The following is an 83,401-nucleotide window of genomic DNA, read 5'->3' as shown; positions in this document are numbered from 1 at the left end:
CGGATCAAAGGTTGCTAGGCACCTCCCCGAAGCTTATCGCAGCCAAACTGCGTCCTTCATCGCTTTTTACAGTCAAGGCATCCACCATATACTCTTCATTTCCTGTTAGGAAATGAATTAACCACTTTACCCTGTTAAATCCCGCGAAGCGGAATCACGCCAAAGGCGTGACATTTAACAGGGTTAACTTCTTCTTTCATTGTGTTTTCACACGATGAAAATACTTTTTGTTAACCTGTTCTGTGACATTTAAATCACCGAACAGATATTTTACCTTCCACCTCCAACAGTCTGAAAAGACCCTCAATAAAGAGGTTGCTGTGGTGGGATAAGTCTTGCTTGAATCGACGAGATTCAAGAGACTATTTGACAAGCAGTCAGTCGTTCTGGAAAGAAAAAACCCGTTTTGAGACGGGCTAGGCAACAGCTTAAAAAGCTCTTGTTTAGCACCGCTTACAATAAGTGTTTTTTACCATATTTTCTGGAATCCGTATTAGTATATAGGAAACGAAAAAGCTGTCAACAAGGAGCCAAATTTCTCCAAAAATCCTTGTTTTTCAAGGCTGAAATATAAAAAACAGGCATCCCGGAGGACGCCTGAATGCCTGAACGAAAATGAATCTAATGACTGCGAGCAAACCTCTTCTTCAAGATTGGCCGCCGATAAACTTGGGGGAATGGATCCTTCCGTCCAAGGAAACGCTGAAGATGCTCCGCTCTTATCTTTTGGTGCAATATGGCAACAAGAATCTCCAACACGGACTGGATGAGGAGATCTTCATCCCACGGATTCAGAACCCTCGGACCTTCTATCGGCGCCCACGGATTTTGAAACTTGGAGAAGACAGAAACTTTTTCGGCGTCGATATTTCCAAGTCGATACTGCGCGATGATCTCCGCCACCTTTCCGAGCAGTCGCAAGTGCTCCCCGCGCGCCTTGCCGTGAGTTTGCTGGATCGCTCGGTGAAGGACCATCCAAAACTCAAACTCTTCCCCGTAACTTCTCACGAGAGTGAGAATCTTCGTGATGACAAACAATTCCCACTCTTTGCCAAAGCGTTTTTCAGCAATTTCTGAGCGCCGGACTTCAAGTTCCTCCTTATGACTTGTGGGCAGTACCTCATTCCAGATATGCAGAAGCATATCCGACTTCTTGGCAACGACCACGATGAACGTCTGGAAAATCAGCGAACGCATCATGCGCTTGTTTTTCATGCCGCCCTCCCTCTCCTCAAATCTGGAGCAGATTGCTTCCTGTAGAAGCGTTGAATGGCTAGAACAAATTTCCCTCCTCTTTGTATCACTTTCGAAAAGTAAGTCAAACAAAAACGCCCCGCCGAGAATACGGCGGGGCATTTTTTCGTTCTACCGAGTCACAATAATATTTTTATCAAGACTGGCCACTTCGCTCCCATACTTATCTGTACAGGGAGATTTGATAAGTCCGCAATACAGACCGACATGAAAAGAATATTCTCCTGGAGAAAGAGTTGTGCTATTCGCACTCGCATACCAAACAGAGTTAAGAGAGTCATAATCGGCATTAAATGACTGTCCATAAATAGATTCTCCTATCGCTGGAATCCTGGTAGTCAGAACTGACCACTGGACATTAAATCCCTCCTCGCGTCTCGCAAAAGTGCCGTCAGCTTCTTTTCCAACCAAATTGCTGAAAGAAATAAGTTCGCTAGTTTTAAATTGATCTTTCAAAGTGACACTATCGATCCAGAATTTTGAGCCAGAATGAACTGCCGAACCGAGAATTGTAAACGAAGCATTGCTGTCATCATTTGCAATTTGTTTTCCAGCTGTATCTTTCACAAGAAGTCGGATCTTAAATTGCCCCCCGGAGCGGAGATTTTTGCTTGTGTCGTTCAAACACATAACATTCTTGGGAGTAAAATTAAACCAGCCGATATTGACTAGAGTCTCACCGATTTCACACACAAACCCATCAGAAAATACCGCGCTTACGGTTGCTTTTTCATTTCCAGTCATACCAATCCCACCGTAGTAACCGTACAGCCAAGAGACTCTTTGCTCAATATCCTGATTCCATACTTCTCCTCCATTTGGCGACATAACAATCATCGAACCTTCCAATCCCGGCACTCCATGAGCGCAGGATTCACCAGTCAAAGGACTAAAAGCAGTGCTAGCTGTGCATCCTCGTATAGTGCTCGTCGAACACTGTGCTCCGGTTAGGTAACTATACCTATCACCTGGTGCACATTCAGGTCTTTGCGCAAAGACAAACTGCGGAGACATGATGAGAACCACAGAAATAGCTAAAAGAAAATATTTTGTCATTAACGATAAGAGATTGAGAAAGAATTGCTATTGTCTCCGCTCACACCGGGACCGCTTAGCTGAAACTCATAACCACTTCCCGCAGGAACATCAGATGGAATGACTACATCCGTTGAATTTCTGTAAACCGAAACAGTTCCAAGAAATCGCGACCAGTTGCTTCCATTTGGACCACCAACAAGATAGATGCTAAACATTGCACTTTGCGAAGCGGAACAAGGGTCAAAACCATCCCAGCTAAGAGTATAGAGACCTCCTGCCCACACACCGCTTCCTGTAACACTTGGATAAGTAATACGGATAGAACCGCATTGAGTTGTCGGCGCGGTTATTCGAAACGGCAGAGCATTACTCGTACCAAGATACGGACTGTTAGCTGTTACGTCATACGTACCTGCTGGGAGCAGAGCACCAGTACTTGCAATAATATATGGAACAGTAAACGTGACTCTCGATCCATCGCCTGAACCAGAATCTACAGGAATATTATCAGCAGCGTAACTTGTATTGCCGGTACCGGTTAATTGGATATCGTGCACATAAGCAAGATTACTTCCACGAATAGTCACGGAAGAACCAGCTGAAGCAGAGCTTGGTCGGATAGAAGAAATCAAAGGTCTTGTTTGATTTACTGTCATTGGTCCGCTCAATCCTTTGTGTGTTATTCCTGTCGATGGGTCATAAGCAGAAACAAGAATTGCGTATTGGCCTCCAGCGGGCACCAATTGAGAAAGAAGAGACCATGCTACTTGGCCACTATTTGGCGTGTAGAGAGAAACACTAGAAGACTGCGGACCATAAATAGCCCAAGAAGAGGTTTGCGGAAGGTCGACAAGCGAAACGCTAAGCCGGACTGTTTTTCCTGCCAGCTCGTCTGGATAGTTCCAAGAAATAACGTGGTTGTCACCAATCGCCCATGATTCGTTGGTATTTGTAGGCGATGTGACGGGCATATCGTATTTTGTGGAAGATTGAGTGCTCCCGGAAGTGAAGGTGAGCGTGTTCGTAAACATATCACCCCCATTCCCTTCGCCAGGACGACTGACAACTGGATAATTGATGATGGTATTTAAAGTCTTAGTACCAGGAGTTCCGAAAGAAAAAGCATTGGGCACAGTGACTATTCTCTGGACACCCGCAGCTAAATAAGGAACATTGGCGACAGTACCTCCCACATTGACCTGAAAAGGAATATTGTAATCAGTAGAACTATTATTAAGAATGGTCACGCGAGTAGTGATGAGTTCATTCACCTTAGGATACGCCGGCGAGTACTCAACATTGGTGATAATGATCGGTTCAGCTTGAGCTGTCAGATAACTATTCACAGGACATCGTGTGCCATTCAGAATGTTGAAAAGATCTCCCGTCTTGCAAACCATCTGGTTACCGAAACATGGAGCACCTGTCATTGAGTTAAACAAATCGCCCGGAAAACAGACTGCTGGATAGATATTCGCGGAAGCTCCTGACGGCGCTAATGAGAAAATTGTAATAAGGAAAACCGCGGCTACAAGATATTTTTTCATATAAATAAATTCTTCTATAAGTAATATGCCTTCTATTCCATAATACGCCATTTTCGATCTTAAACAAGGAAACGAAAAACGCCCCGCCGTATTCTCGGCGGGGCGTTTTCGAGAAATTTTTAAATTTCTTATCCTCGGTGTGAAATCTCACCCCGAACCTTTTCAATATATTTCGCTGCAGCGTCCTGACCTCCAAGGCCGAAGGCAAGTCCAAGTGCAACTGAAATAGCGACGATTACTCCCTGGAAGAAAGTGAGGAGGAAATCATCAGCAATTCCAACTTGAGAGAGTGCTACGATAACAGCAAAGACCCAAATAGCCCATTTTGCTGCGCTTCCAACAAGTGCTGCTGAGTGAAGTCCTGCAGCTTTTGCAGAGACAACGACGATCTTATGAATCGCTTCAGCAATAACAACTGCCACCATAAGAATGAGGACAGCAACGATAACTTGAGGAATCTTTATGAGAACAACATATCGGAGAAATTCTGTCGCTCGATCAAGGTGAAGAGCGTCAAATGAAGCAACAAGGAAAGCGAGAATAATGAACCATTTTACCAACCCTCCAATGAAAGCTCCGGAATTAAGCTTCATCCCGCCCCGTTCGATAACTTCTTCTACTCCAGCGCTTCGAAGAGCGTTATCAAGCTTGATTGACTTGAAAATTTGCTCGATCACTCGTCCAATAAAAGAACCGAGGAACCATCCTACGGCAAAAATAACGATCGCTACAACGAGATTTGGAACGTAGTTCACTACGCCAAGCCACAAATCAACGAAGGACTGTGACAATACTGTTCGCCATGTATCTAATATCATGTGTATTTTTAAGCCATTTTGAGAAAACGGCTGAAAACGATTGCTTATGTGTTCGCATAAGCGTTATTTGCTACTAATAATGTTAGAAAAGAACTCGACCTTGATAAAACGACCTTTGAATTTACGCCTTTATTATAACACCAGCGCCCCTCTTGGGGCGCTGTATCTGTGGATAAAGCAATTAGGCGAAAAAGACCCTACATAGCCATTTTATTGAGTATTTTCTTATGAGGATAGTCTAAAATGTCCCTTACCAACTTGTCGTACATGTCCATTCGGTATTTAAAATCAGTAGTTTCGAAGGCTCCATACCGCAATTCCTTACCTATTTCTGCCTCAAGAGACTTCATAGTGGCACTAAGCTTCTTTTTCTTGAGTTTATCCCCCACTACAAGGATATCAACTCGGCTCCCAGGATCCTGTATGAAAATGCCAGCTAGAACAATAAGCTTTACTTTCCCTGAAGACTGAATTTGCTCGATAATGTATTCATCCTTAATAGTAGAGAGGTTGATGAGGAGATTCTGAAGCGGAATGAGATATGCAAAAGATTCGTTCAGTATCCAGCCCATAAACTTCTTCTGGCTCATTTTGCCTTTGTTTCGCTTTGATTTTGCCGGCACGAGCTTAAACCCGACTTTTTTCTTTAAAAGCCCCATTTTCTCGAGAAGGACAATATCTTTTTTCGCACTTTTCGGATTTACTTTTGCTCTGTCAGACACTTCGCTCTGTTCATAGACGCGTTTGGGATTAAAAAGAAAAAGGCGCATAATTTTGACCTTTCCAGCGCTTCCAAACATCTTTTCAAGAATTTTCATAGGCGTATTCTATCATTCCTCTCTTGATTTTTACAAATGAAAAAAGCGGCATGTGGGAATGCCGCTAAACTGACTGAACTGCGTCCTTCGAAACTGCTTGAGGCAGTGTCGTGGCGGTAGTGGTAACGCTACCCCTTGGAGGATTGACGTCTGCCATTACCTCGGTGGGAATACCAGAATGGACTGTTCTCCCGTCATCGGTAGGCCTGCTGTTCGCGGCCTGGTTTGCCCTTTTCTCTTTGGCTTCCCTACGATGGTAACTAGGGTCCAAATGTGGATACTTCGCGTACATATCTTTATCCCTGATCACGCTTGTCCTCTCCTTGTCCTTTTGACCCACCCCCATTTCATCCCGTACAAAAACAGCCGTCTATTTTACACGTTTTTTTCGTTGTGTCAATACACAGCAAAAAACCGCCCAAAGGCGGTTTTTTGCTGGTTTCCAATATTTGAATTATTTCAACTCAACCTGTCACAGATAATTTCCTCACCCATGTTCGGAAATTTCCGCGAACCTTACAGGTTCTGTACACCTTTCACATTTTGATTACAAAACGCTCAAGGTCTTGCGGAGCGGGTCCCAACCCACTCCTCACCCGCCTCGGCGCCCATGCGCCTCCGGCCGTAAAGTAGAACTCAAGTAATACCCATTACTTGAGTTCTACTTTACCACCTGCCTCCTCAATCTTCTTCTTCACTGCTTCTGCTTCCTCCTTCTTCATTCCTTCTTTGAGCATCTTTGGAGCAGCGTCTACGAGGTCTTTTGCCTCTTTGAGTCCAAGAGCAAGAACTTCTTTCACTACTTTAATAACAGCAATCTTCTGTGCGCCAGCATCTTTGAGTTCAACATTGTACGTTGATTTCTCTTCCGCTGCAGGTCCTGCTGCGGCTGGTCCAGCGACTGCAACTGCTGCTGCAGATACGCCGAATTTCTTTTCCAATACTTTCACGAGTTCGTTCAATTCAAGAACAGACATCTTCTCAACGCTCTCTACGAGTGCGTGGAATTTTGCCGGAACTTCTACTTTTGTATCTTCCATGTTTGTAATAATAAATAATAATTAGGATGTCTTCTTCTTTGCAATCGCGTCCAATGCAACAACAAATCCCTGAATCGGAGAATTGATAACATTGACAAACATTCCGAGAAGCTGCTCTCTGCCAGGGATAGTTGCAATGCCCATGATCTCTGACTGGTTCATATATCGCTTCTCAAACACTCCGCCGAGCATCGAAAGTTTCTTGTCGAATTTCTTCTGGAATACAAGAATCTCCCGCGCTGGAGCGATAGCATCTGCACCGTATGCGATAGCCACTTCACCGTTGAGCACTGGAAGTTCGCCAGTGATGCCAGCAGTTTCAAGAGCTTTTCTCATCAAAGTCTTCTTAGCCACAGTGTAGCCAATTCCCTCTTTGGTGAGCTTCTTTCGGAGTTCAGTGACATTTGCCACCGTCATTCCGTGGAAATTTACAAAGACAAGAGACTGCGAGTCTTTCACAGACTTTTCGAGCTTTGTAAGAATTTCCTTCTTCTTCGCTTTTGTAATAGGCATAAGTAATTTTTGTTTAAAAACAAAAAAATCGACCGTAAGGCAGATAATAGTTGGAAAGATATCACAAAGTGATACCTATAACCTCGAGAGGACTTCTACCCCATTTCTCCAGGGTTGCCTCTTGTCTCTGGCCTTATGAGAGCTAGTATACGGAGAATACGGGATTAGTCAATCTTCTAAACCTCAACCTCTTTGAAGACAATTTCAATAGCATTAAAATACTTTCGGGTAAATTCTGCAGCTTCTTTTGCTGAAAATGGTCTACAAGTGTAACAATCAACAGTGAAAAGAGGAGGATTTGTTGGATAAGAATAGAATGCAGCACCAGAAGATTTCCAATGTATCCAACCACCATAACCCATGTCGTGCGCAGAATGTGCTTCGGGTGCAGAGAGAACTTCCATTTTGGTAACATCGGCAAGCTTAAGCAAATACTCTTTTATCTGCTCCGGCTCCACAATTTTTTCTGTGGTCCCCTCAATAACAACCCTCTGTCTTACTAAATCTGGAGCTAAATTTTTCCACATAAAGATATTTGAACATTATAACAAATCCCTCAATTTCTCAACAAACCCCTGTTTCTTCATTTCTTCAAAAAGAATCCAGTCTGACGTGTAGGGCAAATATTTGATCTTTTCTTCCTTCGATAAATCACGCCAGGGTAATATAGTTCCATGACAATTTTTTGAACCGCAGTGACACTTCCCTCCCGGAACTTTCCAGTCACTATTACAAATTAAGCTGTATGACTGTGTAAGCTGTTCCCCTTTTTGTATATCTCTCATCGCATACATACAGAACAAATCTTTCACATAGCAATTCGGATCACATGAATGATTTATTGTGACAGCTTTGGAGTTAAAAGCATTTCTGTAGAAATTTTTATGAAATGGAACAACATAATCGCCAGCAGTTTTATGAGTCTTTGCAACATCTGATTCTTTTTCCCCATATACCACTTCGCCATCTATATATGTAATAAAGGTTTCTTTTGGAATAAACTTTTTCGCAAAAAGGCCGAAGCCCATCGGTCCGGATAACTTCTTTATTTCAACATCCTCATTTTCTGGAAATGGCCCGAGTTGGGGCAATTCATGCCAAGTAAATTCAGTGCATTCAAATTTCTTGCTCACAAAATCGATTACCTTATTCGTATCAAAATCCGAACAAGTATAAATATCTACCGTAAAAAAATTTGTGTTGTTCCAAATATAGGTGCTGACCTCATTTTCGTTCCAAATGATGAATCCGTCGTAAGAAGAATCTTTATGAACTTTGGCATTATATGCGTAGTCAAAAACAAAGGGTCCTCGCAGACCTTTAATGATATTATCTGCGTCTTTAATCTGCTCGGTGAATTCCAGAAGGAAGTTGTATAGGAAATCGAGGCTCGTGATCTTCGAGTTATATCTGCCTTCTATAATGAGCCTTTTCCTGAAGATGTCTGGGGCTATATTGTGATACATAACTGCAGAATATAACCATTTTCACAAAATTTCAACTGGATCTTTTCCTATGAAAAAAACTGAGGAATTTTTTGTTTCAAAAGTGAAATTGTATCTGCGACATCTAGTTTAGTATTATCAATTTCAAAATAAGTGTAACTCTCATCAGCTTTATCTTTTAGCGAAGTTTCCAGAGAGAATTTACTATCCACTAAATCCATCCATTCTTTCGTTGTCTTCTTGTCTCGATTCATTCTCCTCTCGTCCCGTGTTCCCTTTTCGACAGTCAGCATCAGTATATAAATTTTCGGCTCGTATTGAAGCTTTGCTTTGAACGCATCGAAATGCGTTTTGTCGATAAGAAAGCTTCCAGCAACCACATTCTCATACCCGCCTTCAAAAAAGTTATGAATGAGGTCAAGGCTGTTTTCCAGTGCCAAACTCTGAAAATTCTCATCAAATTCAAAAGGATTCACCTGCAAGATATTTTCAGCGTCAAAAGCAGCCCCATTTTTCAAATGAGGAACAATAGCTTTAGCAAGAGTAGACTTCCCCGCCCCCTCCTGCCCACAAATGATAAGTAAGTTTTTCATTGTATCCATTAAATGAAGAGGGGCTAGTCAATCAATTATATAAATCAACTATGTACAGACTAATAAATTTTTCGACCGCATCAACTGTCGCATCTTTCAAGTTTGAATTACTCTCCGCTACCCATTTTGCAAAATTGTAAAGTTCTTGGTTACTTATCTTGAGCCACTTGTCGTTATCAGCTAAAAAGAAAAGTGATGTTGCTACAGCAATTCTTTTATTCCCATTTTGAAAAGGATGATTTTTAATCATGAGATAAAAAAGAATGGCTGATTTCTTTATGAGGGTCGGATACAAATCTCGATTATCATATGTTTGGAAAGGGGCAATAAGACATCGTTCCAAAACATCTGGATAACGAGTGACAAAATCGGGAATGGGCTCATCAAACGCCATAAGCTTCTTTGCCAGATCGTAACCAATATATTCAACATCGGCGACTGAAAGTATTCTCATGGCAATTATTCTTTACCCAGCATCTTGAGAGCTTCACCGTATTCTTTCACTGTTTTGTCAACTGATTTCTCAATCTCTTTTTTCCTTTCAGGAGATAAAATAACACCGAGAGCTGCACTCAAATCAGTGCTTTCGATAACATAATTTCGGCCGATTTTTTGGGCTTTTATTTCACCACTTTGAATCTTCTTAAATACAGCAACACGACTAATTCCAAGGATTTTAGCCACTTCAGCGGTCGATAAGAGTTTCTTGGTTCCTTTATTTTCCATGGGTCGATTATATGCTATGTTAACTAAGATTGCAATAGTTAACATATGTTAACTACGCTCACCCACCCAAACAAAGAACCTTTGAGCGCAAAAGTTTGGTACGAGTTTTAAATCTTTTTCCTGCGAAGAAGAACAGTTTTTGTAATGATTATAATGAAACTAACGATAAGAAATCCGACTCCAGAAACTATCGCCACATATTCACGGTCAAAACAGATAAGACTGCGGCACATTATGGGTGTTGTCGAAATCCACAAAAAAGCGAGAATAAAATAAACAAGGGCAAATTTCCACCAAATATTGAAAAATTTATCTGAAAGAAATAGGAATAAGATCAATACTAAAAGAACAGGTATTAGACTGAAGAGTAGAGGTTTCCAGAGATAAAATACTGAATCGTAAACACACCTTTCTCCAATAGAACACAATCCAATATTATTCGGATACATCAATGACAAACCGATGCCAAACAATAAAGTTATTATGACTACCAGTGTCCCTAGAATTTTTCGATGACTCATTATTTTGGGAGATTATCTAATAAATTAGTAAGCATAGTAACCAAGAATTGTGCGTCGATAGAATCAATTTTTTTATTCACTTTCTTTTTATTTTTTATTTCTATCTGATGCAACATACTAGAAATTCTTTTCTGGACATTTGACACCTTGCTTTTCTGAAGCATCTTTATCGCATTATCAATTTTAGCAAGAAGAGGCTTGGTAACGCCAGGAGATAAGTTGAGAGAAGCAATGATATTCTTCATTACTTTGAAATACGCGATTGAATCAAGCTCTTGCGTCGGAGCTAGATTGAAATCCACTGCACCATTCCCATCGAGATCTAGTGAAAGCGTGGTGGAAGTCGCAGATACGAGAAGAGAGGCTTGCGTTGTTGGGAAAACGGGAATATCCGCGTATGAAGAAGTTGTGGTTGTCTGGCCTCCTACCACTCGTTCAATATCGAGGGTAAAAGTTCCAATACCAGTGCCAGATATTTTTACATTTGTGGAATTATCATCTGGGAATCCTACATACTTCCCATCGCCAAGTTCAAAATAATAACTATTCGGAATTTGTTCTTCTGCGTAATTAAAATCTGAATTAGGAATAGAGATAAGGCCCGTGTGATGACCGTCGCTATCATAGAGATCTAGTGAAATCGGCGAGTGACCAGAAAGACGAATCTGTTTGCCAAGATCAACTGGATCTGGTTCTGTGGAAGTAATGAAATCAGCAGAACTTGTCGCTTCGATAATTTTGTTTTTTAGAAAATCGAGAATTACAGAAGACTCGAGAATGTTCTTATGTTCAAGAGATATATTAAATTGCGAGTTATAGAGGGGAAAATCAAAAAAATATTTACTCGTATTCAACTTCGCCGCACTTGGCACCACCACCGTCCCATCTCCATCTTCCGTAAAGATTGGTCGCATGTCCAATTCTTTATTCGTCTGACAGGCTCCTTTATCGGCGCAGACTGTTACATCTTTCGTCTGATATTTAATTCCTTTTATCGTATCCAATCCCCAACCGGCAATTTGCGTTACTGCAATGTCCGACGGAATTTGGTATGAATCGATATTGTCATGAAGTGTATTTACATTTGTGAGAATTGTAGAATTCAAAATATTCGGCAAGGTAATATCTTCTGCCGATGGTTTTGCTCTGCCATCTGCTCCAAGAAGAAAATTCTGAAGTCCTGCTTTGGTGGAAATACTTTCTCCATATTTTTGTCTGAAATCTGAAACGGTATCGATTGATGGATCAAATGTAACAACCGGATCCGACACTTTTGTAAAATATTCTGCAGAAGGCAAAAGCTGATACGCTCCGGAAAGATTCTCGCCAAATGTTCGCATTGTGGCTGCGCCCGCCAGAAGTCCGTGGAAAAGTTCTTCTCCGTATCCGTGCAGAAGCGAACCAATTGTCTGTGGCGTACCGATCTGCGGAGAGGCGACCAGAATTAACTTATCGATAAGTCCCGCCTCCCCTTTTGCCTCAAGTGCTTTGATAAGCGCTTTGCTTACAATTCCTCCCATACTGTGCGCGATGAGCGTGACTTTCCCCGTTTTCGAATTTGCCGCCAGATTTTCAATTTGGGCAACCATCGAATATGTACCCCCGCCTGCGAGCTTCACAGGATTCGCCACCGTATCATCCGCGGAAAGCCGCCAATCATACGGAAGCGGTTCCCAATCTGATATTGTGCCTGCGGTTTTCAAACCATCCATCTCATCCATGAAACTTCGGTAAATTTTTGTACCCGCAATATTTACACTATCAATAACGTCCTTTGTGTAAACCGAAGGGTCTTTGCTTTTTCCATTTGCATCTAAATGAAGAGCCTCTACATCGCTATAGTAATTCGGCTCCCAAAGCTGGTCTTCAAAAATCAGGCCCTGCTTATACAACCTACTTCCCTCGATTCCCGGCAAAAATGCAACGCTTGAACAGCACTCCGGCTCTATTACTAAAAATGGATCTTCGCTAAGCCATGGCGTGTAATTAACAGCTCCCATTACCTCATTTCCAAATCCAAGCGGATTCCCAACTTCTTCGTACGGGCCTCCTACATCTCCCCACCAGTTATTTTTTGCATCAACTACTTTTTCATCCGATTCATTCCAAAGTCCCAGAAGATCATTCTCTTTTATTGCACTTCCGCTTATGAGCAACGGGATATTCCACACATCAAGACCGATAAAATTTTTCTGAATTGTGCTTGAAGCGATACTCCCGGAAACAATATCCCCCGCACTTATTCCGGCATAAAGATAATTTTGAAAAGTCGAGTTTGATACAGAAAAAGAAGAATGTTGTCCGCTCCAGCTGTTTCCATAAAATTCAACGCCCGAATTGAAACCGCCGTCGAATGAACTTCCTGAAATGGTGACATCGCTTGTGCCTTGCGCATAAATTGCAGAACCCCAATCATTATCTTTGGCTGAAGAATCCTTGAAAGTAAGCTTCGAATTGTAGACACCCACCGCATCCCGAGTAATATTTTCAAAAGTCGAATCTTGAATATCCGCAAAAGAATCGAATAAGATCACACCAGTTCCATCTTGAAGATTTTTTATCGTCGAGTCTTTGAGTATGAGCATCGAGTCGTTATACATGCCAAAAGCAGAGCCCTGAAGATCTTCGATAATGCTTGAAGCAACGAGTATCTTACTCGCGCCATATCCATCAACTGCATCAAATGAAAGATCGAAAAGATGAGAATTTTTAAGAGAAATATCTGCATTAAAGGCAGAGATTCCTCCATTGCCATGCTCGATGGAGACAGCATCCAGTGTGGCAGTAGTGGTATCGAAATCGAGAGCTATTGAAGCATACTGGAAAACTGCATGAGAGAAATGTGATCCAGGGTCGCTTCCCCACAACCTGATGCCGTCGTAATCGAATTCCGATGGTGTCGTGAGAGCACCGTCGCCATTCGTGTCTCCTCCGAGAGAATCGTCTGCAAACGAGGTGAAGTATATCTTCTCGTTTTCAGTGCCTTCCGCGACGATTTTCCCATCTACATACAAAGCGCTGTTTTCCATTTTCACAATAACTCCTGGTTCAATTGTGAGAGTCACGCCTGAATCGATAATCAAATCGCCTGAAATAATATAGGGGCTATTTACTTTTGTCCATGTGGTATCGACAGAAATTTCTGAATCGGTGATGACGGTCTCCGCTTTTACAGAGTTTATATTGAAAATGCAGAGAGAAGAAAAAATGAGGAGAAAAATTTGTAACCCTCGCCGTCTCATTGATCTTGCACTAAAGGAGGATTGGCGAATTGGGATTGCGCTTCGATTTTTATCTTATAGGCGTTGGTGAAAATGAGGAGGAGAAAACTGGCGGTCAGAATGACCAAAAAACCTATCAGAAACTTAAAAAAGGTCTTATCGAAGTATTTCCACATACGAATAGTGTACCATCCATCTCGGAAGAAAACATCCACAAAAAAGCCCCGCCGAGAGCAAGCTCGGCGGGGCTTTTAAGGCCTTTCCAACTTTATATGAGAAACCAGACAAAACAAAACCGCCCCGAAGGGCGGTTTTGTAATCATCTCATTAGGCTTTTGGGCCCAATAAGTCACAAGAGATTAGTAAACGTTTCTTGTTGCTGTAGGAGATTCCTGTTTGTTGTCAGGTACCTCTTGTCCAGCCACAGAAGTAATCGTTACTGTTGAGATTGTTCCGTTAGAACCTGTTACCAAGTATCTAACTTTGAACGTTGTTGTATCTCCAGAAGCGACAGTGAATCCTCCTGAAATGCTAGTTACATCATCGCCAGAGCTCTTTGTGAGAGTTCCAGAAGATGTTGTTGCATTACCAGATGTAGAAGAAGCAATGCTTGCTGTAAGAACATCGAAGTCTTCATCGCCAGCTGTTACTGTGAAGAAGAAGTCTATGTATGTTCCGCCAGTTCCTACTGCCCAAGTGAAGTCTGTGACTTCAGCAGCAGAAATAGCAGCTGTCATTGTCTTTCCAGTGACAGTACCAGTCAAGTCAATGGTATCACCGTTAGAGTTTTCTGCGTCAATAGTAGAACCGACGACAGAAGCTGTAACTGTTGTATCAGCAGCAGCGTATTTGTCTTCTTGTCTACCGAATTTGACGTACACCTTAGCTTGCTCAGTAGTACCACCGTCAACTGTTAGATCTCCTTCGTCTATGGTGAAGGTAGCTATAGCGGTCTCTGTACTAGCTGTAGCAATACTTGTGTTGTCGAATGTGTAATCATCATACTTCTTTCCACCAATCATCACATACATATCATCAATCAAGTCTTCCGTGTTGATAGCTGTAGTAGATGCGTTGTAGATTGAGAGGTTGATAGGAAGCGATGTGACCTCCATATCAGATGCGCCTGAGTCTGACTTAATCTTGAATGAGAAGATATGGTATTCTTCTGAACTACTATTATCTTCAACTTTCAAAATCTGTGCATCAGGTGTAGAAGAGTCTGATTGCACCTTTGCTCCATCACTTTCTGTTGCGTCTTCGAAAGATACGGTCACATCATCAGTATCAATGTCCTCATTTGTGAGGATTGCTCCTGTAGCGTCAGTAAATCGGATTCGACTTACGACGAGATTGATCGTATTGTCTAGATCATCAGAATCAATAATGTTGTTAGCGACAAAAGCGACATAGAATCGAACTTTCTCGCCTTTCTGTACGACGGCACCATGGAGAGAAATGGTTCCAGTGAATTCAGCTGCATCTCGTGAGAAATCAGATGAATCCAATGAACCTACCTCTTTGCTTCCCATATATACCTTTACTTCGTCAACATATCGGTTGAATCTTGTTGCTCCATCGGTGTCAACAGTAGCGATAAGTCGCATAGAAGTGATTTCAGCATCAGAGTTATCATCAGCCTCTATCTCCATACCGAGGACCTTTTCCTCTTTTCCTTCGCCAACAGTGGTTTCTGTACCAGCTGTCTTAGCAGTTACTGTTATTTCACCTGCGCCACCAGAAAGTGAACCACCTCCTGATGAACCGCCAGAACATGACATTCCGGTTGTTGTGCTAAATCCTGAAGCTGAAGTACATCCTGCTGGGAAAGATCCACCACCCGAACATGGCTGTCCAGTTGTTGAACTAAATCCTGAAGCTGAAGTACATCCTGCTGGGAAACCAATCGGTGCGCAAGGCAATCCTGTTACACTGCTGTAACCTGAAGCGCTTGTACAACCTGCTGGGAAGTTTCCAGAAACTGAACCGCCCGCGTTGAGCTTAGCTCGAGTGATTGGACCTACATAACCAGCTGCTGGTGTAATACCAACACTTGTCTGATAAGCAGCAACTGCTGATTGGGTCAAAGGACCGAAGTAGCCAGTCGCAGCTGGGATACTGAGAAATCCGTTCTCAATAAGCCAGTTTTGAAGTGCCGTTACATCTGCTCCTGTTGAGCCGACAGTAAGGTTTACGTCGAACGAAGCCAAAGCTGTAAGAGCTCCTCCAGCAGCAGCAACCATTGAGACTGCCATTGCCAAACCGAGAACTCCTGCAACTACTCTCTTTGTTTTATAATTCATATTTTATTAATTTTTTGGAAATACCTTTCTCTTCAGATTATTAATAATGAATGAAGAAAAAAATTATTCCTGATTGCGTAATGTGCGAAACACATTTCAGTCTCGACTTAAGAACTAAAAATGCATTTGCGCTTTTAATCAATCTCGTCTCAACATTTTTCAATGCGGAAACGATAATGATTCAATATGTAACTTTGCAATTTCTTGCAAAGCACTCTCTCTAACTACACTATTTTCCCCATCTCATATATCGACACAAGATGAAAAAAGTAGTTAACGAATTTTGGTCTGAAATACTTACCGTAAACATGTCGTGTCCCTCTTTCATATAGAAAGAGTGGAAGAATAAGGAATTCTGTAAATAGGACTCTCTATGAAAATGTCAATGATCTGTTTCGTTCTCTCGGACAAATATAACAGAACAGTATCCGGATAAATTGCGCAAATTGAATGCGAAATTATCTCACCGCTCAATTATATATCCCCATATCGTAGCTGTAAAATAAGGCTTATGTGGATAACTGATTTCTGCAGTTTCCCCAAAATAAGACCTTATTAAACCACCCGTAGAAGGATTGTTGAAAAACGCCAAAATGGCCTTATGTGGCCCTTTTTTTGTTGTATTTCAACATTCAATGATTCTACTCATTTAGGGGCTTAAAGTCAATCCAAATAGGGTATGACTACCCTTAATGACGTAGAACAGAGTAAATTGTGACCAAGATCACTTTTGAACATGTATGGTAGGGAGCGCGCAATCAAGATGTTTATTCTAAGCTATCCTATTTCTTAATAGAATAAGAACTCCATCGTCTTTCGCCATGTTTCTCTAGGACACCATTCTTAACCATATCAATGAGCTGTCTCTGAATAGTTTTTTCGCTGCAGTCCTTTATAACCTCCCCAATGTCTTTTATGGTCAACGAGCCTTCTTTTCTATCTCTAAAAGCCTTTAATATCATTTCTCTTCTATCAACAGCAGGCGCTGTCCTTTGGATGTCTTTATAAAGGACATTATTGTCTTTTACATCTATATGTCTTTTATAATGTCCTTTATAACCCAAGAGGGGTCTTTTGTCTCCCGTGGAAAGATTCTTGATTATATCCTTTTCGAAACTGCCTCCTTTCAGAAGCGTCCCGGAATGATTGTCCGATATTTCATTCACGCTGAAAAAATTGCTTGGAATAGTGAAAGTATTTTCTTCATCTTTTCGAACTCTTTTCGACTGCAAAGTCTCTGTAAAAAGCCCAAATTCCTTCTTCAAGATGAGGTGATTCATCTCCGACATCATTCCGGATGCATAACCAATCTCGCACAGAGAGAGTATCTCTGTCGCGAGAAAATATGTTGTTTTTATTTTCTGATCTCTTTCTTTTATTGATAAATGTATGAGACACATTGTGTCCGATACGAGCTTTACGGCCATCTCCCGGAGCTTGAAACGAAGAGGGTCGTTTTGCTCAAAAAGGTTAGTGAGCATATAAAGGGCAGTGGAAAGTCTTTGAGACTTCTGAGACAAGAAATCAAAGTGCCCATCTTGCGTTTTAATCTCATTACCCGAAAATCCCTTATTTTCTTCATTCCTGGGTGAAGAATCGTAACTTCGGTTATTTGAATTACTATTGTTTTTTTCTTCCATTCTTGTGTCTTTTATTGTCTTTTACACTTCCCTTACCTGTCCTTTATCAATTTTTGGAGATTTTTGGAGATTTTTTTCTGATTCTTAGTGTCCATTATATATCGGACAAACAAACCCGTCTATTGACGAGATTTTGTTATAAAGTTGTAAAGTTTTAAAGTTATAAAGCAAATCCGCGCCAAAAGAAAAAGAAAATATGATATGATGATGAGAATTATGGCGAAAAAAAATGAGGAAAAAAGATCTTCCTTGCGATTAAAGGAAGAGACCTCCCAAACAATACTTGGTCTTGTTTTTTTTGCTATAGCTGTATTCTTTTTGCTCGCGAGTGCGGATAAAGCCGGGCCCGTAGGCAAAGCAATCTATGAACTCTTCGCCTTCCTCCTCGGCATCGGATATTTTCTTATTCCCCTTCTCTTTATCCTTCTCGGATTTTCTTCGATCAAAAAAGCTACCGGGCATTTTGTCCTTTCGAGAATACTTGGTTCGCTCTTTTTCTTTTTCGCAGGTCTCGGAGTCCTCGATCTCCTCGCTCCTTTTCGAGCTGGGATCGTCGGGAAAATCGTCTCAACCCCATTCCTTACATTTTTTGACTTCTACGCAAGCGTCTTCCTTCTCTTTGTGGTCATTATTATTTCCCTTCTCGTAATTCTCGATACTCCGCTTCAGTGGTCTTGGTTTGTTTCTTTGTTCAAAAAAAGAGAGGTGCAGGAGAAGGAAGTTAAGGTAAGCGTGCTTGGACTCACCAAAAAGGACGAAATGCGGATGAAGCTCGCGAAAGAAGTGCCAAATGATGATGACGCCGAGAAGGTTTACAAAATTGAAAAGCCCGGAGACACTCCTCCACTATCGCGAAAAGTAAAGGAGGAAATGGATGCTCCTCATAAGTCATACATAAGCATGCGACCCTTCACCCCTCCCCCACTCTCTCTTCTTGAGGAGGACAAGGGAAAGCCTGGAGTGGGAGATATAAAAGCGAATGCGAATATCATAAAAAGAACCCTCCAAAACTTTGGAATCACTGTGGAGATGGATGAAATATCGATCGGCCCCTCGGTCACTCGATATTCACTCAAGCCCGCCGAAGGAGTAAAGCTCTCGAAGATCGTCGCACTTCAGAATGATCTTGCGCTCTCGCTTGCAGCAAAAAGCATCCGTATCGAAGCACCGATTCCCGGCCAATCGCTCGTTGGAATTGAAATACCAAACCGCGATAAGACAACTGTCGGACTTGGGACCATTCTCGGCACGGAAGAATTTCAGTCTTCTGAAAAAGCTCTTCTCGTCGGCCTCGGGAAAAGCGTTTCTGGAAAAGCACATTTTGGAAACATCGCAAAAATGCCACACCTCCTCCTCGCCGGTTCGACTGGTTCTGGAAAATCAGTGGCGATCCACGCGCTCATCACTTCCCTTCTCTACCGGAACTCTCCTGAAAGCCTTCGATTTATTATGATAGACCCGAAGCGTGTTGAGCTCACTTTGTATAACAAAATTCCCCACCTTCTCACTCCCGTAATTACCGAAGCGAAGAAAGCCATCCTCTCCCTCAAATGGGCAGCGAAAGAAATGGATCGCCGTTATGACATTCTTGAGGCGGAGTCTGTGCGTGACATTGAGTCATACCATAAAAATATCCTTGCTCCAGCACAGAAAAAAATGCTGGAAGCACATAAAGGCGAAACAGCTCCAGTCGAATCGGGTCAGCTCCCAGAAACAATGCCGTATATCGTCATTGTTCTCGACGAACTCGCTGACATCATGACCACCTATCCACGAGAACTTGAAGCGTCTATTGTTCGCCTCGCGCAAATGAGCCGAGCTGTTGGAATTCACCTTATACTTTCCACCCAACGTCCTTCGGTAGACGTCATCACAGGACTTATCAAAGCGAACATCCCCGCTCGAGTAGCACTCCAGGTCTCGTCGCAAATTGACTCTCGAACCATTCTTGATACGGGAGGAGCAGAGAAACTCCTTGGTGCCGGAGACCTGCTCTATCTTTCAGGAGAAATGTCCAAACCGCTCCGGCTTCAATCTCCTTTTATTTCAGAAAGCGAAGTGAAGAATGTGGTGAAATTTATCGTCGATCAATACAAAGATGAATTGCCGAACGAGATAAACCTTTCTCCGGAAGCTCTTGAAAAAAATGTTGCCTTTTCTTCTAATCTCGAAGACGGTGAAAATCCTGCCGACGAAGATCCTCTCTACGAAGAGGCGCGCGAGATAGTGCTCAAAGCTGGGAAAGCTTCCACTTCATACCTCCAAAGGAAACTGCGAGTCGGGTATGCGAGAGCAGCGCGCCTCATCGACATGCTTGAAGAAAACGGAGTAATCGGCGCGGGAAGCGGAGCAAAGGCCAGAGAAGTAATGGGAGGAGACGCGAGTGATGCAGGAGAAGAAATCGGAGAAGACGATACTTCGGAAGAAGCCACTCCCAAAGAACTACTGTAATGAAACGTGGGATAGAATTCTATGTGAAATTGATCCTTGTCATACTCTTCTTGGCAGGATTTCTCGGCTACGCAGGGTATCAATCAAGAAAACTTTTAAGCGGGCCCGAGATCAGAATCTCCTCCCCCATTGACGGAGAGACCGTTGCCTCTTCGACCATTACTATTTCCGGACAAGTGTCCGACGCGACAAATATTTCTCTCGACGATAATCCGATTGTTATGGACGAAGCCGGAAACTTCAAAGAAGAGCGGGTACTTATGCCTGGACTGAATATCATAAAAATCCGCGTAGAGAACCAATTTAAGAAAACAGCAGAGAAAATTTTGCAAATAGTTTACAAACCCGCCGTAAATTAAATACGAAAAAATTTATGGCGGGTAAACCGAGCGTTTGATAGAATAGTGGAAGATTGTAACGACAGCTTTTATTATCATTATCAGATCATACAAACACATGGCATTCGTAAAAAAGGAGAAAAAGGAGGCAAAACAGATAGGGGTGAATATTGAAGACACATTGGACGCGATTCGCACCAAATTCGGCGATGAGGCGATCATGAAGCTTGGCGACAGGCCTAAAGTGAGCGTAGACGCTATCTCTACCGGCTCTATCGGGCTTGATGCAGCACTTGGTATTGGAGGACTTCCTCGAGGAAGAATCATCGAAATTTTCGGCCCCGAATCATCTGGAAAGACCACCCTCTCGCTTCACGTTATTGCAGAGGCGCAAAAGAAAGGCGGAATCTGCGCATTCATCGACGCTGAACACGCGATGGACCCACAGTACTCTGCTCGGCTTGGCGTAAACATCAAAGAGCTTCTTCTTTCACAGCCGGACACAGGAGAGCAAGCGCTCGAGATTGTAGAATCGCTGGTGCGAAGCGGAAAGATCGATGTCATTGTCATCGACTCTGTCGCTGCTCTTACACCGAAAGACGAAATTGAAGGAGACATGGGACAATCTCACGTCGGCAAGCAAGCTCGACTTATGTCGCAAGCGCTCCGCAAATTGACCGCTATTGTCGCCCACTCAAAGACCATCGTCATTTTCATAAACCAAATCCGAATGCAGATCGGAGTCATGTTTGGAAATCCAGAGACAACTCCGGGAGGAAAGGCGCTCAAATTCTACACATCGGTACGAATCGATATCCGCCGAATCGCCCAGATCAAAAAAGGTGAGGAAATCGTCGGAGGACGCGTGCGAGCAAAGGTAGTAAAGAATAAAGTAGCGGCACCATTCAAACAAACAGAATTCGACCTTATGTACAATGAAGGAATTTCTCGTGAAGGCGAACTTATCGCACTCGGAGAGAAAATGGGAATCATCAAAAAAAGCGGAACATCCTACAACTACGGCGAGGAAAAGCTCGGACGAGGATATGATGCAACAAGGCAATTTCTGAAAGAAAACAAAAAAGTCTCTGGAGCGATCCTCAAAGAAATCACAAAAAATCTCGCTGATGAGAATTACCTCTTGATGCACGGAGCTCCGACAACGGGTACAGAAGAGAAGGAAGAGTAGTTTATTAGAGGAATGTAATTCACGTGCATATTTATGAAAGGCAAGATAGTGATAGTTATTGGAGGATTATTGTCATTGATTTTCTTAAGTATAGAATTCTTTTTTCATTCCTGTGCAAGTTGGCCAGTGTTCGCTGCTTGTTTGAGTTTAGGTATAGTTTTCTTTGGAATGTTCTCTTCGAGAAAAGATATACCGACGTCCATTGCCTATGGACTTCTTAGTGTAGTGCTTTTTTTCTTAATACTTGGAGTTATCGAAACGTCGATTTATGGAGCTTTCGAGTGTACAAGTGCACTTCCCCTTTTCTGAAATCCGGTTTCAAACTCGGCGGATTCAAAAAGGCTTGGGTTTGAGTTTTTAATGGACTTTTTCTGTTTTTCCTGTAAACTCTTGGCATTACGAATTAAGCCTACCCTATTCCCATGGCAATGCTTGAATACAACGAAGCGACAGTTCACAAATACATTATTCACGATGGTGAGCCTTTTGAAGTGATTGATTCTCACGTTTTCCGTAAACAACAGCGAAAGCCGGTGAATGCTGTGAAGATCAAAAGCCTTATCAACGGCCGAGTAACGGAAGTTTCCTACCACACCACAGATAAGGTGGAAGAGGCGGAAATTGATTACAAGGATGTAAAATTCCTCTATTTGAACAAGGGCGAGTACTGGTTCTGCGAGGTAAACGACCCCTCAAAGCGATTCCAGCTTGCAGCTGACATGATCGGCCCTGGCGGGAGATTTCTCAAAGCTAACTCCACTATTGAAGCGATGGTTTTTGATGAAAAGATTATCGGAGTGAAGCTCCCTATCAAAGTGGAACTCAAAGTAAAAGAAGCTCCTGATGCAGTGCGAGGCAATACCTCAAGCGGTGCGAATAAGATCGCGATTTTGGAGAATGGCGCAACCGTGAATGTTCCCCTCTTTATTAAAGAAGGTGAAACTATCCGAGTGAATACCGAGACAGGAGATTATGTAGAGCGAGCTAATAACTAACACGAACAAAAAGCCCCGCCCTTTTCAGGGCGGGGCTTTTTCATTTTACTAATTTTTTTGTTGTGATACATTAGTTTTCAGAAAACCCACGGAGACCAAAAAATGCTAAGGAAGACGGGCAGGATAGTGGCTGTAATGATCGCATTCGTGCTCTCAGCCTCTCGGCCCGTCTTCTTCGGGCCTTACATGATTTACCTCAACCTGCACAAAGCAGGTTGGAAGGAAGTGTTGCTGGTAATGCTCGGAGTTGTGGTGAGCGACATACTGGATGGCGTAGTCGCAAAGCGCCTGGGAGGAAAGTGCAAGTCTGGCGGTCAGATTGATTCCATTTCGGATAAAATCTTCACTGCTGAACTCTTGTATGACTACTCTTGGGAGTACCCCCTTCCGGTAATACCTACTGCGCTAATCATAATGCAGCGTGAAGTAGAGATAGGGGTACTTAGGTGGAGAATGGAGAAGCTCGGAATTAGTTTCGATGCTGACATGCCGGGAAAAGTGAAAGCAGTATTTCAATACCTTTTCATCGGAGCAGTTGGTGTCCTACGAAGTACCGCGCCAGAGTACATTCATACTGCCGCATTCTGGACCAGCGTGATTGGAGGAGTCATAGCAATAGTTTTAACTCTCTACAGTCAATTCTGGTACTATAAAAAGGCAGACGGACTTCTCCTAGCACATTACGAAAAATGGGCAGAAGAAATCGAAAAACGGCAGCTCGTCTGAGTGCCGTTTTCTTTTTCTCTCACTACTCTTGACGATTATCGAGTCAAATACGGCAAAAGCGCCATAAATCGAGCTCGCTTAATAGCCTCTGCAAGCTGTCTCTGGCTCTTTGAACACACCCCTGATTTCTTTCGAGAAATCATTCGAGCATGAGGATTCAAAAATTTCTTGAGAATTTCTGTATCCTTGTAATCAATATATTTAATATTGTTACTGGTGAAAAAACATTGCTTATTCATAATCTGAAATTTAATTTTTAATACTAGAACGGAATATCTTCCGTATTGATGTCTTCTTCTGGATACTGAATGGTATCGAGTGGTGGAGCATCATCCCCTGCCGGAGCTTTGCCTTTTGGCGCGACCGTACTTGCTGCAGAGCCTCCCATTGGAGCACCTGCACCGCCAGCTGGCCGATTCCCAAACTGCACTCTTTCTGCAACGATCTCTGTTCGATACTTTTTTGCTCCTGTTGCCTTGTCATCCCAGCTTCGTGTCTGCATTCTGCCTTCCACAAGCACATTACTTCCCTTTTTGAGATACTGTGCGCTTGTCTCTGCAGATCTACCGAAGACCACAATATTGTGATATTCCGCTTTATCCTGCCACGCTCCGCTTTTATCTTTAAAACGAGAGTTGGTAGCTACAGAGAAACTGCAAACCTGAATTCCTGAAGGAAGCGCACGCACTTCTGGATCGCGAGTAAGATTTCCAATGACGAATGCTTTGTTGAGATACATCCCGTAGTGAAATTTTAGGTCGTTTTTGTTCCAAAAACTTCCCCAAAATCAATTTATGTTTAATAACATCATTGTACTCCCGTGGTAGATTATTGCCAGTAACTTGGAACAACCTGAAATTCTACTACGGGATACATACTTATTTAAGGAGTTCGTCGATAGATTTATCCAATTCTTCTACAGAAACTGGCTTTTTGTCTTTTTCCGCCGTAGCGCCAACTCCCGGAGCTTTCTTCTCCCCTCCTTCCTTATCCATTCGAGCTTGGGAAATGATTTTCTGCATAGATACAAGCGTGTTCTCTCGAACAGTCTTAATAAGTAAGAACCGAAGCACGTTTTCATTTGCTTCCATCGCCTCCTTAATTGCTGGAAGCGCTGTCGCGTCTGCTTCAAATTTTATCCAACCGAAATATGCCTTGTCGAAGATACGCTTCTTTCCTGCTACCGTTTTTGCAATCGTGTACGCAAGAGGATGAAGTCTTGGAAGCTCTTCAGAGATTATAACTCCTTTTTGCTTTTCAATAAGAAATTTTACATCTCCTGCTTCTTTGGGAACATTTTCCTCTGCTACAAGCGGAACGATGTGGTAGCCCACTTCGTAGATCCGCGCCTCACTTTCTACCGCTTCATCTTTTTCTATTTCACTCATGAGTTTTATCGTTAAGATTAATTTTGTTTTGACAAGAATTTTGGCAAAACAAAGACCCTCACCATGGACCTTTGAGATACGTCTGTAAGGGCGTATCTAGCGAGAGTTGGCACTAGATTAGCATAGGAAATGGCCTATTGCAATTACCAAAGACCGAAAACGCGTCCCGCGTTTTCGGCAAGCTGGGCTGGTACTTTCTCATAATCCTCTCCCCGAATTTCAGCAATTTTCTTCACCACTTCCCTCACATGAGCAGGCTCGTTTCTTTTTCCACGAAATGGCGCGGGAGAAACGTACGGAGCATCCGTTTCGGACATAATCATATCGAGCGGAGCGTTTTTTATCACTTCGTCATAGTCTCTGGCAAACGTAATTACCCCCGTAAAAGAAATTGTGTAACCAAAATCAAGAATTTCTTTTGCTTCTTCCCATGAGCCAGCAAAGAAATGAAAATTTCCTTTTACTTTTGCCCGAGCTTTCAAAATCTCCAGTGCATCTTTATAAGCACTTTTCCCCGATTCTTTATTCGAGCGAACATGAAGCATCAGGGACTTCCCCGCTTCATTCGCCAAATCAATCTGCATTTCGAAATTCTCCCGCTGGATTTTTATTGATTCCTCATCGAGATGATAGTAGTCGAGTCCGCATTCCCCTATCCCCACTACTTTCGGATGCTTCAGCATGCTTCGATAAACGCTCGTATCAAATTGCTCACCTCTTGAAGTAAATTCTTTTCCACCTTCACCTAGTTCCTTTTCATCATGAAAAGATCTGGAAGTATGAACTGGGTGAAGCCCGACAATTGCGTAACAATTCTCATATTTCTCAGCCATCTCAATAGCCTTTTTTGAAGTATCAACCTGCGTACCAACATTTATCATCGCAACTCCCGCATCCGAGGCACGTTGAATAACCTCCTCACGGTCTTTCTCAAACGCAACAAAATTGACATGAGTATGAATATCTACAAATTGAAATTTCATTCGCTCAATTTTAACAAAATAAAATGCCTAGCGCGATGAACTCACGCCAGGCATTCGAAAAATTGAGACTTCACGCGGCAGCAGGCAAAACTTCCGGAGATTTGCGAGACCGTTCTGGAATAGTATTGATGGTCATCACCAAATGAGGTGCCAACCCCAGCCATTCCACAATAATCGGCTCGCACAAAATGTTGGGATCAAGACGCTCTGTCCGCCTCCAACCTTTTGCTCTCAGAAGATCTTCAGCCTGTTGGATGGAACCGAACGGGCCAAAGAACTCGTAGGAACCTGGTAATGTCAGATGCGTTCCAGGAACCGAGTTGTCTTTCAACTGTATTTCGTATTCCAATGCAAACTCCTTTCCGGAAACACCACGTTTCCTATTAAGAATACTAGGATCTAACTGAAGTTTTGTCCAATAAATAAAAGAACCTCCTATTCCTTTCGGAAAGGCGGTTCAGTAGTAAACGTTTCGTGCACAAAGCGACACTTAGCCCGCTTCGGTAAAACAAACGATAAGTCCCATCTCATTGTCATCCGAAGGGGAACCGAATGAGCAGAGACACAGAAAGATCGAATCGGGATCTTTCACGACAAGCGCGCGCATAAACATCTGATTACCACGCTCGTCTTGAAAAAGGTTCTCCGGCCGATCATACGAGCCGAACCACAAATTGGAATGGTGATGTGGCAACTTCGGCTCCATCTCCTCACACAAGAGACAAATACCCTGAACGCCCGGATAGACGGCGCCGAGACTATCGAGAAACTCCATCCGTGTATGGGAGTTGGTACCTCCTATCTGCTCCCAAATTCGGACACGAAGCCTGTCTCCTGGACGCAAGATACGACTCGGCGTCGGGAAATTAGCGTCTGTTGCACCTGAATCGAAATCCCACTCGTCTCCATTCCTTTGAACACAGGATGCCAAATACGTCCTATGATTGTAATCCGCCGGTACCTGCAGAACCCCGAGATCTGCGTACTCCCGGAATCGTAATGTTGCCTTCAGTGTAAGCTTCGGATTCTTCACGGCAAGGATCGTAATGTACAGAACGACGAGACATAGAACAACAGCCATTACCACGAAAAGCACCGCGATCCAATTATCTAACATGGGGGAATCCCTTCCTCAAAAGGCCAAAGCTGATTCATCAGCTCACTGGATAGATTAGATAGAAAAAAGAAAGTGTTGTCAATATTCGCTTTATTCCTTCCTCGGAAAAAGAGAAACTTCGGGCATTTTGTTTGCCTTCACCGCGGATTTAATTTTTTCTGACGTTTCGGGCAATATTGAATTTAACATTCTGCCGATTGTGTAGAGACGGACGCAGAGATCTTCAATAATGGTTATCGCCTCTGCTTTGTTCGTTTTTATAAGCTTGAACGGCTCTTCTTCTTGAATGATCGAATCAAGCACCGCGATTTCTTTCCATACGTAGTCCGCCGCGGTTTTTATATCGTATTTTTCAATGGCTTTTTTAAATATTTCTGGGATTGGATCCTCTGGAATTTTCGGCGCCTTTTCTAAATTTGTTTGTGCCATTTTCATTATTCGAGCGACGAGATTCCCCAAGCCATTCGCAAGATTCGCGTTATAGGCTTCTTTAATACGCTCGAGCGTTACATCACTATCTTCAAACGGATTCACTTCCCTAGCAAGGAAATAGCGCACAGCATCCGTGCCGTATTCTTTTACCAGATCAGTAGGGCTTATGACATTGCCTAGGGACTTGGACATTTTTTGCCCGCCGCTAATTATGTGCCCGCGAAGGATTATTTGTTTTGAATTTTGAAGCCCCGCGGAGAGAAGCATCGCCTGCCACATTGCCGATTGCTGACGAAGGTTGTCTTTCCCAGCGATTTGAATTCCTGGCCACCATTTTGCAAATTCGGTTTCATTTTCTGGCCAGCCGATAACATCAATATAATTCACAAGTGCATCAAACCAAACGTACATAACATGCTCTTCATCTCCAGGAACATCCACTCCCCACGGCATTTTGCTTTTTAAACGGGAAATTGAAAAATCTTCAAGTCCCCTTTCAACAAATGCTTTTATCTCGTGTAGACGCGTTGCCGGAACAACAAATTCTGGATTTTTTTCATACAAATCCAGAAGCACTTTCTGATATTTTGAAAATCTAAAAAAATAATTTTCTTCTTCAATAATCTCGAGCTCTAAATTCGGGTGTATCGCGCATCTGCCGTTTATAAGTTCCGATTCTGTCTTTTCAAGTTCACAGCCGACGCAATATTTAATTTTGTAGGCTTTTTTGTAGATGTCGCCGGAAGCAGCACAGGCCTCCCAAAAGCTTCCCGCCGCTTTTTTATGCTTCGCGTCCGTAGTGCGAATAAAACTATTGAAACTCAAGTTGAGAGAAAGTTTTAGGCTTTCAAAATGCGTTGCTTTTTCATCAACATATTTTTGAGTAGAAATTCCCTCTTCCTCGGCCTTTCGATACACTTTTATGCCATGTTCATCCGTACCGGTATTAAAGAAAACGCTTTGGCCCATGAGACGCGCGTAGCGAGCCAGAATATCAGCGTGTACAATTTCCGCGGCAAAACCGATATGTGGATCAGAATTCACGTACGGAAGAGTCGTCGTGATATAAAAGGATTTCTTTTCTGCCATGAAATTATGTCTTTGATATTCCTCCTTACAGGAGCTGTACACCTTTCGCTTTTTGATTACAAAACACTCAAGGTCTTGCGGGACGGGTCCCTACCCTTCCCTCACCTTGGTGAGGTGCCCGAATTTATTCTTTCGCACATCAGAATAGTATTCCATGAATACCGCCGCGACCGGGACAGAAAGAAGCACCCCAAGGAATCCCGCAAGTCTCCAACCGACAAGGAGCGAAATGATAACAAGAATCGGCGAAATACCCACTATTTTGTTTACCACCAAAGGATAGATGAGATGATTCTCAAACTGCTGAACAATGACGTACAAAGCAAGCACTAAAAGCGCAAGCGGGGTACCTCCGCTCACAAACGCGATAGCAACACCTGGAATTGCAGAGAGAATTGGGCCGAAAAGCGGAATGATCTCCAAAAGTGCTGCGAGGACCGCGAGAAGAAGCGCATGCTTAATTCCGAAAATAGTAAGGCCAAGAAAATCCAAAACTCCGACAAGAAGCCCGAGAAGAAGCTGGCCTTGAAGCCAGAGGCCAATCTTCTTCTGTGAACGCTTCCACAAATCCGTTACATAATTTTTATACCGAATAGGCGATGCTACTTGAAGAAAATCTTCCACTCCGTCTTCCTGCACCGCAAAATAGAAAGAGAGCACGAATATGAGAATGAAAGAAAGCGCTCCACCGAAAAGGATGCTTGCAGTATTAAAGAACCCGCTCGAAAACTGGTTCACCACTCCCCGAACAGAGCCGATAACTCCTTGCAGATTAAACTGCGAAGAAAGGCCTTGGAGCGGATTGTCAGGAGAGAGTATTCCTTGTTCTTTCAAAGATCCGAGGACATCGATGGAGTTTATTCTCTCCAAGAAACTTGTCGTCTCTGAAAGAAGGGTCGGTAGAAGGAAATAAAAGACAGCTGCAAGAGCAAAAATAACAAGTACATAGAGAATAACGACAGAGAACGTCCGAGGAATTTTTTTCTCTACAAGATATCGAGTCGCTGGTTCAATAGCTGATGCAATGACGATCGCCGTCAAAATAATGAGAACGATATCTCTTAAAAAATAGAGGGCGAGGACAAGGATAATAAACAGGAGACTTTTAATGATCGTGCCCGTGGAGATATGAATGAGGGTATTTTGGGGCTCATTGTTCATACGGGTATCATATCACCCAAGACAGGCCTTTTCAAAGGTATTTAGAACTTTACAACCGAAGAGAATTTTTTGGAATCCGAGTATGGACCAATGAGAGCGAGGTTGAGCCTCTCATCACGGAAAATTTCTTTTGCGATAGTTTGGATCTGTTCTGGCGTTATGGCTTTGAGTTCTGCCACTACTTCCTCTGGACGAAGGATTGAACGCTTGAGGACCTCCTGAAAACCATAGAAATTCGCAAGAGAATTCGAGGATTCGAGTCCGAGATAGAGATGCCCGATGATGTATTCTTTGACGCGGTTTAATTCCTCGAGAGAGACAAGCTCCTCTTTTGCTTTTTTGAGTTCAGCAAGTATGGCTCCGATTGCTTCTTCAACTCTGTTCACATCTACCCCAGCCGAGACAGAAAAATACCCATGATCAGTCGAAGCGTCGTTCCCGGCGTGAACGTAGTAACAAATTCCCAAATCATCCCGAAGTTTCTGGAAAAGACGCGAGCTCATTCCCCCGCCCAAGACTCCTGCCAAGAGATTCGCCACTCTGCTTTTTTTATCATACACATCAAAGGTGCGCACGCCGAGCACAAGATGCGCTTGATCGCCTTTTCTTTCTTTGAGTAAAATTGCCGGCGCTTTTTGTTTCTCTATAACTTTTTGCTTTCCATCTTTTTGAGTACGAGAAATATTTTTAAATAACTTTTCTATTTCGGAGATAACCTTCTCTTCATCAATATGCCCCGCAACCACAATGGTCGTCGCGCTCGAGACATAATGTTTATTCCGATATTTCACAAAATCATCGCGTTTAAGGCGCGTGACGACTTCTTTTGTCCCGGCGACATTCCATCCCGCGGGCTGATCACCGTACAAGAGCTTTACGAACATATCCTGCACATGATCTTGAGGAGTATCTTCGTACATATTAATCTCCTCGACGATAACGCCTTTTTCTTTTTCAATTTCTTTTTCGGGAAAAACAGGATTCAAATAGAGATCGGAAATAATATCTAGAATCTCTGGAAGATTTTCAGCACGAGCTTTGGCGTAGTAGCCGGTAAATTCCTGGCTGGTGAATGCATTATACGTCGCTCCGATCTGATCAAGCTCGCGAGTGATGTGAAAAGAGGATGGGCGTTTTTCCGTGCCCTTGAAACAGATGTGTTCGAGAAAATGAGAAATCCCGGCTTTGTCTTTCGTTTCATATTTCGAGCCGGCTTCAACAAGCACCATAACTGTCGCGGTGGGATTATCTTTCATCGGCACTGTGATAATCCGAAGACCGTTCGGCAGTACTTTTTTAGAATATTTCATAGTGTTCAGCTTACAGAAAAATAGAGAAAGAGACAAGAAAAAAACTCTCTCAATCCTTTTGCCGGGAATGGGAGAGCCATGTAACAGTCAAGCACGTTATTTTTCACGCAGAAACATCGCGTAAGCGCCTCTGGTACAACCGTTACCAAGAGAGTTCAAGTAGACTTCTGCGCCATCACCATCACGGTGAATCACATAAGTCATAAGATGACCACCCTCTTCGGGCGCTGACTCCCTTTCTCCCGGACACACAACCCAATTGTCGGTGGGCACTTGTGGAGCGTGTTTCAACGCTACAAGCCCGGCACCCAACATTCCGGTGGGGATGCGCTCGTATTCCCGGGCGATTTCGAGCAATCCTTCGGTTCCGATATTAGAGAGGAGCCGAAATATTTCACAAATGTAGAAGCGCCCAGATATGAGGACTTCAAACGACCGAACAAGATTAAGTTCGGGAGCAAACTTCACAGAGTGCGTGAGACAGACCTCTTTTAAGGCCGCCACAAACGCTAGCTGCTGATCCATTATGGTATCTACTCCGCCTTCGTTAGCCCCAATCTCCCCGAGAACACATTCGGTTAGGCGGTATAACCAAAGCTTTTGATCAAACTTTACTGGAGCGGAAAATGCGGCAGGCATGCTTGAATCTCCTTAAGAAGACGGGTAAACGGAAGGAAAATCACAGGAACGACTAACTAGAGTAGTTATACAATACCTTGTAATTTTTTGCTAATTTCTTCGAGTGCGACTCTTTCTTGCTTTCCAGTATCGCGATCGCGAACTGTTACGCCAGCATCTTTTTCAATAGTATCAAAATCGATCGTGATACAGTACGGAGTGCCGATCTCATCTTGCCTGCGGTAGCGCTTGCCGATATTGCCGTTGTCGTCAAATTCAACTGCGCCGATTTCTTTTTTAAGCATCGCAAATACTTCTCGTGCTTTCGCCACCAATTCCGGCTTATTTTTGAGAAGCGGAAAGACGGCCACTTTGACCGGTGCGATTTTTGGCGAAAGTTTCAAATACGTTCGCACTTCCCCGCCAAGTTCATCTTCAGTATAGGCATCAGAAAGAATGGCAAGCATCGTGCGATCAAGTCCAAAAGATGGTTCAATTACATGAGGAATAATGCGTGTTTTTGTCTCTTCATCTAAATAATCCAGCTTATGAGCAGTAAGATCATAATCCGTTCGATATGCGAGGCCATAGAGTTCTTTCTGGCCAAAAGGAAAATCGAACTCAAAATCAATCGTGCGTTTTGAATAGTGGGCTCGATCTTCTGCGTTAATCTCAATCTCATGGACGTGAGGTTTTTGCAAACCGATATCTTTTACCCACTCGTGCATTTGTAGGCGGAATTCTTCGAAATATTTTTCCCAATCAGTAGGCCTGACAAAATATTCGATTTCCATTTGTTCAAGTTCGCGAAGACGGAAAATGAAGTCCCTTGGGGCAATTTCATTCCTGAAAGCTTTTCCAATTTGTGCCATTCCAAAAGGAAGTTTTGGATGAAATGAATCAACAATGTTTTTGAAATTCACAAACATCCCCTGGGCAGTTTCTGGACGAAGATACGACAGCGAAGATTCGTCCTGCACTGCCCCAAGATGAGTTTCGAGCATCATATAGAATTGGCGCGCTTCACCGAGCTTCCCTCCACATTCAGGGCACACTTCTTTGTTTTCGAGATGATCAACACGGAAACGGCGCTTGCATTTCGTGCAATCAACAAGCATATCCGCGAATCCACGGGCATGCCCAGATGCTTGCCAGACTTCTTGTCGCATTAAAATAGAAGCATCGACTCCATACATATCCTCTCTATCGTCCACGAACCTCTTCCACCAGAGCTTTTTTATATTATTTCGAAGTGCCACTCCATAGGGTCCATAATCCCACATCCCAGCAAGTCCACCGTAAATCTCTGAACTCTGATAGACAAAACCACGCCGCTTGCAAAGCGCGATAATATTTTCCATTTTATTATTCTCTTTTTTTGAATCAGCCATTTCTTTTTATTGCTCCACTTTCTGCTGTCCCTCGGAATAATTTGGATCGCTTACGATTTCGGTGGTCAACGCTCTGTTTCTTGAACCAACATCATCTCCATTCCAGTCATCAACTCCAGAAAGAGTCGCGTCCCCTATCATGACGGGGCTTGCACCGATCTGGCTCACACTTGGAAGGAAAAAAACTTGGAAAGCGACAGAACGAGGCGAAGCGGTTACGCCGGTATTTTCTTTCACATTCCCGAGGTTCCATACTACCTCACGGCTCACGGGATTGAAAGAGACCTGTTCAGAAGAAGGATTTACCAAATTTTTCCAATCCACATACGAAGGCAGAACAGCAGAAACTTTCGCTCCAGATACCGAGTTGGAAGAATTGGTCACGCCCCAAAGCACGGTATAGGTGGTCTTCTGATCAGCCCGAGGAGGAAGAGGTCCGGAATTTTCAAACGGACCGATTGAATACACGAGACGGGAAGAAAGATTCAAATCAGTAGAAATTTTTATATTGCGAGTAACGAGCGCATCAACTTCTTCCGGAACATCCCTGTCGGAAACGCGGCTCCCCTTCGCACTCACCTCAATGCGAAGCTCAGGGTTTCTTATCGAGACGCCGCCCTGCACAAGGGGCAATGTTGAAAATTGAAAGGCGAGACTTCCTTCTGCGCCGGGATCCAGAGCAAGGAGTTCGTTGTTCGTTGTTTTATCCCAAGTAATCGTATTATCGCTCGAGCGATAAAAACCCTGTTCCGGAATCACGGAAGACTTGTTCAAAAGATTCCCGCTGAATTTCACTATCACCGCACCGCTCAACACTTGAGAAGCGAGATTATTTGACCAACTTATTTTCGCCCGGACTGTTTGCCCGCTTTTCACAACCGCGTCTTTGGATGTGTTTCCATCGAGAGCTAAGCTAAGACCGATGAACGGCTTCTGGATAGTTATCGAATCGGACGCCGAAAGAAAAGCGACTCCAATCGATTTATTATTTTTTCCGCTTGGAAGTCCGGCACTGAACTTAAAAATCCTTTCTTCGCCATCTTGGCCGTCCAATTGTCCTCGTATCTTTATTGTTCTCTTCCCGCCAGTTTCAACATCACCCAAATCCCACAGAGCATTCTGATACACCGGCTTTGGATTTGCGCTTTGGAAACTGAAACCGAATGGGTAGCTCGCGCTCAAAAGCAAATGATTAATGACTCCTGGCGAGTTTGAAACCAAAGTTGCGGTAATTTCCACGCTCTGGCCGGAATTTATTTCTTTCAAAGAATCGATGGTAAGGGTGATCGGAGTCGAAGTGATTCCAACATTATACGTAAAATCCTTGTTGAAAATTCCGTTCGAATCCCGGATGCGATACTCGAGACTGAATTTTATCGCTTTCGTTGAGCCCTCTTCGCCGAAAAGAACCGGATTTATTCTAAAATGTGAGATGTCTCCCGATGCCAGGTCACCGATATCATCGCGCTCCCGAGGCAAATCGATGCTGAGATCTTTGGCATATTTTGTTCCGTCAGGATAGGTGATGACCAAACTTGTAGCTTCCAGGGGCGATTTATTCCTGTTTTGTATTGTAACATCGAGCGGAAGCGGCTCTCCCCCTCCGACTGATACGGGGCCGAGTACCGAAATGGAAATATTATCCGCAGAAACAGTATTTCCTCCAAGAAAATACATATAAAATCCAAAAGCGGAGGCAACAATAAAAAAAAGAACGGAAGCGATGAATATCTTCTGGAAGATTGGAATTCGGTGCGTCATATCAGGCGTATCTTCACGAGAATCGAGCTCCGGCTCTATGTCTTTTGAATCATCCCATTCCTTCGGAGTTTCTGAAGATTCGTGCGGTAAAACTCTTCGGCGCGGAACCCATGGTTTCGCATCGCGATTGTAGAGCTTTTTCTCAAGCAGATCTATTTTGCTTTTCTCTTCTTTTTCTTGGTTCATGGGGAATAAGAAACGATTGTAGTGGATTATACCACAAATCTAGAGGTGACTTTCTGTAAATGAGCGATTTATCTCGGCGAGTGCAAGCGCTTTGTGTCCTTCCATTTCTCGAAGAATGTCTTGATTCCACGCGTCCGTCTCCGAAAAAGGCGAAAGTATGGGAAGTTTTTTGAGATAGCCGAGATTATGCAAAATTCGAAGCACTAAAACATACTCGAAATTACGCAGGTCCTCTGGAGAAAGAGTCTCTGATTTCGCAAGGTAGAAACAGCTGGAAGAAAAAAGACGAAACAATGCCTCATTTTTCTCTTCTCCGTGTAAAAATCTTTTGAGAAGCGAAAGAGAGCGGGCGAAAATTTCAAGTTTCCTTTTTTCTTTGCGAAAAAGTTCCCAGAGATTTTCCTTTTTTTCTGCGTTCACCACTCTCCAAACATCTTTCCCTTTCACCAAAGAAACTGAACTGTAGGAAAAATCCTGGAGGCTGTAGCGAAGTTTTGATTTTAAATGTCTGATTCCTTGAGCAGAACCAGAGATCATGCCGAAATCAAGTGTGAAAATTTTGAGATATCGATTTGCCTCGCCGGCATTCGTCCCGCCGATAACAAACCCTTCTGTTTGGTAGATATGATGCATGAGAGACTTACAGCTTAAGCTCAAACTCGCCTTCCCTCGTTTCAAAGCCGGTAACATTGCAAACCTTTTTTATTTCAGTTTCAAATTTTTTTACAATTGCCAGGATCTCTTTCGGTGCAGTCAGAAAAAGCGAAATTTTGTCGCTCGCTTGAAGCTTCTTTTCTTTTCTAAAATCTTGGATAACTCGCAGAAGTTCTCGATATTCTCCTTCTTCTTTTAACGCAGGAGTTATGACAATATCGAGAAGAACATTCGAAGAAAGTTTCGCATCAAACATCACTTCCTTCACATTCAATTCATCTTTCATAAGTCCGACGAGTTCTGGAGACATTTTCTCGGCCTTCACTGTTATCTTCGCGAGCGGCTGGCGGACCTTGATAAGCGCTTTCGAGCGAGCTTCGAGCCCGAGTGACACAAGATTTCTCACCGCTTCCATTTCTTTCAGAAGTTTGGAATCTATTTTTTCTCTCTTTGGCCAGCTTTCCATATGCACACTCTCCTTCTCGCCCCTGAGTCTTCGATAGACATCTTCCGCAACAAACGGAGTGAACGGAGCCATAAGTTTCGCCAATTGAAGAAGGACCGTGCGCGTTGTTTGGACTGCATTCGTCCTATCTAAGACGTCATCACTTTTAAATCGATCACGAGAACGCCTCAAATACCACTGCGAAAGGTCAGCCATAAAATCGCGAATTGCGCGGGCAGGCTCAAATACTCGATACGCATCGAGTCCGGTTTCTACTGTAGCGAGGAGCTCGGCAAATTTCGCTTCGATCCATCTATCCAAGACATTCTCGCTTGCGCCCGGCTTGCTTACTTCGAACTCTTGGGGAGAATTCATCTCGTAAAAAGAAAGAACGTTCAAAAGCAAATTGAATACTTTTTTCACTCCCTCATCAACTGTTTTCTCGTCGAAGTTTTTTGATTCGCCCGGCTGATTGACGCCATACATCCAAAAGCGAAGGGGATCAGCGCCATACTTGTCCATCATCTCCCACGGATTTACCGTGTTACCTTTTGATTTGGACATTTTTTGTCCGTCCTTATCCAAAATATGCCCGAGACAAATAACATTTTTATACGCCTTGCCGAAACCCATAAGCACTCCCACAGCATGAAGCGTATAAAACCATCCGCGAGTCTGATCAATCGCTTCAGAAATATAGTCTGCCGGAAATCCTTCTTTCTCCACCCACTTTTTATTCTCGAATGGATAGTGGTCCTCGGCGAACGGCATTGCGCCTGAATCAAACCAGACATCCATTACTTCATTCACTCGTTTCATCTCTCCGCCCTGGCCGCCTGCCCGGCCAGGGGGCAGGCCACAGTCGCAAGGAAATTTTATTTCATCGATAAACGGGCGGTGAAGATCGAGTTCATAGTCATCATTGTGAGGATAGGGAGAAAAAGAAATCTCTCGAAGCTCTGCTGGCAGAAAATAGAAAGGTTCGGGAGTTTTTCTCTCGTGACCGAGCAGAATTCTTTCCTTCGTCCAGCCTTGCGCCACTGCCAGAATCAGAGTCATCGGGGTATCATGGCTTACAATCAGAATATTTTTTCCGGCAAAGCGAGAATCAATATCAAACAGAAAATCTCCAGATCTTTTTCTTACTTCCGCAAGCGTCTCTCCGCCTTCTGGAGTTTTTACGAATCGCTCGAGATACGGATATTCATCCTGATATTCTTTCCAGGTCTTGCCTTGGTACACTCCGATATTATCTTCGCGAAGCCGGGCATCGATGATGACTTTGTCAGGAGAAATATTCAAAGCTTCTCGGATAATTTCTGCTGTCTCTTTTGTCCGAATGTAATCAGAAACAAAAATGACATCGATTTTTTTCTTTTTAAGGGCCTTAGCTGTGGTCTCGACTTGTTCCCTTCCCTTGTCAGTAAGCTTGTAAGGATCATCTGGCCGACAGCTTACCTTCCCAGTCAAATTCGATTCCGCTTCCCCATGACGGACAAGAAAGTATTTATTTTTTCGAGATGTTTTTTCTTTGAGAGCCTCGATTGAGCCGATCACTTCGCGTTTTTTGCATTTTTGGCACTCCCACACAGGCAAAGGTGTGCCCCAATAGCGCTCGCGGGAGATCGCCCAATCTTTCACTTCGCGAAGCCATTCTCCGAAACGTCCCTCTTTGATATAGTCTGGCTCCCAATTTATCTTTTCATTTTCTTTTACCAATTTGTCGCGAAGAGAAGACATTTTGATATACCAGGAATCGCGGGCGTAATAGATAAGCGGGGTTTTACAGCGCCAACAAAAAGGATATTCATGCGCATGAGATTCTTTATCGAAATAGAGATTTTTTTCCTGAAGATATTTAAGGATCTCAATGTTCCCTTTTTTACGATCCTCTTCGGAAGAAATAGAAATGCCTGAAATGTTTCCCGGAAGATTTTTATCTGCATTAAAAGCGCCTGCTGGAGTAACCGTATGATATTTCGGCAAATTTACTTTCGTCGCAAGTGCGAAATCGTCTGCTCCATACATGGGCGCGATATGCACCACTCCGGTTCCGTCAGTTGTTGTGACAAAATCCGCTCCATAAATTTTCCACGCATTTTCTTTGTTTAGGATTTTTGGGTCAGAAAAAGCATTGAAAAGCGGTTTGTAGGATTTCCCGATAATCTTTCCGGCATCAAACTCCTCCACCATTTCGTGCGCTTTGTCTTTCAGAATTGAAAGCCTCTCTTTCGCCAAAATAAAGAACTCATTCCCAATCTTTACTTTCACATATTTGATTTTCGGCCCAACTGCGAGAGCAACATTCCCCGGCAATGTCCAAGGTGTCGTCGTCCACGCCAACACAAATGTACCCGGCTCATCGACGAGCTCAAATTTCGCGTAAACCGAAATATCTTTTACTTCTGCATAGCCTTGGGCAAGTTCATGACTCGACAGCGCAGTTCCACAACGCGGACACCACGGTACAATTCGATAATCTTTGTAGAGAAGTTTTTTCTCATCCACCGTCTTCATCACATTCCAAAGCGATTCCATATACGAAGGCTCGTAAGTGATGTAGGGATTTTTCAGATCGATCCAATACCCCATTCGCTCGGTAAATTGTTTCCATTCGTCCACGTATTTCCAAACACTTTCTTTGCACTCCGCGTTAAATCTAGCGATGCCGTACTGTTCGATCTCTTTTTTTGATTTGAGACCGAGTTTTTTCTCAACTTCAAGCTCAACCGGAAGCCCATGCGTATCCCAGCCGCCTTTTCTGCGCACGTGATATCCTCGCATCGTTTTATAGCGAGGAATGATGTCTTTAAATGCCCGAGCTTCGAGATGATGGATTCCCGGCCGACCATTCGCGGTCGGCGGTCCCTCATAGAAAACAAATTCCTTCTGCCCTCTGCCTGCCTCTTCTGTCTTCTCAAAAATTTTCTTTTCCTGCCAAAATCGAAGAATCTCCTCTTCACGGAGAGCTAAAGGGCTTTTCACTTTTTTGTCTGTTTCTTTCTCGGACATAGATGAAAAATCGCCTGCAATTAGGCAATTTTAGCACAAGAACAGCCTCTCTACGAGGTAAAACTAGTTATCCTCCTCAATTGAGCCGGTGAGCATTCCGCGGAGCGTTTTGACACTAAAATATAGAGAAACGAAGAAAAGAATGCTGATGACCTGGTTAAACCAGAAATAGAGATCGAGAACGCTGTGATATGCCGCGTAGTAAAAAAAAGCGATGAGCTCAAAGAAAACAAGACCGAGAAAAGAGATGATGAAATCACCCCAGATGCTCACAGCCTGCTTGGGATTGGTAAGTCCGGCAAAAAGATTTACGCCAAGAATTCCCAAAATGATGAAGAAACCGCTGAAACTGATTTTGTCTGAAAAAATCGGCATGCCGATGATCATAATGATGCCGATAGCAAAAAGTGCCTGCCTTACAATATCGCCATAGTAATGAGGTCGTGCAGGGTAATGAGGCGTCTCCGGCTGGAGCGATTTCTCCACATCTTCTCTTTCGTAATCTCCTTCCATAGCATTAATAGTAGCAAGTTATACCTCTTGCGCAAACAAGAAAAATATTATGAGGACACACTGACATCAAACATCTTGAGAGCGTTCCGCACGAGAGTAAGAGGAAGTCCGACAATGTTATTGTAATCTCCTTCGTATTTTTCCACGAAATCTTTCGCTCCACTCTGTATCGCGTAGCCTCCAGCCATCTCTAATGGTTCTCCGCTTATAACATATTTTTCAATACTAGCGGGATCAAGCTGTTTGAAAGTAACTTTTGATTCACAAACGTCAGTGATTGATCTCCCTGTCTTTGTACTCATGATGGTAAAGCCTGTAAATACCGAATGGGTTTCTCCCGAAAGGCGCGTGAGCATAGCCACAGCCTCCTCTGGCGTCTTGGGTTTCCCCATCGCTTCGCCATGAAGCGCTACGACAGTATCCGCTCCGATAATAATTGCGTCGGGGTATTTGAAAGCGACCGCTTTTGCTTTTCCGATCGCGAGCTTTTCTGCTAACGCACCCGGAGATATTTTGGGATCAATAAACTCCTGGAAATCGCTTTGCACGACCTCAAAAGGAATGCCGAGCCTTCCTAAAATTTCTTTCCGGCGCGGAGAACCTGATGCGAGAATTATTTTTCTCATGATTTCAACTTTTCTTCAAGTCTTTTATAAAATTCAATAAGAGAATCTTCTCCCGGGAAATCAAGCTCCGGAGCTTTCTCATCCTGGATATCTGTGCCACTTGAGAAAATCTGCCATGCTTGATATTTTGCAAGGGTGTCGCGCCCTGGGTTGTTTTTCCTGAGTTGAATAATAAATTGCTGATTCTCTTCTCGAACAATCTCTCTCTGCTTTGGAGTTTTCACTAATCCTAACACCCCATTGCGTGCCAAAATCATCTCGTTAATTTTCTCCTGTCTATCCGCCGATCTTGGATTCCCACTATTTTGTCCTGGAATTGCTTCAGTCATATATGTATATTACATTTTTTCAGGCACTTGTATGCCTAGAAGGTTAAGGCCGTTGGCGAGAACTATTTTTACAGCTTCCGTAAGGGAAAGTCTGTATGACACACCCGGATCGGTATTGATAATTTTTGTATTTCCATAATATGAATTGAAAGCTCCCGCAAGTTCGATGAGATATGTCGCAATGTATTGTGGAGCGTATTCTTTAAGAGAAAGCTCGACAATTTCGGGAAAACGATACAACATTTTTTCAACAAGATTCACTTCTCCTTCTCCATCTTTAGCGCTCGATTTGATTTTCATCTCTTTCGCTTTTTCTAGCACAGAATTTGCGCGGACTGCTGTGTATTGCAGATATGGTCCCGAATCTCCTTCGAATGAAAGTGATTTATCAAGATCAAAAATAATATCTTTGCCGGGTGATTGGCGAAGAATCGAATACTTGATAGCGCCGATCGCCACTTTTTCTACAATTTCTTTTTTCTGACCAGCTGGAAGTTCGCGGTCTTTCATTTTTTCTTCCACTAATTTCTCGACATCGGAAATCAAATCATTCCCTAATATCACATTTCCCTTTCGAGAGGACATTTTCCCGCTGGCAAGGCGAAGCATTCCATTTGGTATATGTTTTATTTTGTCTGCAAGTTCTGGGTACAAAATTGCGATCACTCTTGTAAGTACCTTGAAATAATCATTGATCTCGTTTCCCGCAACCACCAAGGAAAGATCGTAACGATACATGTCATATTTCATCTGCGAAACTCCGAGCTCTTTTGCCTCATATGTCGGCAAGCCTTGTGAATTAATGAAAACGCGTGTATGCAGGGCATGTTTCTCACCAGGAAAGATAATAGCTCCATCACTTTTCTCAAAAACGCCTTTTTCAAGATATTCAAGCACAATTTTCTTTCCTATCGCCCCAGCTTCGCTTTCAAAAAAATAATGCTCAAACTTTGTCCCGAGTTTCTGATACAGACGCTCAAAATCTTCAAGACTGATTTTTCTCCCCCATTCATAGAGCTTATTTATTTCCTTATCACTTTTTTCAAAAACTTTTTTATTTATTTCCTGAATTTCTTTTTTTGCTTCCTCATTTTCTTCATATGCAGTCGCGCCTGCGACATAGGATTCACCAAGATATGCGATCTGCTTTTCGAGTGATTCTTCTTTGGGAAGGGGGCGTGAAGAGTGCATCATTCCATAAAGAGCTTTCGCCACATGAAGCCCAACATCTCCCTGATAATTCACGCGAGTGAGTTTAGCTCCGCTTGCATCGACGATTCTCGAGAGTGATTCGCCTATAGCATTATTCATCAAATGACCGATATGAAATTGCTTGAAAGGATTTGGGTTTGTGTATTCAATAACTACTTTTTCTTTTTTAAGAGAGCTGTTTCGGCCGAAATTTTGGCCTTCCGCCAAAATTTCGGCCGTTTGCTCTACAAAAAATTCCTTCGAAAGAAAAAAATTAATAAATCCCGCCCCGGCAACTTCAACTTTGTGAATCTCTTTGGGAAGTTTTTTATTAATTTCCCCCACAATTTTTTCCGCCAAAACCCGAGGATTTTCTTTTGAATGTTTCGAAAGTGCAAGAGCAATATTCGTCGAATAATCCCCGTGAGAAATTTCTGTTGGGTGCTCGAAAGAAACACTTTCCGCTTCAATAGAAAGTGTTTTCAGAGCTTTCTTTACCGAAATTTCTAATTTCTCTTTCATTGTTTATTTCCCAGCATTCGGAATCTTAAGCCACTTATTACTCGTAAGATGCCACTCATCCACATCTGCTTTTTGAATCGCATCCCAAAGCTTCCGTGCGGTTTTGGTGTAGAGTTTCTTGTCTCGCACCAGTCTCCTCCCAGAAGCGAGTTTCTTTCGCACTGTAGACCCCCTCGCTTCCAATTCTTTGAGTTCCATATCGCATTCAAGATTATCGGCATCTTTTACAATTTTCGCCTCAATAGATTTCCGCTCTTCATACTCATGAAGGATATCTTTTCGCAAATCTCCAAAAAGCGTTCCGAAAAAGAGATGGTCGGCGGCCTTTTTCTCGTCCGCTTTCACATATACCTTATGAACATACATATGATCGCTCGTTCTCGTTTCCGCAAGATCGTGAACAAGCACCATTTTCATAATTTTCTCTTCATTCTTCACCCCTTCTTTACGGGCGATAAGAAGCGCGAGAAACATCACACGAACAATATGTTCTAGAACACTTTCAACATCCATACCGATATACTGCCTCCATGAGCGGTCGAGATTTCGGAGCGTCGCTATTTCAAATAAGAATCGAAGATTTTGGTCTGACATTGCTAGATGATACCTTTAATTTGCGAGTGTTGCCATTATTTTCAGATGAATTTCTTCCGGTGAAAGAAGCTTGCCTCCCTTCAGACATTCTACGATATGCCAGTTCTTTTTCTCTTTTGCGAAAGACATATAAACTTCAATTACTTGTTTTTGATACATTTCGTCGTCTTCATGCTGGTCTTTATCTCCAGCTTTTTTCAAATACACCCGTTTTGGCTTTTGAGCATTGAGCCCAAGTGCGGTCTCAACGGGAACGGAGAGATAGAAAACAACATCCGGCTTGGGAATTCCAATTTCCCCGTATTCCGCTTTCTCTAAAAAGTCTACAAATTTTTTCCTCTGCGATGGTGGGAGTTTCGCAGATTGATAGGCGAGATTCGAAGGCGTATAGCGATTGCAAATAACATCTCCTTTCTCGAGCGCTTTCTCAATATCATTTTTTGCAGTCGCTCGGTCAAGCACGAACGGAAGCGAAGAAAGAAATGGGGACATATTCCGGAAATCCCCGTACATGCCCTGAAGCGCTTCGCCGGTCAACTTTCCAAACATCGAAGTGGTGTAGCGAGGAAAATCAAAAAGCGTCACTTCTTTACCAGCTTTTTGCAGAGCTTCGGTAAGAAGCTTAGTCTGAACAGCTTTCCCTGCCCCATCAAGCCCTTCGATTATGATAAGTCGTCCGAGTTTGTTCATACCTAAAATACTAGCAAAATGGACACTTCTTGGGAAAAAAGAAATAATCTAAAAGCGCTTTTTTGATTCAGGCTCCGAATCCATTTCGCGAATCACATAAGCATTAATCGTTACTCCCTTAGTCTTCATATCGGCAAAGACCTTTTCAATACAACCTTCCACCTCCTCTCTTGTTCCTTTTGGTATGAGAACTTCTACTCGTTCATCTGGGCTGAGTGGCATACTTATAAAAAACTTTACACCACTTGGCGTCTGACCGGGAATATAATACGGCGCTCCAGGGTCTTTCGTGGGCTTTAAATATCCTTTTGGATCCATTTCATAACCTTCCATGTTTAATTTGACTTATTAGTTATTAAAGTGACTTATAAATCATAACATCATACGAATGTATCTGGTATCGGAAACTTTTTTGCCAGTTTTATTATTTCCGTGTGAATTGCTTTCTTTTTCTTTTCGTCACTTTTATTTTTTAGAGTTTCAATAATCAATTCGGCGACACGTGCACATTCTTTTTCTTTAAATCCTCGTGTTGTGATTGCTGGCGTACCAAAGCGAATTCCTGATGGGTCCATTGGCTTTCTTGTATCCCCCGCGATCATATTCATATTGAGCGTAATTCCCACTTCATCGAGTACTGTTTGCGCTTCTTTACCAGAAACGTCGAGCGAGCCCCACACATCGGCGAGAATGAGATGATTTGAAGTTCCACCTGTAATCATTCGAATTTTTTCTCGCTTGAAAACCGCCTCCATTGCTTTCGCGTTTTTGAGAATCTGCTCGGCATATTTTTTGAAAGCGGGTTTCAGTGCTTCACCAAACGCTACTGCTTTTGCTGCGACAGTATGCATGTGCGGTCCACCTTGAAGCCCGGGGAAAACCGATTTATCAATTTTCTTTGCGAGCTCTTCATTCTCGCGTACCAAAATCAAACCGCCGCGAGGACCACGCAAAGTTTTGTGTGTCGTACTCGTCATCACATCAAATCCATAATCAAAAGGATTCTTGACCGCCTTGCCTGCAATGAGTCCTGCGATATGAGCGATATCCATCACACAGACTGCGCCGACTTCGCGTGCAATTTCTACAAACTTCGCATAATCAAGCTCACGCGGATATGCAGAATAGCCGGCGAGAATGACTTTCGGTTTTTCTTTGAGCGCAGTCTCCCGAAGTCCCACGTAATCAATCTCACCTGTCTCGATATTTTTCATCTGGTAGCGGACGAATTTGAAAATTTTCGAAATCGAAGTCACAGGATGTCCGTGAGTGAGGTGCCCTCCGTGTGAGAGATCCATTCCGAGAATCGTATCGCCCGGATTCATGAGAGCAAAATAGAGACCGATGTTTGCCGGTGCGCCAGAATGCGTCTGAACATTCGCATATTTTGCGCCAAAAAGTTTGCAAGCTCTTTCGATAGCAATTTTCTCTACTGTATCAGTAAATTCTTGTCCGCCATAATATCTTCGCCCGATATATCCTTCAGAATATTTATTGGTGAAAACAGAGCCATTCGCTTCAAGCACAGCCTGCGAAACATAGTTTTCCGAAGGAATGAGCTCAAGCCCTTCCGCTTCCCGTTTTTCCTCCCCCACTATCGCTTTATAGACCGCCGGATCTTGTTTCTTTATGAATTTTAAATTTTGAGTCATAGAAATGGCTGATTATCGAGTAATATTCGGCTTTCGGGAGTTAAATCATAGAAATGCTTAATTTCTTCCATATTAGCATGTTTTTTGTATAAAAAAACGCCGGAAAACAAACATCCGCTAAACAAATCGGATGTCTGTTTAGCGGATTTTATTCTACTTTCTTACTTCTTCGGAACAAGTTGGTTTCGGTTCACCACAAACGCGACCCCAAACCGACGCGCCCTTTGCTGTGTAAGCAAAAGGAACTTGGTTTGATCGCCCTCGATGATACCGAGAGTGCCACTCTCCCCAGATGCCACCCCGCCCTGCACGGGAAACAGGAGATACTGTGCTCCAGGGCGTGCATCCATGAGATATTGCCCCTGTAGGACGACATCTGGACGAGAGAGAAACCGAACTTTGACCTGGTACGGTACGGCGTTGATTTTGCCGTCCTTACCTTCTTGAAACTCCGTCAAGTCCTCTTTCTCGGAGAAGAGGCCGCAAAAAGGATTTCGGTATTCGTCTTCGCCCGGCTTGCCGAGAACACAGATTGCTGAATCGTCTCCTGCCTTCGTAGGAGACATCGAGACGATTGGTATGATTAGCCCCTTCCCTCGAATAGTATCCGAAGTTAGGGGGCGAAATCCCCAATAGCGCTTCTGTTCCTCGCACTTGCCGAAAACATGCATAGCGGTTACGACGCTCTCGTCGGGAAACTGCGTGCCTGTCCCAGCAACACGCCAGTCCTTTTCAAAATAGGATCGGCACATGATATGGCCGACCGTGTAGCCTGGAAGAAACTGGCCCGGCGGATGCTCGGCAATTTCGATGTGCCGATCTGCCCCAACAAGCCTTCCCTTGAACCCCAATGCTTGTATTTTCTCCACGCGCTCCATGTCGTGGGAGATGAGCAGGAAAGCGCCTGCACCAAACCCCACAACCACCATAATAATGACAACAGCAAACGGAATCTTTCTCACGCTCCACCTCCACGTTTGTTTCCCCAAAATGTTCCGTTTTGAAAGGACGGAATCTTGTATTATTTTAACATATATGATTATATTGTCAAGTATAGCGAGGGCACCCATTGTGGCGATTTTCTTTTCTTTTTAAAACCCTCTATAATACTTGCAATGAAACCACTCAAAGACCGAACTCCTGATAGCCAGTATCAAGATATTCTAAGGAGGATAATGAAAGAGGGGCGCGAGATTGTTCCTATTCATAGCCGGCTTCCTACCGGAAAAATGGGAGAAAAAGCGAAAATGCTCGTGGGAGTCCAGCTTCGCTACCCTATCGAGAACGGCTTTCCTGTTATCACCGAACGCGACTTGTCTGGAAAATTTTTCCAGGGAGCTCTCGCAGAACACATTGCTTTCCTTCACGGTGCTCGCACCAATGAGGAGTTGAAAAAATTCGGCTGTAAATGGTGGGGACGATGGGTAACCAAAGAAAAGTGCGACATCTTCGGACTTCCCGAAGGAGATTTGGGAGACGGTTCATACGGAGCGGCATGGGCAAGCTTCCCTACCAAAGAAGGAACACCCTTTAACCAGATTGAAAACGTAATTAAACAGCTGAAAGAACGCCCATACCTGCGAACCCATTTTATAAGCCCATGGATCCCGCAATACGCCATCCAGCACAGTACCCTCAAAAGAAAAGTAGTGGTTGCACCATGCCACGGCTGGATTCACATTCTTGCTTTCCCCGAAACAAAAGAAATTGTTATTCATCACTTCCAAAGAAGCGCGGACTTCCCTGTCGGAGTGCCATTTAACATCATTCAGTATGCAGGATTCGGTATGATGGTGGCACAGCTTCTCGGCTACACCATGAAAGAATTGGTACACACTTTTTCTGACGCCCATATTTACGAAAGCCAATACAGCTATGTCGAGGAACTTTTGAAACGAGAACCAAAGCGACTCCCAACAGTAACACTCGACCCAAATATAAAAGACATTTTTGATTTCAAACCTGAACATTTCACGCTCTCCGACTACGAGCCTCACCCAGCGATGATTATTCCGACCCCAGTTTAAAAATCATCTGTATGGCAAAAACGAAAAAATCTTTCGTAAATATCGCGAACTCAAAGCGTGGAGTATACGAGGAGGTGATCAAAAAGATCGCTAAGCAAAAAGTGTGCCCTTTTTGCGAAGAAGAACTCCATAAACATCACGAGAGGCCGATACATCAAAAAGGCGCCTACTGGATTGCCACTGATAATATGTATCCGTACAAAAATACCAAAGTTCACCTCCTTTTTATCCATAGAAAACATATCTCGGATATAACAGAAATGTCCAAAGAAGCGTGGGAGGAACTGCGCAGTATGATGAAAGATTTTATACAGAAAAAGAAAACCCCCGGCGGCATACTTCATATGAGATTCGGGGACACGAGATACACGGGAGCATCGGTGCAACATCTGCACGCTCATCTTATTTCTCCCGACCTGAAAGCGGAAAAACAATTTGGGTTCAAATGGGAAGAGAAGGAGTGAGATTACTTTTCTTTTACTAAAATTATTTCAATCCCGAAAGCCTGGAGAATTCTTTCGGCATCGAGAATTGAATACCCTTTTTCATAGAAAACTTTTTTAATTCCGGCTTCGGCAACTAATTTCGCGCAAGTGGGGCAAGGAAAAGTGGTGCAATAAAGCGATGTCCCTTCGAGAGGAATCCCTTTTTTCGCTGCAATCCCAATAACAGATGCTTCTGCATGGATGACGGTGGAGAGATCATTCGGAGTTATCTCCATTCCTCCGATTTTTTTCGTAAGCTTCTCCCCTGCATCAAAATTGCTCCGCGGATCGCCGAAAACATCCATGCTTAAATCCGTTGGAAGATGACGATTATGGCTCTCCACAAGGATTTTCCCGTCTCGAAGAAGGATGGCGCCGTTTTGCCTCCACCAATCAGAACTTTTTTTTGCTTCCTTTCTTACCTTTGGAAACATTTCTCTATCGAAAGTTTCGTAGGAAATAGTTCGATTGGGAGGCACTGTAAATTCCGACGTAGTAATAATTTTATTCCAGCGCAAAAAGATTGATTCGAAATCAATTTTCGTGCCCTTCAGATACTTTTCTGCAAATTCCCTCGAGAGCTCATCATCCGGCATGACAATTGAAACTTTTTTCAAATCTCCAAGATCCTTTTTGGTAAGAAGAACTACTTCTCTCGGAATTTTTATCGCTTTAAGTGCCGTAGAAATTATTTCCGGAGAAAGAGCGCGGACATCTCGTTCCAACTTTGGAAATTCAGCATAAAATTCCGACCCAATGACATAGAGCGGACAGTTATGCTTCTTGAAAAAATCGAGATACCCGAGATGGATAACCGGAACAAAAGCGACGAGAACCTTTTTCATTACGCTTGCCTGATCTTAAATATGAAATTTTCAGTGAGTTTGGAGATCTCTCCGGCCAGTTTCTCTGCTCCTTCGAGAGTAAGATTTCTAACGCGAGCTGATGTCGAAGTGGTTGCCTGCGGCATAAGAGAGACAATTTTTTTGCAATACGGCGTATATTCGTTGACCATTTTGTTCGTAAAATCGCTGGTGCTTTTCGAAACAATGAGCACATCAGGCTTCACGAGACGGATAAGATCGCCGATCTTGTGATGCGCTTCGCGTATCGTCACAATATCAACGTGCCGTAAATGAACAAGCATCTTCATTCTTTCTTGTTGCGGAACTATAGGGCGATTCGGCCCCTTTCTCTGCTTCGTGAGTTCATCAGAATCAACGCCGACAATCAAAAGATCTCCGTAAGAGCGAGCTTTTTCAAGATAAGCTGCGTGGCCTTCGTGGATAAGGTCATACACGCCTTGAGTCAAAACAATTCGATAACCGATTTTTTTAAATGTGTCGACGATTTTCTTTAATTCCTTGTAATCACCGATAAAACGAGTTTTCAGATCAGCAGTATTGCTTAAGATCTTTTTTATATTAGCTTCTGACATAGATAATAGTATATAGTATTTCGTAAGAGGTTTACAGTTTGAAAATAATAAGAAAAGAAATTACCCTACTATGTCAAAAGTAAACATGATAGCTGGAATAAGCGAGAAAACCCGTGGCCTCGGCACGGAAAATAAGCTTCTGTGGCGGATTCCAGAGGATTTGAAGCGGTTTAAAGCGCTTACGATGGGGCATCCCATTATCATGGGACGAAAAACGTATGAGTCCATAGGACGGGCGCTCCCCGGCCGTGCAAATATCATCGTCACCAGAAATAAAGATTTCAAAGCGGAAGGGTGCATTGTGACAAATACGATCGAAGAGGCGCTCGAAAAAGGCCGCGCCTCTGAAGGAGGCGCGGCCGAAATCTTCGTCATCGGTGGAGGAGAAATTTACAAACAAGCACTCCCCTTCGCAGACAGGCTCTACCTCACAATCATTCACTCTGAAATCCCAGCCGACACATTTTTCCCAGAATACGAAAACGAATTCAAGAAAGAAACTTTCCGAGAAGAAAAAATGTTTGGCGATTTGAAATATTCTTGGGTCACTTTGGAAAAATAGTTATGGAAAGAACAAAAGAAGAATATCTGGAGCTTATAAAAAAGGAATTCCCCGAAGTTTCGTTTCAAAATTCCAGATTGATCACTCATGGATGGGATAACAATGTGATCGTCTTGGACGATAGGCTCATTTTCCGTTTTCCTAAATCGGAGAATTATATTCGACGTTTTCAAGTGGAGGTAAAATTCCTAGAACACCTACTCACAAAAGTAACGCTACCCATTCCCAAATATATCTATCTTTCTAAAGACAGGAGCTTTGGTGGATATCAAATGCTGACTGGTACTGAAATGCAACCTGAACTTTTCAATTCACAAAGTGAAATTCAAAAAACTGATATCGCCAAAGCATTAGGAAAATTTATTTCGGATTTACATTCGACGCCGACGGAGATATTGAGAAACTGCGGTTTCAAGGCTGATCCGAAAGGGCACTGGTGGGGAAAGCGAAATATCGAATCAATTTTAAAAGAGTTACGAGAGAAAGTTTTTCCTGAATTGACAAACAAAGAGGTTGACTGGGTTGAACACCAGTTCAATGAATATCTCGGTCTGTCTTTCGACTTTGAACCAAAAATAATTCATTATGATTTAAACAACAAACATATACTTTTTGACCAAACCACAGGAGCCTTAACCGGCATTATTGATTTTTCAGATATCGACATCGCAGATCCGGCAGCAGATTTTGCTGGCTTGTGGGATTATGGAAATCTTTTCGCAGAGCAGACTTTCTCATTCTATAGTGGTCAAAAGGACAAAGATCTCTTGAGAAGATCGAAATTCCCAGGTCTTATAAGACCCATAAAACATATGCTGGAGACAAAACAAGGAAGAAAAATCCCCGATGGTTATGAGATACTGCGCAAGAAACTTAGTGAGATGATTGCATCTGGTTTCACTATGTAATCAAAAAGCACTTATACGTAGACCTTTCCCTTTCCTAAAATACTATCATATATGATAGTATTTTCTGTTGATAGATATAGGGTAACACTGGAGAGACTCTAATTAGCCGGTACAACAAAAGTCTGAGCAATCACATCAAATAGTTTTTTCAACTTCTCTTCCACTATAATATTCTGTTTTTGGGCATTGAGAATTTCTTCAGGATTGGAATAAACAGATGAAGGATTCACGATATACATGCTCAATGTAAGTTGATAGCATACCCTATTCTTAAACGCGCTGTATTGAATAGTGAGATCTCTGTCCCTTGGATCTCCCGCCATGATAGTGCTCGTTTGAATTTTATAATAGACTTGCCCATCCTTCACAACACGGGCCAGCTCTTGAGTGGAACGATAAGGTATCATTGAACAGTTTTTTTCATCAACATCATTTATACCGGTTATAAAACTGGCTCCGCCATGAAATGTGGTTCCCTCAAAATAATCATTGGGCGGAATTAAATTCTCTCCTGATTCTCCTCTATCATGGTTCGAGAAACTCCTAGGATATTTGAGAGAATACCCATAAATCGGGTGCTTATAAACCAACCAATCTGCCGGGGACGTATCCCAATCAGCTTTTGATTGATCTGGCTCCAAAAATTTGAAAGACAGTGCAACTTCATCCCCATCTTGCCTTATGCGCGACTGGACAGAGGGGTTATCAAGACTGCAAATATCAGAGGATTTTGAAGAATCGGCTGTGCAAAGACCTTCAGACTTGAGGTGAATTACATAAAATTTCCCGAATTTAAATGTAGTGTAGTAATAATCGAGAGAAACATTTCCCATCGAACGATCAATGCTTTGATTAAGACAAAATTGAATACCACCAAGAAGAGGGCTTCCAATATATTCAAGAGGATTTTTTTGATTACTTATAAGACACCCTCTTGAATCGAAAAGTAACTTATTGGTATAAACTTCTATGGGTTCTTGCTTTAATTTCCAAAAATTCAGAGCCGAGAGGCCGGGATAAGATATATCAAATTGATCTGTTGTACTTCGATAGCTAGACCATCCCGCCTTTTCTTCTAAAAATCTAAAACTAGACTGAATTTTTTCTTCAATTTTTTCTGAAGTTTCATCAAAGGCTGACATTCTTACGTAGCGTTCCCCCGTTACATAATCCTGCTTCCAGAAAACCGAACCGGAGCCTTTCTCCCAGTCAGCGGGTTTTATTGTGCCCGTACCTACTAAGACCATATCTTCCGACTGATCGGTACCCGGCTTTGCTTCACGAAGAGGATCAACAAATTTTACAAGATATGGAGCAGAAACATTTTCAACCACCTTCCAACTGGGAGGATACTGCATTTGAAATCTTTCTTTTATGTTTCTGTATGTTTTCCAATCGGAAGTGGAGATGGAATTAGAGGTAAATTTGAAAGTGGTAACAATTTTATCCTGCAACAAAAGCAAGTCCGGCCGATTCTGAGCTCCATAGCCCATAATAAAGCTGTACATCATATTTCCTTTCACGAGAATATAAAAAGTCCTACCGCGACCCGAACCTTCTAAACGTAGCCATGAATTCCCGTTGATTGTTCTGTTTTCTCTTTTGTACCCCTCGTCAAAGCCATAATATTTGAGCCACTTTTCGAAAGTCAAAGGTACTCCATGTGCATCCACGATCGGGTCAGCAGAAGCACTAAAAAATACCTGATTATCTTCTCCTGTTATGTCGAAAAATACTTCGGAAGCATTTGGGTCAATTTTAAATTTTGGGGGATACTGAAATTCAAAACCGTCTTTCTCGTTTCCATATGTTTTCCAATCAGCAGTAGAAACAGCATCAACAGAGGAAGATACCGTTTGCTGTTTTTTAACAAAATAGAATATTCCCCCGCCGACTAAAAGAAGTGCGATAATTATTCCAATGAGAACCGGCAAAAATCCTTTTTTGTTCATAAAAATAAAGAGATGATAATGGAATTAGTTTAACATATACGATAAATTCTTGGTCTATATAAGTATAGACGAAGACGAGAATTATAACTTTGCCAAAAAATCAGGACTGAAATAGTAGTCAGTGACACCTTTCTTTGTATATCTCTTCATAGTCTCTGGAGTCGGCAGCAAAGAAAGAAGTTTATAGTAGAAATCTTGCAGTTCTAAGCTTCTTGCCTGTAAAATCTCATCTGTTGATTGCCAGCCAGCTGGCGGCTCTCCCGTTTTGATACGTTTACAATCATCCAGGATAATTTGGCGAATTATTTTTGCCGTGGCACAGAGTATGTTCGTCTTAAAGCCGAAAGCGAGATTTTTAATTTCATTATCGTGCAAAAACTCCATATCATTCAATTTGCGCCTGAGGAAAGGTTCCTTAATTCGACACAAAATAACAATATCTTTCACAGGAAACCACCCCGAAGGAGGACCTTCCCGCTTCTTATCCTCGATGCGCTTTGCTTTTTCTTCTTTGCTTTTGTAGACACTGGTTATATCTCTCTTCCCAAACTCTTCAACAAAACGAGGCGAATAGAACTCTAAACTATGGCCAGTTGGCCTATTCACAAACACATCGACTTCATCAGGCATCTCTTTCTTCAACTTTTCCACCAACTTGTTCCCTGCGTCACCCCCAGTTTTACTACCGCCAAAATATTTACGGAAGATATCCGCCCGATAAATCCATCCCTCTGGAGCAAACTTGCCATAAACAGCCTCAATTTCTTTTATTGCATCCGCAGAATAAAATCTCTGATAGGTACGGGTAATTATCGCTTGCGGATCCGCCTCTGATATTTCATCTTCCAAATGTCGAAATTTTTCTCTAAAAAGAGCGAATCTTTTACTGAGCTCAAGCCCAGAAGTATATCCTCTCTCTTTCAAGTCCCACCCCGCATGATAAGCCATATCCTTTTCAATAAGAGCCTGCGCTTCAGGCGACAAAAACCACTCTGTATCTTGCGTTTTTCGCTCGCTTCTAAATTGACCGAAGAGATGCGCGTTTTTGCGCTCTACCCTAGAAATTATGGAACGTTCCATATATCTTTTTAAACCATATTTTTTATGTTGGTCATCAGAAAAATACAAAACGGCAAGCCATCCTTCCGGGCATTTCGGTATTTCCTGAGCTTCTAGCTCGGCATTTGTTCCTTTTTTTCTGGACGCCTTGTTCTGTACGAGCCTCATAACTTCATTCGGATCAGTTACAAGCTCCAGCCCTTCGATGACAATATCGCTTTTCTCGCGAGAAACTGATTCAGTTTGATCTGGAGTGACCTCTCCGAGACGCGAGTTTGTCCTCGGAGGAAATTCAGAAGCTTCCGCAACTTCTGCAAAAGAAATATTTATGGAATCTGCCTTCTCATCCTCATCAACAAAGTCAACGATAAACGCGTGCTTATTCTCATCGGAAGGATCTAGTCTCAAAACTCTACCGCCCCGCTGTTCTGCCACGACCGGTGATGCGGTTGGGCGCAAATTGAGACACACAGAAGCTTTCGGCTCATCGAATCCTTCGACAAAAATATCAGCATTGGTAATCACTTTGATCTCTCCTGAACGGAATTTTTCAAAGATATCCAACATTTCTTCTTCCGAAAGATGGTCTTCACCTGCGACCGCTACGCTTTTGATGCCAGCTTCGTTGAAAAGTCGTGCAACTTCCCGGGCATGTTCGACACCAGCGCAATAGGCCATTGCGTGTTTTCCATTAAACATCTTTTTATAAAGATTGATTGCAGCCATATTGCGGGAAGCTACGTTTATGGCTTTTTCCAAATCTTTTTCATCATATTCTCCGTCAGATTTCACCTTTACTTTCGAAAGGTCTACTTTAGTTCTTGCTAAAATGACCGAAAAGGAGGAAAGCGCCCCATCGTCCACAGCCTCTTTGATCGAGATGCTGTGGATTTCTGTTTCCAAAAGATCTTGCACTCCTTTTGTTTCAGAATATTGCGGAGTGGCTGTGAATCCGAGCCGGAGCGCATGATCAAACTTTTCAATGGTGTGAACACTTTTTGGCCCAAGTGCTTTATGCGCTTCGTCCAAGATAAGGCAGTCGTACTCTTCCGGCTTTAATCCTCCATCTTCAGTTTCCTTTATCATCGATTGGTATGTACTAACCGTCACTGGCTTATCGTGCTCTTTGGCATATTGATACAGTTTTCCAACATCAAGATCAGTGAACCGTTCAAGGCTTTTTGCTGTTTGGTGGACAAGATTCTTCTTGGGGACTGCGATAAGTGTACGTAAGCCAAGAGCCTCTACGAATTGAGAGAAAATGACAGTCTTACCAAATCCCGTAGGTAATTTAACGTAACCAGCCTGGCCACCCTCTTCCACGAAATCCCTCATATCCTCGAAAACGCCTACTTGTTTTTCACGAAGGGTTCTGCCGATTTCGGTCTTTTGTGATTCTATATAACGATCAAGATTGTTAAGTGCTCGAATCCATTTTTGAAAATGTTCGAGATCTTCTTGCGGAATTTCCTGGTTGTTTTTCTCAGCTCGGATAAGCTTGAGATACGCCTCGTATCGTCGAGGAAACTTGACCTTAAGGTCTTCTAAAGAAATACCAAGCGTATCTGCTATTTTAGAAGGAACGGCAATAGATTCTCCAAGAGTTTGGCTGGCCTTCTGGAGCTGAAGTTCGAGTTCGGCTGGATTTTTAGGAGTAAAATTTTCCATGAAAATACTATATCACAGGAAAAAGAAAAGCCCCGCTCCTTACGGCGCGGGGCTTTTTATCATTATTTATCCAATCACATCAACTCCTTACAGGAGCAGTACACCTTTTGGACATAATTTCCGCGCATACGCGGAATTCTGTCTCAAAAGGTCGGTTGATGTGATTTAGATCACATCAACCCCCATTGAGCGGGCGCTTCCCTCAATAATCTTCATAGCCCCAGCCAAATCATTCGCATTCAAATCAGGAAGTTTCTTTTCTGCAATTGCTTTGATCTGCGCTCGGCTGATCTTTCCTACTTTTGAGGTGTTTGGCTTGCCTGAACCTTTGTCGATCTTGATCGCCTTCATGATAAGGCTCGATGCGGGAGGAGTCTTGGTGACAAAAGAGAATGTTCGGTCTTCGTATACAAAAACCTGTACGGGAACGAGGTCTCCGATCATATCCTTGGTTGCAGCGTTGAACTTGGTGACGAACTCCCCAATGTTAATACCAGCCTGACCAAGCGCAGGGCCAATTGGTGGAGCTGGGTTTGCCTTTCCCCCGGCGATCACAAGCTTCAATTTTTTTGTTACTTTCTTTGCCATAAGTGTGTGTAGGTTATCTTAATTTCTTCTTATTTGCAACTGAACTAGTTTACGTCGGGCTTTTTTCATTATTTCAGGAAAAAAGCCCGACGTTAAAAAAGTTTGCTTCAGCTAAACTTTTTTAAGCCTTTTTGACCTGAAGGAAGTCGAGTTCTACTGGCGTCTCTCGTCCGAACATCGAAACAAGCACTTTCACCTTGCCTCTTTCCTGATCAACCTCGTTTACCTTGCCGTCCAAATCCTTGAATGGGCCGTCAACGATCATCACATGGTCTTCTGGAGCAAGATCAATCGTGTGCTTTACGGTATCGGATTGCATTCTCTTGAAGAGCGCGTCTACTTCTTTCTGATCGATTGGAACTGGGTATACTCCAGAGCCGACGAAGCCGGTCACACGAGGAGTGTTTCGAACTACGTACCAAGAATCATCAGTCACGATCATATCCACAAGAATGTATCCGGGATAAATTTTCTCTTCCTCCTCTACTCGCTTCCCTCCTTTAATTTTGATCTTCTTTTCTGTTGGAACGAGCACGTTGAAAATCTTGTTCTCCATTCCAAGAGATTCGATGCGCTGTTTTAGGTTTCGAGCAACGGCATTTTCATATCCAGCATAGGTGTGGATGACATACCAATTTCGCCCTTCGTCTATTTTTTGTTTTGCCATAGTTATGAGGAAAAGTTAAACGATTTGTGAAAGCAAATACTGAAAAAGTGAATCGAAAAGTCCAAGGAAAAATGATACGACGATAGAAATGAGAATAACAACAACAGTAAAAGCAATAGCTTGGCTTCGTGTCGGCCAGCTTACATGCTTCAATTCTGCTTGTGTGTCTTTAACATATTCAGTGAGTTTTGACATATTTTTTTGGATTAAAAAACACCCCGCGGGGTTCGTATATATAGTACTCTTTTCAAAAAAGAAGTCAACAAAGAAAAACTGCCAGAACCGGCAGTTTTTCTTATCAAAAATATCCTTAGTTCTAGCGTATCTCGTACGTAATCGTCACGTTTGAAGTGATCTTGTTCTCCCCTTTTGGAATGTCGGGTGCCACTGCTTTCTCCATCATCGGCGCAGATGCCATCATTCCTCTATCAAATGCAATCGGATAATTTCCGTTCTCGCTAAAGTTCACGATTCGCACAAGCTTCACGCCCAAATCCCCCGCCAATACTTCTGCTTTCGCTTTCGCCTGATCAATCGCTTTCTTTCGAGCCTGTTCGTTAAGCGCATCTTGGTTATCGATGCTAAATGTAAGGCCACTTAGATAATTCACATTGAGTTGTCCGACAGCTGCAATAATATCTCCTGCCTTCGCAGTATCACGCACCTTCACCGTTATGCTCTGTGATACTGAATAATCTCGAAGAATTTGCCGCCCTGAAGTACAATCTCCTTGAATACAAAGGCTTTGGACATAATCATAATTCGGCTGAATATCGTAGCCCGTCGTTTTAATATCTTTCTCATCAATCTTATAGGTATCCTTCAAAACTTTGAGAACCGAATTCATTTTTTCTGTGGTTGCTCCTTGCGCGACAGATACGGATTTATTCGAGTTCGTAACCGTCAAAGAAAAAGTTGCGATATCTGGAACTGCCGAAACATCCCCCGTTCCTGAAACTGAAATGAGATTCGTCGCTGTTGTACCGCTTCCGATAAGCTCACCCTTCTTTACTTCATTGACTGTTTTTATAACAAAGAATATCGAAACAATTACCAGAAAAAGCGCGAGAGCTTTTTTTACTCGTGAGTGATCTACACTCGTTCCACTTCCTATTTTATTTTCGTCCATATTTTTTTACCCTGTTAAATCCCGTCTACGGGATCGCGCGAAGTGCGATATTTAACAGGGTGAATTAACTACTAATATATTTTCTCCTATTATACCACGACTAATTAATAGCCCTTTCGTAGGCGAGGATAAGATTTTCAAACAAAGAAAGAACAGTCATCGGCCCCACTCCTCCCGGTACCGGAGAAATAGCCCCAACGATATCTTTCACCTCATCAAAATCCACATCACCCACCAACTTTTTCTTGGGAATTTCATCCTCAAGTTTTTCTCCCGTCACCAAATTGATTCCTACATCAATAACGCTCTGACCTGCCGAAACGTGACGAGCGTCGATAAGCTTTGCATGTCCTGCCGCAACCACAAGGATGTCAGCTTGTTTTGTTTTTGCGGGAATATTCACAGTTGCGCGATGTACCACTGTCACATTCGCGCCGCGATTTGTAAGACAAAGTGCTGTCGGAGTACCCACGAGAGCCGAGCGTCCCACTACCGTTGCCTTCTTTCCCGCAATTGGAATTTTATACGCATCAAGAAGTGATATCACCCCTTTGGCTGTTGCAGGAATAAATCCGCTTACATCTCCATCCGTAAGTTTTTTCGCGTTTTCAGAGTGGAGTCCGTCTACATCTTTCTTCGGATCAATCGCCTCAATAATAGAGCGCGAATCGAGATTAGTAGGAATTGGCAACTGCAAAATAATTCCATGGACAGATATATCAGCATTCAATTCCCTTACCTTTTCAATAATGTCAGAATGCGAGACAGTGCTTTCAAATGTAACATGCAACACTTTGCACCCAATTTTCTCTCCAAAAAGTTTCTTCTGGCGGATATAGGCGCTCGAACGTTCATCATCCCCCACTTGAAGAATGGCAAGTGTTGGAGCAACTCTAAAAGCCGAAACTTGCGCTTTCAGCTCAAGAGCCCTGTCTTTACTTACTTTTTTTCCGTCGAGAAGGATCATTGAGCCAGATTATACAGACTTTGGCCTAGGACTCAAATATGCAAAAGTCACCCAGAAAAGCCCGAGAAGAAAGCCGGCGACGACGTCAGAGAGCCAATGAACACCGAGATAAAGCCTGCTGAAGCCAACGAGGAGAGAAAGGAGAAAAACGGCAAAGAGCGCGGCCTGCTTTTTCCATTTCCCCACATTCGGATACATCCGAGTCCAGCAGTAATACAAACAAGAAAGAAACACGACGATCATCGTCGAATGTCCGCTTGGAAAACTCCAAAAAGTTTCAGGAATGAGAGAAACTGCAGGGCGAACCAATTTGAAAAGATCTTTCAAAATGAGATTAGAAACCAAGGCACCTACTAGCGAAATGAAAGTGAAAAAGAAAAGTGTACGCTCGTGCCTAAAGTGAAGGACGATAAGGAGAAGGCAGGAAAGGATCGCAAGCGTTTCAGGACTGGCGAGGAAACTAGCCATTATCATCGGCGTATCAAAGCTCGAATTCCAAAACGTTTGCAGAAAATCGTGGACTCCCACATTCACCGAATCGACGAGATGAAAGGCATTCACAATACTCACTGCAATAAATAAGACGATGATAACGAGATGCGTGAAAAATATACGATCCTGCGTAGGAGTAAACAGATCTTTTCTTCGATAAATAGAAATGTAGCCGACAAAAAGAAAAAAACAAAGAAGGATGAGGCCGAAAGTGGTCATAAATTTATACCAGTATAACGCTAAAAACAAAAATCCAGAAGCGGTGAGGCTCCTGGAATGGCGAGGAAACTATTTCCCATCGAGAAGGATGAGTGTAGGACTTCTCCCACCCAGATCTTCTTCAATGAGACCGCGCTCGATGAGGTCTTGTTTGACCTCAAGAAGGTCGGGCAACGGAATAGAGGTGCCAAGTTTCTGGCGAAGCGCTCCCTCAGTCATCATGCAACGATTGAAGAGGAGAGCCGCGAGAATCTCTCTTTCCAACTTCGCTTTGTCTACTGGCATGTCTTCAACCCTCCTGAAAGGACTCTTTGAAGAGATTATTATACAACTTTTATAAAACTTTTCAAGCTGTTCGCTTCTTGAAATACTCTAAGAGAATTGGAACAAAAGAGAGGAGGATAATCGCGATAATAATATAAGTGAGATAGTGCTCAATTCCTGGGAAGGCTCGCCCGAGAAAAAAGCCGGCAAGAGTCACTCCAGCACCCCAAAGAAATCCTCCAATCACGTTATAAGAAAGAAATGTCGCGTATTTCATTCCACCCACACCAGCAAAGATGGGAGCGAAAGTGCGAACAATCGGCACGAATCGCGCGAGAATGATCGTCTTCACTCCATATTTTTCATAAAAATGATTTGTCTTTTCAACATTCTCTTGTTTGAAAAAAAATGAATCTTTCCGCACGAAAATTTTCGGGCCTAATTTGTTGCCCATGTAATAACCGAAACTGTCTCCGAGAATTGCGCCGATGACAATCAGAGGAACGAGAATCCAAATATTAAAAATTCCCTGCGAAGCGAGAAGTCCTGCGGTAAAAAGAAGTGAGTCACCAGGAAGAAAAAATCCCAGAAGAAATCCTGATTCGGCAAAGACAACGACAAAAATACCGAGGTAACTCCACTGGAGAACAAAAACAAGAAGCGTGTGCATAAAAATTTATTTCCCCTACTATAGCGTGAGGCGAGATAAAAAGATAGAATTATGAGAGAAGTTTGCCCCGTCGATACGGGGAGATTACAGTACCTCATGCTTGACATGGGGAGAAAGGCAGGCAGTTATGCGGGAACGATCGTTAGCCGTATCGCAGCAAGCAGTAGTGCTGCAAAAGAAGCTCGGAGAGCGCCACATCGGCGTCGGTGCAGGGGGAAGCATCACCCTGGATCCTATTCGGGTCGCAGCCGGAGAAACGGTCCCCGCTGAAGCGAGGATGTGCCAGGTTGAAATCGCACACTGGAACCCGCATCAGCCGTCCAATGCCGTTCAGCCGAAGGAGTTGCCACCGGTCTTCATCGTGGCAAAGTCCAGCTTCCACGCCGAACTGGACGCCATCATGAAGCGAGGGATCGCTCTCATGCCACAGGGTGCAGAGTTCCATTGGGTCCTCATCTCGATCGTAAATGCGAAGTTGTCGGTCACGGCCACGAAGACGACAATCACCATCGACGACGACACGATCATTCAGCCTAAATCGGTGGTCTTCCACCAGAATTACAAGGTGGAGACGATCCCGATGCCCCCGGAAGACACCTGTGCGAGGTTGCCTGAAGACGCGCCGACGCAAAGGTGCGAGCCGATCTCAATCGAGACGGCCCGCCGCGGTCAAGTCGTTCTGGCCTGAATGACCCACAGCAGCCCAGCTACGAGCGCCGCGACTTCGTACTTTATAGAAATGCAAGACCCATCGAGTCCCACTCGATCAGCTTGCAGTCGTATTATGACCGGACGAGAGGCCCCCGCGGCCACAACTCCGAAAAAGCGCGCACCTTACGTTCCCAGATGTTTATGCGCGCTTTATTTTTACCCAAAAATCCAATCTGCGAGAATTTTTGCCAATTCTTTTTCTTTTTTCCAGAATCCGTGCAATGAGCCGGGAAGAATTTTGAAATTGAAATTCGTGGCGCTGCCATTTCCTTTGAGCATTTTCACTACTTCTTTTATCTTTCCATAACAATACTCGTCCCTTCCTGGCATAAGAACAAGGGTTGGTTTTTTGAGACTCCGGTATTCTCGCCAAATTTTTTTCTTTTTCGTTAGGTCGAGATTATGCAAAACTTCAAAATACGGAAAAACATTGTAGTTCCCATCGGGATTGATCATGTCATACAGAGATTTAAATGAAATAAAGTTGTAGCTGGAAAGATTTTGCGGAACAAGCTCGTCGCCCTTCCCTGCTTTGATCTTATCTTTCGACATCTTAAGCATTGCGCCGAATTTCTGCGGACCCCACATATCGAGATACCCGCCGACATCGTCGCCTGGAGCGAGTAAAATAAATTTTGAGAAAATATTTTTCGGTTTGTAGTAGTTGTAGACGCAGATTTTGTTCGCTCCCGTCGAAACACCGAGTAAGTAGAATTCGGAGTAGCCGCGCTTGCGCAGGGCCGCAAGCGCGGCATCTATATCAATCACACAATCCTTAATAAGCTCAAATGCCATGCCAAGATTCCGGCGGACTTTCTTTCCGTCCACCATTTTTTTGAAACTCCTGATATACCCAGACCCGCGATTGTTGAATGGGAAATAAGCAATACCCTTTTTCGTCAGCGCGTCACCAATAGTATTTTGCAAAACAGGATTATTAAAAACAGATCCATTGCCGTTTCCATGAAGAAATATGGCTACTTTATTACTCTTTCGTGCTGGTTCATATAAAAGCCCCGGCAATTCAAGCTTGTCTTTCGTGTGGAAACTCATGAGTTCTGATTTCATGCTGGCAACTGTAACAAAATTCAGACAAATAAAAAAGCGCAGAGTCCGGGCGAGCGACTCTGCACTAAGAAACAATTGATTCGAATACAACTTACGAACCGGACGGCTTGTCCGACTGATTCGCTAGCGCCGTCTCACGCGCAGCATCCATCGCGGTCATGAGCTTGGGCCAATTTTCCTTTGGCTTCCAGATCACGTTTCCAGCGGCAATGTCCGCCGCAACGGCCTCGTCATCCGTCTCAAATTCCGGGAACGGCTCTTGGTAAGCCGAGATGACCGGAATTTCCCGACCGTCCGGAAGCGGAAAGTCAGACGTATGCTTCGGTGAACGGTTCAGGATACTGCAGATGGCAATGACCTTTCCGCCAGCTTTTTCGATCAGACCGATCGCTTTCAGCGTGGTGGAAAAGTTATTGGTAACGTCCTCGACGATCGCGTAGTTGGCTCCAAGGATAATCTCGCAGCGACCGGCCACCAGAATGGACTCTTCCTTCGTCCCCTCGATCGGGTTCGCCACCGCGGTGACCAGCTTTTCCAGAAAGATCCCCGTACGATCACATGCTCGCGCAAGGTGCGACGAATATGTAATCCCGCCCATGGGCATCCCACAGAGACCGTCCAGTCTCGGAAGAATCTCCTGGAATCTCGGGTTCTCGACGAGACGCCGCGCGAACTCAGCCATGACGTGCCAGTAGCGCTCGGCCGTGGAGAAATTCGCGTAGATATCCCCCACGAGATTAGTCTTCAGGCGCGGGCTTTTTCCAGCGTACCCAACGAGCGGGCCGACACGTTTCCCCGCCGCATCCTTAGGGCAGAGGTAGACTCCACCACAGAGACGGAGGATTTCCAGCACAGGCGTGTCTCGATCGAAATGGATCAGAGACGTCGCCGTCTGACTTATTTGGTCCTTATGCAAGGTACTCTCCTTTCTTTGTCTTCTGTCTTCGGCTTTCCCGCCCGTCGGCACAATGCCGATGGGCGGGGTGAGCCGGGTTGTTACGCGACTTTCTTCTTTCCCATCTCCTGCAAGAGACGAAGCCGCTCATCACTCGCCTTGTTGACTTCTTCCCGAAGCGCTTCGATAGCGGTAACGGGGTCTTCCGCGGCAGTCACCTGCCGACCAGCGACGATAAGTCCTGCGCCCGCAAGCACCGCGTTGTAAGGCGTATCCGAACGCTTCTGGTCGTTGACGTCCACGCCCGCAGAGCGCGTGCCCGGGACAGCCAGAACGAAACCCTTGAGTTCCGGTCGTTTCGAGAGCATGCCCACTTCCAGTGCGGAAGTAACGACTCCACCAACAGTCCCCAGCTTGGCAACACGCGCCCAATGAAGCACGGCCGATTTAGGCGTGAGGCCACCGCCCACTTCCACCTGCTCCGCCGTAAGCGAAGTAAGTTCCGTGATGGCGAGAACCAGTTCCGGACCGTTCTTGACCGCAGCCATCATCATTTCGACTTCGCCCTTGGCGTGTACGGTCAAAATTTTGGCGCCAGCTTTCTTGACCTGTTCGGCGCGTTCGGCCGCGGTGTCCGGCGTATCAAAAAGCTTGAGATCAACCCAGGCATCAGGGACACCAAGGTCGCGAATCATCGAAACAGATTTCGCGCCAAGCTCATCCCAGATGCGATGGATCTTGACTCCATCAATGCGATTGCCGAGCGTGCGAAGGAGCGGAGATGCTTGCTCCCAGTCCTTCTTGTCCAGTGCCAAGTAAATTGGCACGTATGCCCTATCACTATTCACAGGCGACATATTACTAGCCCTCCCACAAAAAACAGTAGCGAAATTAAAGGTTTTCGCCGTTACCTTCCGCTCTTTACCCTACTCGTTACGAAAAAAAAACGCAACAGCCCTGCCCGACTTCGTCGGGCAGGGCTTCTCTGTCTTTTATTAAGTTACCTTTATTCTAAGCGACTTTGCAATCGCCAAAATATCATCAAGAGTCTCCGGCAAAACTTTCGGTGGGACAATCGCCCGGAAAACCAGCTTATCAATTCCGGAATAAATCACATGCTCAAACATTCTCACTTCTTTTCCGTGATCTTTATACGTCTCTTCATATTGAAGGTGATACCCGTCATCTTTCACTTCCTCCTTCACTGAATCCTTATCCACCTTCAAACTCTTTTTCTTTTTCTTCTGGGTCGCTTCCCTATCCTCCACAAATTCACCTTTCATCTCCGGCATTTCGAAAAATTCTTCCGCATCGGGATCTCCCCAAACCATGAAAATAATCACGAGCGTTCCTTCATCGGTAAAAAAACAGGAAGCGGTACCATCGAGCTTCAAGTAGAACATATTCAAAAGATTGGAGTACCAACGAAGTTTTGTAGCGCTAAAATCTGCCGAGAAAGTCTTGTGATGAATTTCGCGCTTAAAAACAGGCCGATGAAAAATTTTCCTAACGAGAGAGCGTCCAAATCCCTTTTTCATCTTCCCGCCCATATCCGCAAAATAGACATCTTTGACGTGGATATGTTTCGATTTTTTCTTTTTCTTCTCCGGCATAGTAATGAAAATATGCATTTAGAATATCATAAAGAGAATGAAAAAAGGGCGCTTTTTCAAGCAGCCCTTAACTTATCTCTTTCCTCCTTTTCCGGGATCAAATCCCAAATGAGCCCCAGCCTTTCGAGGACAAGGAGCCCCCAATAGGTCGGATCGCATTCACTCTCTTTTGCGGCACTCGGATCGTGATGATGCTTATTATGCTTCCACTCTCCGAGAACGAAGAGTACGAGCCACCACACATCTCCGCTGTTGTCCTTCGTATCATGAGACCGTTCGCCCATCATGTGCGTGATAGAGTTCACAAAGGCTGTGCCGTGATAGAGAGCTGTCGTGCTTGTGAAGAACGCGATAAGCAATTGCCCACCGCTCACATCATAGAACCAGTGTGAAAGGACCACGCCCAAGATGTAACACCCCAGGGCCATAATGACGGCCGGGAGATACACCCATGGATACTTCTGACTTTTCACAAAGACTGGGTCCTGCATGAACTCATCAGAAAGAGGCTTGAATATTTTTGCGCCCTTTCTGTTGAGCCAGCCGAAATGCGTCTCAAATATATTCCAAACGACTGGAGAGTGCCTGTCTGACTCATCTTGATCCGAATGAGCATGATGCCATCGATGCACCGCTGCCCACCAAGTGGCGGACCTCTGAAGAGCGCTTGCCCCGCAGAGCGCCATAATACAAACGAATCGACGAGATGACTTGAAACTTTTGTGGCTAAAATACCGATGGTAAAAACCGGTGATGAAAAACATCCGGAGGTAGTAGAGAAAGACCGCAAGGCCTGTCGCCCACCAACTCCAGCCAACCACAAAAGGCCCTGCAATTCCGACGACGTGTACGCTAAAGAAACCGATACTGCGCACCCAGTTAATGGGAGCGAGCTTTGCCCGGTCTCCTTTTTTCAAATGCTTGCGCTCCTTGCCCTCGTCAGTTCTTCTTATTTCACGCTCGAACTGGACGATGACGATAACGCATCTTATGAAAAGATACGCTGAAACAGCGGAAAGCACTGCTTGCATGCTAAGCCCCACCGCAATAAGCATGATGAGAGCGTAAACATGAAGCACAACAGAAGCGACACGCTTCAAAACCACCCTTTCCGAAGGGTGTGTGACACTTTTATTCTTCACAACCCCTCCTTTCAAGAGAGATTCCGAGGCCAAACAGCAAAAAGGACAGAACGGCCCTTAGTATAACACGACAAGATAACAGTTTAGTTTCAGCTGTTTTTTTATGAAAAAATTATGTCTGCAATATCGCCTCTGACGGCGTTTATGAGATTTGAATCTTTTGGGCGTTTTGGAAAAGTTCTGTTTGAAAGAAGTGTAAATCCAACACCTTTCACTGGATCGGTCAGAACAAGAGTGCCGGTAAAACCAGTTTTGCCGAATACTTCTTTGCTTGTTTTGGTGCCCATATACAGAGGATTATAAATATTCCAGCCGAGGCCTACTGGCTCACCTTTCGCGTCCGGCATCATGTTGGTATGCATTTTTTGAATCATATTTTCAGAGAAATATCTTTTTCCGTTTTTGACTCCCCCATTCAAAAGCATCTCTTGAAAATTGAGAAAATCGGGAACCGTAGAAAAAGCTCCGGCAATGCCAAAAAAATATTTTTTCTGGAGCGTGAAGGTGCTTTCATCATGAACTTCACCTTGAATTACTCTCTCCCGCCAGTCGTCTATTTCTGTTGGAGCGATTTCCATTTTCGGAAATCGCTCCGGATGGAATGTCGTCCGACTCATACCGAGCGGTGCAAAAAATTCCCTTTCAGCATAGATATCGAGCGGTTCTTTTATAATTTTCTGGATGACAAAACCGATGAGAAGCGCTGTTGCGTTGTTGTAGAAAAATCTTGAACCGGGCCGAGACTTGAGAGGTGCATTCACGACTTCCGCAACAATTTCTTCCGAAGTCTTATCTTTAAGCGACGAAAGTCCAGGAACTTGAAGCTCCAATGTATAGGTGAGAAGATTTTTGATTGTAACTTCTTTTTTTTCAGGAAAATTTCCGAATTCGGGAATGAAATCCGTAACTTTATCCTCGATATTCACCTTCCCTTTTTCAAGGAGTTTCAGAAGAACACAAGAAGTTGGGATTGATTTCGTAATTGAAGCCAGATCATATATCGTGTTTTCTGTAACTTTTGGAGAATCTTTTTCATAAGTAAAATTCCCAACTGGAAAAATGCTCCTTTTGCCATCACGAGAAACAATTCCCAAGACGCATCCGGGAAATGTTTTTTCTGAAATTGCTTTTTCCAATCTTTGAATAAGCGCTTTATCCATTCTTTTTTGCTTTTTTCTTCTGAAAGGCTAAAGAAAAACCATCATCCTCGATAAGTCCGAATTTCAAAAGACGCATCTGAATTGCACCCTTTTTCCTTCCGAGCAATTTCATAAGATCAGGGATTGATTTCTTTTCTGCAAATAAATCTTTGAGTTGTTTATCTTGGGCTTCATCCCATTTACGATAGGCATTCGGATGTTTTTCTCTTATTTTTTCGAGCGTTTTCTTTCCTTGCCCCGTAGCGAGCATAGCTTCGCTACTGGGGTCACCTTTCACTTCCGAGCTACCGATCTTTGGCTTTGGCCTGTTCCCTCCAGATATTTTCACAAAATTGTCGTGCATTTTGTCGAGCTCGGCGGCAGAAATTTTCCCGAAAATTTCTGCCGCCTCATCCGACGCAATTCGAAATGACTCATCTTTCGAGAGCACTTCCGGATGCACCTGAAATGTTTTTGCATTCCAACCGAGAAGATGCAATCCTGAAAGTCGGCGCACGCGGGAAAGGGCCACATATCCTTGTCCGTATTCAAACACCTGCGAAAGATCCATCACCGCCTCGTCCAGGCTCATCCCTTGGCTTTTATGCACCGTAATCGCCCATGCAAGACGAAGAGGAAGCTGTGAAATTTGCGCTCGCACTTTTCCATTTTCTTCCACGGACCATTCGAGCGGAGTTACCACGATCTTTTTTCCATTTCGAAGTTGTACAATAGGAAAATTTGAACTCGACTCAAATCCGGAAACAGTACCGAGTGTTCCATTTACAAATCCTTCTTTGGGATTATTTTTGGTAAACATCACCGATGCGCCGATTTTCAGTGAAAGTTTTTCGGGAGAGAGACATCCCTTTTTTAACGCCTCAATTAAAAAGGGTTTCCCACTCGAGGTCATGAGATATACATGCGGTTCTTCAGAGAGTGCTCCGAGCATCTGGTCATTCAAAAGATCAACATTCGCATTATGAGAAAAAAGCCGAGGCACATCTTTTGAAATTTTCTTCTCTCCAATCTTTCTCGCTTCAAGATGTTCTTTATGCGCGTCGCCGAAAGTATTTTGCCGAATCGCAGAGAGAAGCGAGAGAAAATCACTATCATCCTGGCGGTACTGCTCGCTCAAATAGCAGGTAAGCACTTTCGCGTTTCTCCACGAAGGCGAACCATATGCAAAGCGAGGAGGAGCTTCTTCTTCAAATAACTGGCTTTCAGATTCCACATCTGCTTTCACAACCGGCGGAAGCTGGAAAAAATCTCCGACAAAAATCACTTGCATTCCTCCGAACGCGTCAGTATTCCCTTTCACTTCCCGACACACCGCGTCAACCATCGAGAGAGTTTCCGGAGAAAGCATCGAGACTTCGTCTATCACCAGCACTTTGGCTTTGCGGACCCTCTTTGCCACATATTCGCTGGTCGCAATTTTATCCAGATCATATCCATTGAGAAATTTCCGAATTCCAATCCCGCTCCACGAATGAATGGTCATTCCTCCGATATGGGTCGCGGCAATGCCTGTCGAAGCGGTAATAGCGGGCTCAATCCCGCATTGACGCAAATAGCGCGTATATTCATTTATAGTATGCGTCTTGCCACTCCCTGGCTCTCCCGTGAGAAAAATATTTGCTCCCGTTTTTAAAATTTTCAGCGCTTCTGCTTGAGTCATTACGGAAGTATACCACCGCTCTTTATTGAGTTGCGAGAGGTGGAGGACCTTCTGTATTTAAATACTCTACGAGCTCTTTAAAAGTCACACAGCGCACATTCTCCCGCCCGCACACACTCTCGGCGAATGTCTTCATCGCTTCCCAGTAGACCCCGTCATTCCATTTATTGAAGTGGTGCCCAATAATAACAGGTGCGCGATTCTCGGCGAAATTAGAATTGAAATAATCCATATAGGCAGAAACAACATCATCCTTATATTTTTGCCAAAGCTCTGTCCCCTTTACCGCCTCTTCCTGAACATTGGACTGCATCATCCATAAATTATAATCCATTGAAATCGTCGAAACATGATTTTTCCCCAGAGATACGCGGCCAAGCGGAAAATGCCAAAGCCCATAGCCATCTTTCTTCGGCCAATTATCTCGGGACAAAAGCGACGCTACTCCGCTCGCGTCATACAGAAAATGATACTCATGAAGCACTTTATAGAGCGATGCATTCACGCCCAAATCAGGCGCCCGAAGTCCGACGATAGTATCGGGACCGAAATTCACCTGCGGTATGGAAACTGAAGGATTATTTTTCTGCATATTTATAAGAAGCAGATTGAAAGAATTGAATTCCTGCTTCCAATCTGCTTCAGACCAGCTCGTGCCGTTGAAATGCCCGGCAAGATGCGAGCCGACTTCATTTCCCATCTCAAGCGCTTTATTAAACCCCTCCACTCGCAGGGAGATGTCTGCCACGTAATCAGAAAAACCGATGAGCGATTTCCCCGCCGGCTGTCCCGGAGCTTGATACAAGTACGCGGAACCCTGGCCTAGAAAATAGGCAGCGTTGATGAAATAGGTGAAGTGAAGCGGTTTTCCTTCTTGAGAGAGAAGACTTTCAAAATCCAAGGTCTCGCGAAGCATATCTACTGATTTCGAACCATCAAAAGAAAGGAGTACAAATTGCGGAGTAGAGGCTGAAACCAGATATTTTTCCTTTTTAACAGCTTGGGCGGATCGCACCGCTTTCACAAGCGTTTTCGGATCTTCTTTTTCCAGATCAATTTCTTTTTGCTCCGCTACCACAGGAACTTTCGGATGAAACGCGCTAAAACCAAAGAAAAAAAGGCCGAAGAGAAATAATCCGCACATCCCGGCAATATTTCTTTTCGAGATGAGCGATTTAAGAATGCGAATGAAATCTTTCACGAGAGAAAGTATATCCTATTGAATAGTTCTTGAATACTCAAATTAACGCAAAGAAGACTCGAGTTGCGGGCTTGTCGTTACTCTTTCAACAAGAAATTTCATCTTACCGACCACCTGCCCGCGCTCTGTCTCTACGTTCACTCTCCAAAGTCCTGGTGAAATGTTCTCCTTTTTTGAATAAACACGGTACCCTCCTTCCCGACCTCCGACCACAGTAAGAGGAATTTTCGCGGAAGATACCCATCCCTCTTTCTCATCATAATATTGCCAATCATGGATGATTTTCACAGACAGGCCAGTCGGGGCAAAAACGGCCGATAACACATACGCGGGTTCGCCCTCCTTCAAACTCACCGTGTCGGAGGAACGCAAGAATGCATATCCTTTTTGCTCTTCGCTAAGCACTATAAATTCAGTACTGCTTTTGCGATAGATGGAATGAAAAACACCAATCTCCTTTAAAGAAAGCGGAATAGGCGGGATGATATTTGTAATATAAAGAACGTTAATGAGAAGAAAAATGATGCTTATGCTAAATGTAAGCGTCCTCTTGCTGTCTTCAATCCTTTCCGGAAAAAACCGAGACAGTTCGTACATGACAAATAAAAAGAGGACGACAGTAGTAAGTCCGCTCAAAAAGAAAATGCTTCCGCTCATCTGTTTCAGGACAACAGGAATGAAGAAGATAAGGAAGGAAAAAAGAGCGACAAAAAACACGCTCATGTGAAAGGCAAAACGAGCGTAATGTCGTTTGAAAAATTCATTTCCAACAAGAAGCCCGAAAAGCAGGAGAAGAAAAGGCCAGCTTGAGAGAAAAGAAGCGCTTCTTGCGTAAAGAATTATAAAATTGCTGAAAAGTCCTCCGAAAGAAAACTGGATTGCAAAGAGAAGCCACGGCTGGGCTTTCTCCAGGAATCCCGCCTTTAATTGGCGCTCTTCAAAAAGATTTACAAAAAATATACAGAGAAGAACGAGAAGTAGATAGAAAGCAAGAATAATATGATCGCGAGATTTATCGATTCGAGTAAGCGTCAGCGAATCGAAAATAAATCCAAAAACGAGCATTCCTGATGAGATATGCCGTTCATATTTCTCGAGAGTGTGGGTAATCCTGTGAAGATGCATAGATTATCTATATAAAGAAGTATACCCCATGAAAAATAAAAACCCACGGACAATCCTTGCGGACCGCCGTGGGAGACTGAAACGAAAATCTGTTCCCTCCGAAGGGTTGAGTCGAATTAGGCGTATGCTATCCGCCGCCTGTCCCACCTTTGCCCGCCCACTGTGTTGACCGAACGGCAATCCTTGGGATTGCGAATCTTCTCCAGAAGGCCCGGATCGCGCCTGATGCTGTGAGCGACGTTTTCGAGAATTGCCAGTGCCTTCTCGAGACGCTCTGACAACGAAGCCTTGGCGAGCCCGGCGATGTCCATGAAACTGGAATGAACCGCGATCAGGCGGTCGCCGTGACAGATATCCGTGGCACCCTTCTCCTTCTTGACCACGAAGAGCTGCTGGAAAATCTTCCCGCCGACAAACTTGATCCCGAGGATCACCCGGCGAGCCTTGCGACGGGCATTGATTTCGAGGACGCGGAAGACCGCCATCACAGACCCATCGTCCCTGACAATGGTGTCTTTTGCATTCCTCTCCTCCCAAAGCCGATCAGCCACGTCCACGTACTTTGCCTCTGTTCCATTGTCCATCTCCGAACCCTCCTGCAAAACTAACCCCCGCTATGTCCCGGAACACAGTTGTTCTAGGGACGCCCAAAAAAATTGTATGCCTATAGCATCTGTATGTCAAAAAAGAAAAGTGCAAAAGGCACTTCAAAAAGTGCTTGAAAATCAAGACTTTTTTCAAGCGAAATGAGTTGTTCACAGGCAGAATCCAAGATCACTTCCCTCTGTGCTTGAAAAACTCGACCTGCCGCAATCTTTTCACCGCTTCTCCATGAGTTTTATACGGACCTCCGAGATTCTTTTTTGTTTTTTCCGAAAGCACGTAATATCCGCTTTTTCTTTTCTGGATCATAGTCGTCAAATTCATTGTTTCATAATGTCGGCCTTTTTTTCTTCGTATTCGTTTTTACTGATCTCGCCTTTCGCGTATCGAGAATCTAGAATTTCAAGAGCGGCTGAATTTTTCAGAGTCAAATGATGCGCGCCGAACCAATGGAACCAGTGATGCTCGCGGACAAGTCTCACGACGAGACCGATGATGAGCACCCAGACCATTATCCACAAAAACAGCCCGAAGAGATCAAAACTATACCCGCCATATCCTCCGCAATATCCCAACATAGTTTTTTTCTAAGAATTGAGTAATGCGACCTTTACTCAAAATGACGAAATACCGAGAGACTGGTTACATGTTTTGTTTGGGTGGCTACTGGGGATGTCGCTTCTTACAGAAGCAGTACCCCGATTGGACCCCGCCCTTTTGTTTTAAAAGGGCGGTGTGCTCAATCGGGCTTCAACTCCCAGACGTGAGCAACCTTGGTTGCTCACTTAGCCACCCAAGACAAAACAGCCTTTCGGCTGTTTTGTTTCCTTGGGTGGCTACTGGGAGTTGAACCCAGACTAAAAGCTCCACAAGCTCTTGTGCTGCCGCTACACCATAGCCACCATTTAAAAACTCAATAAATGAGCCCCTTTGTTATACCAGAGTTACGAGCTTTAATCTAGGAGAATCGATCTATTTCTTGTTATCCTGTCGAATTGTCGCCATCGCATCCGCAACAGTCGTCATGAATTGCGCTGGGAAAATAATTGTAGAATTTCTCTCGGTAGCAATCTCTGCCATTGTTTGAAGTGTCCTCAGTTGCAATGCTACGGGGTGAGCCGAAATAATATCTGCCGCTTCGCCAAGCTTTACCGCCGCCTGAAATTCTCCTTCTGCCGCAACAATTTTTGCCCGTCTTTCTCGTTCTGCTTCAGCTTCTTTTGCCATCGCTCTTTGCATGTTATCAGGAAGCGTAATGTCTTTGATTTCTACGGCGGTGACCTGCACTCCCCACGGCTCGGTATGGCTGTCTATCGTATCTTTTATGTCTATATTGATCTCTGAAGTCTGCGAAAGAAGCTCATCGAGCTTGAATCGCCCGACGACATTTCGCACCGTAGTCTGACTGATTTGATTGACTGCGCTTGCAACATTTTCAATAGCAATGACAGATTTTATTGAATCGACGACGTGATAATAAGCGACAGCGGCGATATCAATAGACACATTATCTTTGGTAATAATTTTCTGGGACGGAATATTCATCGTGATAGTACGAAGCTCCACTCGCGTCATCTTTTCCAAAATGGGGACGAGAATAATAAGTCCGGGACCTCGCATACCAGTAGATTTTCCAAGAAAGAAAATGACTCCCCGCTCGTACTCCTTCAAAACCTTAAGCGAGAGAAACAATAATACGACGACGACAAAAACGAGAAAAAAAAGGGGCATACTATGAATAATTAATTATTAATAAGTGTAAACGGCTCATCGCTCAAGTCGCAATTGTCAGTCCCGCTTACACAAATTCGAAGACCATAACTGTCTGGCGGAATAGGGTTATTAACGATGTCTGTTCCTACGATCCAATTATAGACACCGGTATTTGGAATATTTTTATCAAGTACGTACGTAGATGATTCAAAGAAAGGTCCGCAGGGAGCTTTTACGCACACGACGGGCAATTGTTTGCCCAAGTACAAATCAATTTTTGCGCTGGAATTATAGTTACTGTCTCTCCATGTTATCGCCCGCGTAGCGTTTATTTTCCAATTCTCTCCGCCATTTGGCGCAGTCACAGTAATGATAGGCGCGGATGGATCGGTAACAATAACCGTAGTGTTCGCCTGCGTCATAAGTCCAGCGCTGTTCTGTACCGTGAAAGTGATCGTATAAGTCCCGGCTCTATCATACGAATGCGGGAATGAAGAACTTTGCACAAATTGCGGTGTCGCTTGAGTTGCAGTGGTTGAAGATGCTTCCCCTGCCGGTGTCGCGTAGACTGGCTCATCGCCCCAGTGTGCAAAATAACTAAGTGTTCCATCAGAAGGATCAGATGCGCGAATAGTCCAGACCCCTTTCTCGTTTATCGAAAGTTTTGTCGGCGCATCAATGCCGTTTACCACCGGAGATTTATCGTTTGAAGAAAGCGTGAACGGCGCATCGCTTGAGTCGCAATTATTGGTATCCGTGTTTGATTCGCAAATTTGAATTTGATACTGGCCCGGATAGATCGGAGCGCTCGCTCCGGCATTCGGAATATCAGCTGTCGGATCCATATAATCCCCCGCTCGCCAAGTGTATGAAGGAGCATCAGCGCTTACATGAGTCGCAATGATGTAGGGAGCTCGCAAGGATTGCGCTGTCGCTATCATCGGACAAACTTGGGTTGTACAAGGAGGCTGGTATGGAACAAGTTTAATATCAACATAGGTCGCTGTCGGCGTGGTCCATGTAATTGCGTGATTAATTCCGATCTGCCAATTTTCTTCGCCATTTGGAGAAGTGACTTTGAGATCCGAAGTCTGGACTCCTGAATCAGCTGTTATCTGCGCTCGAGTGATAGGGCCAACGTATCCTAAAGCAGGCTGTATTCCTTTCGCAGTTTGATATTTTGCAACTGCCATCTGTGTAAGCAATCCAAAATATCCTTTCGGGACGCCTTCAGGCATCACAAGATAGGAATGAGTTTCGAGAAATGTCTGGAGGGCTACTACATCTGCACCAGAGGCACCAATGGTGAGATTGGTTTCAAAATTATAGCTTTCGGCTTTTGCCACTGGAATAAAGGCAAAAAGGGCGAGAAATAGGACAAAAAGGTATTTTTTCATGATGGTGGTATTTTAGCATGGAAAGAGGGTGCGGAAAAGATTCGAGGAATCTTGGTCGTTACACGACCAGTATCCCGATTGGATTTTTCTTACGCCCTCACGGACGAAGAAAAATGCTCAATCGGGCTTCAAGTCCTCTCCCGTGAAGCGCCCCGCGCTTCACTCCGTGCACTAAAAAAACCGCTTTCGCGGTTTTATTGTGCTGTTTTAATTGCGTTTGCTCGAACTTTCTTCGACAAACTCCGCTAATGCGTACGCGCCGAGCCCGTATCAACTCCAACGCTAATCCTACGCTCGACTAACTCGTCCCGTCCCGCGCGGAGTACCGCGCGGTCGCACCCCGCCTCGCCACGAGCTCCTCCATACAAGATTTGTTTCGCGCGGATTTCTTTTTTCGGAATGGAGTGGCGGGCGGGATGCGTCTTCTCCTTTGAAGAGGAGAAGGACGGAACTCGAATGCGGATGCAAAAGGAATCTCGGGCTTTACTTTAGCATATCTTTCTTTCCGTGGTAATTGTTCGTTGGTATTACCCTCGGCATTCGCCTCGGGCATTTCCGCTAGGGCTACTCGCGCCTAGATGCCTAGGAGCGGGCAAGTATTTTTCTGTAACGGCTCAAATACACCAAATGAGCCGTTACAGAAAAAATTACCCGCGTCCATTTGGGGGGAGGAAGGAATCCTCCCCCCAGCGTCGGGTTGTTTTCACACCCTCGCACAACCCCCTTGCTCGTTTTCATCTCTGTGTGTAGTGGTGTCGCTTTCGCTGCCAAAATTCTGTAACTTCGTTCGGGTCGGCGCTCATTATTGTAAAAAGCCCGTCGCGGAAAATGCCCGAGGGAAGCCCGAGACGCTGACTGCATGTGCTTGCCCCAGCGCGTGCGAGTACGCACGCGCCTTTCCCACCCGTGCGCGCACAAATTCCCGCCGTCTCAAAGAGAGGAGGAGACGGCGGGCTCCCGTGAAGACTCAACGGCTCACTTGGTGTATGTGAGCCGTTAAATTTTTGTATAGAAAGTATATTTTCCCGTTCTTCCAAACTGTTTTATCTTTCCTTGGCTCTCTAGCGCGGAAAGATATCTCGTCGCTGTCGCATCCGAGACATACAGGAGCTTTTGTACTTGGTCGTTGGAGATTTTCCCTTTCTTTGTGAGTTCGTCGAGAATTTTATTTAACTTCTTTCCTTTTCGCTCCTGTATGCGAGCTCGCGCTCGCAGAAGCAAATCGCGGAGGAAATTGGGTGCGGGAACCGTCGCTGACGCGACTGGGGATTCGGGCTCTTTTTGGGGTTCTTGAGGAGGAGGCTCGGTTTTAGGAGCTGTGTTCCATGACCGCTCCTAAATTACCATCGCCCCTAGGGGCTTCTAGGGCCTCAGGGGGTGCTTGGGGGCTTGATTCTTCGGGAGGGGTGGTTTCTGGGGTTTGTGGGGAATCGCCCGAAACTGGCGTTTCAGGCTCAGATGCAGGTGGAATTACAGAATCTGGTGCAGCGGTGTCGGGAAGAGTTGTTGTGTCGTCTGGGGGCATGGGGTTAGTAGTATTTACTTCCGAAAAAAGAACTCGAACAAAGGGCTCTTCTTTTTCTTCTTTCCATAATAAATTTCCTTGTTTTTCCCGTCTTCCTCTCTGCCATCTTCAACTTGTTCCTTTGACCATTTAGGTGCCCATTCGATTTCGTTATTTCTAATCCAGTAATGCGATTGACAGGGGAAGTTCCAGTTTCCTATCGAAGGGTACAGAGAGATCGTCTCGCCGTTAAATGTCAGCTTCCAGTCTGTTGGAGAAAGAGGAGTGACTACCTCGTTGCCGCATCCACAAAAACATTTATGAATGGCTGTTGAATAATCGATAGAAACATACAATACTCCATTCTCGGGATTGTCGGGAATATTTTTTACGAATTTATGAGATAGCTTCGTCATTTACTAATTGATTTGTATTAATTTCATAAATCGCATGACACTCCTTACCAAGATCGTGATAGAAACCAAATAACTTTTTCCATTTTATGACGGCAAGGGCAGCATTTAGAGCATTGATCTCTGCTATCTGTACGTTCTTGTCGTAGTCGTTATTACCATTATCAGCAAAAGAAATCCTTTTGTCGACATGATCCTTTTTCTCTTGAGTACAAGTTGTTACCCTCACACTTCCTGTTAACATTCCATCCAACGCGTTGACTCCTATTCCCGTGTCCACAAAAGGAATACCGACCCCTATCAGTTTCTGAATTATTAATTTTTTGATTTCTCCTTCATCGATGCAGATAAAAACAAAGCTCATCTTTGACAATTCTTCTAGTGTTGACGAGGTGAGATGATATTCATGGGGAATAATATCTTTCCGCATTCGTGAATATATGCCATGAAGGTAGGCAACTTTTTTAGGGCTTTCTCGTAACGTATCGAGCGAAGCAGCGCCAGGAGCACGAAAGGCATTATGAGAATGAAAGTCGTCTTGATCAAAGAGATGAATTTCTTTTACGGGTGTTTTTGCAACAAAATCCAACACATAGGAGCCAGTGCCTCCTAAGCCAATGATAGCAATTTTCAAATTCTGAAGTTTTTCAGAAATAACTCCAATTTGAGCTCGACTTGAATTTGCATCTAAGTAGTTAAAGACAATTTCAGGATCGTTTGATTCGACGACTTTGAAAGTTTTTGCTGTAGCAGAACGATCAATGGATTCTGCCTGTGAAGAAATTATTTTGATATAGGTCGTCACTTTTTCGTAGTAGTCGGGATAGCCCTCTGCTGGTTTGTTAGAGAATGAGTGATCTGTTTCTATTCCATCTGCGAGAGTCTTACGACCGCTTGAGTGCACGATTCCCTTTATGATATTTCCTTCCTTGTCGCACGGATGGCCGCCTGTAAAATAAATTACGTGGTCTTGCGGCCTTGCGGTTCGATCACCCGCTAAATCGCCAAGGGGAGATATAAGTATCCCTAAAGCAATTTCTTTCTCGGCGTTTACATAGGGAATATTGTGTACGAGTAGGTGCGCCTGCTTTACTTCAATTTCGTATCCTTCGTCACGCAACTTCTTGAGGTCGGGGCTATGACTTATTAGTTTGTGTGACATTGAAGATCATTCCATCCTTAACCTTCACACTCTCTCCCTTCACGAGAGAGCCCTCGCGGTGTCCGTCTGGCCCCTTTGAGAAGGTAACTGTATAAACAACATTCTCGTCCTGAGAATGAGAGCCGAAAGCCAATACGACGACCTCCTCGTATGAGATTTCCTTTTTATTCCAAACTTTCTCTCGGGTATTAACGATTATCTTTACCTCCTTTTCCTTATGTTCACTGTTGTCTTTATCCATGATATTATTCTGCCAGTTTTAAAATTAATTTTTGCAGCCCTGGCCTCTGCTGTTTGATATATTATACCTCTGGTGATACCATTACAAGGTAACTAGATGGAACAGATGTTACTCACAAGACCATTAATGTTACCGGCAATACCATCGGGTATACAGTATACCGAGTTACTCACAACCCATCTTTAGGATGAAGAAGAAAAAAGATATAATAAATGACAGAGGCGCTACCGAGATTGAAGTTAAGAAAGAGATCGGTAGAAAAATAAAAGAGATGCGCAACAAACTTGGGCAGAGTGCCTTGCGCATTGCGCAAGAGTTGAAAATCTCCCGAGAAGCCATTACTCATATTGAAAACGGGAGGAATAATGTATCTGCGGTCGTTTTATGGAAACTCGCGACTCTCTTCAATTGTGATGTTCATGATTTCTTTCCAACTGTTCCCGATGGATATGGGATTACAAGAGTTGATCTCCATAAGGTAGAACAGGAAAGTGGTAAAAAAGCAGCAGATTGGGCAAAAACACTTTTTGGTAAAGAGAAAAAAGTATGATTTTAGAAAAAATAGAATTTTGCGCAGAAGAAATTTTAAATAAATTAAATTTGAAGATTTTACCTATTCCGGTAGAAGAAATAGCTAACAAGCTTCAAATTAAGATTAGTCGTGCTCCTAGTGGCGACTTTTCTGGCATGTTAATTCGCAAAGATGGCCGAGCACTGATCGGAATAAACAGTAATGAGGCCCCTGTGAGACAAAGATTTTCAATTGCTCACGAATTAGGTCATTTTTCTCTACACCCAAGAAAAGACACCTTTGTCGATTTTAGAGACAATAAAAAAGATGTAATGCGAACACCTATTGAGAAGCAAGCTAATATGTTTGCCACCTCGTTACTTATGCCTCGAAGTTTACTTGAGAAAGACTTCCGTATTCTCTCAAAAGACGGGTTCACGGAAGATGAACTGTCTGAATTAGCAGAAAAATATCAAGTTAGTGAAGAAGCGATGAAATTTAGACTGATGAACCTAAATCTTCATTTCTAACCTTGTTGAGTAGTCGGTAAGCCCTTAAATGCTTCGTCGACAGAAACGTAGGCCTGCCCACCAAAAAGAGACCCTTCCCGTTCGTGAGTTGGCACTGGCATCTGTATTTTCGGGTATCCTTTTCGAGAACCAATAAAAAGTATTCTTCGCCTCATTTGTGGAGCTCCATAATTGGCCGCGAGCAAAATATCAGTTGTAACGGAATATCCAGCAGTTTCAGCTCTCTTTAAAATTTGTCTATACAACTTTCCACCACCAACTCCCTTTAAATTAGATACATTTTCCATCACGAAGAACGATGGCTTTATTTTTTCGACAAATCGCAAAAATTCAAAAATCAACAATCCTCTATCATCCTCAAGTCCTTTTTGTTTTCCCGCTTGACTAAAAGATTGACAGGGTGGTCCCCCGTGAATAATATCCGGACGTTCTTTTACTCCCGAGTGTTCTTTCCAAAATTTAAGAGGATCAGTGACTTTTGTGATGTCCTCACATATTACTTTTGCTCTATTTTTCGGGTAACTTTCTAGTGTATTACACGCATCTTTCCACTTATCCAAAGCAACCTGGGTCGTAATCTTTTTTGTTAATTCCGCACCTATGTCTAAGCCTCCGATACCAGAGAACAAACTAAAAGCAGTCATTATTTTTTTCCCGCTAGCCTTCAACCCTTGCTTCACAATCTGTTCAAATACGGCTTTTGCTAAAGGGACAGGAACAGCATTCCCAACTTGTTGCTGAGTACTTGTAAGTGTTCCCTTCAATTCAAGATCATCTGGAAAACCCTGTAAGCGCAGTGCTTCTCTGACTGTGATATAGCGATTCTCGAAAGGATGTACAAATTTGTTAAAAATGAAACCCGTAACAGTTAGAGACGGTTTTTGAGGATCAAGCCTGATAATTCTCAAATTTGGTCCACCAACTCTGTTTTCATCATGCTTCACATAATATTTAAAACTCTCATGCCACAATTCTTCAGGTAAATCCTGCATTCTCTGGCCAATACCTAAAGCATTAATCCGCTTCTGCGAATCCGGTCCAACTTTACGAGCTATGTGATTATTAATTAAGGTTTGCATGAAATCAGAACGAGAAATTTTCTTTAACCCACTCGTCTCTTGCATAAGTAGATGAGAAGGAGACAATACCATCATAGAGATTATAAAGTGGCTCATTGGGTGGTAAATCTTTCACACGCTTTGCTTTACCTGTTTGATCTTTTGTCCACACAACATCTTTTAAGTCTTGCAGATATTCCTCAAAATGTCTGATCGCGTGAAGATTGGATAGAAGTCCAGTCTTGATATTTATTCCATCAATTTTTGGTTTATTTGTAGCACCAAGTTTCAGAACCTGGTATGTTCCTTTTTTAATGTCATCTGTTCTATCCATGCCTACACTAGATTTACTATCGGAAATAGATTCGTAACCGCTGGCACCCACACGGCGCTGGGGCCAGTTTTCTGGTCTTGGCCACGGCTGCCCACAAGCATTTGTCATCCAATAAATAGGATCAATAGCCCCAACTGACAGTCGCCCTCTTGCCTCATATGTTTTAAAAGCATGTAACCAGAACGAATGATAATATTTGAAGAAGTCTGTTTTGAGTAGGTCGTTTATCCCTTTATATACCCAATCTTTTTTTGATTTCTGGTTCATTATGCCAATATCAAATATTTTATATGATTCACCTCGTTCCCCCTTTTTCTCAATCAACGGTAAAAAAATCCCGAGCTTGTTTGAAGAAAGATTAGTGTTATTCAAAGTGAGATGTCCCGATTCAACTTCTTGATCCCCACTCTCTTCTGTTTGTTTTTCAGTATTTGTTGCTAAAGGCATGGTTACCAAAGGAGAAGATTTAACTTCGGCAAAAAGCACAATATGTTTTTCCTTCTCGTAAAAAATCAAGTCTGCAGGCTCTGCAGCTTTGAAAATTTCAATTTTTCTTCCATGTTTCTCAAACAAAATTTTTAGCATAAGACCTAGAAGATCAACAGCAATGGCGCCAATACTTCCTGAACTTGGTTTGTTTGATTTGTGATACTTAAATTTGCCTGCAAGATTGCAGCGCGGACATATATTAGTATACGAAAAAAGTAACAGCGGATTTCCATTATGAGGACAATAAATCCAGCCTCTGTTAGTGACGCGGCCATAATATTCAGCGGATACCAATAAATCAAAAGCTGCAGCTAATGATAAACCGATTTCCTTTTGGGGCATTTTATACGCCTCTTCTACAAGTTTTCTAGCTAATTCTGCTTTTTCAGAATCTATCGAAATTGGAGCAGAACCGTCGATTATATCTTGGATGTCTTTAGGGAGCATATAATCTATTTTATCAATTCATCAGATGAAACTCCAACCGCCTTCGCTAACTTTGTAATTGTCGAGAGTGTTGGATTTGTCTTTCCATTCTCAATATTACTGACAAAGCTTCGGCTGACGCCAAGAGTTCTAACAATATCGCCCTGTGTTATACCTTTTCCTGTACGGATACGCTTTAGGTTTTTACCTAACTTTGCGGACTCACTTTTCATATCCACATATTATACCCCGATGATTACATTATACACCAATATTATAGTATAATGTAATAGGTATAAATCCGCCCCCGCCCGCCACTCCATTCCGAAAAAAGAAATCCGCGCGAAACAAATCTTGTATGGAGGAGCTCGTGGCGAGGCGGGGTGCGACCGCGCGGTACTCCGCGCGGGACGGGACGAGTTAGTCGAGCGTAGGATTAGCGTTGGAGTTGATACGGGCTCGGCGCGTACGCATTAGCGGAGTTTGTCGAAGAAAGTTCGAGCAAACGCAATTAAAACAGCACAGCAAGAGACATCGGCAAATTCGGCAAAAACAAAATCGTATCGCTTCGCGATATGTGAGGCATCGGAAATCCGTCCGGCCTTTAGACAATGGGCAAAATCCCAGAGGTCTCCCCAGCGTATGGAAACTGCACAAACCAAAACTCAATGCGTTCTCTATGCTCGCAAGAGCACCGAGGAAGATGACAAGCAAGTGATGTCGATTGAGGCACAGCTTTTTGAATTGCGAGAGTTTGCGAGCAGAGAACGCATTGAAATCGTGAAAGTATTCACGGAGGCGAAAAGCGCAAAGACGCCCGGGCGAGAAGAGTTTGCCAAAATGCTCGCGTATATAGAGACAAGCAAAGTACCGCTTGGCATTTTGGCATGGCATCCTGACCGTCTCGCCCGTAATTCTGTTGATGGCGGAAAAATTATTTACTTAGTCGATATCAACAGAATTGCCTCTTTACGCTTTCCGCAGTTTTGGTTTGAGCCGACTCCGCAAGGCAAATTTATGTTGCAAGTGGCGTTCGGACAATCCAAATATTTTTCTGACAACCTTGTCGAGAATGTGAAGCGTGGAATCCGCCAAAAAATCCGGCGTGGCGAATGGCTCACGCTCGCTCCAATGGGCTATGTGAATAATTACAAAACACACAATATCGAGCCTGATCCGGTGAAATCCCGCGTCATCAAGCGAGCGTTCGAGGAATACGCCACGGGAACCCATACGCTTCTCACATTGGCGGATTTTTTGGCGGAACATGATGTTGTACAGAAAAAAGGAACGCCACTTGCCAAAGTTTCCGTTGTGAAAATGCTCGGCAACCGCGCCTATCTCGGATTCATCAAACATCGCGGTGAATGGCACAACGGAAACTTTGAGCCAATTCTTTCTCCGACCCTGTTTGAAGCAGTGCAAAAGGTGTTCAACAAACGGAAGAAGCCGAGGAAGCAAAAACAGCTTCTTCCGTTTGCTTTCACTGGATTTCTGAAGTGTGGCGAGTGTGGCTGTGCGATCACGGCTCAATATTCCACCAACCGCTACGGCGTGAAGTATGGATATTATCGCTGTACCAAAAAGAACGGAAAGTGCGCACAGCCGTACGTGCAGGAAGGATCACTCGCCGCACAAATTCAATCACTGCTTCAATCAGTGTCGTTTCCTCTCGCGGAAATTCAAGAAGCGGAAAAGCAGGTTACTGCTTGGGGAAAGGAATCAATTTCCGCGAGAGGAGATATTGCCCAAAATCTGAAAGACAAACTTTCCGAAACTCAAATCAAGCTTGATCGGCTGGTCTCGATATACCTCGATGGAGATATTGAAAAAGCGGTATATCTCGAACGAAAAGATGTTTTGATGCGCCAAAAGCTCAAGCTTGAGGAAAGTTTGAAAGATTTTGGGCAACAGAGAAAGAATTGGGTCGAACCTTTGCGGAGTTTCATTTTGTCCTTGAAAGAGGCCGCCGAAATTGAAAAAACTTCCTCACATTTGGAATGGAAGAAGTTTTTTCAGAAAATCGGCTCTAACCCGGAAATCAAGGACAAAATGGTTTCCATACGCTGGGGAGACCTCTGGGATTTTGCCCATTGTCTAAAGGCCGGACGGATTTCCGATGCCTCACATATCGCGAAGCGATACGATTTTGTTTTTGCCGAATTTGCCGATGTCTCTTGCTGTGCACGGGAGAGGACTTGAACCTCCATGCCTTTACGGCGCTACCACCTCAAGGTAGTGCGTCTACCAATTTCGCCACCCGTGCATTAACACCCGCCTATTATGTCTGAGTTCCGCACAATTTTCAACTCAGTACGAAAAAAGAGCCTTTTGGCTCTTTTTTGTTTTTATTATGCTTTTGCTTCTTCTTTCTTTTCTGCCTTTTCTTCAGCCTTGGCTGCCATCTCCTTTGCCTTCATCTTTGCTTCATCTGCTTTTGCAGATTCTGCTGCTTCTTTTGCTTTTACCTTTGCTTCGGTCTCGGCTCGAGTGAGAGTGATTGTTCGTCT

The 83,401-nt window shown here is 43.7% G+C and carries 84 protein-coding genes, 2 tRNA genes and 1 rRNA gene (1 of these 87 cut by a window edge); 14 read left to right on the top strand and 73 right to left on the bottom strand.

Annotation, left to right across the window (positions count from 1 at the left end; genetic code table 11):
* From PHS53_02380 to PHS53_02305, 16 genes are all read right to left on the bottom strand, one after another.
* Nucleotides 1-108 (bottom strand): 23S ribosomal RNA (locus tag PHS53_02380); the annotation flags it as partial.
* A gap of 513 nt (nt 109-621) precedes the next feature.
* Nucleotides 622-1,215, bottom strand: coding sequence for a hypothetical protein (locus PHS53_02375; protein MDD5356972.1), 594 nt, complete (start codon nt 1,213-1,215; stop codon nt 622-624).
* A 150-nt stretch (nt 1,216-1,365) separates the two neighbouring features.
* The gene (locus PHS53_02370; protein MDD5356971.1) at nt 1,366-2,310 is read right to left on the bottom strand and encodes a hypothetical protein; all 945 of its coding nucleotides are present in this window, start codon (nt 2,308-2,310) and stop codon (nt 1,366-1,368) included.
* Nucleotides 2,310-3,839, bottom strand: a complete 1,530-nt coding sequence (locus tag PHS53_02365; protein MDD5356970.1) for a hypothetical protein — start codon at nt 3,837-3,839, stop codon at nt 2,310-2,312. Before PHS53_02365 ends, PHS53_02370 begins: the two co-directional genes overlap by 1 nt.
* Nucleotides 3,840-3,967: 128 nt before the next feature.
* Nucleotides 3,968-4,657 (bottom strand): hypothetical protein, encoded by a 690-nt coding sequence (locus tag PHS53_02360; GenBank protein ID MDD5356969.1) that lies wholly within the window; start codon nt 4,655-4,657, stop codon nt 3,968-3,970.
* Nucleotides 4,658-4,854: 197 nt separating this feature from the next.
* Entirely contained in the window at nt 4,855-5,475 is a 621-nt protein-coding gene (locus PHS53_02355; GenBank protein ID MDD5356968.1) for a hypothetical protein, read from the bottom strand.
* A gap of 650 nt (nt 5,476-6,125) precedes the next feature.
* Nucleotides 6,126-6,515, bottom strand: a complete 390-nt coding sequence (gene rplL, locus PHS53_02350) for a 50S ribosomal protein L7/L12 (GenBank protein MDD5356967.1) — start codon at nt 6,513-6,515, stop codon at nt 6,126-6,128.
* Between the two features lie 21 nt (nt 6,516-6,536).
* A complete protein-coding gene (rplJ, locus tag PHS53_02345; GenBank protein ID MDD5356966.1) occupies nt 6,537-7,028 on the bottom strand; it encodes a 50S ribosomal protein L10 in 492 nt (163 codons plus the stop codon).
* 176 nt (nt 7,029-7,204) lie between these two features.
* Nucleotides 7,205-7,555, bottom strand: a complete 351-nt coding sequence (locus PHS53_02340) for an S-adenosylmethionine decarboxylase (protein ID MDD5356965.1) — start codon at nt 7,553-7,555, stop codon at nt 7,205-7,207.
* 15 nt (nt 7,556-7,570) lie between these two features.
* Complete coding sequence (locus tag PHS53_02335) at nt 7,571-8,494, bottom strand: SET domain-containing protein-lysine N-methyltransferase (GenBank protein MDD5356964.1); 924 nt, start codon at nt 8,492-8,494, stop codon at nt 7,571-7,573.
* Nucleotides 8,495-8,541: 47 nt separating this feature from the next.
* Nucleotides 8,542-9,075, bottom strand: coding sequence for a hypothetical protein (locus tag PHS53_02330; GenBank protein MDD5356963.1), 534 nt, complete (start codon nt 9,073-9,075; stop codon nt 8,542-8,544).
* 22 nt (nt 9,076-9,097) lie between these two features.
* Complete coding sequence (locus PHS53_02325; protein MDD5356962.1) at nt 9,098-9,520, bottom strand: type II toxin-antitoxin system death-on-curing family toxin; 423 nt, start codon at nt 9,518-9,520, stop codon at nt 9,098-9,100.
* Between the two features lie 5 nt (nt 9,521-9,525).
* Nucleotides 9,526-9,792 carry a helix-turn-helix domain-containing protein gene (locus tag PHS53_02320; GenBank protein MDD5356961.1) on the bottom strand — a complete coding sequence of 89 codons (267 nt, stop codon included), beginning with the start codon at nt 9,790-9,792 and terminating at the stop codon, nt 9,526-9,528.
* A 520-nt stretch (nt 9,793-10,312) separates the two neighbouring features.
* Nucleotides 10,313-13,555, bottom strand: a complete 3,243-nt coding sequence (locus tag PHS53_02315; protein MDD5356960.1) for a right-handed parallel beta-helix repeat-containing protein — start codon at nt 13,553-13,555, stop codon at nt 10,313-10,315.
* A gap of 338 nt (nt 13,556-13,893) precedes the next feature.
* Nucleotides 13,894-15,837 carry a peptidoglycan-binding domain-containing protein gene (locus PHS53_02310; GenBank protein ID MDD5356959.1) on the bottom strand — a complete coding sequence of 648 codons (1,944 nt, stop codon included), beginning with the start codon at nt 15,835-15,837 and terminating at the stop codon, nt 13,894-13,896.
* A 782-nt stretch (nt 15,838-16,619) separates the two neighbouring features.
* Complete coding sequence (locus PHS53_02305; GenBank protein ID MDD5356958.1) at nt 16,620-17,477, bottom strand: hypothetical protein; 858 nt, start codon at nt 17,475-17,477, stop codon at nt 16,620-16,622.
* Between the two features lie 216 nt (nt 17,478-17,693).
* Here PHS53_02305 and PHS53_02300 point away from each other — a divergent pair, with 216 nt between their 5' ends.
* From PHS53_02300 to PHS53_02280, 5 genes are all read left to right on the top strand, one after another.
* Complete coding sequence (locus PHS53_02300) at nt 17,694-19,928, top strand: DNA translocase FtsK (protein MDD5356957.1); 2,235 nt, start codon at nt 17,694-17,696, stop codon at nt 19,926-19,928.
* On the top strand, nt 19,928-20,287 hold the full coding sequence (locus PHS53_02295; protein MDD5356956.1) for a hypothetical protein: 360 nt from the start codon (nt 19,928-19,930) through the stop codon (nt 20,285-20,287). Before PHS53_02300 ends, PHS53_02295 begins: the two co-directional genes overlap by 1 nt.
* A gap of 97 nt (nt 20,288-20,384) precedes the next feature.
* Nucleotides 20,385-21,455, top strand: a complete 1,071-nt coding sequence (recA, locus tag PHS53_02290; GenBank protein ID MDD5356955.1) for a recombinase RecA — start codon at nt 20,385-20,387, stop codon at nt 21,453-21,455.
* A 422-nt stretch (nt 21,456-21,877) separates the two neighbouring features.
* Nucleotides 21,878-22,450 (top strand): hypothetical protein, encoded by a 573-nt coding sequence (locus tag PHS53_02285; protein ID MDD5356954.1) that lies wholly within the window; start codon nt 21,878-21,880, stop codon nt 22,448-22,450.
* Between the two features lie 135 nt (nt 22,451-22,585).
* A complete protein-coding gene (locus PHS53_02280; GenBank protein ID MDD5356953.1) occupies nt 22,586-23,176 on the top strand; it encodes a hypothetical protein in 591 nt (196 codons plus the stop codon).
* Between the two features lie 35 nt (nt 23,177-23,211).
* Here PHS53_02280 and rpsR read toward each other — a convergent pair whose 3' ends face one another.
* From rpsR to PHS53_02165, 23 genes are all read right to left on the bottom strand, one after another.
* Nucleotides 23,212-23,415, bottom strand: a complete 204-nt coding sequence (gene rpsR, locus PHS53_02275; protein ID MDD5356952.1) for a 30S ribosomal protein S18 — start codon at nt 23,413-23,415, stop codon at nt 23,212-23,214.
* A gap of 23 nt (nt 23,416-23,438) precedes the next feature.
* On the bottom strand, nt 23,439-23,915 hold the full coding sequence (ssb, locus tag PHS53_02270) for a single-stranded DNA-binding protein (protein MDD5356951.1): 477 nt from the start codon (nt 23,913-23,915) through the stop codon (nt 23,439-23,441).
* A 139-nt stretch (nt 23,916-24,054) separates the two neighbouring features.
* Nucleotides 24,055-24,564, bottom strand: a complete 510-nt coding sequence (locus PHS53_02265; protein ID MDD5356950.1) for a 30S ribosomal protein S6 — start codon at nt 24,562-24,564, stop codon at nt 24,055-24,057.
* A gap of 143 nt (nt 24,565-24,707) precedes the next feature.
* A complete protein-coding gene (locus tag PHS53_02260; protein ID MDD5356949.1) occupies nt 24,708-25,547 on the bottom strand; it encodes a TatD family hydrolase in 840 nt (279 codons plus the stop codon).
* Nucleotides 25,548-25,617: 70 nt separating this feature from the next.
* Complete coding sequence (locus PHS53_02255; protein ID MDD5356948.1) at nt 25,618-25,896, bottom strand: hypothetical protein; 279 nt, start codon at nt 25,894-25,896, stop codon at nt 25,618-25,620.
* A 141-nt stretch (nt 25,897-26,037) separates the two neighbouring features.
* Nucleotides 26,038-26,664, bottom strand: a complete 627-nt coding sequence (locus PHS53_02250) for a hypothetical protein (GenBank protein MDD5356947.1) — start codon at nt 26,662-26,664, stop codon at nt 26,038-26,040.
* Nucleotides 26,665-26,754: 90 nt separating this feature from the next.
* Nucleotides 26,755-28,185, bottom strand: a complete 1,431-nt coding sequence (locus PHS53_02245) for a methionine--tRNA ligase (protein ID MDD5356946.1) — start codon at nt 28,183-28,185, stop codon at nt 26,755-26,757.
* Between the two features lie 90 nt (nt 28,186-28,275).
* Entirely contained in the window at nt 28,276-29,346 is a 1,071-nt protein-coding gene (locus PHS53_02240; GenBank protein ID MDD5356945.1) for an AI-2E family transporter, read from the bottom strand.
* 41 nt (nt 29,347-29,387) lie between these two features.
* Complete coding sequence (locus PHS53_02235; GenBank protein MDD5356944.1) at nt 29,388-30,656, bottom strand: pitrilysin family protein; 1,269 nt, start codon at nt 30,654-30,656, stop codon at nt 29,388-29,390.
* Nucleotides 30,657-30,752: 96 nt separating this feature from the next.
* Nucleotides 30,753-31,295, bottom strand: coding sequence for a hypothetical protein (locus PHS53_02230; GenBank protein ID MDD5356943.1), 543 nt, complete (start codon nt 31,293-31,295; stop codon nt 30,753-30,755).
* A gap of 65 nt (nt 31,296-31,360) precedes the next feature.
* Nucleotides 31,361-32,665: a glycine--tRNA ligase gene (locus tag PHS53_02225; GenBank protein MDD5356942.1), complete on the bottom strand. Its 1,305-nt coding sequence runs from the start codon at nt 32,663-32,665 to the stop codon at nt 31,361-31,363.
* 6 nt (nt 32,666-32,671) lie between these two features.
* A complete protein-coding gene (locus PHS53_02220; protein MDD5356941.1) occupies nt 32,672-34,612 on the bottom strand; it encodes a hypothetical protein in 1,941 nt (646 codons plus the stop codon).
* 39 nt (nt 34,613-34,651) lie between these two features.
* Nucleotides 34,652-35,245, bottom strand: coding sequence for a DNA repair protein RecO (gene recO, locus PHS53_02215; GenBank protein MDD5356940.1), 594 nt, complete (start codon nt 35,243-35,245; stop codon nt 34,652-34,654).
* A 7-nt stretch (nt 35,246-35,252) separates the two neighbouring features.
* Nucleotides 35,253-38,723: a class I tRNA ligase family protein gene (locus PHS53_02210; protein ID MDD5356939.1), complete on the bottom strand. Its 3,471-nt coding sequence runs from the start codon at nt 38,721-38,723 to the stop codon at nt 35,253-35,255.
* 63 nt (nt 38,724-38,786) lie between these two features.
* Complete coding sequence (locus PHS53_02205) at nt 38,787-39,236, bottom strand: hypothetical protein (GenBank protein MDD5356938.1); 450 nt, start codon at nt 39,234-39,236, stop codon at nt 38,787-38,789.
* A 47-nt stretch (nt 39,237-39,283) separates the two neighbouring features.
* Nucleotides 39,284-39,862: a Maf family protein gene (locus tag PHS53_02200; protein MDD5356937.1), complete on the bottom strand. Its 579-nt coding sequence runs from the start codon at nt 39,860-39,862 to the stop codon at nt 39,284-39,286.
* A complete protein-coding gene (locus tag PHS53_02195; protein ID MDD5356936.1) occupies nt 39,859-40,191 on the bottom strand; it encodes a hypothetical protein in 333 nt (110 codons plus the stop codon). The genes PHS53_02200 and PHS53_02195 overlap by 4 nt, the downstream gene beginning before the upstream one ends.
* A 9-nt stretch (nt 40,192-40,200) precedes the next feature.
* Nucleotides 40,201-41,904 (bottom strand): arginine--tRNA ligase, encoded by a 1,704-nt coding sequence (gene argS / locus PHS53_02190; protein MDD5356935.1) that lies wholly within the window; start codon nt 41,902-41,904, stop codon nt 40,201-40,203.
* Nucleotides 41,905-41,907: 3 nt separating this feature from the next.
* Nucleotides 41,908-42,498 carry an HD domain-containing protein gene (locus PHS53_02185; GenBank protein ID MDD5356934.1) on the bottom strand — a complete coding sequence of 197 codons (591 nt, stop codon included), beginning with the start codon at nt 42,496-42,498 and terminating at the stop codon, nt 41,908-41,910.
* Between the two features lie 15 nt (nt 42,499-42,513).
* Nucleotides 42,514-43,188, bottom strand: coding sequence for a hypothetical protein (locus PHS53_02180; protein MDD5356933.1), 675 nt, complete (start codon nt 43,186-43,188; stop codon nt 42,514-42,516).
* A gap of 48 nt (nt 43,189-43,236) precedes the next feature.
* Nucleotides 43,237-43,521, bottom strand: coding sequence for a hypothetical protein (locus tag PHS53_02175; protein MDD5356932.1), 285 nt, complete (start codon nt 43,519-43,521; stop codon nt 43,237-43,239).
* Nucleotides 43,522-43,568: 47 nt separating this feature from the next.
* On the bottom strand, nt 43,569-44,840 hold the full coding sequence (locus PHS53_02170; GenBank protein MDD5356931.1) for a serine hydroxymethyltransferase: 1,272 nt from the start codon (nt 44,838-44,840) through the stop codon (nt 43,569-43,571).
* Between the two features lie 161 nt (nt 44,841-45,001).
* Nucleotides 45,002-45,802, bottom strand: coding sequence for a hypothetical protein (locus PHS53_02165; GenBank protein ID MDD5356930.1), 801 nt, complete (start codon nt 45,800-45,802; stop codon nt 45,002-45,004).
* A 153-nt stretch (nt 45,803-45,955) separates the two neighbouring features.
* On the opposite strand from PHS53_02165, the gene thyA reads away from it, so the two are divergent.
* Together thyA and PHS53_02155 are read left to right on the top strand one after the other, a co-directional pair.
* The gene (thyA, locus tag PHS53_02160; protein MDD5356929.1) at nt 45,956-46,867 is read left to right on the top strand and encodes a thymidylate synthase; all 912 of its coding nucleotides are present in this window, start codon (nt 45,956-45,958) and stop codon (nt 46,865-46,867) included.
* Nucleotides 46,868-46,878: 11 nt separating this feature from the next.
* The gene (locus tag PHS53_02155) at nt 46,879-47,331 is read left to right on the top strand and encodes an HIT domain-containing protein (GenBank protein ID MDD5356928.1); all 453 of its coding nucleotides are present in this window, start codon (nt 46,879-46,881) and stop codon (nt 47,329-47,331) included.
* Between the two features lie 2 nt (nt 47,332-47,333).
* Here PHS53_02155 and PHS53_02150 read toward each other — a convergent pair whose 3' ends face one another.
* Together PHS53_02150 and PHS53_02145 are read right to left on the bottom strand one after the other, a co-directional pair.
* Nucleotides 47,334-48,197 carry a deaminase gene (locus PHS53_02150; GenBank protein ID MDD5356927.1) on the bottom strand — a complete coding sequence of 288 codons (864 nt, stop codon included), beginning with the start codon at nt 48,195-48,197 and terminating at the stop codon, nt 47,334-47,336.
* Nucleotides 48,197-48,790, bottom strand: coding sequence for an adenylyltransferase/cytidyltransferase family protein (locus PHS53_02145; GenBank protein MDD5356926.1), 594 nt, complete (start codon nt 48,788-48,790; stop codon nt 48,197-48,199). Before PHS53_02145 ends, PHS53_02150 begins: the two co-directional genes overlap by 1 nt.
* A gap of 70 nt (nt 48,791-48,860) precedes the next feature.
* On the opposite strand from PHS53_02145, the gene PHS53_02140 reads away from it, so the two are divergent.
* Both PHS53_02140 and PHS53_02135 read left to right on the top strand, forming a co-directional pair.
* Nucleotides 48,861-49,352, top strand: a complete 492-nt coding sequence (locus PHS53_02140) for a dihydrofolate reductase (protein MDD5356925.1) — start codon at nt 48,861-48,863, stop codon at nt 49,350-49,352.
* A 2-nt stretch (nt 49,353-49,354) separates the two neighbouring features.
* Nucleotides 49,355-50,260: an aminoglycoside phosphotransferase family protein gene (locus tag PHS53_02135; GenBank protein ID MDD5356924.1), complete on the top strand. Its 906-nt coding sequence runs from the start codon at nt 49,355-49,357 to the stop codon at nt 50,258-50,260.
* Nucleotides 50,261-50,358: 98 nt separating this feature from the next.
* On the opposite strand, the gene PHS53_02130 is transcribed toward PHS53_02135, so the two are convergent.
* The gene (locus PHS53_02130) at nt 50,359-52,212 is read right to left on the bottom strand and encodes a hypothetical protein (GenBank protein ID MDD5356923.1); all 1,854 of its coding nucleotides are present in this window, start codon (nt 52,210-52,212) and stop codon (nt 50,359-50,361) included.
* 81 nt (nt 52,213-52,293) lie between these two features.
* Entirely contained in the window at nt 52,294-54,939 is a 2,646-nt protein-coding gene (locus tag PHS53_02125) for a DEAD/DEAH box helicase (protein MDD5356922.1), read from the bottom strand.
* Here PHS53_02125 and PHS53_02120 point away from each other — a divergent pair.
* Entirely contained in the window at nt 54,938-55,108 is a 171-nt protein-coding gene (locus PHS53_02120) for a hypothetical protein (protein ID MDD5356921.1), read from the top strand. The genes PHS53_02125 and PHS53_02120 overlap by 2 nt on opposite strands.
* On the opposite strand, the gene rplK is transcribed toward PHS53_02120, so the two are convergent.
* The 8 genes from rplK to PHS53_02080 all read right to left on the bottom strand — a co-directional run bounded on the left by rplK (nt 55,105) and on the right by PHS53_02080 (nt 59,935).
* Nucleotides 55,105-55,527: a 50S ribosomal protein L11 gene (gene rplK / locus PHS53_02115; GenBank protein MDD5356920.1), complete on the bottom strand. Its 423-nt coding sequence runs from the start codon at nt 55,525-55,527 to the stop codon at nt 55,105-55,107. The two genes, PHS53_02120 and rplK, sit on opposite strands and share 4 nt — an antisense overlap.
* A 121-nt stretch (nt 55,528-55,648) precedes the next feature.
* Nucleotides 55,649-56,194: a transcription termination/antitermination protein NusG gene (gene nusG, locus PHS53_02110; GenBank protein MDD5356919.1), complete on the bottom strand. Its 546-nt coding sequence runs from the start codon at nt 56,192-56,194 to the stop codon at nt 55,649-55,651.
* Between the two features lie 15 nt (nt 56,195-56,209).
* Complete coding sequence (gene secE, locus PHS53_02105; protein MDD5356918.1) at nt 56,210-56,389, bottom strand: preprotein translocase subunit SecE; 180 nt, start codon at nt 56,387-56,389, stop codon at nt 56,210-56,212.
* A gap of 121 nt (nt 56,390-56,510) precedes the next feature.
* Nucleotides 56,511-57,323, bottom strand: a complete 813-nt coding sequence (locus PHS53_02100; protein ID MDD5356917.1) for an SIMPL domain-containing protein — start codon at nt 57,321-57,323, stop codon at nt 56,511-56,513.
* A gap of 100 nt (nt 57,324-57,423) precedes the next feature.
* Entirely contained in the window at nt 57,424-58,290 is an 867-nt protein-coding gene (locus PHS53_02095; protein MDD5356916.1) for a bifunctional 5,10-methylenetetrahydrofolate dehydrogenase/5,10-methenyltetrahydrofolate cyclohydrolase, read from the bottom strand.
* Nucleotides 58,291-58,299: 9 nt separating this feature from the next.
* Nucleotides 58,300-59,001, bottom strand: a complete 702-nt coding sequence (locus PHS53_02090) for a phosphatase PAP2 family protein (protein MDD5356915.1) — start codon at nt 58,999-59,001, stop codon at nt 58,300-58,302.
* A 69-nt stretch (nt 59,002-59,070) separates the two neighbouring features.
* Complete coding sequence (locus tag PHS53_02085) at nt 59,071-59,286, bottom strand: hypothetical protein (protein ID MDD5356914.1); 216 nt, start codon at nt 59,284-59,286, stop codon at nt 59,071-59,073.
* Between the two features lie 61 nt (nt 59,287-59,347).
* The gene (locus PHS53_02080) at nt 59,348-59,935 is read right to left on the bottom strand and encodes a VTT domain-containing protein (GenBank protein ID MDD5356913.1); all 588 of its coding nucleotides are present in this window, start codon (nt 59,933-59,935) and stop codon (nt 59,348-59,350) included.
* A 127-nt stretch (nt 59,936-60,062) separates the two neighbouring features.
* On the opposite strand from PHS53_02080, the gene PHS53_02075 reads away from it, so the two are divergent.
* Nucleotides 60,063-60,623 carry a hypothetical protein gene (locus tag PHS53_02075; protein ID MDD5356912.1) on the top strand — a complete coding sequence of 187 codons (561 nt, stop codon included), beginning with the start codon at nt 60,063-60,065 and terminating at the stop codon, nt 60,621-60,623.
* Between the two features lie 179 nt (nt 60,624-60,802).
* Here the strand turns inward: PHS53_02075 and PHS53_02070 are convergent, their stop codons facing one another.
* The 17 genes from PHS53_02070 to PHS53_01990 all read right to left on the bottom strand — a co-directional run bounded on the left by PHS53_02070 (nt 60,803) and on the right by PHS53_01990 (nt 77,543).
* Nucleotides 60,803-61,714, bottom strand: a complete 912-nt coding sequence (locus PHS53_02070; protein MDD5356911.1) for a DUF1749 domain-containing protein — start codon at nt 61,712-61,714, stop codon at nt 60,803-60,805.
* A gap of 91 nt (nt 61,715-61,805) precedes the next feature.
* Nucleotides 61,806-62,630: a hypothetical protein gene (locus tag PHS53_02065; protein MDD5356910.1), complete on the bottom strand. Its 825-nt coding sequence runs from the start codon at nt 62,628-62,630 to the stop codon at nt 61,806-61,808.
* A gap of 80 nt (nt 62,631-62,710) precedes the next feature.
* Complete coding sequence (pyrF, locus tag PHS53_02060; protein MDD5356909.1) at nt 62,711-63,466, bottom strand: orotidine-5'-phosphate decarboxylase; 756 nt, start codon at nt 63,464-63,466, stop codon at nt 62,711-62,713.
* Nucleotides 63,467-63,604: 138 nt separating this feature from the next.
* Complete coding sequence (locus tag PHS53_02055; GenBank protein ID MDD5356908.1) at nt 63,605-64,240, bottom strand: hypothetical protein; 636 nt, start codon at nt 64,238-64,240, stop codon at nt 63,605-63,607.
* 38 nt (nt 64,241-64,278) lie between these two features.
* Nucleotides 64,279-65,364, bottom strand: a complete 1,086-nt coding sequence (locus tag PHS53_02050; protein ID MDD5356907.1) for an acyl-CoA desaturase — start codon at nt 65,362-65,364, stop codon at nt 64,279-64,281.
* A 101-nt stretch (nt 65,365-65,465) separates the two neighbouring features.
* Nucleotides 65,466-66,524: a serine hydrolase gene (locus PHS53_02045; GenBank protein ID MDD5356906.1), complete on the bottom strand. Its 1,059-nt coding sequence runs from the start codon at nt 66,522-66,524 to the stop codon at nt 65,466-65,468.
* The gene (locus PHS53_02040) at nt 66,517-68,184 is read right to left on the bottom strand and encodes a PIF1 family DEAD/DEAH box helicase (GenBank protein ID MDD5356905.1); all 1,668 of its coding nucleotides are present in this window, start codon (nt 68,182-68,184) and stop codon (nt 66,517-66,519) included. The genes PHS53_02045 and PHS53_02040 overlap by 8 nt, the downstream gene beginning before the upstream one ends.
* A 22-nt stretch (nt 68,185-68,206) precedes the next feature.
* The gene (locus PHS53_02035; protein ID MDD5356904.1) at nt 68,207-69,385 is read right to left on the bottom strand and encodes a hypothetical protein; all 1,179 of its coding nucleotides are present in this window, start codon (nt 69,383-69,385) and stop codon (nt 68,207-68,209) included.
* Nucleotides 69,386-69,427: 42 nt separating this feature from the next.
* On the bottom strand, nt 69,428-70,510 hold the full coding sequence (locus PHS53_02030; protein ID MDD5356903.1) for a DUF2914 domain-containing protein: 1,083 nt from the start codon (nt 70,508-70,510) through the stop codon (nt 69,428-69,430).
* Nucleotides 70,511-70,626: 116 nt separating this feature from the next.
* Nucleotides 70,627-71,094 (bottom strand): hypothetical protein, encoded by a 468-nt coding sequence (locus tag PHS53_02025; protein ID MDD5356902.1) that lies wholly within the window; start codon nt 71,092-71,094, stop codon nt 70,627-70,629.
* 339 nt (nt 71,095-71,433) lie between these two features.
* The gene (locus PHS53_02020; protein ID MDD5356901.1) at nt 71,434-71,691 is read right to left on the bottom strand and encodes an SHOCT domain-containing protein; all 258 of its coding nucleotides are present in this window, start codon (nt 71,689-71,691) and stop codon (nt 71,434-71,436) included.
* Between the two features lie 253 nt (nt 71,692-71,944).
* Nucleotides 71,945-72,015, bottom strand: a tRNA-His gene (locus tag PHS53_02015).
* A 70-nt stretch (nt 72,016-72,085) separates the two neighbouring features.
* Nucleotides 72,086-72,844, bottom strand: a complete 759-nt coding sequence (locus PHS53_02010; protein ID MDD5356900.1) for an SPFH domain-containing protein — start codon at nt 72,842-72,844, stop codon at nt 72,086-72,088.
* Between the two features lie 11 nt (nt 72,845-72,855).
* Nucleotides 72,856-74,223, bottom strand: a complete 1,368-nt coding sequence (locus tag PHS53_02005) for a peptidoglycan-binding protein (protein ID MDD5356899.1) — start codon at nt 74,221-74,223, stop codon at nt 72,856-72,858.
* Nucleotides 74,224-75,762: 1,539 nt separating this feature from the next.
* Nucleotides 75,763-76,143 (bottom strand): DUF6527 family protein, encoded by a 381-nt coding sequence (locus tag PHS53_02000; protein MDD5356898.1) that lies wholly within the window; start codon nt 76,141-76,143, stop codon nt 75,763-75,765.
* The gene (locus PHS53_01995) at nt 76,124-77,302 is read right to left on the bottom strand and encodes a ThiF family adenylyltransferase (protein MDD5356897.1); all 1,179 of its coding nucleotides are present in this window, start codon (nt 77,300-77,302) and stop codon (nt 76,124-76,126) included. The genes PHS53_02000 and PHS53_01995 overlap by 20 nt, the downstream gene beginning before the upstream one ends.
* Nucleotides 77,277-77,543: a multiubiquitin domain-containing protein gene (locus PHS53_01990; GenBank protein MDD5356896.1), complete on the bottom strand. Its 267-nt coding sequence runs from the start codon at nt 77,541-77,543 to the stop codon at nt 77,277-77,279. Before PHS53_01990 ends, PHS53_01995 begins: the two co-directional genes overlap by 26 nt.
* 187 nt (nt 77,544-77,730) lie before the next feature.
* Between PHS53_01990 and PHS53_01985 the strand changes: the two genes are divergently transcribed.
* The gene (locus PHS53_01985) at nt 77,731-78,093 is read left to right on the top strand and encodes a helix-turn-helix transcriptional regulator (protein MDD5356895.1); all 363 of its coding nucleotides are present in this window, start codon (nt 77,731-77,733) and stop codon (nt 78,091-78,093) included.
* The gene (locus tag PHS53_01980; GenBank protein ID MDD5356894.1) at nt 78,090-78,584 is read left to right on the top strand and encodes an ImmA/IrrE family metallo-endopeptidase; all 495 of its coding nucleotides are present in this window, start codon (nt 78,090-78,092) and stop codon (nt 78,582-78,584) included. The genes PHS53_01985 and PHS53_01980 overlap by 4 nt, the downstream gene beginning before the upstream one ends.
* Here PHS53_01980 and dcm read toward each other — a convergent pair.
* The 3 genes from dcm to PHS53_01965 are packed head-to-tail and all read right to left on the bottom strand — an operon-like array spanning nt 78,581 to nt 81,124.
* Nucleotides 78,581-79,663: a DNA (cytosine-5-)-methyltransferase gene (dcm, locus tag PHS53_01975; protein ID MDD5356893.1), complete on the bottom strand. Its 1,083-nt coding sequence runs from the start codon at nt 79,661-79,663 to the stop codon at nt 78,581-78,583. The two genes, PHS53_01980 and dcm, sit on opposite strands and share 4 nt — an antisense overlap.
* Before the next feature lie 4 nt (nt 79,664-79,667).
* Nucleotides 79,668-80,912 carry a hypothetical protein gene (locus PHS53_01970; GenBank protein MDD5356892.1) on the bottom strand — a complete coding sequence of 415 codons (1,245 nt, stop codon included), beginning with the start codon at nt 80,910-80,912 and terminating at the stop codon, nt 79,668-79,670.
* Between the two features lie 5 nt (nt 80,913-80,917).
* Nucleotides 80,918-81,124, bottom strand: coding sequence for a helix-turn-helix transcriptional regulator (locus PHS53_01965; protein ID MDD5356891.1), 207 nt, complete (start codon nt 81,122-81,124; stop codon nt 80,918-80,920).
* 409 nt (nt 81,125-81,533) lie between these two features.
* On the opposite strand from PHS53_01965, the gene PHS53_01960 reads away from it, so the two are divergent.
* Nucleotides 81,534-83,093, top strand: coding sequence for a recombinase family protein (locus PHS53_01960; protein ID MDD5356890.1), 1,560 nt, complete (start codon nt 81,534-81,536; stop codon nt 83,091-83,093).
* Here PHS53_01960 and PHS53_01955 read toward each other — a convergent pair.
* Nucleotides 83,075-83,157 (bottom strand) — tRNA-Leu (locus tag PHS53_01955). The two genes, PHS53_01960 and PHS53_01955, sit on opposite strands and share 19 nt — an antisense overlap.
* Nucleotides 83,158-83,242: 85 nt before the next feature.
* Nucleotides 83,243-83,401 carry the 3' end of a 50S ribosomal protein L19 gene (gene rplS / locus PHS53_01950; GenBank protein MDD5356889.1) on the bottom strand. It continues 354 nt past the right edge of the window, so the window shows 159 of its 513 coding nt (coding positions 355-513); its start codon lies beyond the right edge, outside the window — the gene reads right to left on this strand; it ends in the stop codon at nt 83,243-83,245.

The sequence above is a fragment of the Candidatus Paceibacterota bacterium genome (assembly GCA_028714635.1).
Classification (GTDB): Bacteria; Patescibacteriota; Minisyncoccia; order Phycocordibacterales; family JAQTLZ01; genus JAQTLZ01.
Note: the sequence above shows the minus strand (reverse complement) of the source record. Positions and strands in the feature narration are given on the sequence as shown.

Coding starts and splice junctions, on each gene's coding strand:
- PHS53_02375 (MDD5356972.1), bottom strand. CDS start 1,215: ATGAAAAACAAGCGCATGATGCGTTCGCTGATTTTCCAGACGTTCATC.
- PHS53_02370 (MDD5356971.1), bottom strand. CDS start 2,310: ATGACAAAATATTTTCTTTTAGCTATTTCTGTGGTTCTCATCATGTCT.
- PHS53_02365 (MDD5356970.1), bottom strand. CDS start 3,839: ATGAAAAAATATCTTGTAGCCGCGGTTTTCCTTATTACAATTTTCTCA.
- PHS53_02360 (MDD5356969.1), bottom strand. CDS start 4,657: ATGATATTAGATACATGGCGAACAGTATTGTCACAGTCCTTCGTTGAT.
- PHS53_02355 (MDD5356968.1), bottom strand. CDS start 5,475: ATGAAAATTCTTGAAAAGATGTTTGGAAGCGCTGGAAAGGTCAAAATT.
- rplL (MDD5356967.1), bottom strand. CDS start 6,515: ATGGAAGATACAAAAGTAGAAGTTCCGGCAAAATTCCACGCACTCGTA.
- rplJ (MDD5356966.1), bottom strand. CDS start 7,028: ATGCCTATTACAAAAGCGAAGAAGAAGGAAATTCTTACAAAGCTCGAA.
- PHS53_02340 (MDD5356965.1), bottom strand. CDS start 7,555: ATGTGGAAAAATTTAGCTCCAGATTTAGTAAGACAGAGGGTTGTTATT.
- PHS53_02335 (MDD5356964.1), bottom strand. CDS start 8,494: ATGTATCACAATATAGCCCCAGACATCTTCAGGAAAAGGCTCATTATA.
- PHS53_02330 (MDD5356963.1), bottom strand. CDS start 9,075: ATGGATACAATGAAAAACTTACTTATCATTTGTGGGCAGGAGGGGGCG.
- PHS53_02325 (MDD5356962.1), bottom strand. CDS start 9,520: ATGAGAATACTTTCAGTCGCCGATGTTGAATATATTGGTTACGATCTG.
- PHS53_02320 (MDD5356961.1), bottom strand. CDS start 9,792: ATGGAAAATAAAGGAACCAAGAAACTCTTATCGACCGCTGAAGTGGCT.
- PHS53_02315 (MDD5356960.1), bottom strand. CDS start 13,555: ATGAGACGGCGAGGGTTACAAATTTTTCTCCTCATTTTTTCTTCTCTC.
- PHS53_02310 (MDD5356959.1), bottom strand. CDS start 15,837: ATGAATTATAAAACAAAGAGAGTAGTTGCAGGAGTTCTCGGTTTGGCA.
- PHS53_02305 (MDD5356958.1), bottom strand. CDS start 17,477: ATGGAAGAAAAAAACAATAGTAATTCAAATAACCGAAGTTACGATTCT.
- PHS53_02300 (MDD5356957.1), top strand. CDS start 17,694: ATGGCGAAAAAAAATGAGGAAAAAAGATCTTCCTTGCGATTAAAGGAA.
- PHS53_02295 (MDD5356956.1), top strand. CDS start 19,928: ATGAAACGTGGGATAGAATTCTATGTGAAATTGATCCTTGTCATACTC.
- recA (MDD5356955.1), top strand. CDS start 20,385: ATGGCATTCGTAAAAAAGGAGAAAAAGGAGGCAAAACAGATAGGGGTG.
- PHS53_02285 (MDD5356954.1), top strand. CDS start 21,878: ATGGCAATGCTTGAATACAACGAAGCGACAGTTCACAAATACATTATT.
- PHS53_02280 (MDD5356953.1), top strand. CDS start 22,586: ATGATCGCATTCGTGCTCTCAGCCTCTCGGCCCGTCTTCTTCGGGCCT.
- rpsR (MDD5356952.1), bottom strand. CDS start 23,415: ATGAATAAGCAATGTTTTTTCACCAGTAACAATATTAAATATATTGAT.
- ssb (MDD5356951.1), bottom strand. CDS start 23,915: ATGTATCTCAACAAAGCATTCGTCATTGGAAATCTTACTCGCGATCCA.
- PHS53_02265 (MDD5356950.1), bottom strand. CDS start 24,564: ATGAGTGAAATAGAAAAAGATGAAGCGGTAGAAAGTGAGGCGCGGATC.
- PHS53_02260 (MDD5356949.1), bottom strand. CDS start 25,547: ATGAAATTTCAATTTGTAGATATTCATACTCATGTCAATTTTGTTGCG.
- PHS53_02250 (MDD5356947.1), bottom strand. CDS start 26,664: ATGTTAGATAATTGGATCGCGGTGCTTTTCGTGGTAATGGCTGTTGTT.
- PHS53_02245 (MDD5356946.1), bottom strand. CDS start 28,185: ATGGCAGAAAAGAAATCCTTTTATATCACGACGACTCTTCCGTACGTG.
- PHS53_02240 (MDD5356945.1), bottom strand. CDS start 29,346: ATGAACAATGAGCCCCAAAATACCCTCATTCATATCTCCACGGGCACG.
- PHS53_02235 (MDD5356944.1), bottom strand. CDS start 30,656: ATGAAATATTCTAAAAAAGTACTGCCGAACGGTCTTCGGATTATCACA.
- PHS53_02230 (MDD5356943.1), bottom strand. CDS start 31,295: ATGCCTGCCGCATTTTCCGCTCCAGTAAAGTTTGATCAAAAGCTTTGG.
- PHS53_02225 (MDD5356942.1), bottom strand. CDS start 32,665: ATGGCTGATTCAAAAAAAGAGAATAATAAAATGGAAAATATTATCGCG.
- PHS53_02220 (MDD5356941.1), bottom strand. CDS start 34,612: ATGAACCAAGAAAAAGAAGAGAAAAGCAAAATAGATCTGCTTGAGAAA.
- recO (MDD5356940.1), bottom strand. CDS start 35,245: ATGCATCATATCTACCAAACAGAAGGGTTTGTTATCGGCGGGACGAAT.
- PHS53_02210 (MDD5356939.1), bottom strand. CDS start 38,723: ATGTCCGAGAAAGAAACAGACAAAAAAGTGAAAAGCCCTTTAGCTCTC.
- PHS53_02205 (MDD5356938.1), bottom strand. CDS start 39,236: ATGGAAGGAGATTACGAAAGAGAAGATGTGGAGAAATCGCTCCAGCCG.
- PHS53_02200 (MDD5356937.1), bottom strand. CDS start 39,862: ATGAGAAAAATAATTCTCGCATCAGGTTCTCCGCGCCGGAAAGAAATT.
- PHS53_02195 (MDD5356936.1), bottom strand. CDS start 40,191: ATGACTGAAGCAATTCCAGGACAAAATAGTGGGAATCCAAGATCGGCG.
- argS (MDD5356935.1), bottom strand. CDS start 41,904: ATGAAAGAGAAATTAGAAATTTCGGTAAAGAAAGCTCTGAAAACACTT.
- PHS53_02185 (MDD5356934.1), bottom strand. CDS start 42,498: ATGTCAGACCAAAATCTTCGATTCTTATTTGAAATAGCGACGCTCCGA.
- PHS53_02180 (MDD5356933.1), bottom strand. CDS start 43,188: ATGAACAAACTCGGACGACTTATCATAATCGAAGGGCTTGATGGGGCA.
- PHS53_02175 (MDD5356932.1), bottom strand. CDS start 43,521: ATGGAAGGTTATGAAATGGATCCAAAAGGATATTTAAAGCCCACGAAA.
- PHS53_02170 (MDD5356931.1), bottom strand. CDS start 44,840: ATGACTCAAAATTTAAAATTCATAAAGAAACAAGATCCGGCGGTCTAT.
- thyA (MDD5356929.1), top strand. CDS start 45,956: ATGAAACCACTCAAAGACCGAACTCCTGATAGCCAGTATCAAGATATT.
- PHS53_02155 (MDD5356928.1), top strand. CDS start 46,879: ATGGCAAAAACGAAAAAATCTTTCGTAAATATCGCGAACTCAAAGCGT.
- PHS53_02150 (MDD5356927.1), bottom strand. CDS start 48,197: ATGAAAAAGGTTCTCGTCGCTTTTGTTCCGGTTATCCATCTCGGGTAT.
- PHS53_02145 (MDD5356926.1), bottom strand. CDS start 48,790: ATGTCAGAAGCTAATATAAAAAAGATCTTAAGCAATACTGCTGATCTG.
- PHS53_02140 (MDD5356925.1), top strand. CDS start 48,861: ATGTCAAAAGTAAACATGATAGCTGGAATAAGCGAGAAAACCCGTGGC.
- PHS53_02135 (MDD5356924.1), top strand. CDS start 49,355: ATGGAAAGAACAAAAGAAGAATATCTGGAGCTTATAAAAAAGGAATTC.
- PHS53_02130 (MDD5356923.1), bottom strand. CDS start 52,212: ATGAACAAAAAAGGATTTTTGCCGGTTCTCATTGGAATAATTATCGCA.
- PHS53_02120 (MDD5356921.1), top strand. CDS start 54,938: ATGAAAATACTATATCACAGGAAAAAGAAAAGCCCCGCTCCTTACGGC.
- PHS53_02125 (MDD5356922.1), bottom strand. CDS start 54,939: ATGGAAAATTTTACTCCTAAAAATCCAGCCGAACTCGAACTTCAGCTC.
- rplK (MDD5356920.1), bottom strand. CDS start 55,527: ATGGCAAAGAAAGTAACAAAAAAATTGAAGCTTGTGATCGCCGGGGGA.
- nusG (MDD5356919.1), bottom strand. CDS start 56,194: ATGGCAAAACAAAAAATAGACGAAGGGCGAAATTGGTATGTCATCCAC.
- secE (MDD5356918.1), bottom strand. CDS start 56,389: ATGTCAAAACTCACTGAATATGTTAAAGACACACAAGCAGAATTGAAG.
- PHS53_02100 (MDD5356917.1), bottom strand. CDS start 57,323: ATGGACGAAAATAAAATAGGAAGTGGAACGAGTGTAGATCACTCACGA.
- PHS53_02095 (MDD5356916.1), bottom strand. CDS start 58,290: ATGATCCTTCTCGACGGAAAAAAAGTAAGTAAAGACAGGGCTCTTGAG.
- PHS53_02090 (MDD5356915.1), bottom strand. CDS start 59,001: ATGACCACTTTCGGCCTCATCCTTCTTTGTTTTTTTCTTTTTGTCGGC.
- PHS53_02085 (MDD5356914.1), bottom strand. CDS start 59,286: ATGCCAGTAGACAAAGCGAAGTTGGAAAGAGAGATTCTCGCGGCTCTC.
- PHS53_02080 (MDD5356913.1), bottom strand. CDS start 59,935: ATGCACACGCTTCTTGTTTTTGTTCTCCAGTGGAGTTACCTCGGTATT.
- PHS53_02075 (MDD5356912.1), top strand. CDS start 60,063: ATGCGGGAACGATCGTTAGCCGTATCGCAGCAAGCAGTAGTGCTGCAA.
- PHS53_02070 (MDD5356911.1), bottom strand. CDS start 61,714: ATGAAATCAGAACTCATGAGTTTCCACACGAAAGACAAGCTTGAATTG.
- pyrF (MDD5356909.1), bottom strand. CDS start 63,466: ATGTCGCCTGTGAATAGTGATAGGGCATACGTGCCAATTTACTTGGCA.
- PHS53_02055 (MDD5356908.1), bottom strand. CDS start 64,240: ATGCATATTTTCATTACTATGCCGGAGAAGAAAAAGAAAAAATCGAAA.
- PHS53_02045 (MDD5356906.1), bottom strand. CDS start 66,524: ATGGATAAAGCGCTTATTCAAAGATTGGAAAAAGCAATTTCAGAAAAA.
- PHS53_02040 (MDD5356905.1), bottom strand. CDS start 68,184: ATGACTCAAGCAGAAGCGCTGAAAATTTTAAAAACGGGAGCAAATATT.
- PHS53_02030 (MDD5356903.1), bottom strand. CDS start 70,510: ATGCATCTTCACAGGATTACCCACACTCTCGAGAAATATGAACGGCAT.
- PHS53_02025 (MDD5356902.1), bottom strand. CDS start 71,094: ATGGACAATGGAACAGAGGCAAAGTACGTGGACGTGGCTGATCGGCTT.
- PHS53_02020 (MDD5356901.1), bottom strand. CDS start 71,691: ATGTTGGGATATTGCGGAGGATATGGCGGGTATAGTTTTGATCTCTTC.
- PHS53_02010 (MDD5356900.1), bottom strand. CDS start 72,844: ATGCCCCTTTTTTTTCTCGTTTTTGTCGTCGTCGTATTATTGTTTCTC.
- PHS53_02005 (MDD5356899.1), bottom strand. CDS start 74,223: ATGAAAAAATACCTTTTTGTCCTATTTCTCGCCCTTTTTGCCTTTATT.
- PHS53_02000 (MDD5356898.1), bottom strand. CDS start 76,143: ATGACGAAGCTATCTCATAAATTCGTAAAAAATATTCCCGACAATCCC.
- PHS53_01995 (MDD5356897.1), bottom strand. CDS start 77,302: ATGTCACACAAACTAATAAGTCATAGCCCCGACCTCAAGAAGTTGCGT.
- PHS53_01990 (MDD5356896.1), bottom strand. CDS start 77,543: ATGGATAAAGACAACAGTGAACATAAGGAAAAGGAGGTAAAGATAATC.
- PHS53_01985 (MDD5356895.1), top strand. CDS start 77,731: ATGAAGAAGAAAAAAGATATAATAAATGACAGAGGCGCTACCGAGATT.
- PHS53_01980 (MDD5356894.1), top strand. CDS start 78,090: ATGATTTTAGAAAAAATAGAATTTTGCGCAGAAGAAATTTTAAATAAA.
- dcm (MDD5356893.1), bottom strand. CDS start 79,663: ATGCAAACCTTAATTAATAATCACATAGCTCGTAAAGTTGGACCGGAT.
- PHS53_01970 (MDD5356892.1), bottom strand. CDS start 80,912: ATGCTCCCTAAAGACATCCAAGATATAATCGACGGTTCTGCTCCAATT.
- PHS53_01965 (MDD5356891.1), bottom strand. CDS start 81,124: ATGAAAAGTGAGTCCGCAAAGTTAGGTAAAAACCTAAAGCGTATCCGT.
- PHS53_01960 (MDD5356890.1), top strand. CDS start 81,534: ATGGAAACTGCACAAACCAAAACTCAATGCGTTCTCTATGCTCGCAAG.